General features: G+C 44.3%; 88 protein-coding genes and 6 tRNA genes (1 of these 94 running past the window's edge). 43 read left to right on the top strand and 51 right to left on the bottom strand.

The genetic code is table 11. From position 1 onward, the window contains the following. Positions 1–703: 703 nt before the first annotated feature. From APB76_RS18190 to APB76_RS18200, 3 genes are all read right to left on the bottom strand, one after another. Positions 704–1,159: a hypothetical protein gene (locus APB76_RS18190; RefSeq protein ID WP_054963658.1), complete on the bottom strand. Its 456-nt coding sequence runs from the start codon at positions 1,157–1,159 to the stop codon at positions 704–706. Between the two features lie 144 nt (positions 1,160–1,303). Then, the gene (locus tag APB76_RS18195) at positions 1,304–2,077 is read right to left on the bottom strand and encodes an NERD domain-containing protein (protein WP_054963659.1); all 774 of its coding nucleotides are present in this window, start codon (positions 2,075–2,077) and stop codon (positions 1,304–1,306) included. Between the two features lie 134 nt (positions 2,078–2,211). After that, entirely contained in the window at positions 2,212–2,667 is a 456-nt protein-coding gene (locus APB76_RS18200) for a GNAT family N-acetyltransferase (protein ID WP_054962229.1), read from the bottom strand. 723 nt (positions 2,668–3,390) lie between these two features. On the opposite strand from APB76_RS18200, the gene APB76_RS18205 reads away from it, so the two are divergent. Further along, a complete protein-coding gene (locus APB76_RS18205; protein ID WP_049843034.1) occupies positions 3,391–4,362 on the top strand; it encodes an integron integrase in 972 nt (323 codons plus the stop codon). 76 nt (positions 4,363–4,438) lie between these two features. On the opposite strand, the gene APB76_RS18210 is transcribed toward APB76_RS18205, so the two are convergent. After that, on the bottom strand, positions 4,439–5,632 hold the full coding sequence (locus APB76_RS18210; RefSeq protein WP_054962230.1) for an acetate/propionate family kinase: 1,194 nt from the start codon (positions 5,630–5,632) through the stop codon (positions 4,439–4,441). 286 nt (positions 5,633–5,918) lie between these two features. Between APB76_RS18210 and APB76_RS18215 the strand changes: the two genes are divergently transcribed. From APB76_RS18215 to cueR, 3 genes are all read left to right on the top strand, one after another. Beyond that, positions 5,919–7,526 (top strand): putative bifunctional diguanylate cyclase/phosphodiesterase, encoded by a 1,608-nt coding sequence (locus APB76_RS18215; RefSeq protein WP_054962231.1) that lies wholly within the window; start codon positions 5,919–5,921, stop codon positions 7,524–7,526. Between the two features lie 301 nt (positions 7,527–7,827). Continuing rightward, a complete protein-coding gene (locus tag APB76_RS18220) occupies positions 7,828–8,880 on the top strand; it encodes a porin (protein WP_049843434.1) in 1,053 nt (350 codons plus the stop codon). 162 nt (positions 8,881–9,042) lie between these two features. Further along, positions 9,043–9,438 carry a Cu(I)-responsive transcriptional regulator gene (gene cueR / locus APB76_RS18225; RefSeq protein WP_049843037.1) on the top strand — a complete coding sequence of 132 codons (396 nt, stop codon included), beginning with the start codon at positions 9,043–9,045 and terminating at the stop codon, positions 9,436–9,438. Positions 9,439–9,490: 52 nt separating this feature from the next. On the opposite strand, the gene vctC is transcribed toward cueR, so the two are convergent. The 5 genes from vctC to APB76_RS18250 all read right to left on the bottom strand — a co-directional run bounded on the left by vctC (position 9,491) and on the right by APB76_RS18250 (position 13,707). Beyond that, positions 9,491–10,246: an iron chelate ABC transporter ATP-binding protein VctC gene (gene vctC / locus APB76_RS18230; RefSeq protein ID WP_054962232.1), complete on the bottom strand. Its 756-nt coding sequence runs from the start codon at positions 10,244–10,246 to the stop codon at positions 9,491–9,493. A 7-nt stretch (positions 10,247–10,253) separates the two neighbouring features. Next, positions 10,254–11,204, bottom strand: coding sequence for an iron chelate uptake ABC transporter permease subunit VctG (gene vctG, locus APB76_RS18235; protein ID WP_049843039.1), 951 nt, complete (start codon positions 11,202–11,204; stop codon positions 10,254–10,256). Continuing rightward, complete coding sequence (gene vctD, locus APB76_RS18240) at positions 11,197–12,132, bottom strand: iron chelate uptake ABC transporter permease subunit VctD (protein WP_054962233.1); 936 nt, start codon at positions 12,130–12,132, stop codon at positions 11,197–11,199. The genes vctG and vctD overlap by 8 nt, the downstream gene beginning before the upstream one ends. A gap of 72 nt (positions 12,133–12,204) precedes the next feature. Next, positions 12,205–13,116, bottom strand: a complete 912-nt coding sequence (locus APB76_RS18245; protein WP_054962234.1) for a siderophore ABC transporter substrate-binding protein — start codon at positions 13,114–13,116, stop codon at positions 12,205–12,207. A 168-nt stretch (positions 13,117–13,284) separates the two neighbouring features. Further along, positions 13,285–13,707, bottom strand: a complete 423-nt coding sequence (locus APB76_RS18250; protein ID WP_054962235.1) for an RNA-binding S4 domain-containing protein — start codon at positions 13,705–13,707, stop codon at positions 13,285–13,287. 110 nt (positions 13,708–13,817) lie between these two features. On the opposite strand from APB76_RS18250, the gene APB76_RS18255 reads away from it, so the two are divergent. From APB76_RS18255 to APB76_RS18265, 3 genes are all read left to right on the top strand, one after another. Next, positions 13,818–14,615, top strand: coding sequence for a substrate-binding periplasmic protein (locus APB76_RS18255; RefSeq protein ID WP_074181732.1), 798 nt, complete (start codon positions 13,818–13,820; stop codon positions 14,613–14,615). A gap of 318 nt (positions 14,616–14,933) precedes the next feature. Next, positions 14,934–16,709, top strand: coding sequence for an EAL domain-containing protein (locus APB76_RS18260; RefSeq protein ID WP_054962237.1), 1,776 nt, complete (start codon positions 14,934–14,936; stop codon positions 16,707–16,709). Positions 16,710–16,961: 252 nt separating this feature from the next. Then, positions 16,962–18,116: an insulinase family protein gene (locus APB76_RS18265; protein WP_054962238.1), complete on the top strand. Its 1,155-nt coding sequence runs from the start codon at positions 16,962–16,964 to the stop codon at positions 18,114–18,116. 63 nt (positions 18,117–18,179) lie between these two features. On the opposite strand, the gene yejF is transcribed toward APB76_RS18265, so the two are convergent. The 5 genes from yejF to APB76_RS18290 all read right to left on the bottom strand — a co-directional run bounded on the left by yejF (position 18,180) and on the right by APB76_RS18290 (position 25,457). Beyond that, complete coding sequence (yejF, locus tag APB76_RS18270; protein WP_054962239.1) at positions 18,180–19,772, bottom strand: microcin C ABC transporter ATP-binding protein YejF; 1,593 nt, start codon at positions 19,770–19,772, stop codon at positions 18,180–18,182. Positions 19,773–19,774: 2 nt separating this feature from the next. Then, complete coding sequence (locus APB76_RS18275) at positions 19,775–20,815, bottom strand: ABC transporter permease (RefSeq protein ID WP_049843047.1); 1,041 nt, start codon at positions 20,813–20,815, stop codon at positions 19,775–19,777. Continuing rightward, a complete protein-coding gene (locus APB76_RS18280) occupies positions 20,815–21,903 on the bottom strand; it encodes a microcin C ABC transporter permease YejB (protein ID WP_054962240.1) in 1,089 nt (362 codons plus the stop codon). Before APB76_RS18280 ends, APB76_RS18275 begins: the two co-directional genes overlap by 1 nt. A gap of 11 nt (positions 21,904–21,914) precedes the next feature. Beyond that, positions 21,915–23,735, bottom strand: a complete 1,821-nt coding sequence (locus APB76_RS18285; RefSeq protein WP_054962241.1) for an extracellular solute-binding protein — start codon at positions 23,733–23,735, stop codon at positions 21,915–21,917. 162 nt (positions 23,736–23,897) lie between these two features. After that, positions 23,898–25,457 carry a methyl-accepting chemotaxis protein gene (locus APB76_RS18290; RefSeq protein WP_054962242.1) on the bottom strand — a complete coding sequence of 520 codons (1,560 nt, stop codon included), beginning with the start codon at positions 25,455–25,457 and terminating at the stop codon, positions 23,898–23,900. Positions 25,458–25,944: 487 nt separating this feature from the next. On the opposite strand from APB76_RS18290, the gene APB76_RS18295 reads away from it, so the two are divergent. The 7 genes from APB76_RS18295 (at position 25,945) to cqsA (ending at position 34,028) form a co-directional block, all read left to right on the top strand. Then, positions 25,945–27,465 carry a sensor domain-containing diguanylate cyclase gene (locus APB76_RS18295; RefSeq protein WP_054962243.1) on the top strand — a complete coding sequence of 507 codons (1,521 nt, stop codon included), beginning with the start codon at positions 25,945–25,947 and terminating at the stop codon, positions 27,463–27,465. Next, the gene (locus APB76_RS23020) at positions 27,434–27,592 is read left to right on the top strand and encodes a hypothetical protein (RefSeq protein WP_157633223.1); all 159 of its coding nucleotides are present in this window, start codon (positions 27,434–27,436) and stop codon (positions 27,590–27,592) included. The genes APB76_RS18295 and APB76_RS23020 overlap by 32 nt, the downstream gene beginning before the upstream one ends. A gap of 135 nt (positions 27,593–27,727) precedes the next feature. Then, positions 27,728–28,663 (top strand): ribosome biogenesis GTPase YlqF, encoded by a 936-nt coding sequence (gene ylqF, locus APB76_RS18300; protein ID WP_054962327.1) that lies wholly within the window; start codon positions 27,728–27,730, stop codon positions 28,661–28,663. Between the two features lie 80 nt (positions 28,664–28,743). Beyond that, positions 28,744–29,724 (top strand): CobW family GTP-binding protein, encoded by a 981-nt coding sequence (locus APB76_RS18305; protein ID WP_054962244.1) that lies wholly within the window; start codon positions 28,744–28,746, stop codon positions 29,722–29,724. A 419-nt stretch (positions 29,725–30,143) separates the two neighbouring features. Further along, positions 30,144–31,544 (top strand): H(+)/Cl(-) exchange transporter ClcA, encoded by a 1,401-nt coding sequence (gene clcA / locus APB76_RS18310; RefSeq protein ID WP_054962245.1) that lies wholly within the window; start codon positions 30,144–30,146, stop codon positions 31,542–31,544. 118 nt (positions 31,545–31,662) lie between these two features. After that, a complete protein-coding gene (locus APB76_RS18315; RefSeq protein ID WP_054962246.1) occupies positions 31,663–32,634 on the top strand; it encodes a TDT family transporter in 972 nt (323 codons plus the stop codon). A 212-nt stretch (positions 32,635–32,846) separates the two neighbouring features. Continuing rightward, positions 32,847–34,028 carry an alpha-hydroxyketone-type quorum-sensing autoinducer synthase gene (cqsA, locus tag APB76_RS18320; protein WP_054962247.1) on the top strand — a complete coding sequence of 394 codons (1,182 nt, stop codon included), beginning with the start codon at positions 32,847–32,849 and terminating at the stop codon, positions 34,026–34,028. Between the two features lie 78 nt (positions 34,029–34,106). On the opposite strand, the gene APB76_RS18325 is transcribed toward cqsA, so the two are convergent. From APB76_RS18325 to APB76_RS18340, 4 genes are all read right to left on the bottom strand, one after another. Next, positions 34,107–36,161: a hybrid sensor histidine kinase/response regulator gene (locus APB76_RS18325; RefSeq protein WP_054962248.1), complete on the bottom strand. Its 2,055-nt coding sequence runs from the start codon at positions 36,159–36,161 to the stop codon at positions 34,107–34,109. A gap of 184 nt (positions 36,162–36,345) precedes the next feature. Next, positions 36,346–39,393, bottom strand: coding sequence for an AAA family ATPase (locus tag APB76_RS18330; protein ID WP_054962249.1), 3,048 nt, complete (start codon positions 39,391–39,393; stop codon positions 36,346–36,348). 8 nt (positions 39,394–39,401) lie between these two features. After that, a complete protein-coding gene (locus tag APB76_RS18335) occupies positions 39,402–40,532 on the bottom strand; it encodes an exonuclease SbcCD subunit D (RefSeq protein WP_054962250.1) in 1,131 nt (376 codons plus the stop codon). 377 nt (positions 40,533–40,909) lie between these two features. Then, positions 40,910–41,992, bottom strand: coding sequence for a ketoacyl-ACP synthase III (locus APB76_RS18340; RefSeq protein ID WP_054962251.1), 1,083 nt, complete (start codon positions 41,990–41,992; stop codon positions 40,910–40,912). Positions 41,993–42,139: 147 nt separating this feature from the next. Here APB76_RS18340 and trxC point away from each other — a divergent pair, with 147 nt between their 5' ends. Continuing rightward, positions 42,140–42,574: a thioredoxin TrxC gene (gene trxC, locus APB76_RS18345; protein ID WP_054962252.1), complete on the top strand. Its 435-nt coding sequence runs from the start codon at positions 42,140–42,142 to the stop codon at positions 42,572–42,574. A gap of 197 nt (positions 42,575–42,771) precedes the next feature. Next, positions 42,772–43,932 carry an MFS transporter gene (locus APB76_RS18350; RefSeq protein ID WP_054962253.1) on the top strand — a complete coding sequence of 387 codons (1,161 nt, stop codon included), beginning with the start codon at positions 42,772–42,774 and terminating at the stop codon, positions 43,930–43,932. 20 nt (positions 43,933–43,952) lie between these two features. Here APB76_RS18350 and APB76_RS18355 read toward each other — a convergent pair whose 3' ends face one another. Both APB76_RS18355 and APB76_RS18360 read right to left on the bottom strand, forming a co-directional pair. Next, entirely contained in the window at positions 43,953–44,348 is a 396-nt protein-coding gene (locus tag APB76_RS18355; RefSeq protein WP_054962254.1) for a nitrous oxide-stimulated promoter family protein, read from the bottom strand. Between the two features lie 2 nt (positions 44,349–44,350). Next, entirely contained in the window at positions 44,351–44,869 is a 519-nt protein-coding gene (locus tag APB76_RS18360; protein ID WP_054962255.1) for a GNAT family N-acetyltransferase, read from the bottom strand. Between the two features lie 110 nt (positions 44,870–44,979). On the opposite strand from APB76_RS18360, the gene APB76_RS18365 reads away from it, so the two are divergent. Together APB76_RS18365 and APB76_RS18370 are read left to right on the top strand one after the other, a co-directional pair. After that, positions 44,980–45,417, top strand: coding sequence for a DUF4174 domain-containing protein (locus tag APB76_RS18365; protein WP_054962256.1), 438 nt, complete (start codon positions 44,980–44,982; stop codon positions 45,415–45,417). A gap of 176 nt (positions 45,418–45,593) precedes the next feature. After that, a complete protein-coding gene (locus APB76_RS18370) occupies positions 45,594–46,256 on the top strand; it encodes an outer membrane beta-barrel protein (protein WP_054962257.1) in 663 nt (220 codons plus the stop codon). A 116-nt stretch (positions 46,257–46,372) separates the two neighbouring features. Here APB76_RS18370 and APB76_RS18375 read toward each other — a convergent pair. From APB76_RS18375 to APB76_RS18425, 11 genes are all read right to left on the bottom strand, one after another. Beyond that, positions 46,373–46,446, bottom strand: a tRNA-Cys gene (locus APB76_RS18375). Between the two features lie 46 nt (positions 46,447–46,492). Beyond that, positions 46,493–46,579, bottom strand: a tRNA-Leu gene (locus tag APB76_RS18380). A gap of 182 nt (positions 46,580–46,761) precedes the next feature. After that, on the bottom strand, positions 46,762–47,091 hold the full coding sequence (gene nirD, locus APB76_RS18385) for a nitrite reductase small subunit NirD (protein WP_054962258.1): 330 nt from the start codon (positions 47,089–47,091) through the stop codon (positions 46,762–46,764). Further along, positions 47,091–49,574 (bottom strand): nitrite reductase large subunit NirB, encoded by a 2,484-nt coding sequence (nirB, locus tag APB76_RS18390; RefSeq protein WP_049843066.1) that lies wholly within the window; start codon positions 49,572–49,574, stop codon positions 47,091–47,093. The genes nirD and nirB overlap by 1 nt, the downstream gene beginning before the upstream one ends. A 12-nt stretch (positions 49,575–49,586) precedes the next feature. Continuing rightward, the gene (locus APB76_RS18395) at positions 49,587–50,459 is read right to left on the bottom strand and encodes an ABC transporter ATP-binding protein (RefSeq protein WP_049843067.1); all 873 of its coding nucleotides are present in this window, start codon (positions 50,457–50,459) and stop codon (positions 49,587–49,589) included. A 12-nt stretch (positions 50,460–50,471) separates the two neighbouring features. Then, entirely contained in the window at positions 50,472–51,440 is a 969-nt protein-coding gene (locus APB76_RS18400; protein ID WP_049843068.1) for an ABC transporter permease, read from the bottom strand. A gap of 63 nt (positions 51,441–51,503) precedes the next feature. After that, complete coding sequence (locus tag APB76_RS18405; protein ID WP_049843069.1) at positions 51,504–52,877, bottom strand: CmpA/NrtA family ABC transporter substrate-binding protein; 1,374 nt, start codon at positions 52,875–52,877, stop codon at positions 51,504–51,506. Between the two features lie 267 nt (positions 52,878–53,144). Continuing rightward, positions 53,145–53,726 carry an ANTAR domain-containing response regulator gene (locus tag APB76_RS18410; RefSeq protein ID WP_049843070.1) on the bottom strand — a complete coding sequence of 194 codons (582 nt, stop codon included), beginning with the start codon at positions 53,724–53,726 and terminating at the stop codon, positions 53,145–53,147. Between the two features lie 67 nt (positions 53,727–53,793). Then, complete coding sequence (locus APB76_RS18415; RefSeq protein ID WP_049843071.1) at positions 53,794–54,744, bottom strand: glycosyl transferase family protein; 951 nt, start codon at positions 54,742–54,744, stop codon at positions 53,794–53,796. Continuing rightward, entirely contained in the window at positions 54,741–55,625 is an 885-nt protein-coding gene (gene cobA / locus APB76_RS18420) for a uroporphyrinogen-III C-methyltransferase (protein ID WP_049843072.1), read from the bottom strand. Before cobA ends, APB76_RS18415 begins: the two co-directional genes overlap by 4 nt. Positions 55,626–55,634: 9 nt before the next feature. After that, positions 55,635–58,250, bottom strand: a complete 2,616-nt coding sequence (locus APB76_RS18425; RefSeq protein WP_054962259.1) for a nitrate reductase — start codon at positions 58,248–58,250, stop codon at positions 55,635–55,637. Positions 58,251–59,008: 758 nt separating this feature from the next. Here APB76_RS18425 and APB76_RS18430 point away from each other — a divergent pair. Continuing rightward, the gene (locus tag APB76_RS18430; RefSeq protein WP_054962260.1) at positions 59,009–60,244 is read left to right on the top strand and encodes an alpha-xenorhabdolysin family binary toxin subunit A; all 1,236 of its coding nucleotides are present in this window, start codon (positions 59,009–59,011) and stop codon (positions 60,242–60,244) included. Between the two features lie 119 nt (positions 60,245–60,363). Continuing rightward, a complete protein-coding gene (locus APB76_RS18435) occupies positions 60,364–62,763 on the top strand; it encodes a hypothetical protein (RefSeq protein WP_054962261.1) in 2,400 nt (799 codons plus the stop codon). Positions 62,764–62,835: 72 nt separating this feature from the next. On the opposite strand, the gene APB76_RS18440 is transcribed toward APB76_RS18435, so the two are convergent. The 12 genes from APB76_RS18440 to APB76_RS18495 all read right to left on the bottom strand — a co-directional run bounded on the left by APB76_RS18440 (position 62,836) and on the right by APB76_RS18495 (position 73,946). Then, positions 62,836–62,909 (bottom strand) — tRNA-Cys (locus APB76_RS18440). 42 nt (positions 62,910–62,951) lie between these two features. After that, positions 62,952–63,038, bottom strand: a tRNA-Leu gene (locus APB76_RS18445). 62 nt (positions 63,039–63,100) lie between these two features. Continuing rightward, positions 63,101–63,174, bottom strand: a tRNA-Cys gene (locus APB76_RS18450). Positions 63,175–63,340: 166 nt separating this feature from the next. Then, a complete protein-coding gene (locus APB76_RS18455; RefSeq protein WP_054962262.1) occupies positions 63,341–63,724 on the bottom strand; it encodes a HopJ type III effector protein in 384 nt (127 codons plus the stop codon). Positions 63,725–63,821: 97 nt separating this feature from the next. Next, positions 63,822–66,134, bottom strand: a complete 2,313-nt coding sequence (locus APB76_RS18460; RefSeq protein ID WP_054962263.1) for a methyl-accepting chemotaxis protein — start codon at positions 66,132–66,134, stop codon at positions 63,822–63,824. 245 nt (positions 66,135–66,379) lie between these two features. Then, on the bottom strand, positions 66,380–67,138 hold the full coding sequence (locus tag APB76_RS18465; protein ID WP_054962264.1) for an SDR family oxidoreductase: 759 nt from the start codon (positions 67,136–67,138) through the stop codon (positions 66,380–66,382). A gap of 11 nt (positions 67,139–67,149) precedes the next feature. Next, positions 67,150–68,055 carry a 3-hydroxyisobutyrate dehydrogenase gene (mmsB, locus tag APB76_RS18470; RefSeq protein WP_054962265.1) on the bottom strand — a complete coding sequence of 302 codons (906 nt, stop codon included), beginning with the start codon at positions 68,053–68,055 and terminating at the stop codon, positions 67,150–67,152. Positions 68,056–68,099: 44 nt separating this feature from the next. Next, positions 68,100–69,230: an enoyl-CoA hydratase/isomerase family protein gene (locus APB76_RS18475; protein WP_054962266.1), complete on the bottom strand. Its 1,131-nt coding sequence runs from the start codon at positions 69,228–69,230 to the stop codon at positions 68,100–68,102. Positions 69,231–69,247: 17 nt separating this feature from the next. Continuing rightward, a complete protein-coding gene (locus APB76_RS18480; protein ID WP_054962267.1) occupies positions 69,248–70,036 on the bottom strand; it encodes an enoyl-CoA hydratase in 789 nt (262 codons plus the stop codon). 11 nt (positions 70,037–70,047) lie between these two features. After that, the gene (locus APB76_RS18485; protein WP_054962268.1) at positions 70,048–71,202 is read right to left on the bottom strand and encodes an acyl-CoA dehydrogenase family protein; all 1,155 of its coding nucleotides are present in this window, start codon (positions 71,200–71,202) and stop codon (positions 70,048–70,050) included. Between the two features lie 9 nt (positions 71,203–71,211). Then, entirely contained in the window at positions 71,212–72,705 is a 1,494-nt protein-coding gene (locus APB76_RS18490; protein WP_054962269.1) for a CoA-acylating methylmalonate-semialdehyde dehydrogenase, read from the bottom strand. A 29-nt stretch (positions 72,706–72,734) separates the two neighbouring features. After that, positions 72,735–73,946 carry an acetyl-CoA C-acyltransferase gene (locus APB76_RS18495; protein WP_054962270.1) on the bottom strand — a complete coding sequence of 404 codons (1,212 nt, stop codon included), beginning with the start codon at positions 73,944–73,946 and terminating at the stop codon, positions 72,735–72,737. A 245-nt stretch (positions 73,947–74,191) separates the two neighbouring features. On the opposite strand from APB76_RS18495, the gene APB76_RS18500 reads away from it, so the two are divergent. The 8 genes from APB76_RS18500 to APB76_RS18535 all read left to right on the top strand — a co-directional run bounded on the left by APB76_RS18500 (position 74,192) and on the right by APB76_RS18535 (position 82,259). Then, entirely contained in the window at positions 74,192–74,569 is a 378-nt protein-coding gene (locus tag APB76_RS18500) for a MerR family transcriptional regulator (RefSeq protein WP_049843085.1), read from the top strand. Between the two features lie 66 nt (positions 74,570–74,635). Beyond that, positions 74,636–75,805, top strand: coding sequence for an isovaleryl-CoA dehydrogenase (locus APB76_RS18505; protein WP_054962271.1), 1,170 nt, complete (start codon positions 74,636–74,638; stop codon positions 75,803–75,805). 10 nt (positions 75,806–75,815) lie between these two features. Continuing rightward, a complete protein-coding gene (locus APB76_RS18510; protein WP_049843087.1) occupies positions 75,816–77,423 on the top strand; it encodes a carboxyl transferase domain-containing protein in 1,608 nt (535 codons plus the stop codon). A gap of 4 nt (positions 77,424–77,427) precedes the next feature. After that, positions 77,428–78,258, top strand: a complete 831-nt coding sequence (locus APB76_RS18515) for an enoyl-CoA hydratase-related protein (protein ID WP_054962272.1) — start codon at positions 77,428–77,430, stop codon at positions 78,256–78,258. Next, positions 78,258–79,175 carry a hydroxymethylglutaryl-CoA lyase gene (locus tag APB76_RS18520; protein WP_054962273.1) on the top strand — a complete coding sequence of 306 codons (918 nt, stop codon included), beginning with the start codon at positions 78,258–78,260 and terminating at the stop codon, positions 79,173–79,175. The genes APB76_RS18515 and APB76_RS18520 overlap by 1 nt, the downstream gene beginning before the upstream one ends. A 160-nt stretch (positions 79,176–79,335) precedes the next feature. After that, the gene (locus APB76_RS18525) at positions 79,336–80,061 is read left to right on the top strand and encodes a substrate-binding periplasmic protein (protein ID WP_054962274.1); all 726 of its coding nucleotides are present in this window, start codon (positions 79,336–79,338) and stop codon (positions 80,059–80,061) included. Positions 80,062–80,313: 252 nt separating this feature from the next. After that, a complete protein-coding gene (locus APB76_RS18530) occupies positions 80,314–81,297 on the top strand; it encodes a response regulator (protein WP_054962275.1) in 984 nt (327 codons plus the stop codon). Beyond that, positions 81,294–82,259, top strand: a complete 966-nt coding sequence (locus APB76_RS18535) for a sensor domain-containing diguanylate cyclase (RefSeq protein WP_054962276.1) — start codon at positions 81,294–81,296, stop codon at positions 82,257–82,259. Before APB76_RS18530 ends, APB76_RS18535 begins: the two co-directional genes overlap by 4 nt. A gap of 14 nt (positions 82,260–82,273) precedes the next feature. Here APB76_RS18535 and APB76_RS18540 read toward each other — a convergent pair. The 4 genes from APB76_RS18540 to APB76_RS18555 form a co-directional block, all read right to left on the bottom strand. Then, a tRNA-Gly gene (locus APB76_RS18540) sits at positions 82,274–82,348 on the bottom strand. A gap of 130 nt (positions 82,349–82,478) precedes the next feature. Next, complete coding sequence (locus APB76_RS18545) at positions 82,479–83,834, bottom strand: transporter substrate-binding domain-containing diguanylate cyclase (RefSeq protein WP_054962277.1); 1,356 nt, start codon at positions 83,832–83,834, stop codon at positions 82,479–82,481. A 134-nt stretch (positions 83,835–83,968) separates the two neighbouring features. Beyond that, on the bottom strand, positions 83,969–85,969 hold the full coding sequence (locus APB76_RS18550) for a HAMP domain-containing methyl-accepting chemotaxis protein (protein WP_054962278.1): 2,001 nt from the start codon (positions 85,967–85,969) through the stop codon (positions 83,969–83,971). 197 nt (positions 85,970–86,166) lie between these two features. Continuing rightward, entirely contained in the window at positions 86,167–88,407 is a 2,241-nt protein-coding gene (locus tag APB76_RS18555) for a cytochrome c peroxidase (protein ID WP_054962279.1), read from the bottom strand. A 739-nt stretch (positions 88,408–89,146) separates the two neighbouring features. Between APB76_RS18555 and APB76_RS18560 the strand changes: the two genes are divergently transcribed. The 5 genes from APB76_RS18560 to APB76_RS18580 all read left to right on the top strand — a co-directional run bounded on the left by APB76_RS18560 (position 89,147) and on the right by APB76_RS18580 (position 95,353). Next, positions 89,147–90,694: an alanine/glycine:cation symporter family protein gene (locus APB76_RS18560; RefSeq protein ID WP_049843096.1), complete on the top strand. Its 1,548-nt coding sequence runs from the start codon at positions 89,147–89,149 to the stop codon at positions 90,692–90,694. A gap of 484 nt (positions 90,695–91,178) precedes the next feature. After that, positions 91,179–92,285 (top strand): pyruvate dehydrogenase (acetyl-transferring) E1 component subunit alpha, encoded by a 1,107-nt coding sequence (gene pdhA / locus APB76_RS18565; protein WP_049843097.1) that lies wholly within the window; start codon positions 91,179–91,181, stop codon positions 92,283–92,285. Continuing rightward, complete coding sequence (locus APB76_RS18570) at positions 92,278–93,261, top strand: alpha-ketoacid dehydrogenase subunit beta (protein WP_049843098.1); 984 nt, start codon at positions 92,278–92,280, stop codon at positions 93,259–93,261. The genes pdhA and APB76_RS18570 overlap by 8 nt, the downstream gene beginning before the upstream one ends. Then, positions 93,258–94,403, top strand: coding sequence for a dihydrolipoamide acetyltransferase family protein (locus tag APB76_RS18575; protein ID WP_049843099.1), 1,146 nt, complete (start codon positions 93,258–93,260; stop codon positions 94,401–94,403). The genes APB76_RS18570 and APB76_RS18575 overlap by 4 nt, the downstream gene beginning before the upstream one ends. Before the next feature lie 167 nt (positions 94,404–94,570). Continuing rightward, positions 94,571–95,353 carry a substrate-binding periplasmic protein gene (locus tag APB76_RS18580; protein WP_054962280.1) on the top strand — a complete coding sequence of 261 codons (783 nt, stop codon included), beginning with the start codon at positions 94,571–94,573 and terminating at the stop codon, positions 95,351–95,353. Positions 95,354–95,383: 30 nt separating this feature from the next. Here APB76_RS18580 and APB76_RS18585 read toward each other — a convergent pair whose 3' ends face one another. Beyond that, positions 95,384–96,340, bottom strand: a complete 957-nt coding sequence (locus APB76_RS18585; protein ID WP_054962281.1) for an electron transfer flavoprotein subunit alpha/FixB family protein — start codon at positions 96,338–96,340, stop codon at positions 95,384–95,386. Between the two features lie 9 nt (positions 96,341–96,349). Beyond that, on the bottom strand, positions 96,350–97,102 hold the full coding sequence (locus APB76_RS18590; protein ID WP_049843102.1) for an electron transfer flavoprotein subunit beta/FixA family protein: 753 nt from the start codon (positions 97,100–97,102) through the stop codon (positions 96,350–96,352). Positions 97,103–97,213: 111 nt separating this feature from the next. Between APB76_RS18590 and APB76_RS18595 the strand changes: the two genes are divergently transcribed. Continuing rightward, positions 97,214–98,872 (top strand): electron transfer flavoprotein-ubiquinone oxidoreductase, encoded by a 1,659-nt coding sequence (locus tag APB76_RS18595; protein ID WP_049843103.1) that lies wholly within the window; start codon positions 97,214–97,216, stop codon positions 98,870–98,872. Between the two features lie 5 nt (positions 98,873–98,877). Here the strand turns inward: APB76_RS18595 and APB76_RS18600 are convergent, their stop codons facing one another. After that, a complete protein-coding gene (locus APB76_RS18600) occupies positions 98,878–101,439 on the bottom strand; it encodes a DUF294 nucleotidyltransferase-like domain-containing protein (RefSeq protein WP_054962282.1) in 2,562 nt (853 codons plus the stop codon). A 364-nt stretch (positions 101,440–101,803) separates the two neighbouring features. Here APB76_RS18600 and APB76_RS18605 point away from each other — a divergent pair, with 364 nt between their 5' ends. From APB76_RS18605 to APB76_RS18650, 9 genes are all read left to right on the top strand, one after another. Continuing rightward, a complete protein-coding gene (locus APB76_RS18605; protein WP_054962283.1) occupies positions 101,804–103,264 on the top strand; it encodes a DUF3360 family protein in 1,461 nt (486 codons plus the stop codon). A 317-nt stretch (positions 103,265–103,581) separates the two neighbouring features. Further along, positions 103,582–104,814 carry an L-lactate MFS transporter gene (locus tag APB76_RS18610; RefSeq protein ID WP_054962284.1) on the top strand — a complete coding sequence of 411 codons (1,233 nt, stop codon included), beginning with the start codon at positions 103,582–103,584 and terminating at the stop codon, positions 104,812–104,814. A gap of 227 nt (positions 104,815–105,041) precedes the next feature. Next, positions 105,042–106,661 carry a VRR-NUC domain-containing protein gene (locus APB76_RS18620; RefSeq protein WP_049843108.1) on the top strand — a complete coding sequence of 540 codons (1,620 nt, stop codon included), beginning with the start codon at positions 105,042–105,044 and terminating at the stop codon, positions 106,659–106,661. Between the two features lie 141 nt (positions 106,662–106,802). After that, positions 106,803–107,330 carry a putative adhesin gene (locus APB76_RS18625; protein WP_049843109.1) on the top strand — a complete coding sequence of 176 codons (528 nt, stop codon included), beginning with the start codon at positions 106,803–106,805 and terminating at the stop codon, positions 107,328–107,330. A gap of 254 nt (positions 107,331–107,584) precedes the next feature. Continuing rightward, positions 107,585–109,942, top strand: a complete 2,358-nt coding sequence (locus APB76_RS18630) for a fatty acid cis/trans isomerase (protein ID WP_049843110.1) — start codon at positions 107,585–107,587, stop codon at positions 109,940–109,942. Between the two features lie 39 nt (positions 109,943–109,981). After that, the gene (locus tag APB76_RS18635; RefSeq protein ID WP_004745669.1) at positions 109,982–110,170 is read left to right on the top strand and encodes a hypothetical protein; all 189 of its coding nucleotides are present in this window, start codon (positions 109,982–109,984) and stop codon (positions 110,168–110,170) included. Positions 110,171–110,335: 165 nt separating this feature from the next. After that, a complete protein-coding gene (locus tag APB76_RS18640) occupies positions 110,336–112,084 on the top strand; it encodes a formate--tetrahydrofolate ligase (protein ID WP_049843111.1) in 1,749 nt (582 codons plus the stop codon). A 141-nt stretch (positions 112,085–112,225) separates the two neighbouring features. Beyond that, complete coding sequence (locus tag APB76_RS18645) at positions 112,226–114,115, top strand: DUF294 nucleotidyltransferase-like domain-containing protein (RefSeq protein WP_054962285.1); 1,890 nt, start codon at positions 112,226–112,228, stop codon at positions 114,113–114,115. A gap of 7 nt (positions 114,116–114,122) precedes the next feature. Continuing rightward, complete coding sequence (locus APB76_RS18650; protein ID WP_049843113.1) at positions 114,123–114,842, top strand: 3'-5' exonuclease; 720 nt, start codon at positions 114,123–114,125, stop codon at positions 114,840–114,842. A 63-nt stretch (positions 114,843–114,905) separates the two neighbouring features. On the opposite strand, the gene APB76_RS18655 is transcribed toward APB76_RS18650, so the two are convergent. Next, positions 114,906–115,343, bottom strand: the 3' portion of a protein-coding gene (locus APB76_RS18655; protein ID WP_049843114.1) for a BCCT family transporter. The gene runs 1,134 nt beyond the window's last position; the window shows 438 of its 1,572 coding nt (coding positions 1,135–1,572); its start codon lies off the right edge, out of view; it ends in the stop codon at positions 114,906–114,908.

Raw genomic sequence — 115,343 nt, forward strand, 5'->3', positions numbered from 1 at the left:
ACAGCCAATGAAGGACTACATACCCTAAAAACTATTCGTTAACAGTAGCTTATTAACGCCCAATTAACGTGTGAGCAGCGCAAGCACTGAACCCAAACACTGCGCCATAAACACTAAATCCACCCCGAAGTGAGAGCGCCAAGCGTTGCGAATCACTGTTGAATTGTTTGTTATAACTCAGTTTCATCGATGTACTCGATTTGCTTAGTCACAGAAGCTGCTACAACTATTGAAAAAACAACGGCGATTGAAATTCTAATAAACGTAGATGGAATGATAGATTGTGTAGAAATGATAAATGGACCAGCGAAACCACCACATATTGCCCCTACATAAGCTCGCCTTCCACTCCATTTCATCAGCGAACCACATTCAACACAGCGATACTTCGTCCAATGAGCACTGAAAAAAAACCAGCTACATGCAACATTTTTCTGGCACTTGGGACATTGTCTAGATTTCATAATAGCCTCGTAATATTAACCTAAGCTGATATGAGACTACCCAACTCAAGAAACATCAAACCTTCTGGTTCAGATTTCGAGTGAGTTCATGAGTTATAACGCCAAATTAAGGTGTGAACAACGCTAACACCTCACCTAAAGCATTGTGCCATAAACACTAAACTAGCTTGAAGTGAAAGCGCCGAGCGTTGTGAATCACTCTTAAATTTCTTGTTATGCTTCTGGATTCAAGTTCCAAGCTAACAGTTTTCGGCGTACTCACCGATTTGAACGATAACTTTTTCTAAAATGGATAAATACTCATAGTTAGCTGTGTACTTGGTCTGAAAACCATAGTCAGCTTGAAGCGCTTTCACATACTTTCTTTGTTCCTGACATCGTTCAGACATCAGTTTGTATAGTGTGTTTCGGTTTTCAACTACTTTTGCATACTGAGTTTTCAATTCAGACAACTCATTTTGTGCTTCTTTCAACTCCCTAGTAAGATGTTTGTTATCATTTTCAAATTGAATTTTATACATCTCTAAGTTTTTAGTTGCTAACTCTAGGTTTTTCTTATCCAACTCAGTCTGAACATTGTAATAAGCAAGACCGAGCCCAAAGACAAGCGCTCCGATAACAAAGCCACCAATCCAAAATTCTTTAGTCCCGATTCCTTTCAAAACATCCTGAATACTAGGAGCACTTACTGCCATAGTTATTCCTTACTTGTTGAGAAGCATAACGCCGCATTAAGTGGTGAACAACGCGACCACCCAAGCCTAAACCTTGCCACTTTTAGCACTAAAGCTGACCTAAGCTGAAATTGCCAAGCGTTGAGAATCCGTCTTAAATGCTTGTTAGTTGAATTGTTTCACCGCTCTACACTTGGGAAAAGTTGAACAACCCCAAAACTGTTTACCTATATTTTCACCACGCTTGGTTTCACGCAACACCATTTCAGAGCCGCAACGGGGACACTGATTTGAGCTAGCTTTGGATGTGACAACTTCTTTAACATGTTTACGATGCTTTAAATCCGTAATAACTCCGCGCTTTAACTTTATCTGGTTTATAGACTCAGTTAACCGAGCATAATCCTTGTCAGAGAACACTACCTCGTTAAATTGCTGAATGTATCGAATACTTCCTCGAGCATAGGTAACGTTTGGAGGCATTTCGGTTTTAAAGGTACTTTCGCCGATGAAAACAATAACTGAATGCAAGTGCTCTTCACTGCAACCTAGCAAGGTTTCTAGAGCTTTTATGTGCTTGTAATTCTGATGCAGTGGATTTTGAAATTTAGAGGAATGACGGTAAATCTTTTGTGTCCACTGTTTCTGGCGAGCCGAGCCAAATATCCAACCTTTCATATTCTTAGTTTCAACGACAAAGATGCCATATTTAGAAACCACAATATGGTCGACTTGAGTTGTACCATCGCTAGTCGGCAACGTTACGTCTTTTATTAGCGTGTAGTCAGACTCTGGTAATTTGGACAAAAGACGGTTCACGAGAAACTCACCGAATACACCTTTTAGCCACCTACTTTTGAAAACGCTAACAATGAGCAATAAAGGCACTAGATACCAGACTTGCGCAAGCACATTAAGAAATGCTTCAAAAATATTCACGGATTTTCCCTATTCAACTAACGCCCTGCTAAGTGGCTGACAACATAACACAAAACGTAAACAAGCCGCCGTAAACGCAGAACAAACTTTGAAGTAAATTCGCCGAGCGTTGGCAGTCCGTCTTAAGCAGTTTGTTAGCAGTATTTTTCTAAATGACTCCATCTTTTTCGCACGCTATCTGTCAACATAAGCTTAAATTCATACCCAAGGTCATTTTCACGAGTTACCTCAAAGCCTAAGCGCTGGTGAAAATTTATTGAAAGCCTGTTATTTCGAAGGACATTACTAACAAGAATTTCCACATTGTTTGAATTTAGAAAACGCGCCAATTGAGCAAACAAGGACATAAATACAGCTCTATTTCGATGTTCGGGATGTACTACGAACATCGGCACAAACCATCTAGTGGGTGATAGCTCTCTTAAAGTGAAATAGCCCCGAAGCATGTGCTTATTTCTGCATTCGAACAATAAACCATCAGATACAGCATTTTCTAGTGAACTCAGGTAGGCAAGCTCATCTATAGGTCTTCCGGCATCCTCCGAAATAGATTTCAGAGTAAGAAGATCTAGCTCAAGATATTCGTTCATATAACTCCATACTGCTAACGCCCTGCTAAGTGGCTAGCAACGCATAACACGATACTTAAACTAGCCGCCGTAAACACTATACCTGACTAGAACTAAAATTGCCGAGCGTTGATAGTCCGTCTTGAGCAGTTTGTTAGCTGCTACGCAGAAGGCTGCGTTTTTCACCCAAGTGCCTAATTTGAAGTACATTATTGGTTTTGAATGACAATGCTCATTGGACAGCTCGCAAACCAAAACACAATTGATGAAGCATGCTTGGCAGAGAATGCTTTCGAAGAAGCCTACTACCAAGTGCGCTAAGCAAATTTAGCTGAGGCAACATTTCAACACCCAAGAAACCACGCCAAAGAATTAGACAAACACACCACTCCAGTAAGCTGACTTTGGTTAATTCAAGCACTTTTCGAACAGTGCCACTGGCGAGATAGTTTGCGGCCTGGGACTATCAAGTGTGAAGTTAGAGCCCCACATTCATGAGCACTTAAGCCCCTAGTTTCTTTAAATACTAGCTAACAGCTATTAGCCAGAAAAAGTCTGTAAACTGTTACAGATTCTATCTATATAGCCTTTGTTTAAGTGTAACCATATCTCATTTATTTGAAAACTAACAGTAACTTAGCTTGGTATTCCTTTCGCCTGATGCGCAAAATATAGAACATATCTATATAGTAGAAAGCTCTATGGCAAACTAAGGGGTATGTATATTTAAACAGGTAACAAGGGATGTCCAATTCACCTTTTTTAACCTACGTTCGTGAGTATATGCTGGGTAGAAACTATGCGCTTCGAACCGTAGATGCATATGTCTACTGGATTCATCAATACGTACTGTTTCACGACAAACAACACCCCAAAGAGCTGAACACCAAACATGTAGAAGACTTCTTAAGCCACTTAGTTGCACAGAAAAGTATCGCGAAAAAAACACAGAGCCTAGCACTAAATTCATTGGTTTTCCTATACAAGGAAATCATCCAGCAACCTGTTGATCTCGATATGCAATTTAGGCGGTCAGACAAATCTCGCAAGCTCCCTACAGTCTTAACTCCATCAGAAATAAGAAAACTGCTCTCACACTGTGCACCCAAGTATAAACTCCCCTACCAGTTAATGTATGGCTCTGGGTTACGATTAATGGAGTGCGTTCGCCTAAGGATACATGATATAGATTTCGAGTATAAATCGCTGCGAGTTTGGCAAGGTAAAGGAGGTAAAAACCGAATTGTTACTTTAGCGCCTGAGCTATTTTCAGCGATAAAACTACAGCAGCGAATTTCCTCTGAATTTTATCAGCAAGATATGTGTAACCATGCTTTCTCGGGCTGTTACCTGCCTGAATCTCTGGCAAGGAAATACCCAAATGCAGAAATGAGCTTGAATTGGCAGTACCTGTTTCCTTCTGAAAGATTATCTTCAGACCCACGTAAAGAAAGCGTACGCCGACACCATATCCACCATACTTCCCTACAAAAACACATTAAGTTAGCCGCAAAACAAGCTGGGATCGAAAAAGACATATCTTGCCATACGCTACGACACTCTTTTGCAACCCACCTTCTCGAAAGCGGGGCAGACATAAGAACCGTCCAAGAACAATTAGGGCACTCAGATGTTAAAACCACTCAGATCTATACCCACATTATTGATAGAGGAGCAAATGGTGTTAAGAGTCCGCTTTCAAATCTTCTCAGCTAAATAGCTAGTATTAAAGTTGATTTGATCGAAAAAGCGAGCACTTAGGCTCGCTTTTTTTATCTGATTTCGATTTTGATTACAGCAGTTCTACCGACTGTTGAGCGATTACGAATTCTTCGTTGGTTGGGACAACCATAGCGACCGCTCCTAGCAATTCAGACTTAGCAATAATACCGGCGTTACCAAAGCGCGCATCTTCGTTGCCTTTTTCATCTTCAACAAAACCTAATAGTTTAAGGTTGCTTAAGATTTCACGGCGGATATCTAACGAATTCTCACCAATACCACCAGTAAAGATAACGGCATCTAGACTACTTAGTGGAATCATGTAAGAGCCAATGTATTTTGCTACGCGGTAGGTGAAAACGTCGAATGCTAGCTTAGCACCTTCATGGCCTTCAGCCATCGCTTCAAGAATACCACGAGCATCTGAAGTTAAGCCTGAAACACCTAAGAAACCAGATTTCTTATTAAGCGTTTCGAATACTTTCTCTTGGCTCCAGCCTTTCTTCATTAAGAACTCGATAATGCCTGGATCTAGGTCACCAGAGCGCGTACCCATCATTAGGCCTGCGAGTGGGGTAAAGCCCATTGACGTATCAACCGATTGACCATTCGCAATCGCACATACAGAAGCGCCATTCCCTAAATGCACAGAGATAAAGCTTGAATCTTCCACTCGCTTACCAAGCATTTTTGCCGCTTCACGGCTTACAAAATAGTGGCTAGTGCCGTGGAAACCGTATCGACGGATACCATATTCTTTGTACAGTTCGTTTGAAATAGCACCAGTGAATGCTTTTTGTGGCATTGTTTGGTGAAATGCAGTGTCAAAAACAGCGAACTGAGGAAGGCTTGGGAAAGCTTGCATAGAAGCTTCAATGCCTTTGGCGCCTGCAGGGTTGTGGAGCGGTGCCAGATCAGACAGATTTTCAATTTCAGCTAACACTTCATCATTGATACGAACAGTAGAAGTAAACTTCTCCCCGCCATGTACGATACGGTGACCCACGGCAACTAAATCTTTGGTGAAACCAAGAGCATCCATCAATGCAACAATGCGGTTGATCGCGTGCTGATGATGGTTATCTGGAGCATCAATTAACTCTTCGGATTTTTCACCGTTGTATTTCCAGCTAATGACTGCTTCAGGCAAACCAAAGCATTCACCTAAGCCACTGACGATTGCATCACCAGACTTAGAGTCAATTACAGCAAATTTTAATGAAGAGCTACCAGAGTTAATGACCAACACAAACGAGTTCGACATGGATTTGTTCCTGTTTCAGACTGTGAGTTTTAAGCGCTACGCTTCTATATTGTTGTTGCACTCATTATTCAATATTTTTTGAATCTTTCAACTTTTATTAGTCTTTTTCAACAAATCAAACAAACTTTTGTTGATCTATCGCAATAGTGGATTTATTTCACCCTGAAAAATTAATGTTATTTTTATTACTAAGCAGAACGCACTACACTTTAGTTACGTCTAGTCGTCGTTGGCATAATCAAACTGGGCGAATAAAAGGTTCAAAAATACTCATTGAGAGGTAGATTTGTTTACGCTAGCAATCAGTTTTGTACTCATTGGCCTTTGTTTGCTTGTTGCAGGCTTAAAAACAGCGACAAAGATCTGTAAACAAACCAAACATGCTGGTTGGCGCTGGTTGTATGGCCTAATTCTTAGTTTTGTCGTTGGTTATTCAATCGTACTGCTCTCGTTACTCACAGAGCAAACCATCAGCCCAATCTTGCTCGGCTTGAGTTTGATACTTTTCTGCGGCAGCATCTTTGTTTACACTGTAGTCTCTTACAGTCTCACCACTATTGTTCAACTAAAAACCATTGTCAGAAAAGAAAAGTATAATGCTCTACATGATCCTTTAACCAACTTGCCCAACCGTAAACATTGCATTGAGACACTAGACTTGCTCATTGAGCACAACAAACCTTTTGATCTAATGCTGCTCGATATAGTGAACTTCAAGCAAGTCAATGATGGAATGGGGCATTTCTGTGGTGACCAGCTTTTGGTACAAATTGGTCAACGAATTAGGTCTCTTCTTGAAAAAGGAGATTTTATCGCTCGTATAGGAGGAGATGAATTTATTGTCATAGTACCTCACAGGGAAGAGTTAGACATAAAATATGCGGCCAAAAGAATCAACCAAGAACTACATCCTCCCTTTTCAGTCGATGGCTTTGAGTTAACCACCAGTGCCAGTATCGGTATTAGCCAGTTTCCTTCGCACGGCTTAGATGCTGAGCAAATGATTAACGCTGCTGATATTGCCATGTACTGGGCAAAAAAATCTGGGCGACAATTCGCAATCTATAACGATAAAATGAGCCAAGGTGCTAGGCGCAAATTGGAGATTTCGAGAAATATCGACAAAGCGTTAAGTGACCATGAGTTTCAGCTCTACTACCAACCCATCCTCTCCGCTACGCATGGTGTCGTATGTGGCTATGAAGCGTTAATTCGTTGGATCACAAAAGATGGGGCCACTGTCAGTCCGATAGATTTTATTCCTGTCGCCGAACACAGCAATAAAATAACCTCAATCACTTCTTGGGTTTTAGAACAAGTAACGAAAGATATACAAATATTTAAAGCCCAAGGACTCCAATATCCGGTTCACGTTAATCTATCAGCAAAAGACTTAATGGGCTCCAAGCTTCAAGAAAAGCTCTTAAAATTGATTGAATCCAACAAAAGCATCACGCAACACATCGTGCTTGAGATCACAGAAAGCACCGCGATAAACCGTTTGAGAAGCCCTGAAGCGCTATTAGAGAGTATTCGTAAGCTTGGATTTAAGATTAGTTTAGACGACTTCGGTACAGGTTATTCTTCTCTGTCACTACTTCGTGATCTTCCTGTAGACCAGATTAAAATCGATCGTTCGTTTTTGTACAAGTTAGCAATGAACGAACGGAACATATCGATAGTATCTAACGCTATTTCCCTTGCTCATGGACTAGGTTATACCGTCGTTGCAGAGGGTGTAGAAGATCAGCAAGTACTTGATATCTTAAAAGGCCACGATTGTGACTTTGTTCAAGGCTTCTACTTTAGCCCTCCTCTAGCTCTTCACAGCGTGATTAACTGGACTTTACAGCATAATCCCCCCGTTATTTCTGAGCTAGCCAAAGTCAACTAACACACTAGATAGCAACAGCCCGCGTCGCGCTTCTTTCATGGTCTGAGCACAGAGTAATATATAAAATCAATTACTTAGCGCGGTCATATAAACTCTTCCAATTCATGGCAAGACACACAAATAAAAAAAGCTAATGTAACAAGCCATTACACCAATATCTTATTGATATTATTGAGCATATCTCAGTTTTAACATTTTAGTTTCTTTTTCAAACACATTTTGAACTTTCAATTTAAAGTCTTCTTATCGTACAAACACGAGTAAAAAAGCCGATTTAAGGCTTAATGATATGGACTTTATTATGAAAAAAACGATTTTAGCGGTTGTTATCGCATCAGTTTCTGCTTCTTCTTTTGCGGTTGAGCTTTACAACAACGACGGCACAACTTTCTCTATCGGTGGTCACGTTTCGGTAAACGTAAACGATTCTGAAAAAGGTGATGCGGATGTTGGTACTAACTCTCCACGTATCAACTTCAATGCAACCCAAGCTCTAGGTAACGGTTTTACTGCTGACGCTAAAGGTGAATGGGCACTAAACTACCTTAACGGTGGTGAAAATGCATTCACGACTCGACTAGGTTACGTTGGCCTGACTCATGACTCTTACGGCCGCGCGGTGGTCGGTACTCAGTGGGCACCATACTACGACGTAGCAGGCGTGGCAGATATGCCAATTGCGTTCGCAAACGACTTTATCTACGACAACCACGGTGCACTAGGTACAGGTCGTGCTGACAAAATGGTCAGCTACCGCAACGGATTCGACTTTGACCAAGCGGGTGAACTGTCTTTCGGCCTTGGTTGGCAAGGTACTAACGACGAACAAGTTGAAATTAACGGCGCTAAGTCTGGTATCAAATACGATGACCGTGTACAAGCTGCTTTAACCTATGCAATTGCCGGCGCTCAACTTGGTTACACCTATAACACAGGTGACTTTGTTCAAGACAACTCAACCAAGAAAGAGCAGGCTAAATCTCACCTAGTTTCTGCCAAATACGGTACTTACGGTAAAGGCATCTATGTAGCGGGTGTATATGCATCTAACGAGTACATGAACAATGATGGAAGTACGACAGCTAAACTTCTAGAAGAGAGCACAGCATACGAAGGTCTAGTCTCTTACGCGTTCGAAAACAGCCTAAACCTGATTGTGAACTACGAGAAGGTAGAAGGTAAAGAAACTAAAACATCTGATAAAGGTATTGCACGTGAAGAGGCGGCTCTACAAGCAGAGTACAACTTCTCTCCTAAGTTTATCGGCTACACAGCTTATCAGTTTGACTTAAACGATAAAAATAACCGCGATACAGATAACAAGTGGCTGATTGGTGCTCGTTACTACCTATAAGCTTTAAAAGCTGTCCAAACTGCTGACTTCATTTCAGCGCTGCCCACCTTTTTTAATGGTGGGCTTTTTTTGTTGCGAGTGCTTTAAATTAAGGGGCAAAAGTAGTAAAAAGATCCTACGCATCTCCGTACTAGCGTAACGACTCTGTTTTAAGGAATAGCTATGAATATTGGCGCGGTCTCTAAACTTACCGGATTATCGAGTAAATCAATCCGCCTCTATGAAGATAAGGGCTTGATTACTGCTCCACTACGCAGTGAGTCAGGGTACCGTGAATACTCACAACAGCACGTGCAACAGCTGAATCTTATCTCTCGCGCAAAAAATGCCGGATTTTCATTACTAGAGTGTAAAGAATTCGTCCATTTGGCTTCTAATCCAAACCGTAAGAGCAGCGAAGTCAAAGCTAAAGCCAAAGAAAAGCTCCAAGAAGTAAAAGTTAAAATCCGTGAGTTGAAAGAGATCGAAAAACAGCTCAAAAGCTGGGTAACTGCCTGCCCGGGTGATGCAGGAAGTGATTGTCCGATTATTGAAGACCTGATCAAAAAAGAATCATGAACTTAATCGTGAAAAAACCTTAGCATTAGAGCTCTTATTGTTCGAACTAAGATTAATGGTAGGTACACATTCGCTTACCACCCACCTCAATAACATTAAATGGTGTTTCGTAGATACTCTCAAGAATGTCGGATTGAATCACCTCATCAACACGCCCCTGAGCAACCACCTTCCCCTTTTTAAGGGCGATAATTTTGTCTGAATAGCACGCGGCAAAGTTAATGTCATGAATGACCACCACAACCGCTTTATTCATCTCATGGGCCAACCGCCCAACATTGCGCATAATTTGCAAAGAGTGCTTAATATCGAGGTTATTTAATGGCTCATCCAAAAAGACATAATCAGTGTCTTGCGCCATTACCATTGCGATGAAAGATAACTGTCTTTGACCACCACTCAGCTCATCTAAAAATTTGTGCTGAATCTCTACCAAATCTAGGTACTCAATCGCCTTATTGATAACCAGGTGATCTTGCTCGTTTAGCTTACCTTGTGAATAAGGAAAACGGCCAAAGGCAATCAACTCTCTAACCGTAAAACGCATAGTGATGTTGTTTGCTTGACGAAGAACAGCCAACCTTTTCGCTAGCGCTTTGGTATCCCACTGACTAAGTGCTTTACAATCAATCAGAACCTCTCCTGCATCTTTACTGACCAAACGGCTCGCCATAGAAAGTAAGGTACTCTTGCCCGCTCCATTGGGGCCAATGATTGATGTAACTATGCCTTTTTCGAACTCTGCACTGGCTCCATCAACCACCTTGGTTTGACCGAATACTTTGGTCAGGTTTTTCATTGAAATCATAATAGACCTACACGATTTTGTTGCGCAGCAGCATGGTTAAAAAGTAAATACCGCCAACGAAGTTGATCACCACGCTAATGGTGGTTGAGAAGCCAAATACGTTCTCGACTATCCATTGACTACTGAGCAAAGACGCCACCGAAATCAGTGAAACACCAATAAGTAGCACTTGATGCTGATACGATTTGAACAGTTCGCGCGTGAGATTAGTGACAAGCAGGCCAAAAAACATTATCGGCCCGATCAATGCTGTCGAAATAGCAATTAACGCCGCGCTAAGCACTAACACTTGTAGGGTAATTTTTTGGACGTCGATACCCAGGCTTGTTGCGTTGTCTTTATCAAGCCAGAAAACATCCAGAACGCGATGTAAACGATACAAGACAATGCTTATTACGATTAATATGGGGGCGCAGTAGTACACTAACTCTACCTTGACATTGTTAAAACTGGCAAACATGTTGGCCTGAACAGACGCAAAGTCATTTGGATCCATCAACATAACAAAAAAAGAAGAAATACTGCCAAATAACTGCCCAAGTATGACCCCAAGCAGCAGCAAAACCATAAGGTTCTGATGCTCACTTCTAAAGTAGAAGCCAAACAAAAGTATTGAGAAAGCCAACATCACGACAATAGAAACACTGAAGTTAAAATAAGCGTTCAGAGCAAGACTACTCATTCCGCCAAATATTACCACCACCAGCACTTGGGTAAACATGTACAGAGAATCAAACCCCATGATGCTTGGCGTTAGTATACGATTATGAGTAATGGTTTGAAAAACAAGTGAAGACTGTCCAATGGCTATACCCGCAATCACCATAGCAAGTACTTTGGGCACCCGACGGGATAAAAAGTACTGGTAGTTATCAGCGTTGAGGCCAATACCAATGAATAGAAAGCAAAACGCAATTGCGATAACGGCAAGCCCAATAAGTTTGGTCCTATCAAGCATGCTTTTGTCCCTTAAGAATAAAGAAGATAAACACCGTACCACCTAAGATACTGATGATGGTAGAGATAGGGATTTCGTATGGGTATATAATTAGGCGCCCGACTAAATCGCAGCACAGCACAATTAACGCCCCTAGAATGGCTGTCAAGGGTATGTTTTTACGCAGGTTGTCGCCAAAGAAGCGGCTAACAAGATTGGGAACAATCAAGCCTAAGAAAGGTAACATGCCAACAATCATTACCACCGTTGCCGACATTACCGAAACCAGTAAAACACCAATAACTAACACTTGTTGGTAGTTCAATCCAAGGTTCGTGGCAAAGTCTTTACCTAAACCTACTGCCGATATCCTTGCCGCATACAGGTAGCTGAAAATTGCCACTGGGATGGCAATATAGAGTAACTCATAGTCACCCTGTAATAAGTTGGCAAAGTTAGCCACTGTCCAGCTAGACAGGTTTTGCAAAGCATCGTATTTGTAAGCGATAAAGGTAGCTAGAGAGTCAACAACATTACCAAAAATAATGCCGATCAAGGGGACGAAAATGGCGTTCTTAAACTGAATCCGATTAATAAACTGAACAAACAACAGCGTGCCTGCCATTGACACGCCAAAGATCAGCCATAGTTGCTGGCCATTACCAAACACGACAAGGCTCAACACATATCCCAGCATCGCACATTCAATCGTGCCGGAAGTCGAAGGAGAAGCAAATCGGTTCTGGCTGATTTGCTGCATAATCAAACCTGCAATGCTCAAACCAGCCCCCGCAAGTAGCACAGCAACAAGTCGAGGAATTCGACTGGCCCAAAACAAATGCCAACTATCAGGTTCACCTGCCAATAAAGACGCAAGGTTTAGCTGCCCTACTCCAACAAACAGTGACGCAATACTCAGTACAATTAGCGCCAGCAATAATTTCTTCACTTACTTTTCTCTTCAGCGCAAAAGCCTCAAGCAACATGTGCTTGAGGCCTATGTTTATAATTCTTATCTTGTTCAGTTAGACGTTGTGGCTAAGTTCACATCATCTATCATTTGCTCTGTAGCACGCATACCTGCAATGGAAAGGTACCAAGCGTTAATATCTAAGTAAGCCAATTTTTTTTCCTGATAAGCGTTGGTTGCTTTAACGAGGTCATTTTCAAAGTCTCGTTTAACCGTACTCCCCTTACCTTTGTTAATCAGAACGTCTTTGTCGATAACAAGTAAGGTTGACGGATTCTTTTCTCGGATAAACTCGTAAGATACGAGATCGCCGTGACGACTTTCTTTAATCCCTTTTACCGTCTCTTTGAAGCCGAAATCTTTGTATATTGCAGAAAAACGCGATTGCGCACCAAAAGTCGTGATGTTACCTCCAGCACTCATTACAGTAAGCGCATCAACTTTATTCGCTTGGTTGAATGCACGAATTGCCGTGAACTCTTTATCTAACTGTTCGATCTTCGATTCAACAAACTCTTGCTTATCAAATACTTCACCAAGATTACGCCATTGTTCTTGAGTACTTTCCCAGTAGCCTTTATTGGAATCAGCGGCGAATACGATGGTTGGAGCGATTTCAGACAGCTCTATGTACTTTGGTGCTGCTCGAGAACCCACAATGATCAAGTCTGGCTTTTGAGTATAGATGGTTTCAAAGTCTGGTTCATGCAGGCTACCTGCAGAAACGAACTTGTAATCACGGTATTGGGCAAGGTAGTCTGGGAACATGCTCACTGTTGATAGCGCGACTGGCTCAATACCAAACGCCTTTACAGTATCTAACGCGCCCAACCCAATCACGACCACTCGCTCAGGGCTTGATTCTAACTTGGTTGTACCTTGGGCGTGTTCAATTTCGACCATTTTCGCATTAGCGCCTAATGCTAATAATCCTGTGGCTAATGCCAGTGCAGACAACTTCATCGTGTCACTCCATAATCACTAATGAAATCCATTATCATTTAGATTTATGGTTGTGTCATCGCTAATTTACGTTATTTACACAGTTAGAATTGATGTGAAGAAGAATTCAAGTAGCTACAAACACAAAAGGAGCGAACATCGCTCCTTTGGTATTAAATATCTTGTGCCCTAGAAGAAGTCTATCGATGAGCGGCCATTACCTGCTTTTGGGGTTGCCTTTTCTTCGTTGCTCTTGTTCTGTTTCGCTTTACCTGCTGACGGTTTGCGACTTTTAGCTGGAGCCTGCTTAGCCGCATTGTCAGCTTTTTTGAGCTTATCTTCTGGTTCAGTTACAGGCGCATCACATACAACCACGTAATACTCTTGGTTAAACTCAAAAAAATCGCCATCGTATAGCTTACGACGTTTACGAGTCTCCAACTCTCCGTTTACTGCGACGTAGCCCTCAGCAATAAGGTGCTTTGCCTCACCACCCCCACCGACTAGATTGGCTATTTTAAATACTTTATATAATTCAATTGGTTGCGAAGACACCTCAATACCAATCGCTTCAATTTCAATCTCTTCGCCATGTTCGTAGTCTTGATCCATTACGATGCCTTATGGTCATTTTTTAACAAAACAGAGAGTCTAATCTCAATATCTCGATAAATAAACTAAAGTTAACAATAAGTATAAGATACAGGTAAGGTTTGAACGTGGTGAGATGGCCGTTTCTTCTTTTGGTTTTTCTGAACAGTGCCGTAGGGGCTTATCATCCGCCCACCAGTGTCGTTGTGTATGGAGATGACGCCTACCCACCTTATAGCTATATAGAAAACGGAGAGGCAAAAGGTATTTATACCGACATCCTTAATGCAGTATTTAAAGAAATGCCAAGCTATCGAGTCAAGATAACCCTTGTCCCTTGGAAACGCGGACTTAAACTCCTAGAAGTGGGGGAAGGGTTTGCGCTTTATCCCCCTTATTACTACACCGACAAACGCCCGTACATTTTTCCCTACTCAAGTCCAATTTTAAATGAAGAGGTGGTTGTATATTGTCAGCCAGATAGCGTAATGAATCGCTCATTAGAGCATTGGCCTTCAGACTACTTAGGATTAACGATCGGCATCAATGAAGCGTTTGCTCTTGGAGGCACAGAGTTCTGGGACGCGGTTAAGCAGGGAAAAATCTTCTTAAAAGAAGCAAAAGGCAATCGTGCTAACATCCTCAACTTATATAAAAATCGCACTGATTGTTATATCAATGATAGGCTGTCTATTCTGTGGGAGATCAAGCTCCTCACGGAAGAGGGAATGGTCAGACCAAACTGGACGCTCACCTTGGGTACATCAGTCGGTGGCGAACAAGGTTATTTAGGGTTTACCAACATCACAACAAATCGTTACCCCTACAAAGATGATTTTATCAAGCAATTCAATCAGACTTTAGAAGAACTTAAGAACGATGGCACGGTCGAGCAAATTATGTCTAACTATCTTCAAAATCAAGAATAAAAGCTTACCTCTCCTTGGCCGAAAGTAATCCGTTAAGTTCATTTCATCGATAGAATTGAATAGGCATCTTCTGTTCGCCATTAAATCAGAGGCTTCTTAGCTCAAGTATGTATTGCAAGATTTTCAAGTAAATCGACAAAAGTTTGTGCACTCTGTGAGCAATCGTTAAAAATTTTCATACGACGCGTTAAAAACGCGATTTAGCGGCTAGAGATCAAAACTCAATTGCTGTATTACTAGCATGATAAGTGATTATAAGAACATTAAAGATCACGCAATAAAAATAAATCAACGGCTAATCAGGTATGTACATCTTCAATGGCTCATTCGATTGACAGCGTTGCCTTAAATCCAAATCTGTCCTTAGTTTCCGAGATTGAGGAAGAAATTGTAGATAAGATAGAGTCCTCGGCTCTCGGCCTAACTGGTGCTGAGCTAGATGATCTTATGAATAACCATTTTCGTCATATGATTGATGTCCTCAATGATGGCATCTTCTACATGACGGACAGCGACAACGTCTGCTTTTATAACCCTTCATTCTACTCTCGTTTTGGCATTGAGTCCGGACAGACTAACTTACAAACATGGTTAGACCTTGTGCACCCTCAAGATCAGTTATCGTTGGGAACACGAGTCGGCGAGCATATTCAAGAAGATGAGTCACGCGTTACAGTCCAATATCGTATTCGTTGTACCAATGGTCAATATATATGGTTAGAAGGCACTGCTGTCACTAAAACCGTCAATGGACAACGCTTCATGATCGGCTGTCATAGAGATATTTCTGATAGAAAATTGATGGAGTCTTACGTACAGCAGTCCTCTTTTCGCGATGGCTCATCTGGGTTGTCAAACGAACAAAAGCTTGCAATGGATCTCGATAATCTCAAGTTGATCACCGATGAAGCTCATCATTTGATGTATATCCAACCTGGGGTAACACGATCTTACCAAACACTTTACGGTTCGCAAATAATGCGCAACCTTCTCTCTCATTTAACGAAGATTCTCGGCGAGTTTCCTGAGCAGTTTGTCGACATGTACCGTATTCAATCGCATGATTTTGCAATCATTGTTCGTGGTGAATACGACGAAGCGTCGCTAGTCAAATTAGCAAAACGTATTAGTCAAGCCTATGCGGACGCCGTAAAAAGCATAGAGTTTCTGTACGCAGATGAAATTAGTATTGGGATCTACCCGAATATTCCATCTGAAACAGCTACCGATGAAATTGTTAAAGTCGCCGCGCAAACATGCCAGTTCGCCACCACACAACCAGAACCGCACATTCGCGTTTATACTACGACCACTAAAACTCAAGTAGACCGACACTTTTATATTGAACAAGAACTGGGCAATGCTATCCGTAATCGTAAGTTGTCTGTCAAGTTTCAACCCATCGTTTGCTGCAGATCTGAAAAAGTGGCCAGTTTTGAAAGCTTAGTTCGTTGGCGCAGTGAAACAATCGGAGAGATCTACCCCGACGAATTTATCACCGTTGCAGAAAAAAAAGGCCTCATTAGTGAACTGGGTTATTTTGTTTTTGAGCGAGCCTGCCGTTTTATCAACAAATACCAGCAAACCCACAGTGACTCTATCAAAGTCAACGTCAACGTCTCTGTGCTCCAACTTCTCAGTCAACAATTCCCAGATAATGTGAAGAAAATGACCCAAGAGTATGGTGTTGACGCCAATGCGATTGTACTTGAACTGACTGAAACCATTATCCTTGATGATAATAAAGACGCAATAGCACAACTTAATAGACTTAAACAGCTAGGGTTTCAATTATCGTTAGATGATTTTGGTGCAGGTTATAGTTCGCTCAATAGCTTTTTTGACCTGCCACTTTCGCAGATTAAAATCGACAAATCGATCGCGTGGCGTTCACTTGAAAACCCGGTAACCTTTGAATACCTCTCTTTTATTACTAAACTTTGCAACTCTTACAATATCGATATTGTCATTGAAGGGATTGAAGACGCAGCGATGCAACGCGTATTCACAGACATGGGAGCCGCTTACCTTCAAGGCTATTGGTTCGCAAAACCTCTTTCAGTGGCCAGCGCTAGCCACTATACAAAAATCTAATTCCACGCCATCTTATTTCTGAGACTCATTCACCCAATTCATAATTCTATTTGACTAATTAACTCTAGTTGTAGAGAATTCATACAAATTTATAAACCAGTTCATAGGCCTCGCAAGGTTCGCGAAACAAGGCTTTGGTGTACTAAGAAGCCATTCTTCTTATTCAAGGAAAGATAACACACTGATAACGTTATAGATTATCGTTATTATTGAACACGGAAATATTTGTTTTTCTTGTTTCTGGAGTACAAAGTGTCTTATTCATTACGTAGTTTGATCGGTGCAGCACTCTCTGCTAGTCTGATTTTTTCACCCGTTGTTAACGCTTCTAGTAATTCTGCGTTGTGGTTTGAGCATACTGATATTCAGATGCCGACCAGCACCAAAGTTGCTCAGCTAAATAACGGTCTGCGATTTGTTGTATTGCCGACCACCCGCAACTCAGATGAAGTGTCTCTACGCGTCCGTATTGGTTCGGGCTCAGCGCAACAGTCACTTGAACACGACGCTTCGGCTCGCCTCGCGGCGCAGTCTTGTGTTGAAAGTAGCGACTGGAAAGCTTCAACCGAACTAGAACAGACTGTATTTAGCTTAGATCTAGCGCATGCTGATGAAACATCTATTGAAACTAATCTTGCTGCAATTCGACAAGGCTTAGTTCGCCAGTCAAGCAGTAATGGGTTCAAGAGCAAATTTTATGTCCCTCAGAATACGACAGTCATTATTACTGGTGGTGTAAACACTAGGCAAACAATCAAATTGATCCAACGCCAGTTCTCCGATTGGGTGAAAACTCCAGTTTCACTCAAAGCTCAAGGACACGGTGTTGACTTAGATTCTTATCTTCAGTCAGAGTCAGCCAATGACACTAGCTTCGCCGTGAGAACGTTGAAAACGCTGGCAGACGAGCAAGACAGTAAACTTCACCGCAAAGAGATACTACTCACTACTGTCGCAAACAAATTACTAGAGCAACGTATCCAGAAGGCGCTTGAGCAACAGCAGTCCCAAGCAAAAGTGACAGTCGACAATGAAGTGCTTTTCGATCACCGTGTGCTGTCTCAAGTCCGTGTGACCGAAATGTCTGCCGATGAGAAATCAGATGCCGAGAAGCTGGTCGAGACAGAAATCAAACGCGCTATTGCGACCGGATTCACTCAAGTTGAATATGAAATGGTGGTTAGCCAACTGCGCGAACAACTCCAGCGTCAAACTCGTCAAGGTAGTGAGCATTACGCAGCTGAGCAGGCAGACCGCCTAGTAGCAGCGATCAGTTTAGGCACAGTTTATACAGAGCCATCTTATGATCTCGATTTGCTTAACTTCCACGTTGCTCACCTAAACGAGTACGATGTGAGTAAAGAGTTCGAGAAAACTTGGTCTGCGGAAAAGAGCGTATTTTTGTAATTTTCGCTCATCCTAAAGTAAAAAAACCAGTCGATTAGTGACTGGTTTTTTGTTTTGTATAAGCTAAAAGGTAGAAAGACTCACTAAGTGTTGGGTATAACTCTGTTGCGGATCAGCAAACATTTGTTGAGTTTCACCCTGTTCCACGATCTCACCTTGTTTCATCACAATTGTGTAGTGACACAAAGAGCGCACTACATTCAAATCGTGGCTGATAAACAGGTAAGTGAGCTGATATTTTGCTTGCAAGGACTTTAGCAAATCCAATACTTGAGCTTGGACTGTTCTGTCTAACGACGAGGTCGGTTCATCAAGTAGTATAAATTCGGGTTTTAGAATAAGGGCACGTGCTATGGCAATTCGCTGCCTTTGTCCTCCTGAAAACTCGTTCGGATATCTGTGTCTTGTTTCTGGGTCGAGGTCAACTTCCACCATCACTTCGCAGATGCGTTGATCAACTTCTTGTTCACTTAAAGTTTGGTGTACCCTAAGTCCTTCACCAATCACCTGAGCAACAGACATACGAGGATTGAGCGCTGAAAATGGGTCTTGAAACACCACTTGCATCTTACTCCGGTAGGGCAACATAGCTTTTCTGTCTAAACCTTGTAGTTCATTGTTTTGATAAGCAATAGAGCCCTCGGATTTGACCAGTCGCAAAATAGCCATACCTGTAGTAGATTTACCCGACCCACTTTCACCAACCAAGCCGATGGAATGCCCTTTCTTCAACTCAAAGTTCATGTTGGTAACGGCTTTGATATGGGACACAACACGTTTGAAGATACCGCCAGTAATGGGAAACCAAACACGTAGGTTACTCACATCAAGTAAAGGCGACGTTTGCTCACTGACCTTGACAGGTAATCCTCTAGGGTCAGAGTTAATCAGCTTGTGTGTATAGTCGTGGACCGGAGAGTTAAATATCTGCTGACAACTTCCCGTTTCAACCAAACTGCCATTCTGCATTACTGCAACACGGTCAGCGATACGTTTCACTATGCTCAAATCATGGGTAATGAACAGCATCGCCATACCCATTTCTTGTTGCAGGTCTTTCAACAAATCGAGTATTTGGGCTTGAACAGACACATCTAGCGCAGTTGTTGGTTCGTCAGCAATCAGCAGTTCCGGTTCGTTAATTAACGCCATAGCGATCATGACTCTCTGCCTTTCACCGCCCGACAATTCATGTGGGTAAGCGACAACTTTATGCTCCGGGTTGCGAATGCCAACTTTAGCTAGCCATTCAATCGCAAGTTGTTCGGCGGCTCGTTGTCGCAGCCCGCGGTGAATTGCCAACGTTTCAACCAACTGTTTACCAATCTTGTGCAGCGGATTGAGCGATACCATCGGCTCTTGGAAAATCATACCAATACGCCTACCACGAATCCCTCTCAGCTGCCTTTCAGAGCATTGAAGAATATCAACGCCATCAAAATCGATGCTACCAGACAAATAATGGGATGCACCTTTAGGCAGTAATTTTAGAATTGAGTTTGCGGTTACCGATTTGCCAGAGCCGCTCTCTCCGACTAGAGCGAGCGTCTCGCCTTTTTTTATCGACAGCGACACATCATTGGTTACTTGCTCGACTTGTGTTTGACGGCCAAAGCCCACTGATAAGCCGTTAATGGTAAGTACAGTTTCTGACATGGCTATCTTCCTTGATGGTGAGGGTCAAATGCATCGCGCACGGCTTCACCGATAAACACCAGTAAAGTAAGCATCACAGAGAGAACGAAAAATGCCGAGAAACCAAGCCAAGGGGCCTGTAGATTAGCTTTGCCTTGCGCAAGTAATTCACCCAAAGATGGTGATCCTGCAGGTAAGCCAAAACCCAAGAAATCAAGCGAGGTTAAAGTGGTAACCGAACCTGATAAGATAAACGGCATCATAGTCAACGAAGCAACCATAGCATTTGGTAACATATGACGGAGCATAATACGTTTATCAGCCACACCCATCGCTTGTGCTGCGCGGACATAATCAAAATTGCGACAACGTAAGAATTCCGCTCGGACGATGCCCACTAAGCTCATCCAGCTAAACGCCACCATAATACCCAGCAGCCACCAAAAGTTGGGCTCAACAAAACTCGACAAAATGATGAGCAAAAACAGTGTTGGCATCCCTGACCAGACCTCTATAAATCGCTGACCAAATAAGTCTAACCAACCTCCATAGTAACCTTGCGTGGCACCGACCGCTACACCAATCACACTTGAGACAATGGTTAACACGAACCCAAATAGCACTGAAATACGAAAGCCGTAAATAACACGCGCAAGGACATCTCGGCCTTTATCATCAGTTCCAAGCCAGTTAACGTCATCGGGTGGAGAAGGCACTGCGCCACCGATGTTGTAATTAATAGTATCGTAGCTAAATCGAATCAACGGCCAAACGATATAACCTTTCTCCTCGATAAGCTCAATAACATAAGGGTCCGTATAATCGGCTTCCGTTTCAAATTCGCCACCAAACTCAGTTTCAGCATATTGCGTGACTACCGGGAAATACCATTGGTTGTCAAATTCCACTAACATTGGTTTGTCATTCGCAATCAGTTCGGCGAACAAGCTCATTATAAACAGCAAACCAAATAGCCACATGGACCAATATCCACGTTTGTTGGCTTTAAATCTTAGCCAGCGAGCTTCGTTAAGAGGGTTGGCTCTTTTTTTCTTGAACAACATTAACGCGCCTCAAAGTCGATTCGCGGATCCACCCAAGTGTAGGTAAGATCAGAAATAATACTCAGGATCAGGCCAAGTAACGTCATGATATAGAGCGAGCTAAACACAACGGGGTAGTCTCGTTGTATCGTCGATTCAAAACCCAGTAACCCAATACCTTCAAGAGAAAACATCACTTCGATTAGCATTGAGCCAGTAAAGAAAATACTGATGAATGCCGCCGGAAAGCCAGCAATAATAATCAACATAGCGTTACGAAAAACGTGCTTATAGAGAATGTCTCGCTCGTCTAACCCTTTTGCTCGTGCCGTTACAACATACTGCTTGTTCACTTCATCAAGGAAGGAGTTTTTAGTCAGCATGCTTAGAGTGGCAAAACCACCAATAACCATTGCTAGTATTGGCAATGTTAAATGCCAAAAATAGTCAACGACCTGCTGATACCATGTCAGTTGCTCAAAGTTACTAGAGACTAAGCCACGCAACGGGAACCAACTAAAATAGTTCCCGCTTGCAAATAGTATGATCAAAATGATGGCAAACAAAAAACCTGGAATCGCATAACCGACAATAATGACAGCGCTCGACCAAATATCAAATCGACTACCGTGATGAATCGCTTTTAAAATTCCCAAAGGAATTGAAATCAAGTAGATGATCAATGTGCTCCACAGCCCGAGAGAAATAGAGACCGGCAATCGCTCTACAATCAGGTCGATCACACTGCCCCCCTTAAAAAGGCTATCGCCAAAATTAAAGGTGACATAGTTCTTCAACATGTCAAAATATCGCTCATGCAACGGTTTATCGAAACCAAACTGCTTTTTTATCTCTTCAACGACTTCTGGATCTAAGCCTCGTGAGCCTTTGTAGCCTGTTGCCGATGCTTCCTCTACGGCAGCGGTATCTGCTGAGTTGCCGCCCCCTGTAATTCGGCTCATCAAGCCCGACTCTAGCCCTTCCATTTGAGCAATAGCTTGTTCAACTGGACCACCCGGTGCGACCTGGATAATAAAAAAGTTAATAGTGATGATCGCCCACAAGGTGGGAATAACCAGCAGTAGTCGTCTAAAAATATATGCAGCCATCAGAGCCTCTGTTAACGTCGTTTCTCAGGTAGCATGGCAGCTTTCTCTTTTGACACCCACCACGTATCAACGCCCAAGTCATATTCGGGGCGAATCTCTGGTCGTTCAAACTTATCCCATGTCGCGACTCGATATTTGCTATAATGCCACTGTGGAACCATATAGAAGCTCCATTGCAAAACTCGATCGAATGCGCGGCCAAGGGCTAACAACTTGTCTGGGTTTTGCTGATTATCCGCAATCGCCTGCGTTAAATAGTCCACAGCGGGGTCGATAACGCCTGCGGTATTGTAGGTTGAATCGATAAATTGAGAGTTCCAAACTATCATCAGACTCGAACTTGGGTATGGGTTGGCAAAATATCTCGATGAGACCATGTCAAAATCACGATCGCGCAACCTTTTTATGTATTGAGTACGGTCAACCGTGCGGATTTTCATATCAATCCCCATCGACCTAAGGTTCTTCTGAAATGGAATCGCATAGGTCTCGACATTAGGGTTGAATATCAACAGCTCAAAGCTCATTGCTTCACCCGTTTTAATGTTCGTCATAACCTTGTTTTTCAATTCCCAACCTGCTTGCTTAAAAAGTTTGAACGCCGTGCGCATCTGGCTACGAATCCGACCAGAGCCATCTGTTACAGGGGGTTGATACTCTTCGGTAAATACGCGAGGTGGAATTTTATCTTTAATCGGCTCCAGCACTGTAAGTTCAGCTTCTGACGGTAAGCCTACTGACTCATATGTGGTATTTTGGAAATAGCTACGCGTCCGACTATTCTCGCTATAAAACAGGTTCTTATTCATCCATTCAAAATCGAGGGCATAATTAATGGCTTCGCGAACTTTCGGGTCTTTGAAAACTTCAGTTTGAATGTTAAAGACAAAACCATTGGCCTGCTGCGGTTGTTGATGTGAAATCTCTTCTTTCTTGATGTAACCCTTATCGAAGTTCACTCCAGTGTAGGAGTTCTCCCAAAACTTTGGCTCGCTCTCAATACGAAGGTCAAACTCGCCCGCCTTGAATGCCTCTAGCATCACGGTATCATCACGATAATAGTCGTATTGAACCTGTTCAAAGTTGTTACGACCAATATTGACAGGAAGATCTTTTGCCCAGTAATTCTTGTCAAGGGTATAAGTGACACTCTGGCCCGGCTTATAATCGGTGATTTTATACGCACTGCTTCCTACCGGAGGCTTATTCAGTGGCTCAGAAAACTTCTTATCTTGCCAAAAGTGCTTAGGTAACACACGAGTAGACTGGGCGAAACTAAATAGCTTTTCTCTGTCAGGTTCAGACATCTCAATCCGAACCACATAATCCGACTTCGCCGTCACCGATTTAATTGCTTTGTAATAAGAACGATACTGAGGGACACCTTCCGTCATAAATTTTTCGAAGGTAAATGCCACATCATGAGCGGTGATGGGCACCCCATCTTGAAAGCGCGCTTTGGGGTTAATATCCAGTTCAAGCCACATGAAATCGTCGGAATAGCGTACATTACTCGCGATTAATGGGTAGTACGCATCAATCTCGTCACTCGGGGAGTACATCAGCGTATCGTAAAGCTGGCCACTTCCTGCGGCAGGCACACCACGTGATGCATAACGGTTAAAGTTGTCGTAAGTTCCCATCTGACCATAAGTCACTTTGCCATACTTGGGCGCATTAGGATTGACATAATCGAAGTGAGCAAAATTTTCTGGGTACTTAGCTTCGCCAAACCCTACCAATGTCTTCGTTTCGATAGTTTTGGCGTAAGCTGCAAAGCTCGCACTCGCGGCAATCAATCCGCTCAGCGCAAGACGAGTCAGCATCTTCATATGCTCTTCCTTCCTTGGTCATCCAATCGTTCTAATAACTATAGTATTAATTATTATTAATAATTCAACTACTTGGATCAGTATAGATTCCCAAACTCTTTTCTGTGAAGCAAAAAAATAGCCCTCGAGAAGATCGAGGGCTATTAGCATCAACCAAATTGATTACTTATCTTCAAACCGTTTAGCAAGCTGATAGAACTCGTTAACCTGCCCTTTGAGATCATTGGCGTTCTCTTTAACCGTGTGTGTTGCCGCTAGGTTTTGCTCTGCCGTTGAGGCAATGGAATGGATATGCAGATTGACTTCACTCGACAATTCTCGCTGCTTAATGGCTGAACTGTCGACCGATTGCATTAAGTCGCTCATTGAATACATTAAGGTTTCTACTTCAGACAATCTTTCTGCACTGACGCTAGCGACTTCGCCACAAGTATTGGTCTGTTTCTGGTTGGCAATAATATCCTGTTGCCAACTTTCAATAGTACTAAGCATGGTTTCAATACTGTCTTTGATCTGAACAGTCGCATTCGACGTTCGTCCAGAAAGTGCGCGAACCTCATCGGCTACAACAGCAAAGCCACGCCCCTGCTCTCCTGCTCGGGCTGCCTCTATCGCCGCATTTAATGCCAATAGATTTGTCTGCTCTGCGATACCTCCAATCTCTTCCATCATTTTGCTCACATTTTGCGCCTGTTCACTTAATTGATAAGTCGTTTGCGTCGCTTTTTCTGCTTGTGCACTTAAGCGAGTGAGATTCTGGTGGGTTTGTGTAATGCTCTGTTTTGCATCAGCACAAGTTTTCATCGTCACTTCAACAATTTTGTGTGCGTCTTGGGTGCTAGCTGAAACCTCATTGGCTGTTACTTCCACCTCTTCTGTCGCTTCACGCACCTGAAGGATATCTTTTGTTTGTTGATCTAACGCTTCGGTCACTTGGTATGACGTAGCGCTTAAGTTGTCTGCTAGGTCTTGCAATGGTTTAGCCGAATCCGTCATTCGGCCAAGCACAGTACGGATTCGAGCTGAAAGCAATTTTAGATGGAAATCAGCGATTGAAAACTTCTTACCGCCAGAGAATATCAACCGGCTGACACTGTCATACTCAGATTGCAGCTTACTCAGGTGTTTCGGCGTATCAATCAGTTCTTGTCTGAACAATGTAAATAGCACCGCAACTGGCGCTACACTCAATAAGAAGCTTGGCAACCCTTGTATATGACTCAAACTTGAAATCAAAGGGGCACCCAATGCTCCAAGTAGAATGGCATAGCGAAGGCTATCACTTATCTTTAATGACCATACCCGGCCCGACTTTTCTGCTCTAAGTAAGCCTTTATAAGCTTTGTCCGCAATTTCAACCCATTCACGCTTTGGCTTTACCCGTACCGACTGATAGCCCACCATTTCATTATCCTGGTAGATTGGCGTCACATAGGCATCCACCCAGTAATAACCATCTGACTTAGTACGATTTTTTACGATACCGCGCCATGCTTTACCTTGCTTTAGATTACGCCACATATCAGAAAAAGCCGCTTTGGGCATATCACTATGGCGAACAATATTGTGATGCTGTCCGATTAGCTCTTGCTGGCTAAACTCCGCGATTCGAGCGAAAGCGTCGTTACTGTAAGTAATAACCCCCCTTAAATCGGTGGTAGAGACAAGTTGTTCTTTGCTTTCCAAAAACGTTTCGCGTGATGATGAAGACTGGGCTGACATGATCTAGTACTTTTGTAGTAATTATGTTGCCGCGAATATAAACAATTAATCAAAATGTGACAAAATATTAATCCTACCCAGTTGTAAAACTTTGAAGTATTTCACTAGACAGTTAGGACATTTTAGCGCCCCGACAAATACGGAACTCTTACTTAAAGCCTTGGTTCCACATAATAGTCCTTTCTGGTGAATAGAGACCCATTAAGTTAGGTAGAGTTGGAACTCAAGATACTCTGTCTCGCGCTCGCTTAACACACGCGGTTACTATTGATAAGTGCCTCACTTTCAAAGAGAATACACCCAACTTGTAGAATTAATCACCAACAAAGTCGACTTGCACTTGATGCTAGCGCTATTTTCAGCCCCAGCACCGATAACTACGCCTTTCTAAGCGATTAGTTCACTACTTTTCTACAATCACTCTACACTTATACTTACGTACAAATACAAATTGCAAAATATCGACAGCGCTACAGGTGACTCATCATTGTTGTATAACTTCAAACACTTAAGTATTCGCCAGATCACTATCTTTGTCTCTATGATAGCGGCGGTGTTATTTCTGTTTTTCTACCTTTCCTTCAAGTTGCTTTGGAGTCACGACCAAGCACTCGATCAGTCTAAAAATCGACAACAGTTCGAACTAGAGCGCGTAGAAACGGTGCTAAGTATGGAGGAATTAGAACTTCGCGCATCAATTGAAGATTATGCTGCATGGACAACAATGGCTCGGTATGTTGACCAGCCAAATGACTTGTTCATCAATGAAAGCATTGGCCCACATGCATTTTCCTCAAAGCATATTGATGCCATTGTCATATTTGATCCGGACGTCAATACCGTTTGGAGTGGCGTTTACAATGGTGAGGCCATTGTAAATATGTCTTTTCTAGCTTTGGAAAAGCGCGCTGTCATTGATAAGGTTTTGTCTAATGCCGTCAACGCTCAGCAAGATACCGTCCAGTCTTTCGTTGATTACGCTGTCTATAATGATTCGGTATTTATGGTTGCCTCTTCAAGAATTTGCCTTAGCGACGGCAAAGAGTGTGAGCATGGTTACTTGCTGTTTATTAGAAAAATCAGAGAAGAATTCATCAAGCAGATTGAGGCTTCAACAGGAGTAGGAATTTATATACTTCCTTCTTATGGAGAAGTGAAAAATATCGAATCAAATAGCACTATCCTTTATCGAGATGACGTGATTGACGATGCGCTTAAAATTGCAATTAACGTCTCGCACAATGAAATCCTGCCCGAGTTCCTACCTAAAGCTGAGATTGCTGCGTTGTCTTTGTTTGCTCTGATTACCTTTGCAGTGAATCTTTACGTAGTGACAAACTTAGTCAAGCCCTTAAAAGCCGCTCAGCAATATCTAAAACAGTTTCAAAAGTCCGGTGACCGACTCCCGAGTGAAGATACATTCATTTCGAAAGAGATGCGCAGCTTCGCAAGACAAATCAATGATTTAATCAATGAGCTTGAAGATAAACGGGCAATCTTACGAAAGCAGTCGACGATAGATAGCCTGACCCAAATTGCCAATAGAAGATTACTGTATGAAACCGCTCATGACTTAATAGAAACGCTAGAATACAAGTACATTGCCGTTATCCTAATAGATGTCGACCATTTCAAGCTTTTCAATGACAACTATGGGCACCTAGAGGGGGATGAAGCGTTACGTAGAGTTGCTAAAGCACTTCAATCTGTTGACACCCGATATGAAAAGCTCGTGTCAAGGTATGGCGGAGAGGAATTTTGTATCCTTCTGGCTGGAGATCATCCACTTGTATTAGATGGCTACCTGAAAATACTGGTCAATTGCGTCGATGAACTGGGTATAAAGCATGAACACTCTCCAACAAGCGACACGCTAACCATTAGTGTAGGAGCGACATCAGGTGAGTTAGATTCTTACAGTCAACTATCCCACTGGTTCCAAAAAGCGGATCAAGCACTATACGAAGCAAAAAATAATGGCCGAAATGGCTTTCATATTCTCTGGTAGTACCTTGTTTTCGTTATACGTGCAGTTAGCGGAATATACCAAAGAGCCATTGCCACCTGTAGTTGAAGCCGTGTCAGGGTTAGCGACCCTGTTGCTACAACCAAGCGATGCTTTGGCGAAAGCGTAGTTAGCCGCGAACAAATACATGCAAAGTGAACTGAACACAGTTCGTTTTGCCGTAAGCTTCAATATTGACTTTGCCCTTTACTCTCCCTCATTTACCCTTACAATTGTGCCAAGTTTGAATTTCAAGGTTAGTTCTATGTCTATCCAATGGTTCCCGGGCCATATGCACAAGGCTCAAAAAGAGATTGCTGAAGCGATCCCTCAGATCGATGTGATTATTGAGGTGCTTGACGCACGTATCCCTTTTAGTAGCGAAAACCCTATGATTGCAGAGTTAAAGGAAGATAAGCCAGTTGTAAAAGTGCTCAATAAACGTGATCTCGCTGATCCAGAACTGACTCAACTGTGGATTGACCATTTTGAGAAAGAGCACAACGTAAAAGCGATTGCGATTACCACATCACAGCCACACGAAGTGCAGAAGATCATGGAGTTGGTCCGTAAGCTTGCGCCACACCGTGAAGAGATCGGTAAAAACATTCGCACCATGATTATGGGCATCCCGAATGTAGGTAAGTCGACCATCATCAATTCACTGGCCGGTCGTACCATCGCTGTAACAGGCAACCAACCTGCGGTAACTCGCCGTCAGCAACGCATTAACTTGCAAAATGGTATCGTGCTTTCCGACACTCCGGGAATTCTGTGGCCGAAAGTTGAAAACCCGCACAGTGGCTTCCGCCTTGCTGCGACTGGCGCGGTAAAAGATACTGCAATGGAATACGATGAAGTCGCGTTTTATACAGTTGAATACCTTGCCAAAGCGTACCCTCAGCGCTTACAAGCGCGTTATGAGATTGAAGAGCTTCCTGAAAGCGATATCGAGCTAATGGAAGAGATTGGTCGTCGACGCGGAGCATTGCGTTCAGGCGGTCGAGTAGACTTGCATAAATGTTCGGAGATTCTACTCCACGAGTTACGTAACGGTACGCTTGGGCAAATCACATTAGAGCTGCCTGAAATGATTACCCAAGAGCTTATCGAAGTTGAACTTGAAGCAACTCGAAAAGCAGAAGAGAAAGCGAAGAAGAAAGAAGAACGTCGCAAGCGTTATCTTAAAAACAAACGCTAATTTGACTAAGGGCAGTGATTACACTGCCCTTTTTTGTGACCTATTGTTATAGTGTAACAAAAAGAACATGAGATATATTGATGAGCATACCTACTAACATCATCACAGGATTCTTAGGAACAGGTAAAACTACCGCAATCCTTAATCTGCTACAAGAAAAGCCCGTAGGCGAACGCTGGGCAGTATTGGTCAATGAGTTTGGCGAAATCGGTATTGATGGCGCCATACTGACCGTTCAAGGAGCCCTTATTAAAGAAGTTCCTGGCGGCTGTATGTGCTGCGCAGCAGGCGTGCCTATGTCTGTGGCAATTACCGCACTACTTAGAACCAACCCTGACCGACTTATTGTTGAACCAACAGGGCTTGGACACGCACACAAAGTACTGGCAACACTCACCTCTAGCCAGTTCTCTGACTATATCGACCTAAGAGCGACTATTGGTCTGGTTGATCCAAGAAATCTGCTTAAAGACAAGTATCTGCAAAACCAAAACTTTACTGATCAATTGGCTATCTCTGACATTATCATTGGTAACAAAGTCGATCAGTGCCACGTCAGCGATGTTGACGCTTTCAATGACTGGGTCACAGACCAAACACCTCCTAAGATATTCAGCCAGTTGGTCAAACATGGTAATTTTCCGATCGAACTGCTTGATTCACCTCGCCGCGACAGCTCACCATCCTCAGACGTAGCTGAATATCACCACGAACATACCGAGCTAGAACCACAGTTTGACCTAGCTCCGAATCAGTCCTATGCTCGCAAAGAGAATAAAGGCCAAGGTTATTATAGCTGCGGATGGATCTTTGGTGCAGAAATCATATTTGGTTTCGATGACCTTTTTTCAGTGCTGTCAGACATAACAGCGGAAAGGGTTAAAGGTGTTTTAAATACGTCAAATGGCTGCTTTGCATTTAACGTAAGTAACGGCGTTGTCTCAGTAAATGAGATGTCATTAGAAGGGTTTGAAAGTCGCTTAGAGGTAATAGATAACCAATTGCTTCCTTGGGACCAACTTGAGAATGTCTTAAAACAAATCTCCAATTTAGAGAAATAACTCTTCCTCTAAACGACAAGAGGCGCACCAATCAGTGCGCCCTATCCCTCGTTACTCAATCGTGAGTTTGCGAATCAGGAAGTCATTATGTTGCGACCTGATAAAAAACGAGGCTTTCAATTTTACTGTTGAATCCATCCAAATTGTAGGTAAGGCGAGATTTCCTCCATGCGGGTCGGTTCAAATAGCCTTACCCTTTAACTATGGTTCAAAACAACGATTATGCAAGCTCTAATCCACTATGCTTGTGACGATATTGTGATTTCCCTCCAGTAATTTCCATACTTTTCTTCCACCATTGCCGTTATATCAATTTTGAAAATCAATATTCCATTCTTATTGCTATAGTTAGTGGCGCTCACGAGTATAATTCTTATGATAAACATCACAATTTCCTATCATACCGGAGCCTCATCTTCATGACCAAGAGAGAAAAATTTAAGCTATCCTTACTCGCCAAAGTACCCAAGGATGCGGTAAATCAATTTCTCTCAAGGGACAAAACACCATTATCGGTGCTCGCTCTGTCATTAATTGTTGGCGTTCTTGCTGGTTTAGTGGGAACTTACTTTGAAATTGCTGTCCATTTCGTTTCTGAAACTCGTACCGATTGGCTAATAAGTAAAATCGGTAGTGTGCTCCCCTTGTGGCTCGCCGCTTTTCTTATCAGTGCTACTCTTGCCTTTATCGGTTACTTCCTTGTTCATCGATTCGCTCCTGAAGCGGCAGGTTCAGGTATACCTGAAATAGAAGGGGCAATGGATGGTATTCGTCCTGTACGCTGGTGGAGAGTGATTCCAGTGAAATTCTTTGGCGGAATGGGCGCTCTTGGTTCAGGAATGGTGCTTGGTCGTGAAGGGCCTACTGTTCAAATGGGCGGGGCGATCGGGCGCATGGTGACCGATATTTTTAAAGTCAAAGATGACGATACACGCCATTCATTACTCGCCTCGGGGACGGCTGGTGGTCTTGCGGCTGCATTTAATGCACCATTGGCCGGCATCATGTTTGTGGTCGAGGAAATGCGCCCGCAATTTCGCTACTCTTTGATTTCGATTCGAGCGGTGATCATTTCAGCCATATCAGCCAATATTGTCTTTCGATACATTAATGGCCAGCATGCCGTGATTACCATGCCACAATATGAGGCACCAGAGCTTCCAGTTCTGTGGTTGTTCTTACTTCTTGGTGCTTTGTTTGGTATTTTCGGTGTCATTTTCAACCAACTAGTCACGCTGTCTCAAGACCTGTTTGTCAAACTCCATCGCAATGATAGAAAACGCTATTTGATTACGGGTTCACTGATCGGCGGCTGTTTCGGCATTATGTTGCTCTACTTCCCTTCAGTCACGGGTGGTGGTATAGGCTTAATACCTACCATTACTAATGGTGGTTATAGCGCGCAAATTCTACTTCTGCTGTTTGCAGCACGTATCGCGACAACGCTGATTTGTTTTGGCTCTGGCGCTCCTGGAGGAATTTTCGCCCCCATGCTTGCTCTGGGAACCTTATTTGGTTACGCATTCGGTTTAATCGCCCAAGGCCTTCTGCCTGACTTAAACATCACCCCTGGAATGTTCGCTATTGCAGGGATGGGAGCGCTGTTTGCTGCCACCGTGCGCGCTCCAATTACGGGGATTTTGCTCGTGATCGAAATGACCAATAACTACTATTTAATCCTTCCACTTATCATCACCAGTTTAGGCGCGGTTATTTTTGCTCAACTACTTGGTGGTCAGCCTATCTATAGCCAATTGCTCCACCGAACTCTGAAAAATGAGAAGTTGAGGCAGAAAGATCTTCCGACCAATGAACAATGAGGTTTGCGTCGCAACCGTTTGGCTTGTTATGATCGCGGCAATTAACCCCACATCATCGGAAGTTAACGGCAAATCCCCATCGACAGGAGTAGCGTTAACCAAATAAGGATAGCAGCAGTTGAACTGGAGACGCTTTACTCAATTCCAGAGTGTCCCGCCTTCTCAGGCTTCGCTGGCATTAGGAGTCATTGGGCTTGGTCATGCTTGGGCATTGTACATTCCTGAAGTTGGGGAGGTCATTAGGCCTTATTTTGCTGGCTTAGGTGCAATCTTGTTGTTTCCTGTGCTTGTGAAGTATCTATCAAGCTACAGCGCCTTCATGAATGATATTCGCCACCCCCTCAGCGGAAGCCTGATGGCACCGATGAGTATGGCTTTGTTGATATTATGTGATTACCTCGCCGTGATATCACCGATTATCGCTTACCCATTGTGGTTTGCCGCGCTGCTTTTACACCTAACTATGATGACATTGTTCTTCTCGTTTCAACTATTGAATTTCAAAATGTCCAATATAGTTCCAAGTTGGTTTCTTTATCCCGTTGGGGTCATTAGTAGCTCTTTGGCGGGTACACAATTTGGGCACACTGTTTTTTCAGAAACCTTAGTCACTATTTGTATTACCATCTATTTCTTCATGTTGCCCTTGGTACTTTATCGCCTTGTTTTTGAAGGGATGCTACCTAAAAGAGCAAAGCCTACGCTAGCAATAATGGCTGCACCAATTAACCTCACGCTTGCAACCTATTTAGTGAATTTCCCACAGCCAGATCCAATACTGACTGGAGCCCTAGCGGGAATAGCCATCACGATGACCTTATTGATCTACTTGTGCTACATCAGGTTAATGAGACTAAAATTTCAACCATCGATTGCGGCGGTGACCTTTCCCTCGGTTATCAGTACCATTGCAATGCACAGATTGACGTCATTTTTTTCCGAAAGCCACCCTCATTGGTATTGGTTACACAACTTTGGGCTGTTTGAGTTGTCAGTGGCGACTGGGTTGGTCGCATGGGTGGCGGCTGGTTATTTAAAGATGTACTGGCCAGAATTCTTCCGAACGAATATTAAAGTCAATTCACAATAATTAAAAATGACATGTAATAAATTAACCATTAAATATTAATTAAGGTAGACTCCCTATAGGGTAATTATTTTCATTCAATATAACATTGATTATAATTTTATCTGTTAGTATACGCAAGAAAATCACATTTCCTATTAGATTTCTTATTCAACTGTATTTATACATAGCTATGTCAGCTGGCGCATAAAACCATTTAATTAAGGCTATGTATTATGAATATGTTAACGACTCGCTCTCGTCTACCTGAGTTTATCGACAGACGAATCAACTACTATGTTTCCGACCTAATAAATACAAAAGATAACGGCAGAAACTTAGTATTAGGTAAGAAGCCACACACCGGTGATATCATTTTGCAAAGTAACGACTACCTTGCGCTGACACATCACCCTAAAATCATAGACGCTCAAGTTAGTTCACTGCTCTCCCATAAGGACACGGCGTTTATGTCGAATGTGTTTTTGCACAGTGATGGATTAGACAAGTCGGTTGAGCACCGCCTTGCAGACTATACTGGCTTTCAAACTTGTACCATTGCTCCTTCAGGTTGGATTGCGAACATAGGTTTACTGCAGACTATCTGTGACTCAGACACCAATGTCTATATTGATTTCTTTGCTCATATGTCGCTGTGGGAAGGCGCGAGAATTGCGGGAGCGAATATCCACCCCTTCATGCATAACAATGCCCGTCACCTTAAGCGTACCATCAAACGAAACGGCCCAGGCGTTGTCTTAGTTGACTCTATTTACAGCACCATAGGGACAATTGCACCATTACAAGAGATCGTTGACATCGCCAAAGAACTTGGCTGTGCAGTCGTCGTTGACGAGTCTCATTCGTTGGGAACACACGGTAGTCGTGGGGCGGGCTTACTTGAGGCGCTCGATTTAACTAACCAAGTCGACTTCATGACTGCAAGTCTTGCCAAAACCTTTGCCTACCGAGCGGGGGCAGTGTGGTGCAACAATCTAGCAGGCCAGGTGGTTCCCTATGTGTCGTTCCCGTCTATTTTTAGCTCAGCAATGATGGCGTTCGAGTTAGATAGAATTGCCGCTACATTAAGCGTGATTAAAGACAGTGAACAAGCACGAACACAACTGACATACTGCGCAGAACAAGTTGTCTCTGGCCTAAAAGATATTGGGTTTGATATACGGAGTGAGTCTCAGATCATAGGCTTAGAAACCGGAGAAAAAACCAATACGCGCAAAGTGCGTGATTTCTTTGAAGATAATGGCGTATTCGGATCAGTATTCTGTACACCTGCCACCCCAGATAATAAAAACATCTTGCGACTTTCATTAAATAGCTCCTTAACTAACAATGATATAGATAAGGTTCTATCTGTCGCACGCAAAGCCTACTACAATAAGGATTTATATTTCGTTTAAATAATAAAGCGCCTCAAAAAAGAGGCGCTTGATAAATTAATTTTCATACCGGAGTGATGACTGCACATTTATAGCCCGCTATATATAGTCAGATACCTTATCAAGCAATCTCACCTTATCCACTGGCTTGATTAAATAACCATTCATTCCCACTTGTTCGATTTTGGTTAAAGTCTCTTTTCGGTTGTCCCCGGTATGACCTAAGATAGGTACGTTTGCATAGCCCTCTTCCGATTCACGAATTACGATCGTTGTCTCCAACCCATCAAGCATCGGCATCTCAAGGTCCATCAAAATCAAATCAACAGACTCACTATTTAAGACATTGAGTACTTCATTACCGTCACCAGCCTGAGAAACTTGATAGCCCTGTTTGTTAAGCAGAATACTCGTAAGTTTTCTCATTGATTCGTTGTCATCCGCAATCAAGATACGTTTGCCTGAAACACTTGACTCCTGTTTAGGGATAAGATTTCGATTCGGCTCGATACTGCCGAACATAAGTGCATCCACAGACTTAGTAACATCGGCAAAAAATAGCGCTTTTTCTTTGGGATAGAAAGTAAGGAAACGGCTGAATCGATTATGGTATTTCCCATCTTGAGCATAAAGCATTACGATTTTGGCTTCAGTAAAATGCAGCTTTGGCTCCAACATCAAGTACTCTTGTTCACTGCATGTTTCCAGGTCCAGCAATATCAAATCGTATTCAAACTCGAACTCTTCTTTACCACGAGCTTGGTCAAAATCGACAACGTCACATAACGCCCCAGTATAAAAGGTAAACTCATTCAGTTTGCGTTGCACTGTAGCGTCGTTTCCGATGTAAAGTATCGTTTTAGTTCTTAATATTTCTTGCTTAATTGTAGACACCTGTTGAGACTCATATTGTGGAAATTTAAGAGTAAATCGTGTCCATTGGCCGAGTTCTGACTCACACTTAATTTTGCCGCCGAACGCCTGCATTACGCGTTTACAAAACGGAAGACCAAGACCATAACTCGATGACTTTCCAGACGTATAGAAATCTTTGAACACATACCCAAGCTTATCTTTGTCTATACCAATGCCATTGTCTTCGAAGTACAAATAGTTGTACTCGCCCTGTTTGTTTATCGATATTGCTATTTTGAACTCTTCACCATTTTGATAGTAAAGAGAGTTCTTCAGCAGATTATAGAGCGCATATTTTAATAATGTATCACTACCAAAATAGTCATAATCTTCTTCTACTTGCAAACTGACGACTTGTTTCGCATGTTCACTTGGATAAGAGAAACTAGAGAGAGATTCTCGAACAATCTGCTCGACAGAATAAGATCTGAAGGTTGAATGCGATACTCGACTCTGGTCAATCGATGTCAGCAATAGATCGATTGCTTCATTACCATTGCGAATCACTTCATCTGCACCGACAAGTACCTCCTTCATCCGCTCAACATCCACTTTGTCAATCTCAGCTTTATCACCTTGTATCGTCTTAATCGAAGGTAAAGAAGAATCAAGAACGTCTATCGAAGCCTTGAGTGCACTAAGCGGATTCCTCATTTCATGAGCGATCCCTGCCCCAAATGATTTTGCGATCGAGACTTTCGATTCATGTTCGACTTGGTTACGAAAATAAAACAGATTGCCGAATACATAGGTGAACAGAAATATTGGGATATATGGCCATATGACAATGACTTCCGTTTCCACCTTACTCGGCGCATGGCCTAACCCATAGCTCAGTAAATAGGCAACAATGATAGAACCGATTGCTTGCAACAGCATCACACGAGTTTCATGAACCAAAAGAATATGGAGAAAGATCGAAGACATGAAAGACATCGCCCATACCGTGGACCATTCATTCATAAACATCATAAACGAGAAGAAGAAGGGTAAGCAGATCGTTATGGTTGCTAAGTAGTAATACGGTAAGTAACGTTTAAGTGATGCAGGCACATGCTTTCTAAGTGCAAGACCTAGCAGAATCAACGCGCAGAAAAACCTTAGCGGGCCATTCTCATAAGGTTGAGGGTAAACATAAGACCAAATGTAGAAGTACGCAGGAAAACCAAAGAACCCCATCCATCCGACGAGTTCTAGGTTTGGGTCTGCGTATTGATATATTTTTTTTACTACATTCATGCATTAAACCACTGAGCATAAGCTCCATCTTACCTCGCAAACTCAATGCATCTAGTGCACTCAGTCAGTTAACATGCTCGGTATAAATACTTGCCAGCTTCCTTTGTTTAGATGCTCTTCACATAATTAACATGTATAAAGTGAGCATACGCAACATAGTGAACTATGTAAATTCTAGCTCGCTCTAAACTTGTGTACCAATCAAATGTACTCGACTGCCCACTCGCGATGCCTTGACATCAACCCTAAGTTGCATTTGTTCTTTGAGTTCCGTCACATGAGAGATTAAACCAATCATACGACCTGATTGTTGCAAATCGATCAAGGTCTGAATGGCTAAGTCGAGTGATTCAGGATCAAGGCTGCCAAATCCTTCGTCGATAAACAGTGTATCGAGCTTAATACCACCACTGTATGACTGGACAACATCAGACAAGCCAAGAGCCAGTGCCAATGCCGCCATAAATGACTCACCACCCGATAAGGTCGCAACATCACGGGTTTTTCCGGTATAGCCATCTTCGACACTCAGATCGAGCCCGCGTCCCGCTGCACCTTTGAAGCCTTCCGTCTTACGTACTAGTTGATAACGCCCTTTGCTCATCATGCTTAAGCGCTGCGAGGCTTGGATAAGAACGTCATCAAGTAACACACCAAGAACAAATCGATGGAGACTAATTCTACTCCCTGTCTTACCGCTCGCAACGTCATAAAGCGTTCCGTAGACCTTATATTCGGCTTCTAATTGCTGATTTTTCTCATGCAGTGTATTGATATCATTCTGTACTTTTTCAAGGCGCTCAGTCACGGAGAGTACTGTGTCTAACAAACTTCGACGTTCGCGGTATTTTATCTCTGCGGCATCCAATTCAGTTTGTTTTTTATCAAGATCTGGCTTTTCAATGTCATTTAACTGCTCATTAAGGTCTTTAACAGACTGTTCTAACTGAGTAGCAGTCTGAACATACTCATTAATTTGCGCTTGCCATTGATCATATAGTTGCGGCTCTATGCGAGCTTGAAGAAACTGCTGTTGCGAATCTAATGCAGAAAGTTCTAGCTGAGACTGCCACTCTTTGCTCGCTTGCTGACTTTTTACTTTTCCATCTTCGAGTAACTGAGTCGTTGAGCTTCTTTCCGTTTCAATAGCAACAAGCGCTAATTTCGCCTGTTTCGCAGATTGTTGAGCCTTTTCTAACGTCTGATTAAGCTGTGTAATGTTAGCTTTTTGAACAAGGTATTGGCGCTCGACAATGTCAGCTGATGAGTACTGTGGATCAATGCCAGAGGATACTTTCTCAAATTGCTGGCTTTGGACGTTTATCGCTGAGTCATTTGCAGAAACTAGTGACTTTAGCTCATTGATTTTCGCTTCACCATTAACGCAGCGCTGAGTCAAATCTTGAACGGCCTTTTCCATCTTATCGAGATCAATTGCCGCCAACACGTCTAACCTAGCCTTCTGTTGGACTATCTCTTGCTGTAGCTGCTGAGCACTCACGGCTGCGCCTTCACCTAACTCGCGGCGTAACTCTTCAATGTGCTTCTCTTGGGCCACTATTGTCGCTTGCTGTTGTTCCAGTACATTAGTTTGTCGGTTTAACTCTTCAATCGCACTGCGCTCTTGCTGCCGAGCGGCTTGAACCGACTCTTTAGAGATTGGATCACCTTGAAACATGGCAGGTGTTGGATGTTCTTGGCTACCACACACAGGACACGGCGAACCTTTTTCCAACTTTTGCGCCAGAAACGCAGCTTGAGAATTGTGCCAACTCAATTCTTGTTCATCGGCGTATTTTTGCTTCTCTGCAACACCGTTTTTCGCTTTCTCGACTTGTTCTGCTATCGGGACAAGCTTCTGCTGCAGGCGAGCAAGCTCGGCGGTTTGGGCTGCAAGCTTGTTGAGATCGTCAAGCAGACGCTGATTATTTATTAAACCGGTTTCTAAGTTTGATTTCTCGGTCAGATCTCTGCGCGCTTGTTCGAGAGATTTGGCACCTAAGTCAGCCTCTTGTTGCAGTTGCTGTTTGAGCTCGTTGTATTGAATGAGCTTTTTATCGTAATCAACTCGAGTGACATTTAGCGCGCTAATGCTTTTCTCTAGTTCCGATTTCTCAACAAGTTTTACTTTGACTTGCTCTAATTTGAACAACTCTTCAGTCAGCATTGGGATTTGTTTAGCATTCTCCTCAGCCGTCTTAACTCGTTGTTCTTCTTGATGGGATGTCTTTTCTGCCACTATATGTTGAGCCGTTAGTGCGTCTAGTTTGCTTTCTAGACCAACCACCTGTTTCGCACTTGACTGCATGCTAGCGTACGCCACTTCTAGATGGCTCGCACTCTTAGCCAGCTTTAACTTTGACTCCAGCTCGGTAATCTGCGCTTTGTTCTCCAGATGTGATTGCTGAGCCGCAACTGTCGAAGCACGCTTAGTAAACAACTCATTGAGCGATTTTGCTTTGTTTAGCTCACTCTTTAAGCAATTGAGAGTCTCTAACTCCTTCGCCTCAACGCTTCTCGCTTGCTCGAGTTCGTTACGAGAATGAATCAGTCGTTCTTGCAACTCCTGCTCGGTAGAAACTTCTGCCACTTGCAGAGCGCCGCGAATTTGATTGTCGAATTCATCTTTTGCCTTGCTAATCGCACTGGCTTTGTCTTTCAACGCAAATTCGATTTTCTTGTACACATCTGTTTGGAATAGCTGGCCGAATATTGCTTCTCTTTCTTTCGATGAAGCGAGCAACAGCTCTCGAAACTTGCCCTGAGGTAACACCATAACCTGTCGGAACTGGGTTTCATTTAATCCGAGTAGAAGAGCAACTTCATTTTTCACTTGTGCCGTTTTACTGGTGATCAATACTTCATCATCAGTAATTTCATACAAAGAAGCGGTGTGTTTACGCGTTGTCATGCCTTCGCCACGTGCTTTCGGTGCTTCTTGCTCAGGCGCGCGGGTAACTCGATACTGTTTGCCGTTTAATGAGAATTCCAGAGTCACTTCTGTCAGTAAATTGGTTGCAGCTTGATCGCAGCGCATTTGAATGCCCTGACGCTCATTGCCCGTTGTTTCGCCATACAAGGCAAAGCAAATCGCATCGAGTATTGACGTTTTTCCGGAGCCCGTTGGACCATTGATAAGAAAAAGTGGATTAGAGCCTAACTGAGTGAAATCGATTTGCTCTGTTTTAGCAAAAGGGCCGAAAGCCTGCATTGTTAATTTAATTGGTTTCATGATATGGCCTATTGCTCACTGAGTTGCTTGATGATGTCTGTGATGGCTTTGTCTTGCTCTTCACTGAGCTGGCTATCCTGTGCTTCAACAAAGAAATCGCGAAACATATCGACTTCACTGCGCGCTAATTTGGCCGCTGCCATCTGCTGTTCAACGCCCACCAGCATGCCTGGTTTTTCTAGGTGCAATACGTTGGGGTAGACAGCTCTAAGCTTCTCCATAGGGTTTAAGATTGCGTGCCTGTCCATTAACCGAACCAGTAAGTAGTCATGACTGTTAGGATCGGTTTTACCTTGGGCAATGATTTCATCCAACTCCCCTTCGATTATGCGCATTTCGTGGGGGGCACTGAGGTCAATATGGGTTGCTGACTTAAAACCCGATTCATCAAGCTCAACTAACGTCATGCCTTTCTTTTGGTGCTGCTCTGAAAAGCTGTATTTCATTAACGAGCCTGAGTAGCGGATGTACTCTTCACCCTTCTTTTGCGGCTGATGAAGATGCCCAAGGGCAACATAATCAAACGGAGTAAAGTGCTCGTGGCTCACACGATCCGAGCCGCCAATAGACAGCGGTCTTTCTGACTCTGACTCAATCGCGCCATCAACAAAGCAGTGAGAAATCAGCACATTGGTTGCATTCGGGTCAAAAGTGGCAGTGATCTCTTCACACAACAGCTTATGCGCATCATCGTGGGTAGAGACTGGCTGCTTAAAGTGGTGACGCACAAGCTCCGGGTCATTGTAAGGCATGCCATAAAAACGCACTGTACCCTTGTCTGTTTTCAGCTCAACCGGCGTCAGCATATCTTCAAAGTTGGCAATGATATGAAGCCCAGACTCTGCCATTTGCTGGGAGCCAAAACCTAAGCGCTCTGCTCCGTCATGATTGCCTGGGATTAGAATAATCGGCAGCTTTAATTCGCCGCACACTCGACTTACAAACTGATTCATCAATTCAATGGCTGCGGTGGGAGGAACCGAGCGATCGTAGACATCTCCCGCAATAACCAGTGCATCAACCTTGTTGGATTGAATGTACTCAATAATCTGTTCGAGAACGATTTTTTGATCATCTAAAAGAGAAACATTGTGAAATTGACGGCCGAGGTGCCAGTCAGAAGTGTGGAGGAATTTCATGTAAGCCCAGCGTATTCCTAGGGTCTGTTGACCTTTTGCGGTTAAATTTCGTTCGAGATAAAAGCGTTTTAATCGCGGCGAGAGGTTTGTCGCCTAGTCATTCTAAGCAAAACACCTCTCAACAAAGAGTAAAACGCTTTTAGCCGAACCCTTCGGGCAGTGTTTGTGGCTCCTTTCTGCTGCGTTATCGGCTTATCAGGTAGAGTAACTACAGTTCAAAGCCTCTGCCTTGCATAAAGAACCCACAAACTGCTGCAAAAATCAGCTCAAAAGGTCAACAGACCCTATTACTTAGGCCAATATAATAATATCAATGCGAGGCTCATTGATATAAAAAGTCGCACCGAGTGTGCGACTTTTGTACTTAAATTATCAAGTTATGGACGATTCTTACAGTGTTCAACTGCATCTTTTACAAGTTCCAACGCCGATTGTCCACATTCTGGTAGACATGCATCGCTCTCACCAAGTGGTGTGACTCGCTCACCCCATTTTAAGTGGCTTGCTCCCCACGTTAATCCCGCACCGAATGCGGCAAGAAGCAAATTATCCCCCGGTTTAACGACGCCCTGCTCTAACGATTCACATAAGGCGATAGGCACAGTAGCAGCCGAGGTGTTGCCGTATTTTTGAATGTTTACAAACGCCTTATTTTGGCTGATGCCTGACAAGTCACACAAGGTTTGAATAATACGGATGTTCGCTTGGTGTGGAATCACAACATCAACATCATCAGTAGACAGCTCACTACGCGCTAACACGCTCTGAGCAGCAGCGCCCATACCTTTTACTGCACGCTTGAAGATCTCTTTACCAACAAAGTTGAAATCCCAATGGCCATTATCTGCAGCAAATCTATCCATGCAGGTACCAAACTTAGGCACCGACAAAATATCACGCCCTGCTGAATCACAGCCAAGTTGCGCGTTTTGTAGGCCAACCTGCTCTTCTGTTCTAGTTAAGACAACCGCACCAGCGCCGTCACCAAACAAGACTGCGGTATCACGCATCGTCCAATCGATAAAGAAAGACAGGCGTTCAGCACCAATCACAATTGCGTTTCTGTAGTTGCCAGCTTGTATTAACCGAGTCGCGGTTTCTAAACCATAAACAAAACCTGTACAGGCTGCATTTAAATCAAACGCAGCCGCCGCTGCAATCCCTAGGTTTTGCGCGACTTTTGAAGCGGCATTTGGAATCAGCGAGTCAGGTGAACAGGTGGCAAGAATAATTAAGTCAATCTCATCTGCACTTTTACCAGCACAAGCGAGTGCATGTTGCGCTGCAACCGTCGCCATATCAGACATATTGACATGACTAATACGTCGATTTTCAATTCCGGTACGAGTGCGGATCCACTCATCAGAAGTATCTAGAAAAGTACTTAGGTCTTCATTGGAAAGCGTTGCGGGAGGTAGGCATTTCCCCCAACCAGTAATTTCTGCATAGAAATTTTTCATTTAGAGCCTTTAATTTAGTTATTTGCATCTCTTGGTATAAACAGAGTATAACTAGCAGCGACAGTCACTGTCATCTCCAACTACCCAAATGACTTCAAGATAGAGGTTATTGGCAAATATAAAACAATAGAAAATGAGAGAGATATCATGTCTACCTTCAACACGCGTTGCCCATCTTGCTCAGGCGTTAACCGTGTGCCATCGGAACGCATTTCAGAAGCGCCAACTTGTGGAAAATGCAAAAACCTGCTTTTAGATGGAGCGCCCGTTGAGGGCACTGAAAGTAATTTCGAGGCAATCCTAAATAGCGATACACCAGTTGTGGTCGATTTCTGGGCTCCTTGGTGTAATCCTTGTGTGGGGTTTGCCCCCGTATTTTCCGATGTTGCTGCGGAACGAACAAAAGATGTTCGATTTGTAAAAATTGATACCGAAAGCCAGCAAAACCTTGCGGCCAAATATCAAATTAGAAGCATTCCTACCGTTATGGTGTTCAAAAACGGCAAAAGAGTCGATGTCATCAACGGTGCACTTCCTAAAGGTCAGTTTGATCAATGGCTTAATCAAGCTCTAGCCAAATAACAGCTTTCATACTTATCTAGTTTAAAGCGGGGAGATGTGTACATTTACTCGCTTTTTTGTTTGATTTATTCATCAAATATGACGATAAATATTCTTTATCGTCATGAGCAAAAGTTTTCGTTTTACCTTTCACCTGTTTCACCCCATAGTCGCGCCGAAATTTGTTCAGTTTTACGACAACTAAAGAGGCCACGACATTGGAAAATACCCTTCAACCTGCTCCAAAAGCTCGCATTTCTGTACCGGTTATTGCGCTTGCTCTTTATGCGGTCGCGTCGGGATATTTGATGAGCTTAATTCCTTTGATGCTTTCTGAGTATAACTTGGATTCATCGTTGGCTAGTTGGCTCGCCAGTGTTTTCTACGCGGGGCTATTGATTGGCGCGGCTGGCATCGAACCTTTGGTTAAAAAAGTGGGCCACCGTAACGCCTTTGTATGGTGTTTAGTGACGTTTATTACCACCATTATGGTTTTACCAATGGTCGCTCATGCCACAGTTTGGCTTGTCGCTCGTTTTATCGCGGGTGTTGCTGTCGCAGGCGTGTTTGTCATTGTTGAATCTTGGTTACTACACGGTGACGAAAGCGCACGCGCGAAAAGACTGGGCCTGTATATGGGCTCTCTTTACGGTGGTAGCGCAGTTGGTCAGCTAGGTATTGGCACTATCGGCGTCTCTGGTGGTGTACCATTTATCGCTATCGTTACCTTATTGCTACTCGCGGTTGTGGTACTTGTATTTGGTGACAGCGACCAACCGGAAAGTGAGCATAGCACTCCACTGTCACTAAAGCAGATTAGCAATTTGAATCATGCCGCGATCATTGGTTGTGTGGTTTCTGGCCTCACTCTCGGTGCGATTTACGGGTTGATGCCAGTTGAGCTGCAAAATCGTGGCATTGAACATAGCGATATTGGTGGCCTAATGGCGGTCGTCATTCTAGGTGGTATGGCCGTTCAACCAATTGTACCTTGGCTGTCTAAATTCCTAGGACGCACATTGCTTATGGCTCTGTTCTGTCTACTAGGAGTAGCAGCAATTACATTCACCTCAATGGTCACTGGGCTACAAGCTTTGGGTATGGGGCTATTTCTATTAGGTATGGCGACTTTCGCTCTATATCCAGTAGCGATCAACCTTGGTTGCGACAAGCTTGATGCTAACTACATCGTGTCAGCCACTCAGGTAATGCTGTTTAGCTACAGTATTGGCTCTGTCGCTGGCCCTATGGCAGCGGACTGGTTTATGGCTGGCTCTCAAGGTTTGATGGGCTACCTATTCGCGGCACTTCTTGCGACTTGCATCTACATGCTAATCGCGAGTATTAAGACCAAGCATCAAGCGGTCGCAGGGGAATAGCCAAATCGTTTAAGGGACGCTTATTGCGTCCCTTTCTCTTCAAGCTTTCTCTGGTGTCTGTTTGACGCTCCAGCTTCTGGCTTTTCGGGAACAGGTTTGCGTTCATGCAGTAAATGGCGAATGGCTAAAATCGGATGCGGCAGTAACATTCTTGGTCCGGAATATCTCATGACCTGGCGCATCTGCTCTTTCTGCTCTGCTTTATAACAATGAATCGGGCATTGATTGCAGGTTGGTTTACTCTGCCCATAGGGACAACGATCTAACTTAGTTTCAGCGTATTCAAGCAAGCTTTGGCACTCAGCGCACAACCCATTCTTGCTGCCATGGTGCGCACAGCAATAAATTAACATCATTGCGCGAACCGTTTTGAACTCGGTCAGCAGTTCGCCACGAAGAATATTTGAAACAGCCATAGTTACTCTCGGCAAAGACTCAGTTGGTATAACAGTAAGTCTACTTTATCACTCAACGTATCTTGAACTTTGACATAGGTAAAACCAAGTTTAGATAGAAGAGCTCGACTTCTCTGATTATCTGAAGTGGTAATCGCAACCAAGTCTTCAATTTTATTGGTTTCACGTGCGTAATCTATAACGGCTTTTCCAGCTTCATATCCGTAGCCTTTGCCGTATGAGCTTGGCATAAACCCATAACCGATGTCGTAAGCTTCAAGCTCGGGTCTTTTAATTAAACCGCATACCCCGACCTTTTCCCTACTCTCTGTCACTTCCACCAGTAAGAGACAAACGCCAAACTCTGTGTGCATGCCTAGTATTTTTTCATCAACATACGCCCTGGCATCACTTTCGCTGCGGATGTTCTTGTCGCCCACAAACCGCAGGAAATCTTCGCTGTTGTAGAGCTCATGAATAAATAGGGCATCTGTAAGCTCCGCCATCCTTAATGTTAAACGATCCGATGTGAGTCTACGCATGGCAAAATTTCCGTCTATTTTTGGTCGAGGCTTGAGCTTACCACCTACAATTAACGTAGAACATGTGTAACAAACACATTTTTACAGGCCATCACTGGAGGATTGTCGTTATGCGTGCTGCACTTGTACTCACCATTGCGCTACTCAACTCAACCATGAGCTGGGCCTACCCTTCTTATTCCGCTGAATGGTCGCACCGCAGCGTGATCTACTTTGCGCCAACCAATGACGAGCACGTAAAGCAGTTTTTGTTAGAAACACTGATCAACGAGTGTGAACTGCAAGACAGAGACTTAATCACTTTAGTCGTCACAGAAGACGGCTTTAGTATGCCCAAATGGGTTAAGCATGAGTTCAACCTCAAGGCACTGTTTAACATGTATGATGTTAAGCCCGGCGCTCACACCGCTGTGTTAATTGGTAAAGATGGAGGAGAGAAGCTTCGTTGGGGAAAACATACTGACTGGGAGCATGTGAAACAGACCATCGACGTGATGCCGATGCGACGCTATGAAATGGCGAAGAAAGTTAGCCCTTGTTCTGCATAAAAAAGACTCTCTCCACAACCTCTTATTTTAGAACCTTACTGTTTAATTATGAAAATTAATTAACAGAATATAAAATTTACACAATCTGTTACACAGCATAAGATTCACGCCATCAATAGGTGCTTTTATTAAATTACAACCGCACCGATCACACATTCATAACTAAAATGTAAATAATGAATTTTAAACTCTCTATTGCTGCTCTTGCACTTCTAAGCGGCTCTTTCGCCGTGTCTGCACAAAACAACTGGTATGTTGGTCTTGATGCTCATTCAAGTAAACTAGACCTAGACTCTGAAGTTTCATCATTTCCAACAAGAAGCTCAGGCACGAAGAACGCTGATGATAGCGGCGCAGGTCTTTCAATCATGCTTGGGCGCAAGGTGAACGAATGGCTGGCGATCGAAGCTAACTTAAGCCACGATTACATCGATCTTCTAGACTATTCAAATTACTACGATATTGGGTTGGGTGCTCAAGGTTATGAATACCAGCTCCACGACGCTAGAATCTATTCATTCGATCTAGGAGCTAAAATGAGCTATGCCACAGGCTTCGATCTGAATTTATACGCGAAACCTGGGATTGGATACACGCGTACGGAACTGGAGCTGAATGGTGGCTCATCACATCCAGACATCAAAGTCGACAAAGATGTGACCAACAATAAAGTTCATTTCAACCTAGAACTCGGTGCTGAATACTTTTTCACAGACTCTTTTTCAGCCAACCTTGCTTACGAGCGTAAGTTCAATGCCGTGGATTTTTCAATCGAGGGATCCAAATTGGGAGATATGGACCAAGACCGTATCAAAGGTGGCGTTCGCTACTACTTCTAACGCTTCAAATATCTGATTGCAAAGATAGACCTCGAAAGTATTGAGGTCTATCTAGACGAGCTCAAATTTCAGATACAAAAAAACCAGCCTAAGCTGGTTACTTTCTCTTAAGAGAATGGAGGCGCGTCCCGGAGTCGAACCGAGGTCCACGGATTTGCAATCCGCTGCATAGCCACTCTGCCAATGCGCCTCAAATTGTGCTTGTTTACCTAACTAGCTTTAGCCAGAAAAGTAGATGGTGCCCCGGGCCGGACTTGAACCGGCACAGCGCGAACGCCGAGGGATTTTAAATCCCTTGTGTCTACCAATTCCACCACCAGGGCAACGCTAAAAGCGATGGTACACCACCATTCCCACAAGCAATGTCGTGAGAACGAGGTGTACTTTAACGGAATAAATTTTCCGGTCAATCAATTAATTTCTATTTTTGTTCAAATGGTTAAAAAGAACACCGCATCGACCAACATACCGTCAATACGGTGGTTTTATCGGCGCGATGGTTTTATTAAAGTGATAATGTTACAACGCCCTGCTCTACTTCTACCGGGTAAACCGTTAACTTTATTGTTGGCTCTTCCACACACACGCCACTACTGAGATTGAAGTGCTGCTTGTAAAGTGGAGAAGCAACACATAACTCGCCATCAATATCCCCGACTATCCCTCGACAAAGCACAAAGGCTTTACCAATTGGGTCCCAATTCTGGATAGCGAAAACGCCTTGGTTCGGAATATGGAACAGTGCGACCTGCTCACCGTCTATCAGAGCGCCTCTACCTTGGTAGGGTGAAAGATCCGATAGTCTGCATATTTTTAGTTTCTCAGCGATTTCCATTAGACTTCCTCCTTCACTGGAATGCGTTGCCCGCGTACTCTCTGATATGGAAGTACTTGACTGGCTTCTTCTGCATTAATAAACGGTTTGAACTTAGCCAGTTTGTCACTGTTTTCTAGTGTGCTCTTCCATTCACATTGATAGGTATCAACGACATGTTGCATCTGCGTTTCAAGCGAATCAGCAATACTCAATGAGTCTTCAATCACCACTTGTTTTAAGTAGTCTAAACCACCTTCTAGATTTTCCATCCATACCGAGGTTCTTTGTAAACGATCCGCCGTTCGAACGTAGAACATCAATACACGGTCGATTAACGCGACCAGTTCTGCTCTAGACAGGTCAGAGGCAATTAAGTCAGCATGTCTTGGCCTCATCCCTCCGTTACCACACACATACAGATTCCAGCCGTTCTCAGTGGCAATGACGCCAATATCTTTACTTTGTGCTTCAGCACATTCACGGGTACACCCAGATACTGCGAACTTGATTTTGTGCGGTGCGCGCAGCCCTTTGTAACGGTTTTCCAATTCGATTGCTAAGCCAACCGAGTCATCGACGCCATAGCGACACCAAGTCGAACCAACGCAGGATTTAACCGTTCTCAGTGACTTACCATAGGCGTGGCCCGTTTCAAATCCAGCATCAATTAGCGCTTGCCAGATATCCGGTAACTGTTCGACTTGCGCACCAAACAAATCAACACGCTGACCACCCGTTATCTTGGTGTATAGGTCATACTTCTTCGCCACTTCACCTAATGCGATCAACTTGTCAGGCGTAATTTCTCCCCCTGCCACTCTAGGAACAACCGAGTAAGAGCCATCTTTTTGCAGGTTCGCCATAAAGGCGTCGTTAGAATCTTGTAGCGAGCTGTGCTGTGGCTCCATGATGTGCTCATTCCATAACGAGGCAAACACTGATGCAGCGGTGGGTTTACAAAGATCACAGCCGTGACCTTTACCGTGCTTCTCTATCAATGTATCAAAGTCTTTAATCTCTTCGACTTGGCAAATATGGAATAGCTCTTGGCGCGACAACTCAAAATGCTCACAGATATGATTGTTCACCTCGACGCCCATCGCAGTCAGCTGAGCATCTAAGACACTTTTCACCATGTTGCTACAGCCGCCACAACCTGTGCCTGCCTTGGTTTCGGCCTTGAGGGTGTCAAGATCATGAGCGCCAGCTTGTATTGCATTAACTAGATCACCTTTACTCACGTTGTGACACGAACAAATAATAGCGGTATCTGCCATTTCGCCATTAAGCATTCCCGTATCAAAAAGTAGGTTTGCCGCATGGTCAGGAAGGGTCGTTTCATTTAAATAGCATTGCAGTAAAGCGTCATAGTCTGAGTTATCCCCAACAAGAATGGCGCCTAGCAGCTTGGTTCCGCTCTGATCAACCACGAGTTTTTTGTAGACGCCAGCAACCGCATCTTGCAATACCATCTCCTGCGCGCCATCCGTCGCTTTATGCGCATCACCAATCGAAGCGACATCGACACCGAGTAGCTTCAACTTGGTGCTCATATCTGCACCGGTAAAGCCTGCGTTTTCACGACCAACAAGCTTATCTGCAACAACACGAGCCATGGTATAACCGGGGGCCACCAAGCCAAATATCTTCTCTTGCCAAAGAGCACACTCTCCAATAGCAAAAATGCTCTCATCACTGGTTCGGCATTGATCATCAATGACAATACCGCCGCGCTCGCCAATATCTATGCCCGCCTGCCTAGCCAGTGCGTCTTGCGGCCTAATACCTGCAGAGAAGACAATGACGTCTACTTCAAGAGGGTCAGCGTCTTTAAACACCATCCGATGTGTAGCACCTTCGCCATCACAGATTTTTTCGGTAGCCGTTGAGGTATGAACCGTTAGACCTAGCTCTTGTATCTTCTCTTTCAGAACTAAGCCCGCACCATCATCAAGTTGAACAGGCATCAAGCGCGGCGCGAATTCGACAACATGGGTTTGCACTCCTAGCAGCTTCAAGGCGTTCGCGGCTTCCAAACCTAATAATCCACCACCAATTACAGCACCAGTCTTCGCGCCCTGACACGCTGTTTTTATTTCAGAAAGATCATCTAATGTTCGATAAACAAAAATGTTGTCTCTATCGTGACCTTCAATAGGCGGTACGAATGGATAAGATCCGGTTGCGAGCACGAGCTGATCGTATCCTATGACACTGTCCTCATCTAAAACCAAGCGTTTGTTGTCCCGTTCAATTTTGGTTACTTGGCTACCTAGCATCAGTTCAATGCCATGTTTGCTGTACCACTCTTCACTGCTTAACATCAGATCTTGATGGCTGTTACCAGAGAATAGCGATGAGAGTTGAACTCGATCATAGGCGATGAAACGCTCTTCACCAATCACCGTAATGCGCTTCTCAAGGTGGGCACCTCGTTCAACAAGCTGAGCAACAAGGTGATGCCCAACCATACCGTTACCGACGATTACTACATGTTCCATTGTCTGACTCCTTTATGCCGTCTTAGCGGGTACTTCGAGCTCTTTCTGCTCGGTACTTTTAGGTTGAGTACTTGGTTTAGACTGCTTTTCATACAAGAAGCGCAGCACTGACTGGCGGTATTTCTGATACTGCGGGTCATCGGCAAGCGCAACACGGTTACGTGGGCGGGGCAATTCAATATTCAACACCTCACCAATAGTTGCCGCTGGGCCATTAGTCATCATCACGATCTTGTCTGAAAGCAGTACCGCTTCATCCACATCATGGGTAATCATAATGACAGTATTGTTCAACTCGGCTTGGATTTTCATCAGTGAGTCTTGCAGATGAGCGCGAGTCAGTGCATCAAGCGCGCCAAAGGGTTCGTCCATCAAAAGGACTTTGGGCTGAAGGGCAAGCGCGCGGGCAATGCCGACTCGCTGCTTCATACCGCCAGAGATTTCATCAGGCTTTTTATCCGCAGCGTGAGACATTTGAATCAAGTCGAGATAATGTTCGACCTGCTCTTTGATCCACTGTTTAGAGCTTTGTTCAGAAGTGGTGTTTTGAGTTAGCTGGCTTTGTGCAATCTGCTTTACTGCCAGCTCTACATTTTGATAAACCGTTAACCAAGGCAATAACGAATGATTTTGAAACACGACTGCACGCTCTGGCCCTGGTCCACTTACCTCACGACCATCAACAATCACCCCACCATCCGTAGGTAGGTGAAGACCCGCCACTAGATTAAGTACTGTCGATTTACCGCAACCTGAGTGTCCAATCAGCGAAACAAATTCGCCTTTATTAATCTGAAGATTGACGTTTTTTAAGGCGATAAATTCGCCATTCGGGGTTGGGAATCTCATCCCCAACTGAGTTAAATCGAGTAGTGCTTTAGACATAGGAAACTCCTTTTATCGCAATGCCTGTTGCTTATTCCAAGACAACCACTTCTGTAGTTGCAACATGCCTCGGTCTAGCAGTAAACCAATGAAACCAATCGTGATGACCGCGACCATAATGCGCCCCAGTGAAGCCGAGCTGCCATTCTGGAATTCGTCCCAAACAAACTTTCCTAGTCCCGGGTTTTGTGCCAGCATCTCTGCGGCGATGAGTACCATCCATGCGATACCGAGCGATAAACGCAACCCGGTAAAGATCATCGGAATTGCAGACGGAAGCACAATGACTCTGATATGTTGCCACCAAGATAACTGCAGCACTTTGCTGACGTTGATGAGGTCTTTATCCACGCTAGTGACGCCGACTGCCGTGTTAATCAGCGTTGGCCACAAACTACACAGGGCAACTGTCAGCAACGAGTTAACAAAAGATTTAGCGAACATTGGGTCATCACTGACGTAAGTTGCGCTCACCACCATGGTGACTATCGGTAGCCACGCCAGAGGAGAGACAGGTTTAAGCAACTGAATAATGGGGTTAAATGCCTGATACGCACCTTGGTTTAAGCCAAGGACAATACCTAGCGGTATAGCAATCAAAGTGGCCAATAAAAATCCACTGGCGACCGTTATCAGGCTAGTCACGATTTGATCAAAGAATGTGGGCTTCCCCGTGTAAGGTCTAATCTTGACCTTAGCATCAGGATTTTTTGCTAGCTTTGCAGCATTACGTTTTTCTTGTCGCTCGATAAAGGCGACTTCTTTTTTTCTTTCATTCCAATGCTCTACCACTAAGTTACTGAATTGCTGGTAGGTTTGAGCCGGGCCAGGAAGTGTTCCTAGTGAAGTTTCTACCTGACGTGCACTGAAATGCCACATCATCAAGAACATCAAGATTCCAATCACAGGTAACAAAAAAGCTTTGCTCTTGTTCGCCACCAACTGCTTACTCGGAATAAGTGAGATTACATTGCTCGACATAACAACTCCTATACATCCTTGTTATTGTTTTGTTTGAGGGGACTCGCCCCTCCTCCATTTGTTTTAAACTTTGTCTTTGCCTTTAAGACCGATTGAGAACTTCTCTAGATACGCGTTAGGTGAACGGCCGTCATAGACGATGTTGTCGATAAAATGTGTTTGTGGAGTGCGGAAACCATCTTCAGTGGCAAAATCTGGGAAGTCTTTGCTGGTGAGTACCCCATCTTCAATCAGCGCTTGTGCAGCTTGTTGGTAGATATCTGGGCGATAAACCTCTTTCGCGACATCCATATACCAATCATCAGATTTTTCTTCAGGAATTTGTCCCCAACGGCGCATTTGGGTCAGATACCAAATCGCATCGCTGTAATAAGGGTAAGTGGCGTTGTGACGGAAGAATACGTTGAAATCTGGCACCTCACGGACATTGCCTTTTTCGTACTCAAAAGTCCCTGTCATGGAGTTCGCTATCACTTCGAAATCTGCGCCAACATATTCGCTTTTTGCCAACAATTTGACCGCTTCAACACGGTTGGCGTTGTTGTTTTCATCCAACCAATGCGCTGCTCGGATCAGCGCTTTCACGACACGAATGTGGGTATTGGGGTATTTTTCTGCCCACGACTTGGAGACACCAAACACTTTTTCAGGGTTGTTTTTCCAGATCTCATAGTCGGTTACAACTGGAGCGCCAATACCTTTAAATACTGCCTGCTGATTCCAAGGTTCACCAACGCAGTAACCTTCGATCGTTCCTGCTTCCATCGTCGCAGGCATTTGTGGTGGAGGAGTCACACTAAGCAGTACGTCTGCGTTGAGTTGTCCACTGTTATCACCTGACTTGGGCGCGTAGTAACCAGGATGTATGCCGCCCGCAGCAAGCCAATAACGCAGTTCATAGTTGTGAGTAGAGACAGGAAATACCATTCCCATATTGAACGGCTTACCTTCATCAAGATAACTCTCGACAACAGGCTTAAGTGCGTCAGCCTTAATTGGGTGAACTAACTTTCCATCTGCCTCGGTCGGAATATTGGGTTTCATCTGCTGCCATGTTTTGTTTGAAACCGTAATCGCATTACCGTTGAGATCCATACTGAATGCGGTAATCACTTCCGCTTGGGTGCCAATGCCAATTGTCGCGCCTAACGGTTGACCTGACAGCATGTGGGCCCCATCAAGCTCACCGTCAATCACTCTATCGAGCAAGACTTTCCAGTTCGCTTGCGCTTCTAACGTGACGTACAAGCCTTCATCTTCAAAATAGCCTTTCTCATAGGCAACAGCGAGTGGCGCCATATCGGTAAGTTTGATAAAGCCAAATTTAAGGTCTTCGAGTTCCGGCTCACCCAACTCGGCTAAGGTGCTAGGTACATAAAAGGTGGTGGTTAGCGCTGCACCCACCAGAGTACGCTTGATTGCTGACTTCCATTTCATAACTTTTCTCCAATAAAAAAGGCGCTACGCCTCCGAGGAGTCGTAGCGCCATTGCATCCTTGTCGATTACCGCCGTTGATAATGTAAGGTTACGATTGAACAGATTGTTTCTAACCTAAGTATTCCAAGTTGCGTGCCAACTTATTTAACACTTTATATTCAATAACTTACCACCAGCCCCTTTCAATCTTACCTTATGCTTGCTTAGTATTAGTGCACTTCGCACCAATGCGGAATTTTTCCTATAACCCCAAAGTGGTAGTTAAACTACTTAAGCGCCTCTAAAGTTTGCAGTAGATTTTTCGCCACTTGCGCCAAGGTTTGACTCGATTGCATCGCTGATTTTCTCATCGCTTTGTAAGCCGCATCTTCATCGACTTGGTGCATTTTCATCAATAGCCCTTTTGCTCGCTCGATGATCTTTCTTTCTTCTAATCGCAGCTCAAGCTGTTCGATTTCATCTTCAAGAGCAACCACTGAACGGCGAATCTGGCACGCATTGGCTATCCAAGGAGTCAAACAAAATTCGGTATCTGCCGGAACGAGGACATAATCCATTCTTTCCGGTAAACGACTGATATCATTAGCATCTAGTTGCTTCAACACAACCAAGAGTGGGTGCCTTCTAACGCGGCATTCTTCAATAACTACGCGTAGTTCAGCACTCGGTTGCAACCAGCCCACAACAACATAAGCGTTGGGTTCCCGGTCTAACATTTGTTCAAACTGATTAAGTTGGCAACTGATGATGTTGTCAAATTCTTGAGCGAGCAGCGTCGATAATCGTGCTAATTCTTCAACACGATCACTGCAAATGATGAGCGGATTTTTGGAGAGATTTTTGTGCATGAACATTCCTTGTTTTGCTCTCTATCTAAAACAGACATAACAAGGAATGTGCCAATTGTTCTATTTACTAACTATCACAGTAACCAGACCAGAGTAAATAGGCCTTTTCAAATGACTTTTCTAGATCGTTTGACTCAGCAAACAGTGTCGCCGCCATTGTCGAAACCACTGTATTGGCCATCATATTAAGATCACTATCTGTCGTACCAAACAGGCACTTCTTAGGTAAAGGAATGTCAGTCAGCATACGTTCGGTCCAATAATGCGATTCAACGCCTGTCGGTGTGCTCACCCAAACGGTTTGGCTGACTTTAGGGTTGTATTCTGATTCGCCAGATTGTCCTTTAAAAGAGACCACGGCGTGCCGGGTTAATCCTATCTCGCTTTCGACTTCAGCATGCAGTTGTTGGAAGCCTGGATGGAAACTACCGCGCAACCCCAGTTTTGCGCCTCCCGGGTTTAAAGCTCTGACGACCGTGTTGATCGGTGTACGCAATCCATAGCGATTCTTCCAGCCAATCATGGTTTCAGCTTGTGGAGCAAAATGCTTAAGAGGTAAATAAGCAATGCGCTTGGTCTCTAGTAGCTGTTTCGCCTGTTGCGGTGACTGGGCAACCTCAATACCAAAGGCATCGAGATAATCTTCAGCATGTAATCGTCCGGCGGGCCTATCATGATAACCATGTAACAGTACTTTGTAGCCACTGTCTGCAAGGATCTTAGCTGCTAACAGATGCCAAGGTTGCCCTGCACTTTTGCGTTTACCCGCATAGCACGGCCAGTCAATATCAGCGCCTAAGCTAGGGGCACGAGACTGAAACGCTTTTACGAAGCCTGCAATTTCCTGTTTGGTTTCGTTTTGTACTCGAATCAACATCAGTAGCATCGCCATCTGGTCGTCACCGCACTGACCATCAAGATACTCGTCCATGATTTGGTAAGCCTGATCGAAAGTAAGCGGCTTGCGTCCTCGCTCTCCTCGTCCAACCGTTCGGATACATTCTAAAATTGAGCTCATACTTCCTCTTGTGAGATCACTGACTCTATGGTCATGTTTAGTTCTTCTCGCAGTTTGACGACTTCGCCTAAGATAATCAATGCTGGACTAACCCCTTTTAACTCTCTCGCTTTAGAAGCTAATGAGTCTAAACATGACACATGCACCTTTTGCTGGCGGCTACAGCCATGAGTAATGATGGCAAGCGGAAAGTCTGCATTTAGACCTTGCTCGACCAGTCCTTGCTGAATCTCTTGCGCTTTCTCCAGCCCCATATAAAAAACCAGAGTCTGTCCTGCCCTAACAAGCTCAGACCAAGCAGGCAACGCTCCCGTCACCACCTGCCCTGTCACAAAGGTAACACTTCTAGCGATTTTTCTATGAGTTAAAGGGATATAGGAAGACGCCGCGCAACCTATAGCAGCAGTGATACCAGGAATAACCTCAAACTCAATGTTGTGCTTTGCGAGTAGTAATCCTTCTTCACCACCGCGACCAAATATGAAGGGGTCACCGCCTTTTAGCCTAACGACACGTTTACCTAATTTCGCCAGCTCGACCAGTATTTGACTAATCGCTTCTTGCTTTAAGCTCGGCTGACCGCAGCGCTTGCCCACATAAATTTGTTGGCATTTATCTGCAGCAAAATCCAAAATTTCCCTGTTTACCAGACGATCAAATACAATCACATCAGCCTGTTGAATCGCTTTCAGCGCTTTTATTGTCAACAGCTCTGGGTCATTGGGGCCTGCGCCAACCAATTGCACCTTTCCGCGTTTGATGCCTTCTGAATCACCATCACTACCTGTAAGAATCGGCTGTTTTACATATTGATGAGCAATGAAACCTGCGCCGCGTAGCCCTAATTGCGAACCCTCTTTAACCCTCTTGTCTAATTTCATAGCACGCTCCTATTTCGCAATCAGTATGGTTTGTTCGTGGCTTGTGACAAGACGCTCAACTTGGGGCAAGCATGAGCCACAGTTAGTGCCGCACTTGAGTTTAGTTTTTAGTTGATTGACGCTTGTGCAATCTCCACTCTCCAATTCACGGAGAATCTGCTTGTCGCTCACTCTAAAACAACTACAGATCAGCTCACTGGCTTCTTGCTGACTAGAGAAAGACAGCAAAGCTGAAAAAGTTAGAGGTTTACCGATTAAACTGGCAAGATTTGCCACATCGACCTCAATAGGGAGCTGAGAGATCATGAGTAAAGAACGAATGATTTTGTCTTCTCCCACTTCGTCATAACAAACTGTTAGCCAGCCACCAGCAAGCTCTAAAACGACTTTGCGTTTGTGCGGAGTTTCACCAAGCTCTGTCGCAAATGACTTGTCATAACGTTGCCTATCTGCAAAACGCCAGACGCCAATTCGCTCTTCAGATTGAAATGATTGGTAAATAAAATCGTGCTCAACAAATCGCTCACCGAGGTAAAGGCCATAGGTTTGTGCTTTTACCGGGAACAACTCTACTGGTTGAGATTTAAATGCTGGTTGTCCAGAAGAAGGGTCAGCAATGCGGCTTACTACAGCATTAACCTGACTTTCGCCTCCATACTCTCCTGCCCAGTGCATCGACATAAACAGTTGCCTTTTGCCTAACCCATCATCAATTGCCACTCTCGCAATAATCTTTCGCTCTGTCTCTGAGCTAGCTAAGGCGACCAACTGGCCTGACTTAACATCCATATAAGCTGCGGAACGACTGCTCATATACACGGTTGGTTCTGGTTCGGTGGCCGCAAGATGGGAAATGTAACCAGTACGAGTCATGGTATGCCACTGATCTCTTTGTCTGCCAGTATTTAACCACCATGATTGGTCCTGCTGTTTTGGTGGCAGTGCAGGGATGACGAACCTCGCTTTACGATCGGCAAAGCTAAATTGGCCGTTGTGTAAAGGTCGTTCTCCTCCCCACTGAATAGGTTGCCAGTTTAGGTACTCTTCATCGGTGATATTCGCGAACTCGGACAGATCAAGTAACAGTGAGCTCCCCGTATTCAGTCCTGTCATAGCCGCATATTCTCTAAACACGTCGGCCTCACGATCAAAATCAAAGGCATTTTCTCGGCCTTGTAACTCACACAGCCTTGCGCCCACATCACTGATCGCTTGCCAATCTGGCTTAGCTGCACCTTTCGCGAGCATAAACTGCCTTTGGCGAGTGAGCATACGCTCGGAGTTGGTCACCATACCTTGCTTCTCCCCCCAACCTGAGGCTGGGAGCAACAAATCCGCATACTTGGCTATATCCGAATCAGCGGTCACATCCGATACGATAACGAGTGGACATTTTTCGAGTGCACGTTTTACAAATGCATTGTCAGGCATTGAAACTACTGGGTTAGTCGCCATGATCCAAATCACCTGAATATCGCCACGTTCAACGGCTTCAAACATCTCAATCGCTTTTAGACCCGGTTGCAAAGCAAGGGTATCTGTGTTCCAAAACTCACTGACAAGCTTTATTGACTCAGAGTCAAACCCTCTATGGATTGCTAGCTGATTCGCTAGCCCACCGACTTCTCTCCCTCCCATAGCGTTCGGCTGACCAGTAATAGAAAACGGCCCCGCGCCCTGAATGCCAATCTTACCCGTCGCAAGGTGAGCATTAATAATAGTGTTGGCCTTGTCCGCACCGTATTGGGATTGATTTACCCCTTGGCAGAACAGAGTGATGGTTTTTCTGGTCGTGGCAAACCAGCGATAAAAGGTTTTCAGTTGCTCTTGGCTCAGTTCTAGTTGCTCACACAGCGCTTCTATGCCGAACTCTTTGCTCATGACGAGATCAACTAACGCACCGAACCCAGATGTATGAGACTCAATATAGGACTCGTCTAGAGAACCACTTTCAACACAGTAACGCAGCAGCCCATTAAACAGCGCAATATCACCGTCATTAGGGATAGATAGATGTAAGTCGGATTGCTCGGCCGTCACCGTTTCGCGCGGATCAATCACCACTAGCCTCAATTCAGGGTTACGTTCTCGAGCCTGCTGAATTCGCCTGAATAAAACAGGATGAGTCCACGCTGTGTTAGCACCGCAAATAACAATCAACTCTGCTTCATCAATATCGTCATAGTTAACTGGGACGACATCTTCCCCAAACGCACGATTGTGAGCGACGACTGCTGAAGACATACATAATCTTGAATTGGTGTCGATATTAGCGCTACCAACGACACCCTTCATAAACTTGTTGGCAACGTAATAATCTTCAGTAAGCAGTTGACCAGACACATACATAGCTGTCGAGTTAGGGCCGCGCTGTCTAATTGCTCTGTTGTAAGCATTCGCAATTACGTCGGTCGCATGCTCCCAGCTGACCTCTTTTCCAGCAAGTTTCGGGTAAAGCAGTCTCGATGGCATGTCTAAACTCTGGGCTAATGCGGAACCTTTTACACACAGAGCACCTTGATTAGCAGGGTGTTGCTTGTCTCCTTTAATGCCCAGTTGATTAACTTCAACACCACAACCTACTCCACAATACGGACAGGCTGTTTTTGTACATTCCTTTATCATCACTTACTCCTTGAAATAAAAAGCCTCCTCCACTGGATAAGTGAAGGAGGCTTCATCGCCTGTGACGTTGTTATGTATTTTGTAGTCTAGTTAAACCAGACTTAATGATGTCAGCAATTAAGATGCCAGTTATATTCATCCTTAGATTCAATAGGTTATAACTTTACAAACCCTAGCAATGCACCATATTTGTGCAAACAAAGATCAATATGGTTCGCAACGACCTAAACAATCACACTGCTCTTGTCCTGTATATCTATAACTCAAAGCGCTATTTATAGTTATATATATTACATGGAGCAGTTTTGAGTCATTCCCTCCATGTAAGTCTAAAGTCGATTTAATTCCATTCGAGTTTATCTTTATTCATACAGCCATTTAAAACGTGCGTTTTCCAAAAAAACATCATTAATTTAAAAATAACAAATCTATCAAATAAAATAATATTTTTATTATAAAGATCACTCAAAAGCTTTTAGTCACGCCCCTTGCGACTTATTTAACTTTTACTAATTTAAATATTACTAAATATCAGCAGCTTAAATATTGATCAACAAATTATCCCTTATGTGACGAACAGCTCATTTAGTTCGGTTTTATTGCTATAAATTTAGCCAAAACATTGATTGGGAGAATTTATAAAAACCACAAATAATATATAACTATTAAACCATACAGCTTGCTATAAATATAAGCCTCACCATTACCAAACAATATAAACTGGTAGGCGCGAGCGCGAATAAATATAAGGTATTAGAATGAAGTACATAAAAAAGCCACTCCTTTTATCCACAATTTGTTTAAGTTTAATCGCTGCTGGAGTACAGGCTTCAACGTCTAGTCAATCGCTAGTAACAAATTCGGCTGAACAACAAATCGGACAAATCAGTTACTCCACTATTATTGGGGACAACGGTGCATTTATTGACCTAGAGACAGACGAATTTGTATTGAATCAGAAAGAGTGGTTCCAAATTCAAACTTACGTCGAGGGGGCGCTATCACTCCCCATTACGGAAGCAAGTATGAAGTCTGCTTTCGACATTTCTGATGATATACCGTTTTCAAATTTTAAAGCACTTGTTGAACAATATGGCAAAGTACATTCTGAAGCGTTTTACTGGAAAAAAGATCTCTACCCAAGCATTGTAGGTTTGGCGCTGTCACTGTCTAACTACAACGATATTCAGAAATATATGATTCAGCCACTAAGCAATCAGTTAACGATAATCTTGTCAAAATCCTTTTCGCCACTGCCTGCTGATGTGCAAGCTGTCGATCAAGCTCGTCAACTCTCCATTGCTTACCTAAGTGCTCTCAAGAACTTCTCGGTAGAAAACCACAAGAAGGTAGAAAAAGCCAGCGAGGATCTACTTGCATTCGCCGCGAAAATGGAAGAACAGAAGCTCCAGTTAGAAGTACTTAAGAGCACACATAGTGGTTACTTAGATGACGATGGCAGCGAACTTCAACAGCGCGTGAATGACTTGAACAACCGTATTAATCAGCTAAACAAAGATTATAACCATTACGTCACAGTCGCATCTACTGCTGTTACTTACGCTTGGTTCCCGTTGGTCGCGGTTCCTATAATGGGTGTTTATGGTGACAAAGCGGAAAAGGCAAGAAAGCTGCGCAATCAACTTCAAGACGAAGCTAAGGTATTGGAAGCACAGCTCTCTACCACTCAGAAAGTATACAACTCTTACAAGCGTTCTACTGACAGTATTAACTATATCTCAAGCAAGATCGAGAACGCGATACCTTACGTCAACAAACTGAAACTACACTGGCAAAAGATGAACACGGACTTTGATTCTCTCATAGTTGCACTTGAAGCAGCCGAATCAAGCACTGAAATATTGCAATCCAATGCTCTGCGCGCAGCTGCAGAAGCGATGGCGAATACCGCTGTAGCGGAGCAAAACTGGAGTAGTATCAGTGATAAGGCCAAAACTTTTGCCAACAACGCATACATAGCAAAAGCCGAATAATCCCTCCAATAGACCAATAACGGGACTCTGTCCTTCACTTCCCCACCCGCGCAAATGTGTCGGGTGTGGGAAAGGCTACCCAAAGTAAAACAAAGGTAGCTCTAAATAAGGAAATAAAAATGAAAAAGATCCTTGTACTTGCAGTAACTGCCGCACTCTCAAACGGCGTCATCGCCTCAGACTGGCTTAGCATTAATGACCTGCCTGCAAACACTGAATACCCAGAGTGGCTCAACACTCCCTATTCACAAAACAACGCCTTAACACGCTCTACTTCAGATTTGTATGTAAACCTTAAAGATTGGATCAGCCAGCAGAATCTATACAAAATAAAACCGACCAAAATATATATCTTCGCCGACACTTTAGAAGTAAATGAAAACTTTAATTTGGTTATGAATAACCAAAACATCGTGATCTTTGCTCGCCGAATTATTGGAAGCGGTGTTCCAACATTTGTGCTGGGTCAACAAGGGGCTGCGGCCTCCGTTACTGTCATTGCCCAAGAAATGGAAACACCATTTAATGTATTGGCTTTCACACCTGAAGGCACTGTCACGGCAGATATGATTGATACCAATAACGTACACGGTACATCGATTATTTTATCGGGAGAACATTACATTAAACAGCAATTAGCTGAAGATCTAACGGCAAACATTCAGCTCGCGAAAACGCAATTCTCCGATATTGCCAATCGCTCTTTCGATATGGCGATTAGCCTGTATGACACGCAACCCAAAACGAGCATTGCGCTACTGGATTGGCTAGAACATAGTATGCGAAAAGCGGGAAACACGGTTACAGAAGATCCATTATTAACTGACCTTTATCTACAAGCTATCGCGTTTAAACAATTCACTGATTTAAGTAGTCGATCTGACAACTTTATTCCCTACCTAGACCGCTCGTTATACCAAGATAAATACAAAGCTTACCTCGAAGCAATGGTTGCTTTTGAGCAAAAAAGGGATTTGGTTGTCGACAGGAATAGCCGTGTAGAAGACAAAATTGAAAGTGCACGCCTTGCATTACAAAATGTCGATGACGTCCTAGAGTCTCAAGATGCAATCGTAAAGCAATCTGAACAAAACATCGCAAAATTACTAGACAGTGTTACCGAGGTTGAAGCTCAATATAAGACTCAAGAGCTAACAGCATTAAGCGCACGCAGCAACTATCTTTATGGTGTCGAGGTTTGGAAAACCCAGCAGCAGCTCAATGCAGCTTTAGCTATATTCAAGGCTATTGCCGAGATTGGTAGCGCAGTCAGTGGCGTATTTACAGGTAACCTTTCAGGGATCAATGACGTCACCGAGCAACTTGCAAAAACACCTGAAGCACTCGATAAAGCAAAGAATCTAGTCACTAATATTAAAAGCGTTACTGGTATCATTGATAGTATTACGAAAACGGTTGCGGGTATTGCCTCTTTAACCAATGAAGTGAAATCCACTATCAAGCAGCAACGCATTTCTGAAACTATGGACTCATTCGATTTTGCCGTCCCTTCTCTAAATGAAAGCAACCTTGCATGGGATCTGATGCTTACTGAGGTAAGAAGCAACCTTCGCTACGCAGATTCGCTTGGGATCAAAGGTGCACGCGTTTATCTCCTTGAGCTCGAAAAGCAAGTTCTGTTGGGTAAAGCCATCAACGCATCGCAACTTAATCTTGTCCAAGAGCAAGCTAAGCTTGTCGATCTTCTTCTTACTCGTAAGGTCACCATTAACCAGAAAGATCGACTCGCCAAACTGATCTCTGAAGCCGCAACAGACGGTGAAGCCCTTAAGAGCATTGAGCAAGAATTAGCGCGGGTATCGTTGCACTTTAAACGCCCAATGTTCGTTGCACTATCGAACTATGTTGCAGCTTACGAGTACTGGGCGCTTAAGGATAGCGATATTAAGCCGAGTCTGAACAAATCCTACCTAGATTACCAGTTTGACCTAGCTGCAATTGAAAACGAGTATGTCAACGCACTTAACCGTTTCCAACCAGCACCACAGGACTTCAACATCGACAATTTCGTTATTGATGATCCTAAGCAAATTGAAGCTTTGGCAAAAACAGGCGAATTCAATTTCAATGTTCCTTTGTCACAATCTCAATTCTGCGCTTTTGATCGCGTAAGACTTGATAAGATTCGAGTCTTTATCGAAGGTGAGAACCTACCCTATGGTCAACAATTTAATTTAAGTATTTCAAACGGGGGCAATTATTATGATCGCTTTAAGCAAGAAGAATTCAAGTTTAGCGCAAACCCTTTAACTAGAGCCTTCTATTATCGTCTTGATGATGCAGCAAATAACCAAGTCAGTATCATTAGCGACGGAGCTCTCTCAGACAAATTTGCTTATGCTTACTTTGAACCAACCCCCTTCACAAACTGGAACGTAACTCTCAATAACTTTGACGCAAGTAACACTCAAAGCAATCAGTACTTAAACTCAATCGAACGTTTACGGGTCGAGTTCTCTGGTAATGGGATACCTAACGGGAGAAGTTGTTCGAATTGATGTAGGAATAGAAACGAATCATATGGATACAAAAAAACCAGCATACGCTGGCTAATGTATTCTATAAAAGAATGGAGGCGCGTCCCGGAGTCGAACCGAGGTCCACGGATTTGCAATCCGCTGCATAGCCACTCTGCCAACGCGCCTCAAATTTTGTTTTTACCTGATAGAACCAGTAAAGGTAAAGATGGTGCCCCGGGCCGGACTTGAACCGGCACAACGCGAACGTCGAGGGATTTTAAATCCCTTGTGTCTACCAATTCCACCACCAGGGCACACAAATTTCTTTGTGATGCCGTTTAGAACAATAAACACCATCTTAAATTTTTAAAAAGAATGGAGGCGCGTCCCGGAGTCGAACCGAGGTCCACGGATTTGCAATCCGCTGCATAGCCACTCTGCCAACGCGCCTTTTCTTTCAACGCTTTAGGTTACCCACCGCTGCGTTCGCTGCATACTTTACGGATTGGGCGATAAGAGTCAAATAAAAATCTCACTTTTTAATTTGTTTGCTGAGTTTTAAAGCAAATTGGCGCGAGTTTGATCTGGCTTGGCTATTTTTCCATCTGGTTAACCTTTATAGCCCCTCCAGTTCGACCCTATCTGCTTTGGGTAGCTTTTTGGCAACAAGCGCATTACCTTCAAATTTGATACCTTGCCAACCAAAGTGGATAAAGTTACGAATATTGGTGTGATCTTGGCCGTCAGGATTACCTAACACATCTTCACGGTAGAACTTCCCAAAACAGGCGAGCGTTGATGCTGGGTCTAGTTGATTAAGAAGGCCAAAGGAAAAAATTTTGCACGAGCCATTGTTTTGGTTTGCATCGTTTAAGATCTCGCCATTCACAAATGCCGTCGGTGTGAATATGTAGTTTGCTTCAATGATCGCCATCGTATCTTCGAACTGAACAGAGTCTGGTGACTGTGCAAGGGTGTCTAGAAATAGCTTCAGATCCATATGTTATCTACTCCAATTGTGTTGATTCGAGTCTATGCCATCGATCCAAAGAAAAAAAGCCCTTTCGAATCGAAAGAGCTTTTGTTGCTAGAAGTCTTTAGTACTTAAATTGCGAAACCTCGACATTCAAGCGATCTGCTTCACTCGACAAGCCTTGCAATACGTCATCTACATCTTGTACCTGTATAGATACGGCTGAAGACGCATCTGCGATAGAGGTGATACTACCACTTATTTCCTCTGTCACAGCTTTCTGCTCTTCAGTGGCTGCAGCAATTTGAATGTTCATTTCGTTGAGGTCATTGAGCATGCTGACAATTTGTTCCAACATTTGAGTATTCTTATCACAAGTTGTAACTCCCTCCGAGACCGTGTTGTTGGCACTTTCAATGCTTTGAGACACGCTCTGAGTTTCACGCTGCAACGATTCAATTTTTCCGCGGATCTCTTCTGTCGACGATTGGGTTCTTCCCGCCAAAGATCGTACCTCGTCAGCTACCACCGCAAATCCTCGACCTTGTTCTCCGGCCCTTGCGGCCTCGATGGCAGCGTTCAGAGCAAGAAGGTTGGTCTGTTCAGCAATGCCTTGAATTACGTCTAATACTTCAGCGATGGAATTTGTCTCGGTATGTAGCCTTTGAATTGCTTCAACAGCGGTTGTCATCTCAGTATCTAACCGTGAAATCTCGGAACCTAGATTTTGACCAACTTGCACACCTTCACTTCCGGTGTCATTGGCATTTCTTACAAACTCAGCGGCTCGAGTTGCGAATTGAGCCACTTCAGCAATAGATGCACTCATTTCATTCACTGCCGTCGCAACTGACTCTGCTCTGTGGTTCTGATCAGCCACCGAGTCGCGGGTAGTGTTCATATTCACCGCCATACTCTGTGTGTTGCTATTAAGGTTATTCGTCGTTTGGGCAAACTGGCCAATGATATCTTGCAGATGGGCAAATAAGGTATTGAGAGAGATAGCCAAATCCGTCATTTCATCTTTGCCTGATTCTTCTAAACGCTGGGTAAGATCGTTGTTTTTGCCTATCCACTGTACCTTTTCACTCGCCAGTATAATTGGCTTCGCGATACTCGTCCCCAGAACATAAGAGATAAACACCGCAACCAGTACAACGATAATGATACTGGTGATCACAGTCATAATAAGAGAGCTAACTAAGGTTTCTACGTCTGCTAACGCTTCCTCTTTATCAATTTCGGTGAGGATACCCCATGTAAGCCCTGCAGCATTGACTGGTGAATAGACTGAAAGTACCTCACTCCCCCGATAGTCTTTCACTATGTCCGAACCACTTTGGCCTTTAAGTGACGAGCGAGATGTAGCTGTAGAAACAGGTTGACGGCCAATTGCTGAAGACTTACCTTCAATTTGATCAAGTATAGACTTGGAAACACCAGATGATTTTAATGCCGCAAGATACTTATTAATATCTTCTATCAAGAACCTTGACTCACTACGAAGTAACCCATCTTGACCGACTAAGTAGGTCTCACCACTATCCCCCAAACCAGCAAAGCTCCAGTTGCCGTTAAAGGTCATAATACGGTTGATTTCATCGACTGGCATTTGGAAGATTAACACGCCAATTGTTTTGTTTGATTGTTTTACAGGCGTAGCTATAAATGAAGCTGCCGCTTCATAAGAAGGATAATAAGGATAGAAGTCTTCCAAGTGATATTGGCTAGCTGACAAGTTTAAGGCATTTTTAAACGCCTTTGCTATGCCGCTATTCGCATAAGGCCCAGTATTTAGGTTCGTTGCATAATCAAGTTCTTTAAATACCGAGTAAACAATATTCCCTTCCATATCCACTAGGAAAATATCGTAATAGCCAAACTCTTCGAGGAAACCTTTAACGCTTGGGTGATAAGTAGCGTGTACAGAATCATATTCGGTTCCCAAGGAGTCACTCATTAAGTTGTGCTTTTCCCCCAGAGGATTGGGGTTAGTACCAATATAACGGGCTTGGAGTGCTTTGCTACGTGCAGATAGTGCGTTAAGTTTTTGCATTTCGTTCGCAGAGGCACCACCATTCGCCCCTTTATACGTCGCACCAAAATTGGCCTGATAGTATGACCGGAGTTTATTAATATCACTGTCTGAGACTTGTTCTACAGGGTAAGATTGAAACGCTTCGCTAAATGCCACCATTGCGTCTTTAACACCAATGGAGTTAGCGGTTGTCACGACTTGACCACTAATGTGTTTGAAATAGCTCTCTATTTCGTTTTTCTTGATTTCACGAACTGAAATCAGCTGACTGGTTGCCCGTTCAAATAGAGCTTGCTCAGAGAGTCCGGACGATCGCCACCCTACAATGACCCCCGTGGCGACAACTGCCAAAGTACATAATAGTGTTGAAGCTAACACTATTTTCGTTGCAATCTTCATAACGATACCCCCTCACAGATAGTCCCTATCCGCTCGTTTATATTAGAGGAAACTCGCCAAACAACGTTGTAGTAATACTTTTCTTCCGATGAAGTATCTCTAGCAAGCCGAGTTATTATTTGTATATGCATGCTGTGCTATAAGTGTAAGCACAAATAATAAACTTTTCGATTAGTTGTTAAAAAATATTCTCAAACTAACTACTTAAAGGAAGGGCTAAACCTAGCTGAACGGGGTCTTTATCGCTACATTCTGATACCTCCATCGACTTCAATGATTCGCCCATTGATATAATCATTGTCGAAAATAAATTTAACCGTATTGGCAATTTCAGCCGTTTCACCCATTCTACCAACAGGAATCATTGATTCTAACCTTGCAATCGCTTCGGGTTTCATCTGAGCTGCCATCGGGGTTTCAATCACACCAGGCGCAATGGCCGCCGCCCTAATACCAAATCTCGCAAGCTCTTTTGCCCATGTAGTCGCCAAAGTCGCAACTGCCGCTTTTGAGGCCGCATAATTGGATTGACCTATGTTTCCCGCACGAGCAACACTTGAGATGTTAATGATCACCCCCTTACTTTGAGTGTTAATCATATGCAGAGCTGCTTCTCGCCCACACAGAAAGGTTCCGATAAGGTTGACGTTGACCACTGAATTAAACTGCTCTAGTGACATTTTAGAAATTTGACCATCTTTGACTTTTACTAGTAGACCGTCCCGGAGAATACCCGCATTGTTAACTAATCCATCGAGACGGCCAAAGTCTGTGACAATGTCACTAAACACCTGTTCAACTTGTGACTCACTGGTAACATCCGCGCGGTATGTTAACGCTTTAACACCGAGCATATGACACTGCTCTTGAGTCTGTCTGAGTGATTCTTCATTGACATCAATCAACGCCATTTCCGCACCAGCATGGGCTAACGTTACCGCCATCATTTGCCCTAGACCCTGCCCTGCTCCTGTAATCGCAATCACACTTTCTTTCAAGTCCATAGCTTTCCCCCTTAGCGCTGGCTTTTGATCTGATAGAACTCAAATAAACTAGAGAAATCGAGTTCTTGATTACCATTCATATTGTGAAAGGCGTATAGATTGCGTGCCAATGACCCCATAGGTACTGAGGATTGGCTCTTGGTTGCCGCTTCCAAACCAAGACCAAGATCCTTAAGCATTAGTTTACTCATAAATCCAGGCTGGTACTGATTAGAGGCTGGCGCATTTTCCATTACACCTGGGCATGGATTATAAAGTTCCAATGCCCAGTTCCGACCTGAGCTTTGCAGCATAATGTTGGAGAGCACTTTAGGGTCTAGGCCATTGTCTATTCCTAAGTTAAGCGCTTCACAGGTGCCAGACATTAAGATACCGAGCATTAAGTTATTGCAGATTTTACCCATTTGCCCGCAGCCCGTTTCACCTGCATGAAATATATTTTTGCCCATATGCTGCAGTATTTTCTCTGCTTTATAGAATGCTTCGCCACTACCACCGACGATAAAAGTGAGAGTGCCTGCTTTTGCGCCAGCAACACCACCAGAAACAGGGGCATCGGTAAAGAAAATGCCTTTACTCTTTGCGGCTTGCCCAACACAGCGAGCCGATTCAGGATCAATGGTCGATGAATCAATGACTAGGGCACCTGTTTGAATGTCGTTAAGAAGTCCTTCGTTACCATCACTTCCCAAATAGACTGATCTCACATGCTCACCAGTAGGTAACATAGTGATCACCACGTCGGCGCCTTCTACAACACTCTCTAATGAGTCACACACTTTTGCCCCTGCTTCAGCAAGGGTTTGGGTTAGGCTCTCCACTAAATCATACACTTGCACATTTTGGCCCGCAGAGACCAAGTTTATTGCCATTGGCGCACCCATGTTACCCAGTCCAATAAAAGCAATTGTTTCCATGACGTTTCTCCAAATATTAGATTTACCTAGCTAGAAGTTGCGAGCTAGTAATGACCTAACTGCGACAGTGGGTGTGTGTCATCCGACCAAAGAGACGTGAATAGGCCATCAATCACCTTTTCTTCTACTTCAGCAACACTCTTATAGCGCCAATTAGGTGTCCCATCCTTATCAATCAATCGTGCGCGTACCCCTTCGCGAAATTCTCCTAACAGGGCGCTACGCACCGAAAGGTTCAGCTCTAAGCGAAAACACTCCGCAAGGGATTTGTGTCGGTACTGCGTCATCTGGCGATAACAGATATGGGCGGTTATCGCACTGCCTGATACAAGGTTGTTTTTGGCAACGTCTAACCATTTTTCTCCAAAGGCTAGTGCCTTAATATTATCGACAACTTGAATAACGCTATCAGCATGGCAAGCTGATTGAACGTGATTGAGGTAAGGCACAATTTGCTCATTGGGTTTATGCCCATCAACATCCGATTCGAATGATTCGAGCATCTCGGTCACCACTTCATAAGCATCATCAACACAATCCCAATCGGCAACTTGGAGTTGCTGCAGTAAAGTAGATTTGTGCTCAGGTAGAGCCATATGATCAGCCAAGTGAAGCGCGACCGCATCTGCTGCGTTGACCATCATTCCCGTCAAGCCTAAAAAAAGCCCGACCCCGTTGTCGAGACGGTTTAAAAACCAAGTGGCACCGACATCTGGATAGAGGCCAATACTGATTTCTGGCATAGAAAGGCGAGAGTTAGGAGTCACTACCTTATGACTTGACCCCATGTAAAGTCCCATTCCTCCACCCATTACTATTCCGTGCCCCCAAGCAATAATGGGCTTACAGTAGGTATGGATAAGATAGTCGCATTGATACTCGACAGCGAAAAAATGTGAACAAAAATCTTGAATCTGCTCTTCAGTCGATCCACTCATCACGCTGTACATGGTACGAACGTCCCCGCCGGCACAAAACGCTTTTTCCCCCTCTCCCTCTAACAATACACATACAATGGCTTCATCTTCATGCCATTTATCCAGTTGATGTTTCAAGCTCGCTAGCATATCCACTGACAACGCATTTAACGATGGTGCATTGTCTAGTGTGACAACCGCTATTTTATGCGCACTGTCACTACAGGGCAGCTCCGCAAAATGGACTGAATCACTCATATAGCTTCCTCCTGAACCTATTTGTTTTTCCATTCTGGGCGACGTTTTTCTAAAAAGGCGTTAACGCCCTCAGTCTGATCTTGTGTATCAAATAGGTGAATAAATAGCTCGCGCTCTTTCACAAGCCCGTCTGTTATGGGGTTTGCGCGAGCATTCTGAATCAGAGCTTTGCACGCTGAAACGGAAGGTGGCGATTGATTGGCAACCATTTCTGCCAATTTAATCGCGACGGATAGTGCCTCTCCTTGTTCAACAACCTCTTCAACTAAACGGATAGTAAATGCCTTGTCCGCACTAACTTGCTCACCACACAAAATCATTCGCTTCGCCCACCCTTCGCCAACCAAAGCTGTAAGATTTTGTGTACCACCAGCACACGGCAGCAAACCTACTTTAGCCTCTGGTAGTGCCAGTTTGGCTTGCTTTTCGGCAATTCGAATATCACAAGCGAGCGCGACTTCTAAGCCGCCTCCCATCGCATAGCCATTAATCGCAGCAATTGACACACCGCGAAACGCGCTGAGTGTTTCAAACGCTTCACCAAACGCACCGGCCATACCTTCCGCAACCTCCTTATCTCCCGAAGAAAATAAGTTAAGATCAGCGCCTGCAGAGAAAAATTTTTTCCCTTGCCCGGTCAGCACTAACGCATAAACATCCAAATTACGATTGAGTGCGATAACCAATTCTTTGAGTTGCTGTAAACTCTGCTTCGTCCATGTATTTGCAGGCGGGTTATTCATTGTCAGTACAGCGACGTGGTTATGTATCTTGTATTCGATAGGGTTAGTTGCTTGCTGTGACATAAGCTCTTTCCTTAGAGAATTTCGGAACCTTCACTTAAAAGATGTCTAGCGACAATGACTCGCATGATCTCGTTAGTCCCTTCCAAAATCTGATGCACCCTTACGTCTCTAAAGTGACGTTCCATTGGGTACTCTTTGATATAACCATAGCCCCCATAGACTTGGAGTGCCTGATCGCAAACCATAAAACCCACATCGGTAGCAAAGCGTTTTGCCATTGCGCAGTACGCAGTTGCATCAGAGTCACCGTTATCAAGTTTACTGGCTGCCAGTCTCACCATTTGCCTAGCAGCGACCAGCTCTGTCACCATATCGGCTAGCTTAAATTGAAGCGCTTGAAAGTGCGCAATAGGTTTACCAAACTGCTGGCGTTCATTGGCATATTGAATCGCGTGATTTAATGCTTGCTGAGCAGTCCCGACCGAACAAGTCGCGATATTTATTCGACCACCGTCTAGCCCTTTCATTGCAAGTACAAAACCTTGCCCTTCTTCACCCAGCAAGTATTCTTTGGGAACGACCACATTTTCGAAAGTAATACTGCGTGTTGGCTGTGAGTTCCAACCCATTTTGGGTTCTTTGCGTCCATAGCTGACTCCTTCACTATTTGCTGGAACAACAAACGCTGAAACTCCTTTGGCGCCTTCACAACCTGTTCTCGCCATAACAACCAGCATATCGGTCTCTCCGGCACCAGAGATAAACACCTTAGATCCATTTATAACGTAACCTTGCTCAGTCAGTTTAGCGCTGGTAGTAAGAGAGGCAGCGTCAGACCCAGCATTAGGTTCAGTTAAACAGTACGAACCAAGCCACTCACCGCTTATCAGCTTTGGGCACATCTGTTCTTTGACACTATCGCTTGCGAAACTGCCTACCATCCAAGTCACCATGTTATGAATAGTCATGAAGGCTGTGGTCGAAGTACATCCCATCGCAAGTTGTTCAAATATAATTGAGGAATCTAGGCGACTTAAGCCCAGCCCCCCTTGATCCGCAGGAGTATAAAGGCTGAGAAAACCTAACTCGCCCGCCTGACCCAGAACCTCTTTGGGGAAGATTTGTTGCTCGTCCCACTCTGAAGCATTTGGTGCCAGCTTTTCTCTTGCAAACTGCGCGGCGGTATCCGCGAAGGCTCTTTGATCTTCATTGAGTTCGAAGTTCATATCCCCTCCTTATCGAAGTTGTATCGTCATGTTTGGCCCAGTTGGAATGTCGTCATCAAACCAACGTGCAGTAACGGTCTTGGTTTCGGTGTAAAAACGCACCGCTTGCTTGCCATAAGCGTGTAAATCACCATAAAAACTGCCACGCCAACCGGTAAATGAGAAAAACGGAAGCGGAACTGGGATTGGGACGTTAATCCCAACTTGCCCGACTAATATTTCATGCTGGTATTTTCTCGCCGCAGCACCATTGGCAGTAAAAATAGACGTGCCATTCCCATATGGGTTATTGTTGATTAGCTCGATAGCATCTTCAAGGGTTTCAACCTCTAAGCACACCAGCACTGGGCCAAAAATCTCTTGTTGATAGATAGACATATCAGTCGTCACACCGCTAAATAACGTTGGCGCTAGCCAGTTACCATCAGGATAGCCGTCAACAGTACACTGGCTTCCGTCAAGTTCGCATTTTGCTCCTTGTGTTTTGCCTTCTTCTATCAAACCTAACACACGCTGTTTGGCCTGTTTGCTAATTAGAGGCCCGTAGCCTGCATGCTCATCGTTCCACGCTCCTGGTTTTACTTTTGACATTTCTGCAGCTAAATCGCCAATCCACTCTTTTGAATTACCAACGAACACCGCGACTGAAATCGCCATGCAGCGCTGCCCCGCCGCCCCCACTGAAGATCCCACAAGGTTATTGATTACCTGAGATTTATTGGCATCTGGCATGACAACCATATGATTTTTGGCCCCTGCAAAGGCTTGAATGCGCTTATTGTTCGCGGTACCTGTATGGTAGATATATTGAGCAACGGCAACTGAACCAACAAATGAGACAGCTTTAATGACTGGGTGCTCAAGTATGTAATCCACCTGTTCTTTGCCGCCATGCACAACTTGCAGCACACCTTTGGGCGCACCGGCTTGCTCAAACAATTCAGCGAGACGCATTGCGGTTAAAGGGACTTGCTCTGAAGGCTTAAGAACAAAGGTATTACCAGCCGCAATCGCAAGTGGGAACATCCACAAAGGAATCATCGCAGGGAAGTTAAACGGGGTAATCCCACAGCACACACCCAAAGGTTGAATCAGTGAGTAGGAATCAATATCTGTAGCGACGTTCTCAACCGTTTCTCCCATCATGTTACTGGCAATATTCCCCGCTTGCTCGACCACCTCAATACCACGCCAAACATCGCCTTTAGCATCAACAGTCGTTTTGCCTGTCTCTTTAGACAAAATCATCGCGAGCTCATCATGGTGCTCTTTTAACAAATGCTGATACCTAAGCATGACGCGGGCGCGCTCAGAGACAGCGACATTTTTCCATTGATGAAAAACGCTCTCTGCACTACGAATTGCTCGCTCCAGTTCACCGTCTGTTGCACAGGGAAGCTCGGCAATGATCTGATTGGTAGCAGGATTAGTAACATCGATCCATTCGCTGGTTTCAGACTGGCAAAATTCGCCGCCGATAAATAAAGAGACTAACTGTGTCATTGTGTTTTCCTTTGCTTTTGCGTTGGCTCTTAGACTGGGATCTCGATAGCTATCGCGGTGGCTTCACCACCACCGATACAAATTGCAGCCACGCCTTTCATTGATTTACGATTTGTAGCATCACCATCAATACCATAGGCCTGTAACTGTCTGAGGCTATAAATTAGAGTGGTTAAGATTCGTGCCCCACTTGCACCAATTGGATGCCCTAAAGCACAAGCGCCTCCTTTGATATTGACTTTACTGCTATCAAGATGAAGCTCTTTGACAGCTATCTGAGTGACGACAGCAAAGGCTTCGTTGATTTCCCAAAGATCGACATCTTCAACTTCCCAATCTAGGGAAGAGAGCAGTTGCTCAATGGCATACACAGGGGCAATCGTAAACTCTGCAGGTATTCGAGCATGACTAGCGTGCGCTTTTATGATGGCGAGGGGTTTGACTGCTTGCTGTTTGGCATAATCGGCTTCCATCAATATCAGAGCCGCAGCACCGTCAGAAATTGCGCTAGAGTTAGCTGCCGTGATAGAGCCCTCTTTGGCAAAAGCAGGTTTAAGATTTGGGATTTTATTTACGTCGATAGAGCGTGGCTGCTCGTCATAAGCAAGCAAATCACCATTCTTACGCTCTATTTCAACCAGTTCATCACGAAACATTTTCTGGTTGTCTGCAGCGACAGCACGCTGAACAGATTGCGTCGCCCATTCATCCATTTGCTCGCGGGTAAATTGCAATTTATCGGCGATTTGCTGGCCGTAAACGCCCATAAGCTCACCCTCGTAGGCATCTTGCAGTCCATCTAAGAACATGTGGTCATAAGTATTTTTATGACCCATTCGCATCCCACTGCGTGAGTCTTTCAGCAGATAAGGGGCGTTGGTCATGCTCTCCATTCCCCCTGCTAATGCGCATTGGATGGAGCCCAGTTTGATCAAATCGTATGCGAGCATGACCGACTTCATTCCTGAGCCACAGACTTTGTTCACCGTGGTACAAGGTGTCTCGGCTATTAATCCACCATTAAGTGCAGCTTGCCTTGCTGGGGCCTGACCGCACCCTGCTGGTAATACACACCCCATATACACTTCTTCAACAATACTTGGTGATAAGCCCGCCTGCTCAAGCGCCCCCCGAATCGCCAATGCACCCAGTTGGGGTGACGAGTATTCCGCCAACAAACCTTGAAACTTCCCCATCGGAGTGCGTTTCGCTGACACTATCCAAATCTCTTTTTGTTCCATGCGCCACCCTCTTTGACGTAGCTCTGTAACCAAACGGTGAGTATTCTCATCCAAGAGCTTTTTAATGGCTGCTGTGTCATCCCATTAAATCGGCTCAACTTAATTTCTTGACGTTTACGTAAGCATAGCACTAACATTTACGTAAACGTAAAGAAACAAAATAAACTTATTAGCAATTGATTTGATCCAGCCAATTCTGAATCAACCAACGACCCAAGAATGAATTAACTAGGAATAGAGTCTCAGTGGAAAAATATAAAATCAGCGATCTGGCAAGAGAATTCGACATCACTACGCGAAGCATACGTTTTTACGAAGATGAGGGGCTAATTCAACCAGAGCGTAAAGGCAGTATGCGTATCTATAACCGGCGCGATAGAACCCGCCTCAAGTTAATTCTACGAGGAAAAAGACTAGGGTTCTCTTTGGCGGAGATTCGCGAACTGTTTGAACTCTACGATACTCATCAAGGAAATACTCAGCTAACTGAAATGCTGAAGATCATTGATGAAAAAGAAGCGGTGCTTATGCGCCAGCTCGATGACATTAAGAATATGCTTGATGATTTAAACATTGCACGTGAGCGTTGTGAGCAAGCATTAGTAACAAGCCAAGTAAGCTAACCTTTCTTAAACGTCTTCGAGTCACTTTTAGTAAAGACTGGTTTAAACCATTCGCTCGGAGGCGTTATGTTATCTCAGTATACCCCGCTAAATTTTGGCCTAGGTGAGTCCATCAATCTACTACGTGAACATGTGTGTGGATTTGCCCAACAATATATTGCCCCTCTCGCGGCTGAAATTGACCAAACCAATAGCTTTCCCAATCATTTATGGCCGAAATTCGGTGAAATGGGTTTATTGGGTGTCACAGTCAGCGAGCAATACGATGGCGCTCAAATGGGCTACCTTGCTCACGTAGTTGCAATGGAAGAAATCAGCCGTGCTTCAGCATCTATTGCGCTCAGCTACGGCGCTCACTCAAACTTGTGTGTTAACCAAATCTTTCGCAATGGTAATGACACTCAGCGTGCTCAGTATCTACCAAAACTGATCGAAGGTGCACACATTGGTGCACTGGCAATGAGCGAGCCCAATGCGGGTTCGGATGTCGTTGGTATGCAGCTTAAGGCGGAGTTAAGTGGTGATCGCTACCTGCTTAACGGCTCCAAAATGTGGATCACTAATGGCCCAGATGCAGACGTGATTGTCGTTTATGCGAAAACGGAACCAGATAAAGGATCAAAAGGTATTACTGCCTTCATTGTTGAGAAGCATTTCAAAGGCTTTAGCCACGCACAAAAACTCGACAAACTGGGTATGCGCGGTTCAAACACTTGTGAGCTAGTATTTGAAAATTGCGAGGTACCAGTAGAGAACGTTTTAGGCCAAGTGAATAAGGGCGTAAAAGTATTGATGAGTGGGTTAGATTACGAGCGAGTTGTGCTCGCCGCTGGCCCACTTGGCATTATGCAAGCTTGCCTCGACTTGGTTATTCCTTACATCCATGACAGAAAGCAGTTCGGTCAATCGATTGGCGAATTCCAATTGGTCCAGGCCAAAGTCGCCGATATGTACACCCGAACCAATGCCGCTCGTGCCTACCTCTATACTGTTGCAAGTGCGTGTGATCGAGGGCATGCAAGTCGTAAAGATGCGGCCGGAGTTATCCTCTATTGTGCTGAACTCGCTACTCAGATTGCACTAGATGCAATCCAACTTCTTGGTGGCAATGGCTATATCAACGAGTTCCCTGCGGGACGACTGCTTCGAGACGCAAAACTGTATGAAATTGGTGCCGGTACGTCGGAGATCCGTCGCATGCTCATAGGTCGCGAGCTATTTGAAGAAACCCGTTAATGAGGTCACGATGCCAGCAATAAGGTCAAAAATTAAAAAAGACGCACCACTGTATAGCGACAACTTCTCTGCAATGGAGATCTTGGTCGAGAAGTTGCGTTCGGATATTGCCACTATTAAACAAGGAGGCGGTGAGAAAGCACTAGAGCATCAACTCCGAAAGGGAAAACTACCTGTTCGTGAACGCATTACGCTGCTACTCGATAACGACAGCCCCTTCCTTGAAATCGCTCAATTCGCAGCGTGGCAAGTCTATGAAGAAAATGTTCCATGCGCAGGTGTCGTCGCGGGTATTGGGCAAATTAACGGTCAACAGTGCATGGTGATCGCGAATGATTCCTCAGTCAAAGGTGGCACCTACTATCCGCTCACAGTGAAGAAGCACCTAAGGGCACAGGAGATCGCTAAACGCTGCCAATTGCCCTGTATCTATCTGGTCGATTCGGGTGGTGCCAACCTACCGCATCAAGCTGAGGTGTTTGCAGATAAAGAGCACTTTGGGCGGATTTTCTTCAATCAAGCGCGCATGTCAGCCGAAGGAATACCTCAGATTGCTGTTGTACTGGGCCTTTGTACCGCTGGAGGCGCCTACATTCCTGCAATGTCCGATGTTGCAATCATGGTGAAACAACAAGGAACTATCTTTTTAGCAGGTCCACCACTTGTGAAAGCCGCGACAGGTGAAATAGTGACAGATGAAGAGCTTGGAGGCGCTGATGTCCATTGCAGGAAATCTGGTGTTGCTGATTACTATGCAGAAAATGAACACCATGCCATGCTATTAGCGAGAGAAGCCGTTGCTAACACCAACCTACTATCAGTTCACAAGCATGCATTGGGAGACATAATCCCTCCCAAATATGCGCCGGAAGAAATTTATGGTGTGGTGAGTGCTAATTTGCGTTTGTCGTTTGATGTCAGAGAAGTTATCGCGCGCATTGTCGATGGTTCAGAGTTCGATGAGTTCAAGTCGCTGTTTGGCACCACACTAGTATGTGGCTTTGCCCGCATTGAAGGCCACCTGATTGGGATTGTGGCAAACAATGGCATTCTATTTTCTGAATCGGCTCAGAAAGGGGCGCATTTTATTGAACTGTGCGCCAAACGGAAAGTCCCACTACTCTTTTTGCAGAACATCACTGGATTTATGGTTGGCAAAAAAGTCGAGGAAGGGGGCATTGCAAAAAACGGCGCTAAGCTAGTCATGGCTGTGGCATGCGCTGACGTGCCTAAGTTTACCATCATTATCGGTGGTTCTTATGGCGCTGGAAACTATGGCATGTGTGGCCGCGCTTATGAGCCGACTATGATGTGGATGTGGCCTAATGCACGGATCTCTGTCATGGGTGGCGAACAGGCTGCTGGAGTCTTAACTCAGGTAAAACAACACGTTATGCAAAGACAGGGGAAAGAGTGGCATCCTGAGCAAGAACAGCAGTTTCGCGATGAGATTCTTGACCAATATGAGGCTCAAGGGCACCCCTACTACGCCAGTGCCAGACTATGGGATGATGGCATCATCGATCCGAAAGACACCCGTGGCGTGTTAGCTCATGCGCTTAAAATCGCTCAAAACGCACCTATTGAAGAGAGCCACTTCGGAATATTCAGGATGTGATGAAATGAGGCAAAATCGCAACAAAGCAAAACCTAACTATGTCTTAGTGCAATTAAATGAAAATGGCATTGCAAGCTTAGTGTTGAACCGTCCAGACTGCGCCAACGCGTTCAATGCCGAGGTAATTGCTCAGTTGATCACTCACCTAGATACCCTTTCTTCTGATCCGCGGGTACGGGGGCTGATACTTGCAGGCCAAGGAAAACACTTTTCGGCAGGCGCAGACATTGACTGGATGCGCTCTATGGCAACGAAGGGCCAACAAAAAAACCAGCTCGATGCCTATCAGCTTGCGACTTTGCTTGAAAAACTAGATCGTTTCCCACATCCGACTGTCGCTGTCGTACAGGGCAGCGCATTTGGTGGTGCTCTCGGGCTTATCTGCTGCTGTGACATGGTCATTGCCAGTGACAATGCCGCATTTTGTTTAAGTGAAGTGAGGCTAGGACTTGTGCCTGCAACCATTGCCCCCTACGTGATACGTGCAATGGGGGTAAGAAATGCTCGCCGTTACATGCTCTCTGCAGAAAGAATTAATGCCGAGACCGCTTGCAGGCTCAATATCGTTCATCAAATTTCACACTCTGACAATCTTCAAAATCAGGCGCTAACTTGGCTAACACCACTGCTGGCACATAGCCCCCACGCTTTGGTTGAAGCAAAAAAACTTTGTCATCATTGCCATCACAGCCCCATTGATGAGTCGATGAAAAGCTATACCAGTGAGCTGATCGCAGATATTCGTGTCTCACCTCAAGGTCAAGAAGGTTTGTCGGCGTTCCTACAAAAACGTGCACCCAATTGGAATAACCTTAGTAGTGGTGAAAAGAAATGATGGCAACAAGCATTAAGCTACCACCAAGGGTGAAAATAGTCGAAGTTGGCCCTCGCGATGGACTTCAAAATGAATCCACTCTACCACTTGCCACTAAGGTTGAGCTGATAGATAGACTCTCTCAGACCGGAGTCTCACAGATCGAATCAGGTGCTTTTGTTTCTGAGTCAAAAATACCACAAATGGCGAACTCCAATGAGGTGTTTAAAAGAATATCACGCCAACAAGGTCTCACCTATTCCGCCCTAACTCCTAATATTCGTGGTTTAGAGTCCGCCATCGACAGTGGAGTTGACCAAGTTGCCGTCTTCACCGCTGCATCGGAAGGTTTTTGTCAGCGCAATATCAACTGTTCTATCTCGCAGAGCTTAGAGCGCTTTAAAGACGTGATAGAGTTGGCATCCAAATGCAAGTTGCCTGTGCGGGGCTATCTGTCATGCATTGTCGATTGTCCCTATGACGGCGCTACTGCCCCTCAGCACGTCGCCGACATTACGCAAACTATGTTGGATATGGGTTGCTATGAAGTCTCTTTGGGCGACACGTTGGGTACAGGAACGCCGCTTAGCATAGCAAGAGTGCTCGAAGCAATTTTGGCGGACGTCAGCCCCTGGCAGATCGCTGCACATTTTCATGATACTTATGGTCAAGCGCTCGCTAATTTGTACCAGGCGTTACTAATGGGAGTCTCAACGATCGATTCAAGTGTCGCTGGTTTAGGTGGCTGCCCCTATGCCACAGGGGCAGCAGGCAATGTCGCCACTGAAGATGTACTTTACCTTTGCCAAGGCTTAGGGATCGAAACAGGCATCGACTTAAACAAGATGACAATCATCGCTTGGTATATCTGCCAACAACTCAATAAGGCCCCCACGTCAAAGGTATCGCTTGCGAGCCCACCCTCCCCACTACCGTAAGCCACTGCTTTATATGGACTTTCATGGTGACTAGAGTTCATTCTGAAGCTCGAGCCATATCCTGAACACGTGGTAGGTCATTGTGTGACCCGCATTGTAGAGCACAAACCGACCGCTTATTGGCTACACTTATCAAAAGTTGATTGAAAGAGATAGAACCATGAAGGTCAAAGTCATCATTGCAATCATATTGTCGATGCTGTCAGTGCAGGTACAAGCTAATGTCGTCTGGGCAATACAAGATGAATGGCCTCCCTACGTGATTGACTCTCATGAAGTTAGAGGGCTTGCTCACGACATCATATTAGAAGCTTTTGCGGCTCAGGGTTATAAGCTTAAACACACGATCAAACCATGGAGCCGAGCTTTAAGAGAAGTGGCGACCCAACGCTATGATATTGCGCTCACCGTATGGAAGAGCAGTGAAAGGCTTGAATACCTGTACTTTAGTGATGCGTACCTAACCAATTCATTAGTTTTTATCTCACTCAAAGGGAATACCTTTGAATACACAGGATTAACAAGCCTAAAAGGAAAAAGGATTGGGGTGCTTCGTGGGTACGCCTACGACGACGACTTTATGCAGTCGAATCATTTTGATCGCTTGGATGCAGAGAATCTATTAACCAATATAAGGAAGCTAAAAGCAGAACGAATTGATGCTTTGGTTGCTGACAAGATCTTTTTCCGCTGGTTTGTAAAACACAACAATTTAGATATCAATGACTTTTCATTGATTGATAATCCTCTAGCTGAAAACCCTTTGTATATCGCGATAAGCCATGATCATCCAAACAAAGAACGCATCATTTCTGCGTTCAATATAGGACTTCGGAAGCTACAACAATCTGGCCGAATTACTACAATTCTCAAAAAATACGAGTAACCAAAGTGGAGATCGCATCGCACTAATTATTGATCAACATATTCGTTGCATTAACTCGACATAAGGATCTCTTGATTCAAGAATCTGTGTCTAACCTCCAACTTTTCGGTCTGCTTTCTAAAAACCACGTGAAATCATCAAGATAAATATGTTAACTATCATCAACAATATTTGAACTAACGTCACAATATCGATGTGATTTTTCTTTCGCAATCCAAGTGGCACTCTGTAACAGGTTATCGAATTACAACAATGAAGATCTTAGTGTGTGACGACTCGGTTATTGCTCGCAAATCGATTATCGGCAGAATTGCTCCTTCGACCAATCTCACCATTCATCAAGCAGAACACGGAAAAGAAGCGCTTGAAATCATGTTGGCGCATGATATTGATCTGCTTTTCTTAGATCTTACCATGCCCGTTATGGATGGCTTTGAAGTATTGGCATCAGTGCCTGTGAACCATTACCCAACACAAGTGGTTGTTGTGTCGGGTGACATCCAACTGGAAGCAAAGTCCCGCTGCAAAGATTTGGGGGCCAAACATTTTATCGAAAAGCCTTTTGTGACGTCTGATTTGGTTTCGTTATTTGAATACTACCAACTACCTCTACGCAACACGGATATCAGACCCAATAAACACAGCCACAAACCGATTGATTTAATGGCTGCAATCCGCGAAATGAGCAACGTAGCGCTTGGGGCAAGTGCCTCTCTTATTTCACAACAGATGGGCCGATTTATTGAAATGCCCTTACCAAATGTCGCCTCTTTACATCAGTCAGAATTGACCATGACAGTGCAAGATATCGTCAACAATTCAGAATCTCGTGCCGTCTCTCAACGCTTTGTTGGCAATGGCATCAATGGAGAAGCCTTGGTATGTTTGCATGGCTCTGGTTTTGAGTTGCTGGTAAGTACGGAAGAGGATGCCGTTGGCAGCTCAGTCAACGAAGTGATTTTAGATCTGTCAAACTTACTGGTGTCTTCATTTCTTAACTCCTTTAGTAAGCAGTTAGACATTGCGATTTCTTTGCGCCAACCCATCGTTCTGGAAAAAGAACTACTGCAAGTCTCTTTAGCTTGCGACCAGTTTCTAGAAGACTATGAGCAAGATATTTTTACTATCGAGTTTGTTTATAAAGCAGAGAACTTAGATATTGCCTGTGACATTATCTTTTTGATGGATTACGAGTCTTTAAACGCGATAGAAGATATTTTAGAGAGTGTGTTATGAAGTCCACAAATATAGAAGATTTACACTGGATAATGCAAATCCTTGGTGATTTAGACGCAGGGCTGATCGTCATTGATAAAGAGTACAAAGTCTGTGTCTGGAATACGTTTATGCAATCTTATAGTGGTATCGGTGCAGAAGAAATTCTCGGCAAAACACTTTTTGACACCATCGATGGACTCCCAGAACTATGGCTTCGCGGCAAAGTCAGTGCCGCATTTACCCTAAACAGCAGAGGATTTTCTTGCTGGGAAGATCGCCCGTTTCTTTTTAAGTTTAAAAACTTTAGTCCTATTTCAAACGGACTAAAGGAAATGCATCAAAATATCACTTTTTCTCCGTTAACTTCTGTTAACGGAGAGGTGTCTCACGTCAGTATCATCATTAGTGACGTCAGCGATATCGCGAAAAATAAAATTCACCTGACAGACTCCAATCAAAAGCTGTCTGACCTTAGTAAAACAGATGGCCTAACCAAGCTATATAACCGAGCCTATTGGGAAAGCTGTTTGCAGAGCGAGTTCGAACATTGCCAAATAACGGGATCAACGTCGTCTCTTGTTATCTTTGATATCGACCACTTTAAACGAGTCAATGATACCTTTGGTCATACTGTAGGAGACGCAGTCATTCGTCATACTGCAAATGAGCTAAAGAAAGCTTCTCGCGAGTCAGATATTTGCGGTAGATACGGCGGTGAAGAGTTTACTGTTCTTCTGCCGGGCACCTGTGCGACTCAGGCACTCTACTTTACTGAGAGACTACGTAAGCGAATAGAACAAGCGAACGTCGACTACGAACAGCACTCGGTGAAATATACGGTGAGCCTTGGCGTATGTGAACTTTCGCCCTATCAAACCAGTCATTTAACTTGGTTGGAACATGCAGACAAATCACTCTATTTCTCTAAACAAACCGGAAGAAATCGTTCGACGATCTTTGACCCAGCTTTGATTAGGTAAATGTGTGAAAAATTTGGAGCGTACTGCGGGAATCGAACCCGCATCATCAGCTTGGAAGGCTGAGGTAATAGCCATTATACGATGCACGCATTATCGTGAAGACAGATTCAATATGCCACAGATAACTGAAAAGAAAAGCGTTTTCTTTCTATATTATGGTTAAGTGGTGAAGTTCGCACCACTTTGGCCTTGGTTTGTTGTTTTTACGTTCAATTAAGCCTAACTAAAGGCTTCTGCTGTGACTCTGTCTTTACCATTTGTCTTTGACTGATACATCAAATGATCAGCATCAGATAGGGATTGATTCAGGTCTGTATTTGGGTAGTAGGCACAGCCCAAACTCACGGTCACGCTTCGCTCTTCATCTTCACGTAGTTTAACCTTACGAATTTCGTTGCATACTTTTTGAGCAGCGACTACGGATTGCTCATAACTTGTACCACTTAGTACAACAGCAAACTCTTCCCCACCAATCCTACCGATCAAGTGATCATCTGAAAGGGCACGTCTCGCGGCATGGGCAACGCTCTTGATCACAAGGTCTCCGGCTTGATGGCCATAGTTATCATTGATGCGTTTGAAATCATCGATATCAAAAATCATCACCGCAATCTCACCACCACCCTTAAGCCTTTTTTGAAATTCGATAACAAAGTGGCGTCGATTACTCAACTCGGTGAGCTGATCAGTTTCAGAGAGCTTTTTCAGTTCTGCATTGGCTTGTTCAAGCGCTTTTGTTCTCACCTTGACCGTTAAATTTAGTGCCACTATGTAGCAAAATGTCGCGCCCCCAATAATCAACGCCGCAACTGGGAGTAAATAATCCGGATAAACCGTATTGACATACATCCAACGATTGAAGATTTGCTGTTTATTGCTATTGCCAAAATCATTGATTCCACGGGTTATTTGTTGTTGCAGTGCTGTATTACCTTCTCGAACAGCGGCTCTTAGATCGCCCGAGTAAAAATGCCTAACGCCGACAAACCGTTGCGGTTCGTCACTACTAAATAGATAAAAGTTCGCAACTTGTAGATCCGCGACAAACGCCTCTAGTTCGCCATTAAATGCCGCCTGTATCATCAGTTGGTTGTTTGAGTAACTGATTAAATTTAGATTAGGGAAATGCCGTCGAGTAAATTCTTCTTCATAGCCACCAGCAACCACACCAACTTTATGTTGGTGGTCACCTAGCATAAATTCATCAAGGTTGGTGCCAATTAATACCTGGCTGATATACAGCTGAGTATCAATGGAGAGTATTTCTGGAGCATAATCCAAGTAGCTATCACGTTGTTCAGACCAGAGTAGGCCGGCATGAATGTCAGCTTGTCCATCTCTGACAGCATCAAGAGAAGCCTGCCAGTCAACGAGCAAAAACTCAATTTCGACATTGTTCTTACGACCATATTCAAGCCAATAGTCGATTAAAATACCTTCGGGCTCACCCTTCTGATTAAGAAATGAAAAGGGTTTCCAAGCCTTTGAGTTGGCAATAATAAGCTTGTCCGTCTGCTCGGCTTTCACCCAACAAGAAGCCAGCAAAACCAATAGGCTTACTAAGATTCGAAACACGTTTATCCCTAAAAAAATAAGCTCAACAAAACCATTATTGAGCTATATGATACTAATATATTAGGTGTAGATGATACTTCGATCAAATGATGTTGCTAAGGCTTAAGAGTGAGACATCACTCAATAAGTAATCGCTACGCGATCTGAAAACGACTCATCTCCCCATTGAGTTCGTCAACCTGTCCTCGAACTTGATTTGAAACCTCAGACGAAGACTGCGATATCTCTGCGACACCTTCCACTGACTGAATGACTTTATTCATTAATGATTGAATTTCATCAGTCGCCTGAGACTGCTGTTGTGCAGAGCTTAGCAATTCTTGCATCTGTCGATTAAGCTCGTCGATTTGATGCGTTGTCGAACTTAACTTTCCATAGGCTTGTTCAGTGTGCTTAGCCCCTTCTTCGGCTAAAGACTTACTTTTATCGATCTCCCCCACTACGGCTGCTGTTGACGATTGAATCGCATTCACTATGTTGTTGATTTCAGTAGTCGACTCTGTGGTTCTTGTCGCAAGCAAGCGAACTTCGTCTGCGACAACTGCAAAACCTCGCCCATACTCACCGGCTCGCGCGGCTTCAATAGCAGCATTTAGAGCAAGTAAATTGGTCTGTTCGGCTAAGCCTTCTATAACCTCTGTTACCCGACCGATCGCTTCACTCTCTTTACTTAGCGCATCGACCTGTTCACTGGCTTTTTCAATCGTAGCGTGGAGTAAACCGACGGTATTTTTGTTGAGGTCTAGCGCTTGAGAACCCAATTCAATTTGCGCTTGAGATTCTAATAGCTTACTCGCCGATTGTTCCGCTTGCGTTGCGGTATCGGTCGCGGAATGGCTCACATCCGTTACTTGATGCCCTACAAGTTCCATCGTGGACTTCTGACTTTCAACCTGCTGCACTGTTTTGGCATTCGCATCAAGCAGAGCATTCATACTGTCACTGACGGTTGAAGCCTTATTGCTGACACCTTTAACGATGGCTGCTAGCTCATCATTCATCTTATTGATTGAGTCGGTCAAACTTGCCAACTCATCGCTCCCTTCGATTGATAGCGCAACCTGTGATACATCACCATTGGCGATAGATTCAGCACGTTGAGAAATCGTTTTAACTCGGCGACCAATACTCTTACCCATAAAGTGTGCAGTTGTCGCAGCAACTATCAAAACAATGGCAATAGACGCAACCAACAACGAAATAACATTGGTCACGGAGCTGAAAATCCCCTGACCACTTTGGTCGGCAATCGCCTGCTGTTGGTTAATGAGTGAGTCTAAATTCGAATTAAGCGCCGTCACTGCTGGGACCAGTTCATCAGCCATCTTTTGGTTGGCGATATTCCAGTCGCTCGAGCGTCGTAGCTCAACCACTTGATCCGCCAACGGAAAATAGAGCTGTTGCATCTCTTTGAATAGATCCCATAAACCTTGATCGCTACTTGATAGTAAGGAAACCTTAGATTCGATCTCTTGAACAGATTTAGCGTGAGACTTTAAAAAGTCCTGATACTTGTCCAGGTGTTCCTGTTTGCCATATAGAAGAAAGTCACGCATAGACGAAAGCGCGTTGGCAAGAGAGGTATAACTGTCTGCATAGAGCCTGAACAAGCGTTTTCGCTCACCTCCCTCTTTGTTGCCCGCTTCATCATTAATTAGGCCTTGAAGCTGATCAAGCGCCACTTCAGCGATAGGAGCCGCTTCATTAATAAACAAAGAGTGGGCAGGAAGGTTGTCATCACTATGGCTAAGTTCAGCGATTTCATTTAATGATTGTGTCACTAACATCCACTGAGAGAGGATCTGTTGATAGCTTTCTTGCGCCAATAATGGCTCTAGAGTAGGTAAAGACTCATCAACTTTTAGAATTGATTGGTCCAGCTTCGCTTTTTCGCTTTCACCTGTCACTTCATTTCCTCCAAGTAGCATGTAAGCTCTAAGCGAGGAAACAGTAGCGTGAATTGATTGTTGAATAGAACGCCCTGCATCAACAGTGGGGAGATCCCGATTTAATAGCGACGCGGTATGTGTTTCAACGGTAATTAAGCTGCGATATATAAACAACGCAGAAACGATAAAAAGTACTGCAAGCGACAGAAAACTCAGCTGTAACTTCCCTGATATCGTGAGTTTCATCCTTTAACTCCTATAATTTATCAACCCTTACTATAGCGTTTTGGACATTATTGTTAAATATATGTGTTGGGTTATTTAAAACTTTTGTATTAGAAGGCTAGTCGGCAATCAAGTAATACCTTCATTCAATATCCCTTTGCAGCCCTTAAGTTAACAACAAGTAGAGCGCCGGATGACACTCTACCTGGCAATTGGGGTTAGTTAATAGTCGATATATCGGCTTGTATCGTCACACCTCGAGTATTGCCATGCCCTTTCGCGAGAATGAAATACCAGCCGACCGGTGGTGAGTCGATCCTCAAGTATTTTTGGTTGCCTTCATTGCTTGAGGAGAATGCAAACTGGTTTGGGGTTGGCCAATAAGGAGCGACGAACAAGTCTGTATTACCCTCTCCATGCTGAGTACGCAGTTCCAATTTGGAGTTAGCCTTTGGAATCTGCACCCAAAAGTACGCATAGTCCCCCCCAATACAGACAGGGCTTGCACTTTTTAGTTCCTGCACGCTACTCTCTGGTTGAGATAGGCATTGATCCACAATTGGTGTGGGTTCCTCTGTATACTCTTTTTGCGCGCTGTGTGACCCCATTGCGATAGAGACTCCCTGATAGGCTTGCTGTGCAATGACGCTGACATAGTGACGGCCTTTGTTCGCCGTGATAACCAAAACTTGCTCGGTTCCCTTCCCTGTTGATTGAGCGAAAGCGTTCGCTGGCGACGCCCAATCTTGTGAGTGATAGTAAAGCTTAATTTCGCCCTGCCCATCACGAGTGCTGACGTAAACCGTCGTGCTATCTTTTTCTACATCAAAATAAAAGTGTTGGCTAATACCAGAGATGCACTCTCCTTGATCCTGTTTAAGCTCTCCTCCCGATTGAATTGTGTCCCCTTCACGACACTTTTTCGGCAGATAAAGTGGTACCCCCTGGTAATTGACCGCGCGTAACTGCAGACCATCAGGGTCAAGCTCTTCAGGTTGAGGTATCCATTGTTTTAGGCAATCGGCCTGTTTGACACAAGGGTCCGTCAGAGCCTTAAGAAAGTTGACTAAGTCATCTTTAGACTGCTGGGTAAGGTTAAGCTTTTGTAAAACTGGCGCTCCATCTGAGATTTCATCATCGATGATCTTAGCCGCCTCATCGGTATGATGACGAGTATCAGGAAATAGAGACTGACAGTTTTCTAAGTCTTTGAACTGCGGTTGTAAACACCATCCTTGATTGTCAATATATTGGTCGAGAATACTGTGATAATCATCATAGTGTTCTATAACTTCCTCTAACGTATCGTAATTTCCAGCATGACCAAAAGGTCCTGTTACCTCTATATTGAGCAAAGTGCCAGACCTAAAGCTGTAAATATCACTTTCACTATCATTACGATGCATACGACCAAGATCACTGGTTTCAGTTCCACTTTGTCCAGTACCCGGACCTATCTGTGGAAAGGCCAAGCGATGATAGTTTGAGTCTTTGGTTTGGGCAAAGTTGTCGGTATTGTGACAACCAATACATTGGGTGGGAAGAAATTCTGGTTCGTTACCCCCATCAGAAGGAGGTGGTGGCATAAACAGATAGAGGTAAGCGCCACGTTTTTGCGATGTCGTCAGCGCCGACTTATCTCCTTTTACATAGCGTTTCCAAGGATTTTCAGTAAAGTTCATCGATTGCTGATATGACGAAAGTGCTTTGGAAATATTTGCAAAAGTGACCAGTTCTCGTGGATCTCCAGTTTGACCATAAGCTGCTGTAAACAGCTCGAGCCACTGATTATTGAACAACTCTCCTTGACCGTTATCATAATCACCAATCCTTGCAGCCAAATGGGTGCGCACTGCTTGATTAGATTCACCGACCATAAAGTCAAAGCCTCGCATCTCACTTTCGGTAATAGAAGGAAACCTTGCTTGCGCCGAAAGTAGCGTGTCCCCTGCATTGGGATCAGCTTCTCCATACGCGACATCAGGTGTGCTGATACCAAGACTAGGGTTTAGCCAATCAACAAATTCAACTCTAGCATCACGAAATAAGCTTCTCTTATATAGCCCGGCATTGAACACTGTTGGCGCATTTCGAGGCACGTAAAACTGACCAGTGCTTGTTCGTCGCCCTGGGCCTAGCAAATCTGGTTGTTCTGCTAAGGTCCCAACGGGAAGCGATAGGCCATCCCCCCCTCCTAGATAGGGGTGGTGGCAACTGGCACAGGCAACGTCCTTGTTGCCGCTCAATGCCTTGCTAAAAAAGAGCAATTTACCAAGCTTAACTTCATCTGACTTTATGTCGGGAATGTCCAACCCCGTGTTTGGATCACCGGTAAGCTTATGCTGGGAAATCAGTTTACTAAGTTCGCTATCCAGATCATCTGGTATGGGTATGGCCAACGCCTGTGTTGAAATAGATAAAACAAATGTCAGTATCGAAAAATAATAGGTGGCTTTCATCATCCAATTCCTTTGCACACCAGCAAGGTGTCATGTGTGTGAGTTACATCTATCCCGATAAAACTCATGGAGCACTCCACATTATGTGGGAGCCGAAAGTTAGGCACCTGATGCCCAACTGAGATCGATAGAAGCCAAGTTTAAAGTAGCGACGGTTAACGCAGGGTTAACACCTTTTTAACAAACCACACCTACAACCTTACAGAATCACTGATAGACACCTAGAACCAAAGCAGTACTTAAGAACAATGAATATTATTTGAAACAAAGTGATCACAAATTTTTCGTGCAACATTAGTGAATACTAAACTTTTGACAAAGTTAGCCTCCCAGCGCGTTTTGGTTCTCAGTCAGAAAAACATTCACTTCTTGAATAGTGATTCACTATTTAAGAATAACCACCATTTAGTCTAAAAATGTTGCATTATGCGTCATGTTTTACTGGTCATTTAGTAATCACACAGTTTTATATATTTGCCAACACGGCCAAATATCCGACTAATTTACTAAGATACTAGCGATCATTTACTTCAACTATAATCAGTAACCTAGTGAATAAGTTCAAAATGACTGCATAAAGTTAGTAAAAATCAGAATTGTTTGCTGGATCATATTTTCCGCCAAAGATGTTGCTTACGTATTTATAAAATGAATAATAGCAATCGTTACATAAATGTAACAAAACACAGCATCATATAAATATTATTCATATAAACACCTATTAACAGGCAGGAAAAGCATGACAAAGCGTATTTCGCTAGCCATTTTGGCGAGTCTATTTGCAGGTAGCGCTGCAGCATCCAATTTGGATGACAAAATCAACGAAGTCGTTGCACCTATCGTCAACCCTTTTGTAGGAATGATCTTTTCGACTATTCCGTTCCCTTTTACTGACGTACAGGTACCATGGATTGTTCTTTGGTTAGTTGTTGCAGCTAGCTTTTTTACTTTCTATTTAGGCTTCATTAACGTGCGTGGTTTCAAGCATGCAGTTCAACTGGTATCGGGGAAATTCTCTGATCCAAAAGCAAAAGCAGACGGTGAGGTTTCTCACTTCCAAGCTCTTACCACTGCCCTTTCAGGCACAGTGGGTTTGGGTAACATCGCTGGTGTGGCAGTCGCTGTGTCTATCGGTGGTGCCGGTGCGACATTCTGGATGATTCTTGCGGGCTTGCTTGGTATGTCGAGCAAATTTGTAGAATGTGCACTCGGTGTAAAATACCGCAATACCAACCCAGATGGCTCAGTATCCGGTGGCCCAATGTACTACCTGAGCAAAGGTCTGGCCCAGCGTGGTAATGCTGCATTTGGTCGTACACTAGCTGTTCTATTCTCTGTATTCGCCATTGGTGGCTCTCTTGGTGGCGGTAACATGTTCCAGGCGAACCAAGCGTTCAAACAAGTTGTTGGCGTAACAGGCGGTGATGCGTCATTCTTCGCTGACAAGGGTTGGTTATTTGGTTTAATCCTAGCGGTTATTGTAGGTATCGTTATTATCGGTGGTATCAAGTCTATTGCGAAGGTAACCGAGAAAGTGGTTCCTTTCATGGCAACGATCTACGTTGGTGCCGCTCTTATTATCATCCTAATGAACTTTGACCGTATTGATGATGCTTTCAGCGCCATCTTTAACGGTGCGTTCACAGGTGAAGGTATTGCGGGTGGTGTCATCGGTGTGCTTATCCAAGGTTTCAAGCGTGCTGCGTTTTCGAACGAGGCGGGTGTTGGTTCAGCGGCAATTGCTCACGCAGCAGTTAAAACTAAAGAACCGATGTCTGAAGGCTTTGTATCTCTTCTAGAACCGTTCATCGATACTGTAGTTATTTGTACCATGACAGCACTGGTTATCATCATTACAGGTTACCTAGATACAGACACTGGCCTGGCAGGTGTTGAACTAACCTCAGCGGCATTTGGTAGTGCAATTAGCTGGTTCCCTTACATTCTGGCGATTGCCGTTGTTCTGTTCGCTTTCTCGACCATGATCTCTTGGTCATACTACGGTCTGAAAGCATGGACTTACCTATTCGGTGAAAGCAAAACCGCTGAACTTATCTTTAAGGTGAAATTCTGTATCTTCGTTGTGATTGGTGCAGCCATGAACCTAGGCCCAGTTATCGACTTCTCTGACGCAATGATCTTCGCTATGGCGCTTGTGAATATCGTCGGTCTATACATCCTAGTACCAGAAGTTAAGCGTGACTTAGCAGATTACCTAGAGCGCTTTAACGCTGGCAAGGTGTACAAAGTACAACAAGAAACTAAACTTACTGAACAACCCGAGTAAACCACTCGTTGGAGTCAGTCATAAACAGCAGGCTTAGGTCTGCTGTTTTATTATCTGATAGCCGCTTATTTAAACATTTTTCCGCTCTAAACTAGCAAACCAATATTCCACTAAGCCTTCATTCAAAAGTATAAATCTCTAGTTTTTAACAAACGCTTTGAACATATCTGACATTTTTCTCCTCTTGTTTGCCGACTGTAAGCTCAGCTTTACTCATACATCCCGCTCCAAACAGGCGAAATTTAACATTTTGGTTACACTTATCTTTAAGCGTAATAACTGAAATTGATCTCTGGTTTATCTTGAGTTCGCAGCTTAAAAGAGCGTAACGGCTCCAAACCTCAGCAGGTTGTTTTAGTTTACGAAAATAAGTTGTATGAAATTTAGGTATCTATCTTGGCTCTAAGTACCGAAACATGGTTGCAGAGTCAAAACACGTTTCTCTTAGGTGCGATCCACTTATGGGAACATAGAGGAGATAGTAATGAATGTTCAGACACTACCCATGTTGCGCTTTATTGACCACCAAGGTGTGTCGCTAAATCAATTGCCAGCATGGGCAGACTTAACAACCTTGACCGCCTTTTATAAGGATATGGTTCTCACCCGTACGTATGACAACAAAGCGGTTGCCTTGCAACGAACAGGGAAACTGGGCACCTACCCCTCTCACTTGGGATCTGAAGCTTACGGCGTCGCTATTGGCCACGCCATGCATCCACGTGATGTGTTTATTCCCTATTACCGCGATATGCCCGCCATGTGGGTTCGTGGCATCCCTATGGAAAAAAATCTCCAATACTGGGGCGGTGACGAACGAGGCAGTGACTTTCATGTCACACCGACCAACGGTGAACCACCTGAGCATTGTCGAGACTTACCTTTCTGCGTGCCTATCGCGACCCAATGTACTCATGCGGTTGGCGTGGCATCAGCGCTCAAAATTGAAAACCAACATCATGCCGCTTTAGTCACTTGTGGGGATGGTGCGACATCGAAAGGGGATTTCCTAGAGAGCATTAACTGCGCAGGGACCTGGAACTTGCCATTAGTGTTTGTGGTGAATAACAATCAATGGGCAATCTCTGTGCCAAGAACACTTCAATCCGCCGCTGAGTTTTTATCTGACAAAGCGAAAGGCGCTGGCATTCATGGCGTGACCGTCGATGGCAACGATGTGGTCGCTGTCTATGACACCGTACTTGCTGCTTTGGATAGAGCAAGAAAAGGCAAAGGGCCAACCCTAATTGAAGCTGTCAGCTATAGGCTCAGTGACCATACAACCGCTGATGATGCAAGCCGCTATCGTAGTGACGATGAGCTCAACCAAGCGTGGCAGTTCGAACCTATCAAACGGTTAAAAACCTTCTTAATCAATCAAGGCGCTTGGAGCGACGCTCAAGAAGAAACTTGGCTGTTAGCGTGTAAAGAGCAAGTCGAGATTGCCGTTGACCACTACATGAACCTTCCACCACAGGCGCCGGAAAGTGCATTTGATTATCTTTATGAACACGCTCCTGCTGAGTTAAACCAGCAGCGAGACATACTGATCAACAAAGCAATGCGAATGCAAGGAGGCAAACATGGCTGAGTTGACGTTAGTAGAAGCAGTCAACCTTGCACTGCATCATGAAATGAACAAGGACCAAAGCGTGATTGTTCTTGGTGAAGATGTTGGCGATAACGGTGGTGTATTCCGAGCTACCGTAGGGCTAAAAGAGAAGTTTGGCTTAAGAAGAGTGATCGACTCTCCTCTCGCAGAAGCGCTGATTGGCGGGGTTGCTGTCGGGATGGCAAGCCAAGGTTTACGTCCCGTAGCTGAGTTTCAATTTCAAGGCTTTGTATTTCCTGCAATGGAACATTTAATGTGCCACGCTGCAAGAATGCGCAACCGAACTCGTGGACGATTAACCTGCCCTGCAGTGTTTAGAGCGCCTTTTGGTGGCGGCATTCACGCACCAGAGCATCACTCTGAAAGTGTTGAAGCTCTATTTGCACATACTGCTGGCTTTAAGGTCGTAATTCCCTCTTCCCCTCAAAGAGCTTATGGACTGCTTCTCGCTTCGATTCGTAGCAATGACCCTGTCATGTTCTTTGAGCCTAAACGTATTTACCGCACCGTTAAATCTGAAGTTGTGGATAGCGGAGAAGCCCTTCCACTCGATACCTGCTTTACCTTACGAAAAGGGCGAGACATTACTTTGGTGACATGGGGGGCCTGCGTTGTTGAGTCATTGCAAGCCGCTCAAACACTCTCCACTCAAGGAATTGAAGCTGAAGTCATTGATTTGGCCTCGATCAAACCAATAGATATGGACACGATACTTAAATCATTGGAAAAAACCGGTCGATTGCTGGTCGTTCATGAAGCAAGTCGTACTTGTGGCGTAGGCGCTGAAATTCTCGCCCGAACTGCCGAACACGCCATGTGTCTACTGAAAGCTCCGCCACGGAGAATCACTGGAATGGATACCATAATGCCTTATTACCGCAATGAAGATTACTTCATGATTCAAGAGCAAGATATCGTGCTAGCTGCGCGAGAATTGGTGGAGGGTTGGAAATGAAAAGCTTCTTATTACCTGACCTAGGCGAAGGATTAGCCGAGTCTGAAATCGTTGAATGGCACATTAGCGTCGGCGACTCTGTCGAGCTCGATCAAGTTGTCTTAACCGTAGAAACCGCCAAAGCTGTGGTTGAAGTCCCTGCTCCCTACTCTGGTGTCGTCGTCAGTCGGCATGGCGAGGCAGGCGATGTAATCAATATTGGTGCTCTACTACTAGAAATAGAAGAGCAACCTGAGCTGGTCGGCTCGACGGTGAGTCAAGCAAAACAACAAGATGCCGCAACTGTCGTGGGTAACGTTTCGCAAGCGGCTCATCATGTCGATGTCGATGATTTTTGGATTGGGAGCACACATAACCCTTCCGCTGATGAACTCATTACAGCACTTCCCTCAGCTCGACTCCTAGCCAAAAAACTCGGTGTAGAACTCAAGACTGTCAAAGGAACGGGCCCTAACGGCATGATCAACGATAGTGATATTTACAACGAGGCTCGCAAACAAAGCCCGGGGACTGAAGTGCTCAAAGGTGCGCGCAGAACCATGGTGTCAACCATGTCGGAGTCTCATCATCATGTTGCTGCTGTCACCATAACTGAGGAAGCAAACTTAGGCGACTGGCTAGCGAACGAAGATATCTCTGGTCGACTGATTAAAGCGGTCGTTTACGCCTGTCAGGAAGAACCCGCGCTCAATGCTTGGTTTGATGCCGAAACGATGACCCGCTGCGTACATAGTAGGGTCAATATCGGCATTGCCGTTGACAGTAGCCACGGACTCTATGTTCCAGTACTTAAACACGCAGATGAATTTGAAGGCAATCAAGTTCGTCAATGGCTTGATGACACCGTCAAAGGCATTAGAGAACGTAAAATCGGTCGAGAAAGCCTACAAAATGCAACTATTACACTCTCTAATTTTGGTGCAATAGCAGGTATCTTCGCCACTCCGGTTGTTTCTCCACCGCAAGTTGCCATCGTGGGAGCAGGCCGCATTATTGAACGTGTAGTGATGAAAGGTGACAAACCAATATCGGTCAAAGTCATGCCACTATCTATCACGTTCGACCACCGAGCTTGTACTGGCGGTGAGGCTGCAAGGTTTACTAAGAAGCTTGTCGAACACTTGCAGAAACCCAAAGGTTAGTTTGGCCTACACTTCTGAGCGCGACTTTCATCGTCGTGCTCTCTACTCACTATAAACCAAATCACACCACCATCGACTTGTCCCGCCCCCTAGGGACATCTAAACTTTTGTTAGTTGAAAAACAACAGCTATGATTATGGATATCGACCTCTGGGAGTGTTAGGTAGATGGGCTTGATAAAAAGTGTCTACAATCCAATTAACCCGTTTCTTTTAGTTGCACTAGCGCTGCTTCCTTTTTCCTCGTTTTCGAATCAAGTTCTTACCATTTCAGTTGGTAGTGATTATCCCCCCTATCATTCCAAAGAGCTGCCTGGATACGGAATCAACGCCCAAATTGTCACCGCAGCATTTGCTGAGGTTGATATCGACGTCGAGTACGAGCATTTATCCACCTGGGAAGAAGCTTTAGATTCTGCCGCTCAAGGTCAGTTCGATGCAACAGCGTTGTGGGAGTACAATCCTCAGCATGAGAGCAGTTTTCTGATCAGTGATTCTGTTTATGAAATAAACGCCCATCTCTTTCATAGCAAAGAGTTAAACTTCAGCTGGGACACGGTCAAAGATCTGCAAGGATACAAGATCAGTGCGCTGATTGGTGGGTACTATGGGCAGGACTTTGAAAATGCCGAGAAAACGAAATTGATTAACGTTGAGCGCGTCCATGATGAAACTGATAATGTGATAAAACTTGTTTCCGGAGCCATCGATCTCGCTCCACTCTATACAACACATTTTAACCTGATTATTAAGCAAGAAGGGCTAGGGTCGGAAAAGGCAAACATCACCTATCACCCACAGCCCCTATTTGTTAATTCACTCCACTTGCTACTGCCGATTAACAACCCAAATAGCCCGTCTTTGATCGAAAAATTCAATCAAGGATTAAAGATAATTAGAAAAAACGGCACTCTGCAGTCTTTACTCAATGAGCATCTCAAGTATTTGTAGTCATTACGGGAAAGGGAAAGAGAAAGAGCCCTAAACGGACTCGATCAATTCGGGCAAAATCTCAAATAGATCCCCGACTAAACCATAATCTGCAACTTCAAAAATAGCGGCATCAGGGTCACTATTAATCGCGACGATGACTTTTGAATCCTTCATACCTGCGAGGTGTTGAATTGCCCCTGATATTCCTACCGCGATATACAAGTTAGGCGCAACAATCTTACCCGTTTGCCCTACCTGTAAATCGTTAGTAACAAAACCTGCATCAACCGCCGCCCGAGACGCACCAATTGCACCACCTAACTTATCGGCTAATTTTTCGACTAAAGCGAAGTTTTCTTTACTGCCTAACCCTCGGCCTCCAGAAATGACTACATTTGCGCTGGACAATTCAGGTCGGTCACACTGCGCGCTTTCTCGGCTTACTAATTGAGTACCTTGGCTGGCGACAATGGTCTCAAGAGTCACCAGTTGGGCTGCTCCACCATCATCCAATGGCATTTTATCAAATGCCGTCGAACGTACCGTCATCACTTTTATCGAGTCTTCCGAGCGAACTCTGGCTAATGCGTTACCTGCATAGATAGGTCGTACTACTGTATCAGTACTTTCCATAGCCATCACATCTGACAGCATTTCAACATCAAGCAGTGCAGCAACCCTAGGCAGTAGATCTTTACCGAACGTATTGGCAGGCGCTAACACGTGGCTGTATTCGACACCAATTTGCTTTACGACTTCAGAAAAGTTCTCTGCAAGCATATCTTGATAGCATACGTTATCAGCGACAAGAACGCGCTCTAGCAAGGACGACTGCTTAATCAACTGTGCAACATTGTTACAGTTGCAGCCCACAACCAGAGCATCGACCGAACCGCTCCCTGCTAACTCAATGATCGATTTTGCCGCCGACAACGTGGCTAAAAAATCTGCGCTCGGGGTCTGGTTATCATGCTGTGCTAACACTAATACTTTGATATCACTCATTGCTATCCCCTATTCAATGACTTTCGCTTCATTTTTAAGTTTGTCGACAAGCTCAGTAACACTAGCCACCATAACGCCTGCTTCTCGCTTCGGCGGTGCAAAGACTTGTAGCGTCTGCTGCGAAGATTTTATCTCGACTCCAAGAAACTCCGCATCGACGACATCTAATGGTTTTTTCTTCGCCTTCATGATGTTAGGTAGCGACGCATATCTCGGCTCATTTAATCTCAGGTCAGTACTCACCACAGCAGGTAGCGATACTTGTAGCGTCTCTAAGCCACCATCAATCTCACGCGTCACAATCGCCTTATCATTTTCAATCTGTATGTTTGATGCGAATGTCGCCTGGGGGCATGCCATAAGAGCGGCCAACATTTGCGCGACCTGATTGTTGTCATTGTCGATGGATTGCTTACCCAGTAGAACCAGTTGCGCCTCCTCTTGCGCCGCAACAGCTTTGAGTAGTTTGGCAACAACAAGAGGCTGACACGTTTTCTCTGTATCAAGGTGAATCGCTCTATCTGCCCCAAGAGCTAACGCGCTTCTAAGCTGCTCCTGACACTGCGCTTGACCAATTGAAACAACAACAACTTCACTCGCGACGCCACCTTCTTTTAACCGAATCGCCTCTTCAACCGCGATTTCACAAAACGGATTAATGGTCATTTTAACGCTGTTAGTTTCAACGCCAGATTCATCCGATTTAATTCTGACTTTTGTATAAGGATCAATTACACGCTTAATCGCTACCAAAACTTTCATTACTCGCTCCGAGAACAATGTATGTAGTTTCAGCTTAGTAAAGTTTACGTTTACGTCAACTGCAACTATATTTACTGCAGACAACTAAATTGAAACTGAAGGTCAAAAAAGATGGAAAGAGAATGCATGGACTTTGACGTAGTGATCGTCGGCGCGGGCCCTGCGGGACTTTCGGCTGCCTGTCGACTTGCTCAACTATCCCAACAACAAGATGCAGCACTTTCTATCTGTGTGGTCGAGAAAGGACCAGAAGTCGGTGCACACATACTCTCAGGTGCCGTTTTTGAAACCACTGCGCTCAATGAGCTATTTCCAAATTGGCAAGGGCTCGATGCACCAGTCTTAACACCTGTTTCGTGCGACGATTTCCTTTACCTCACCGCCAAGGAAAACTACATTCAAATTCCTGAGTTTTTGACACCGCTTGCCATGAGAAATGGCCACCAAAACTACGTGATCAGTTTGAGTAAATTATGTCGTTGGCTTGCGCAGCAAGCAGAAAGCCTAGGCGTAGAGATTTTCCCAGGTTTCCCAGCCAAAGACATATGCTTTGACGAAAGTGGAGCCGTGACCGGAATCGTAACCGTTGATATGGGACTCGACAAAAACGGCAAGCCGAAAAACACCTTCCAAGCAGGCATTCAGCTTAATGCAAAACAGACTATTTTTGCAGAGGGGGCACGCGGCAATCTTGGCAAACGCCTAATTAACCACTTTAAACTGGCCCAATATAGTCAGCCTCAGCATTATGCACTAGGAATCAAAGAGGTTTGGAAATTGCCAGACAACGACGATCGCTATCGTCCTGGTTTAGTTATGCACTCAGCAGGGTGGCCACTTAGTGAGTCTGATAGCACAGGGGGCGGGTTTCTTTACCACCTTGAAGACCATTTAGTTTCTGTTGGGTTAATCACTGATCTTAACTACAGCAACCCTTACCTCAGCCCGTTTGATGAATTCCAACGGCTTAAACATCACCCTCGTTACTCTCACTTCCTACAAGGGGCTGAGCGTATCGCCTATGGTGCACGCGCCATCGCCAAAGGAGGTTTGCTCTCACTGCCAAAACAGCAGTTTCCTGGCGGGTTATTAATTGGTTGTGACGCTGGCACACTCAACTCGGCCAAAATCAAAGGTTGCCACACAGCAATGAAATCTGGAATGCTCGCCGCTCAAGCCTCATTCAACGCAATAAACGATAGAAATACAGAAGCAGACTACCACTCGCTGTTTATTGACTCTTGGCTATACGACGAGCTTAACCAACACCGAAACTTTCCAGGAGCGGTACATAAATATGGCTCACTTGTGGGCGGTGCACTCTCTTTGCTTGAGCAAAATATCTGGCACAGACTTACGGGAAACAAGTCGGCGTGGAATATTGAAGACCATCAGGCTGATTATGTCACGTTACATGAGTTATCCCGTTGCAAACCCATTGCCTACCCTAAACCAGACGGCGTGCTCAGTTTTGATAAACCTTCTTCGGTTTACCTATCCTCAACGTTTCATGAAGAGAACCAACCTTGCCACCTATTACTGTCTAATCAACAAATCCCTGTTACTCACCATATGACCTTATTCGACGAACCAAGCCAGCGCTACTGTCCCGCAGGTGTCTATGAAGTGGTCGAAGTAGGAGGGCAACGCAGGCTTCAGATCAACGCCGCAAACTGCTTACATTGCAAAACCTGCGATATCAAGGATCCATCGCAAAACATAACTTGGGTGCCCCCAGAAGGCGGTGGACCTAACTATACAACTATGTAAGCATTCTAGTGTGCAAATTCCTGCTGTACCTTATGATGGAACATCGAGATACGCTTGAGTACATTAATCAGGTTTTGCTGCTCTAAAAGAGTCAGATCATCTACGGTTAGCATATCGTTAATTTGTCTAAGGTCACTGTATTCAATGATCTGATTCATAAAGCGCAGATGCCAAATATGATCGAAAATATACACCATTTCTCGGTAGGTTTTGGCGTCAATCTCTTGGGCGGTATGCAACCCTTTTAGCCTTTCAATCGTGTTGCTTTCACGTATGTCATGCTTGAGTGCATAAAGACGACAGAAGATCTCCATCGGTCTTAAACAGTCTTTAAGGTTAATGGCGTCGCGGCCCTCATACTTTTCCGTTGCCAACTCACCTTCTTGAGTTACAGGAATAGAGTGGGCCAAACAGTTTTGCGCATAAGTACGAAGAAATTCAGGATCTTTGGTTAATCGTTTTTGAATATGAGCCTGGATTCCATCTGCTAACCTTGCCTCACCAAAGGTTGAGCGAATATCAAAGAACACGTTAAGCTCTAAGATGGTTTCTGGCGTAGCTTGTTCGAACCATTGGGTAAAGTTGTTTTGCCACTCTTTCTCGCTCAAACACCATTGGTGATTTGAAGCCATAATCAGGCCGTCACAGTAGCTGTAGCCGGCCTGATTCAACATCGCGCATACCTTCTCCGCCAAGTGTAAAAAGTAACGTCGAGTCGCCTTTAGATCCTGGTCATCAGGTGTCTCAAAAACAATCGCGTTGTCTTGGTCTGAGAATAAGGTCATATCATGACGAGCATTGCTGCCAAAAGATAAGAAGGAGAATGGCACAGGAGGTTCCCCAATCTCCTCAATCGTCAATTCGACAAAGCGACAAATAGCCGCATCATAAGTGTTTCCAATAAGCCCTCTTAAATGGTTCGGGCGCGCACCTGTGGCAATCATTTCACGTATTAAATCTGTCAATCGATTAAGTGATTCAATCACATGGCTATGACTTTCTCCTTGCTCAATGTCGGCAACGATGCTCGCACTGGTGTTTTGGTAATCCGAACTAGAAGTCGCTGAATTGAAACTCGCACCGTAAACCTTACGTACTATAGGACGGAATGAAATAACATGACCGAGTTTTTCAGAAAGAAAGATACGAGAGGTACTTAGGATGATGTCTATCTTTCGCCCACTTTTTGTCATAATCTGCGCTTCAAATTCAGCGGGTTCTGTTTCATGACAAAATAGCCGCATCAAATGCTCAAGCACTCGCTCATTTTGGTCAGCATTGGAGAATAGATCTTGCCAAATCGACTGGGATTTCAGTTCCGTATCGGTATAGCCAAGCAATTGATGAAGTCGAGTATTAGAAAATACAATCTTACCATCCGCTTCCAAGATGTAGCCCTCATTCGATGACTCCACCAAAGCTTTGTAACGGTTTTTCGCTTCATGCAGAGCAAGTTCAGCACGCATTTTTCTTTTTTCTATCATCTTAGATTGTGCGATGACATAGAGCATGATGAACGTTAATCCCAATGTGATTACGACAAATACCCGATAGAGAGTACTCTCTAGCTTATCGATCTCTTGCTGCACGTCCTGTAGGTACACTCCGGTTGCAACTATCCACTGCCACTCTTCTACACCTTCAGCATAAGTCATTTTAGGCGCGGTAATGGTGGCGTCATCTTTCCATTGCCAAAGATACTCCAAGTACCCCTCATGAGAGGCTGTCACTAGCTTAGCTAATTCAACAAAGATAGGGAAATCTGAGCTTTCCTCTCTTTCGTAATAATGCGTTAAATCCTGATTGGTCAGATCACTACGATAAGGGTGCATGATCATCCGAGGATGCATATCAGTGATGAAAAAATAATCTTTGTTCTCTGGGCCGTACCTCATTGACTTGATATCCATCACCGCTTTGGATTGAGCTTCTTCTCGACTTAAAACACCACTTTGTTCCAAGATCACATACCTGTCGACCACACTCACCGCCGTAGAGGTTAACTCCTTGAGCATCTGCTGCTTTTGCCCCACCATAGACGCTTCAACTAATGGCAGGATTACGTAGATGATGGCGGTCACAAACAAGATAATCGCGCTGATGGTCGGCAGTACAATGCGTAAGCCAAATCGACTTAGCGGCGAGTCCTGCTCACCTTGCTGGGTAGTCAGGCCATTGAAATAGTCAGCCAGTTCAGTCTCATCAAGAACATCGCCAAGCTGCGTTTGATGGCTTGTATCATGGTATTTTGCGGTAAAAGAACCGTTCTCAAAATCAGCCCGCGTAGGTAAGTAGCCGTGGTAGTCGTCTCGCACATGTGTTTCAAACACCTCTTTGATCTGCTGACTGGTGTACTTGCCTCCAAACTCCTGAATGGCTTCCGAGAGTGCTTCTTTACAGTGACGAAATCGGCGATGGGAATAGGGATCAAATTCCACCTCTTTCGCCATAGTTTCGCTATGTTCTTGCCCGTTGTAGTCAAAGAACCCGTCGATCCAGCGGTGAATTTCTTCTGCTCGAATCCCATATAGATGCTCTGTTCGATCTGCGTGTTCAGAAATTTTCATAAAACTTTGGTCATTTCCTTGCATATTAACAGTTAAGTCAAAAGTGTGCGGTGCGTAGCATTTTTATTACAAGCCAATCAACGCATCTATCACATCGAGGCGTTACTTAATCGAAATCAATAATTGGCTATAGGCCGTTTTCTAATATGTAGCCCATGTTTTGCTGCAGTTTTTGACAAGATGCCCAAGAGTTGTCTTGTCGTAATATACGAAGTGACTTAATGTTTTCCCGCCTTTTCAACAAGATAAGGCTCTTGGTAGCGTCTGGGATGTCGTCTCGTACTGATCGAAGGTCAGTATACCAAGTGTAAGCGGAGTGCTAATTGACATGGTTCAACTTCGTCTCATAACAAAGGAAGACGAAATGTCTAACAAAAGTAAAACCTTTTATAGGGATATGCGTAAAAAAGCGCATGAATTTGAGAATCGAGAAGAGTTTCTCAACCATGATCTAAAGATCATGAGTTTTCGCCGCTGGGGTATTCACTTACCATCACGCGACTACAGTGTCGAACTTGAGGACTTAGTGCCAGCATTGGCGGCCACTATCGGTAAAGTGGTCATGGTAACCGCAATGGTGGCAGTATTTGCTGCACAATTTGGCTTATCTCCAGAGTTTGTCGCAGAAAACGTGCGTTATGAACTACTGATAGCCGGTGCTCTGTTTGTCATTCTTTTCTCTGCCATTTTGAACCCAAACTCTAACCTAGCAGGTACTCATGGCCCAATGATCCCATTGATTCCCTTGATTGCAGCTGCAGGTGGACACCCTCTCGCTCTAGGTATCATGGTATGCATGTTCGGCTTTATCCTAGCTTATACCAAGGGCGGTTCAAAACTAATGACGCTAACTGGAGTTGGCGTTCGGGGTGGGCTACTGATCTATTTAGGTGCGGTTGGTTTGATTAGTCAGATCAACAAAACCGAGGCTTGGGCTGCTAGCAGCGATCAAGGCTATATTTCGTTTGCGGTCATTGGTGTGACCTTAGCCGTATATGCCTACCTCGCAAAAATCAACAAGCGTTGGCTGGCTATCCCGTTATGTTCTCTTATTGCTGGTATCGTTGCTTATGGACTGGGAGCCGACTTCGCCTTTACTACCGAACCAGGACTACCACACTTTAGCCCATTCTATTGGTGGGGTGAAGACACAGGTTGGCAACTAGGCTGGCCAAACCTTGAACACTTTATTGCAGTTACGCCATTTGCTTTACTGGCTGTTGCAATGTGGTCTCCTGATTACCTAGGCCACCGTGTGTTCCAAGAGCTAAACTACCCGAAAGAAGCCAAAGGCGTATTGATGGATGTTGATGACACAATGATGGTTGCGTCAATTCGTCAAGGTATTGGTTCCTTCCTTGGTGGTGGTAACCTAGCATCCTCTTGGGGTACGTATATGATCCCTGCAGCCATCGCGAAGCGCCCGATCCCGGGTGGTGCACTATTAACCGGTGTGATGTGTATTGCTGCCGCTATTATTGGCTACCCTATGGATCTTGCTATGTGGGAGCCAGTACTGCGTGTTGCTCTCATAGTGGGTGTTTTCCTACCGCTACTCGAAGCTGGTATGCAGATGATCCACAAGCACAAAGATTCTCTCAGCGCTGGCATCTGTATTTTTGCCTGCGCTTTTGTTAATCCCGTGTTTGGTTGGGCGACCACTATGTTGCTTGATAACATGGGGCTAATTGGTGACCATGAACGCGCGAAGTCTTTGTCAGCAAAAGATAAATACCTAATTCCAGGTCTGGCGTTCATTATTTGTGTCGGCTCACTGGCGTTTGTAGGTCAGCTTCCGGGTATCCCTGCACTAATTGGTAACTAATCCAATCTCAACAAGGCGCAGAGACTTTTATCTGCGCCTTCTTCTCTATACATCTCCGTTCGAAGCCATTCACCCAGTCAATACATACAGTCTTATACTTACGCCTCTTCACTTAATCATCATTGTCTAAATATTTCTTTGAATACAAAAACTCAACAATTTTAGAAAAACACAAGAATTAGTTGAAAAAGAGATTCCAATCACATTTTATTCAGTTATAATCCGCGCCCATTGCGCTTTGTATTGATAAACGCAAACTTAATTTGAGCAAATGACCTGTTAACCGATCCTCTTTTTGAGGACAAACGAGAAGAAAAATGAGCAAGATTGATAAAGCTATGCGCATCCTCCTAGCGGGATTCTGTATCAACCTTTGTCTTGGCATCCTGTATGCTTGGAGTGTATTTAACAAAGCACTAGTGACTGAGTCAGGTTGGAGCGCGGCTGAAGCATCAGCGCCTTACGCCACTGCAACGATCACTTTCTCTATATGTCTTCTGGTTGCAGGTATCCTACAAGACCGTATGGGTCCTCGTCTGATCCTTATCCTAGGTACTGTGCTTACAGGCCTAGGCATGATCGCTTCTGGTTTTGTTGACTCTCCACTTATGCTGAACATAACTTTCGGTGTACTTACTGGTGCAGGTATCGGTTTTGGTTACGCATGTTTGTCTCCATCAGCGATGAAGTGGTTCCACGCAACGAAGAAAGGTATGGTTAATGGCATTATCGCAGCAGGCTTTGGTCTGGCGGCTATTTACCTAGCCCCTGTCACTTCTGCGCTTATCGACAGCATGGGCATCCAAACCAGCTTCCTAGTTCTTGGCGTTGGTATCCTTGCTATCGCTGTTCCTCTAGCAGCAACAATCAACAACCCACCAACGGATTACACGCCAGCTGAACCTAAAGTAAAACAAGGTCAAGCGCCTAAGGCTGTGAAGAAGTCTGACGACCTAACGTGGAAAGCAATGCTTAGAACGCCTCAGTTCTACTCACTTTGGATCATGTACGCGTTCGCTGCGTCTGTTGGTCTTATGATCATCGGTAACATTACGACTATCGCAAGCGTTCAAGCGAACCTACCAAACGCGGTTTATCTAGCGTCAATTCTTGCAGTGTTTAACTCAGGTGGCCGTGTTGCAGCTGGTATGCTTGCAGACAAAATCGGTGGCGTACGCACTTTGCTTTTAGCGTTCGTTCTCCAGGGCATCAACATGGTTCTGTTCGCAACGTTCAAGACTGAGTTCACGCTTATCATCGGTACAGCAATTGCAGCAGTAGGTTACGGAACACTTCTAGCAGTTTTCCCAACTCTAACCGCAGAGTTCTACGGTCTGAAAAACTACGGCACTAACTACGGTGTGCTATACACAGCATGGGGTATCGGTGGTGCAATCGGTGCTGCTGTGGTTGGATTCTCCATGACCCAGGGTGAAGGTTACAGTCTTGCATACACTATTTCTGCCGTAATGATGGCGGTTTGTATCGTGCTCGCTTTCATTACACGCCCTCTATCTGAAGCAAAAGTAGCTGAATTAAAGCGCGCTTAATACTAATCAGGATAAATTAGATGTTCAGATAATTGCGCAGGAAAAATTGCTTAGAGCAAGGCATAGATTGCAGCCAGTTAGTCGACCTACCTACAAAATCTATAACGACGCTATCAGCGATTTTAACCAGCAAGAATGAACAGATATTTGTTCTGGTTAGTATCAGAATTGAATTGCGGGTAAAAAGGCTTAATCTTAGGGTTAAGCCTTTTTTGTATTTAGCCATCATGCCTGATCCTATCGAACTTGCTCCCGACTATTACCTAAGCAATTTTATTAAGCTTATTGATCATGCGCGTGAGTGGTATCCAGATCTCCTGACAACAGAAGAGCATAAGTGGTTATATGACTTTGAGCAACTAGACAGGAAAGCGCAGTGCTTATTGGTACGCTTATTATCACGTAAAGGTGATTGGTTCCGCTCTGACAAGCTAAATTACACTGAGATAGGTGATACCACCCCTTGCCTTGAGACATTAGATCATAATGGCTTTGTCACCGTAAACAGTGACATCTGTGCTAATACCCTCGCCCGTGAATTACTGACCAAACCGGAAATTTGCACACTGTTTGCAATTCCGCATAGGTCCACACGCAAAGAGCAACTTTTAGACCAAGTCCCTGTCACACTCTTTACTCGTTTTGATCAAATCAGTTTTTTGGTCATCCATCTGCAACAGGCAAGGGTAATTGATGTATTACTGGCGCTGTTTTTTGCCAATACTCACCAAGATCTCAGTCAGTTTGTGCTTGATGATCTTGGCCTGCATCAGTTTGAACGCTATCAACTAAGCAAAGTTAGACGATTCTTTTCCACGCGCTGTGAGCTAAACCAGTTGTTACACCTTTCTGAACTGCACTCAAGATATTCAGAATCAGATAGAAAAAATCCGCACTGCCTAGTGACTCTACTCAACGAGATTGACATACCTATCACCCACTCTTACATAGAGCGAAAACGCCAACAGTTAGTCAATGATATCGCAAGAGACTTGGAGCGAGTCGGTGATTTCGAGCAGAGCCTAAAATGGTATAACACTACAACGCTTCCCCCCTCTCGCGAGCGACAAGCAAGGTTATATGACAAGCTCGACAATATCACCGCAATGAGTGACGTTGTCGCGAGCGTCATTTCACGCCCCTACAATATCTCAGAACTAGAAGTCGCCAATAAACTCGCTCAAAGAGTGAAACGAAAGCAAGGGCAACGCATTCCAAGAAAGGCTAAATTCAAGGTTTCTGAACACAGGTTAGAGTTAGATCTATCGCAACAAAGAGTCGAACTCGCGGCCAAATCGCATTATGAACAGCAGGGCTATCAGGTATTCTATAGCGAGAATGTATTGCTCAATGGGTTGTTTGGCTTAGCCTTTTGGAAAGTGATATTTGCGCCCATTGAGGGGGCATTTGTAAACCGCTATCAACACCGTCCGCTCGACTTATATCATCAAGATTTCTTCGCGAAGCGCCAGCTATTATTCGCTGAAACCTTCCAATCAATAGAACAATCTGGGTTAAGTGTCCTTCATTCGACCTATAAGGAAAAGTACGGCTTAGCCAATCCATTCGTTCACTGGACCGAATTCAGTTCAGATTTGCTTGAAGCCTGCATAAAACACATTCCAACCCAAGTGGCCCTCGCACTGTTTAAGGTCATGCTACAAGATCTCAAACTCTATCGAAGTGGTATGCCCGACCTCATTCTGTTTAAAAAAGGTCAGTTTGAGTGGGTAGAAGTCAAAGGGCCGGGAGACAAACTTCAAGACAACCAACGGCGATGGATTAAAGAGTTTCTTCGGCTAGACATTTTAGTCTCTGTTGCTTTCGTCAATCACTGTAAAGATTAATAAGCACTTATTTCTTCAGCATTTTCTACAAAACATGCAGAAATATGAAATCTGTTTTATATTTGCTACATTAATAGCTCATTCTCACTATCAGAATGACAATTCAAGTTGTTTGAAATTTAATCTAAGGAGAAGTTCCATATGCAAGACGTCTATTTGATTGGTCATGGATTCATGGATGCAAACGACACCATCAAGTTGTCTGTCCCCCTGCAAACATACGTAAAGGATGGTCGTATGCTGGATGGTCGAAAAACAGCAGCAGTTGTTGATGGTGGCCCCAGCGCTTATCGCATTACAACAGATGATGAAGAATGGAAAGTAACACCTCCTGGCGTTGATGCAAAAGAACACTACCTATGTGGTGATATGGCATCGTACGCAGATGTAAACAGAACACAAAAATGGTTGAATAAAGGCATGGGAGCACGTAAGGAAATCAACGATGGCATTTTGTTTACCCTGTCTGGGGGGGACTACTTGTTTTTTACAAAAAACAACCAAGCCGTCAGGTTATCAAATATCATCAATAACTTAAGAGCTGAACTTGGCAACAAGTTTCAAATTCATTGGACAGCATGTCGCTCAGTGATTGAAGGGAATAGTAATGCAGCCAAACTCCAAGCTATCAATGGTGGAGACTTGGTACAGGCGCAAAGTCTAAGGTAAGCGTCAACACCTGCCAGCAAGAACATTAGCACCCGATCGCTAGAAAGCCACCTGTCGTGGCTTTCACTTTCCCCTCGACAAGCTATTCCCCCTAACACCATTAATGCCAATAACGGATTATGGTTATATCTGGTAAAAAACGCGACAACGGACATTTTTCTTAACGTTTTTATCGTTTAAGCCCAACTATTGTTTGCCATTATCTATGCCTTCTGCTGCAATTAGTCCATTGAATAGTCAGTACAAGTATCCAGATGAATTTACGTACATTTTTGATGATGGCCGTGGTGTTAACGTTCGCAGGCTGTGCAACCTATGCAGGGCTAAATTACGACCAGTTATTTGGGGAACCACATGTACAAGAACGCCGCAGTGACCTCGGCAGTGTAGAAAGTGACTTTTTTCTTAGTGAAGTAAAACCCATTATTGATAGCCGCTGCGTGGTTTGCCACGCCTGCTATGACGCTCCATGCCAATTAAAAATGTCTTCTGTAGAAGGTATTGATCGAGGCTCTAGCAAAGAGCTGATTTATCAAGGTACTCGTCTGACTGCTTCTACACCTCATCGCTTGTTTGAAGACGCTCAAACAACGGCTCAGTGGCGAGAATTTGGGTTTAACCCAGTATTGAATGAGCGCGTGCAAAACCCAACAGCCAATCTTGAAGCAGGTCTGATTGCAAGAATGCTGACACAGAAGGAAGCACACCCATTGCCAGACCAGCAGCAGTTAGAAGGTTTTGATTTTTCGATTGATCGCTCTCAGGTTTGTCCGTCTATTGAGGAGTATGATCAGTACCTTCAAGATTACCCTACATGGGGCATGCCCTACGGAATGCCAAACCTCAGCTCGAACGAATACTCAACTCTTGTCAGTTGGCTGCAAGACGGGGCCAAGATGAGTCAACCACTGCCCTTAACCATTGCTGAACAGCAGCTCATCGCCGAAGTCGAAGTTCTGCTCAACAAAAGTCCGCGCAAAGTGCAACTTACTGCGCGCTACATTTATGAGCACCTGTTCCTATCTCATCTCTATTTTTCTGATTTAAACCAACAGAATCCACGCTTTTTTACTTTAGTCAGATCAAGCACTCCACCGGGGCAGCCTCTCAATCGAATAGCCACACGTAGACCTTATGACGATCCTGGCGTGTCCCGGGTTTATTATCGATTGGTACCAGAGCAAGGTACGATTGTTGATAAAACCCATATGCCATTTGCGCTAAATAGAGAAAGAATGAATCGCTGGAAAGAGTGGTTTATAGACTCTGATTACAGCGTTGCTACGTTACCAGATTACACTCCAGAGATCGCGGCTAACCCCATGACTGCCTTTATCGATCTTCCGGTTAAATCACGATTTAAGTTTATGCTCGACAATGCGCAAAACACCATTAACGCCTTTATAAAAGGACCTGTTTGCCGTGGTCAGTTAGCTCTTAATGTTATCAATGACCGCTTCTGGGTATTCTTTTTAGATCCAGACAAAGCCGACTTCCCAGAAGTGAACGAATTTTACCGCTCTCAAGCAGAAAACCTTAAATTGCCAGCAGAGCTGGAAAGTAATACCTTGCCAGTGACAAGTTGGGTTGCATACTCAAGGCAACAAGCGCAATACCTAGAGGCAAAATCTAAGTTCACTAATCAATGGTTTGAAGGGGGAAAGTACCTAACAACCGATGTGATCTGGACAGGTGAAGGAACTAACCCGAACGCAGCGCTTACCGTATTTAGGCACTTTGATAGTGCGTCAGTAGTGCGTGGCTTAGTCGGAACACCACCCAAAACAGCTTGGGTCTTAGACTATGCCTTAATAGAGCGTATCCATTATTTGCTCGTGGCTGGGTTTGACGTGTATGGAAACTTTGGCCATCAACTGATGACCCGTATGTTTATGGACTTCTTACGCCTTGAAGGAGAGAGCAATTTTGTTGCCCTCTTGCCGAGAGAAATACGTCATAAAGAGCATTCTAGCTGGTATGAGGACCAAAGCAGCCAGCTCAGTGATTTTTTACAACGTAATGTTAAGCCGTTTGACCAACCAACTCAGGTGCCGTATCAAACCGACGACCCAAAAGCGGAACTTTACGATATTTTGCAAACGCAACTCGCACCAATATTGACCAACCGATTCAGGATCGAGCAAACGGGCATGAAGCCTGAAAGTGAAGAGTTGCTGCGAAGCATTGATAGAATTAAAGGCCAAGGTCTTGCTTATCTACCGCAGATTATGATGCTTATGATTACGTCTGAAACGGGCGAAGATCAGCTTTACACTTTACTGCAAAACAGTGCACATACCAATATCTCAAGCTTGTTTGACGAAGCGAGTAATCGTGATCCTGCTAATGATGATCTCACCTTGGTACGCGGCGTGATCGGCAGCTATCCTGCCGCGTATCTAAATCTGCAAGAGCATCAAGTACCAAAACTGGTAGAAATGTTGAAAAATATTTCCAGTGAAGAGGATTACGTTAAATTATTGGATACCTTCGCAATTCGTCGTAGCTCTGACAAATTCTGGCCTTTTAGCGACCGAGTACATACTTGGTATAAAGCAGATCAACCTATCGAATTTGGCCTGCTTGACTACAATAGATTTGAGAATAGGTAGAACTGTTCAACTGCGCATAACACGCTCAGGGAGGTGATTATGGGTATCAATGACAGCATTAGAGCTCTAGAGCAGCAAATTTATGTCGCCTGCTCTGAAGGTGATTACGACACCGTTCAAATGCTCGAACATCAATTGGATAGTCTTAGAAATAAGGCAGAACATCCTTTTGATGACGATCCATATGCTCCTGAAGGGAAAATAATCCCTGAAGATGACTGGTACTAACGAAAACGCCCCATGGTAATATACATGGGGCTTTCTTTTGCTCCTGCCCCATGACACAGCTATAATCCACTCTCCTGCAACCAGCGCTTTACAAAGCAAATTTAATCGTTATTATCTGAACGCAAACGATTGCCTTGCTTTTTATATGTAAATTAAAAGGGTTTTATGCTGTCTGATATTGAGATCTGTCGCGAGACAAAACTACTGCCAATTGCTCAAATTGCCGAGCATGCTGGGCTGCATGCGAATGAATTCCATAGTCAAGGAAAATACAAAGCTAAAGTAAGCTTGCAAAGCTTAGAGCGATTGCATGGCAACACCACAGGAAAGCTCGTGCTGGTAACTGCCATCACTCCGACCCCACTCGGTGAGGGTAAAACAGTCACAACTATTGGCGTGTCTCAGGGTTTAGCTAAACTCAAATGCTCAGTCATGGCCTGTATCCGACAGCCGTCTATGGGCCCCGTTTTCGGCGTAAAAGGTGGTGCTGCAGGTGGCGGCTACTCTCAAGTCGCGCCGATGGAAGAGCTTAATCTGCATCTAACTGGTGATATTCACGCGGTGACTGCCGCGCACAACCTTGCAGCGGCAGCTATTGATGCTCGTATCTACCATGAACAACGCCAAGGTTACAAAGATTTTGAGCAACGTAGCGGTTTAACAGCACTCAAAATTGACCCGCAACGTGTTGTCTGGAAGCGCGTGATGGATCACAATGACCGTGCGCTGCGTATGGTCACAGTGGGGAAAAACGAAGCCAATAAAACCATCAATGGCTTTGAGCGACATGATGGCTTTGATATTTCAGCCGCGTCAGAGCTCATGGCTATTCTTGCCCTAGCGTCAGGCCTAAAAGACTTGCGCGTTCGAATCGGTCGTATTGTGGTCGCTTACGATATAAATGGTGAACCCGTGACCACTGAAGACCTTAAGGTTGCAGGCGCAATGGCAGTCAGCATGAAAGAAGCCATTGAACCAACATTGATGCAGACTCTTGAAGGTGTACCGACCCTTATTCATGCTGGCCCATTTGCCAACATTGCTCATGGCAACTCTTCAATTATCGCTGATAACATTGCGACCAAACTGTGTGACTTCACGGTCACTGAAGGTGGATTTGGCTCTGATATGGGGTTTGAAAAAGCCTGTAATATCAAGGCACAGATGTCTGGGAAATCGCCCGATTGTGCCGTAATTGTCGCAACGCTACGTGGATTAAAAGCCAACTCTGGTCTCTATGATTTAAAGCCGGGTCAAGCCATTCCAGACACTTTGTTCGAAGACGACCAAGACGCACTCGTTGCTGGTTTTGATAACCTAAAATGGCACATTAACAACGTCAACAAATATGGCGTGCCTGCCATTGTCGCAATTAACCGTTTTCCTCAAGACAGCGACCAAGAGCTGAACACACTTAAGACCATGATTGAAGCCTTACCCAACGATGTCGAAGTCGCCATTAGCGAAGGCTTTGCAAAAGGTGGTGAAGGCACACTTGAGTTAGCCCAAAAAGTCATCGTTCAATGTGAAAAAGCCGCTGAACTTAAGCCACTCTATCAATTTAGCCAAACCACAGAAGAAAAACTAATGTCTGTTGCCGAAGTAGGCTATGGTGCATCAGGCGTGACACTTAGCTACCAAGCCAGAAGACAGCTTGATGAACTTAAACAACATGGCTTTGACAACCTAGCTGTGTGTCTGGCGAAAACACCCTTGTCTATTTCGACCGATGGCAGTATTAAAGGTGCGCCCACAGCCTTTAACGTCCCTATTCGCGAACTCCGCCTTTGCGCAGGTGCGGGCTTTGTTTACGCTTTGTGTGGCAACGTAATGACAATGCCAGGTTTGCCGGAAAAGCCTGCTTTTATGAATCTCGATCTAGATGATCAGGGCAACATCATTGGCTTAAGCTAGTCTTTCCCTCAAACTGCAAGCTACCAAGGGGCTAAGTGATTAAAACTTAGCCCTTTTCTTTGCGCACATCACAGCAACCCATGAAGTTAATAGCAAGATCATGTAACATTGAAATATGACTCGCAAAGACTGGATGCTTTCATGGAAGCAGAGCTACTGGAAATTAAGAACTTCCTATCCCAACACCCACCTTTTGATGAACTCGAAGATGATGTTCTTAACTGCATCACCAAGCACGTAGAGATTTCTTATTATCGTGAAGACACACCTGTTATCCATTTTGGCGATGAAATTCACGACTTATATATGGTCCGAAGTGGTGTTATTGAAGTTTATCGACGCAAAGGTGAGCTATACAACCGATTAGATGAAGGCTCGCTGTTTGGGCAAATGGGGCTACTGACCAACAATAAGGTTCGCTTTCCGGCTAAGGCGATTAAAGATAGCCTACTGTATTGTATTCCAGAGGCCGTTTTCCAAGAACTTTATGACAAGCACGAAACCTTCGCAGATTTTGTTGAAGTTGAGGATACCGCTCGACTGCGTCAAACCGTGTCTAACAGCAACGAGCAAAATGACTTAACGACCTCTAAGGTGCGTACCCTACTGACGAGTGAAGCACCAACCATCCCTAAATCGGAGTCTATTCAAAATGCGGCAATTAAAATGGCCGAAGAGAATGTCTCATCTTTACTGATTATTGATCCAGATATAGCGCAAGATGATGAAGATGATAACAACCCACTGGTCGGTATTATTACTGACCGTGATTTGTGTACTCGCGTTCTTGCTCAAGGGTTAGACCCAAGCGATGATGTTTCAACGGTTATGACAACAGAGTTGATTTCACTCGACCATAACGCCTATGTTTACGAAGCCATGCTCACCATGCTGCGCTACAACGTTCATCATTTACCGGTTTTAAAAGACAAACAGCCGATCGGTATTATAGAAGCGACAGACATTGTACGTTATGAGTCGCAAAACTCACTGCTGCTAGTCAGTACCATCTTCCAGCAACAGTCGATAGAAGAGCTTTCCGCACTATCTGAGCAAGTAAAAGACAGCTTTGTTCGCCTAGTAAACGAAGACGCCAACTCTCACATGGTCGGCAGCGCAATGTCTGTGATTGGTCGAAGCTTTAAACAACGCATCATCGAACTAGCTGAGGAAGAACTTGGAGAGCCTCCGGTGCCTTACTGTTTTGTCGCTCTTGGTTCAATGGGACGTGACGAACAACTGCTTGTGACCGATCAGGATAATGCGATAATTCTTGATAACACCTTTGTTAAAGAGCAGCACGATACCTATTTTGCCGAGTTATCCAAACGAGTCTGTGATGGGTTAGATAAATGCGGCTACACCTATTGCACCGGCGACATTATGGCAACCAATCCTGATTGGCGTATGACACGTACCGAATGGGAAGATTGCTTTGCTGATTGGATTGACGACCCAAACCCGAAAGCTTTGCTAAACGCATCAATATTTTTCGACCTTGAAGGCGTTTATGGCCGACTAAAATGGGCGGAGCATTTAAACGGCTTTATTATTCGCCGCGCGCGTAAAAACAATCGCTTCCTAGCGTGTTTAGCGCGTAATGCCATGAACCGCACTCCACCTCTGGGTTTCTTCAAAGACTTTGTTATGGAGAAAGATGGTCAACATAAGAACTCTATCAACCTTAAACGTCGCGGTACTGCCCCTCTAGCTGACTTGATCCGTGTTCACGCTCTTGCGGTTGGCTCTCGCTCCAAAAACTCGTTTGAACGATTAGATGATATCCACGAAGCCGGTATACTGCCAAAAGGCAAAGCACGCGACTTAAGTGATGCCCTCGAATTCATCTCTATGGTACGCATTCGCCATCAAGCTCTCGATGTTGAAAATAAGATCGCTCCAGACAACAACATTGAGCCAGAAAATCTGTCGGACTTTGAACGTCGAAATTTAAAAGACGCTTTCCAGATCCTAAGTAATGCGCAAAACTTTTTGAAGTTCCGCTATCAAGCTAGCAATAACTTTAAGTGAGGCAATAATGTTTAATAAAATCATGTCGCCTCCGTCTATCGACTGGAAAAATAAGTTTAGCCGCAAGCTAGAGGTAGTCCAGAACGAGGCATTAAAAACCTATTATGATGCTGGAGTTCCAGATCCTTCAACACCTATAGATGAGGTGATGTTTCTCGCGATGGATTTTGAAACGACGGGGTTAGATTCTGACGAAGATGACATCATCACCATAGGTACGGTTCCGTTTAACCTTAACCGCATCTTTATCAATCAGGCACAGCACTGGACTGTGAAACCGAGTAAGCAGTTGCCGGAAGAGTCTGTTGTCATTCACGGTATAACCCACTCAGATGTTTTAGACGCGCCTGATTTAATTGGTGTTTATGAAGATATTCTTTCCCAAATGGCTGGTAAGATAATGGTTGTTCACTACCAAAGAATTGAGCGAGAGTTCTTCGACAAGGCCCTGAATGCAAGAATCAAAGAAGGTATCGAGTTCCCGGTTGTCGATACAATGCACATCGAAACTCAACTTCAGCAAAAAATCAGCGGTGGAATACTAAATAAAATTCGTGGCCGCAAGCCAGAATCCGTTCGCCTTGGAGCCAGCCGTTCTCGCTATGGGCTCCCTCTTTACACACCACATCACGCTTTAACCGATGCGGTTGCTACTGCAGAACTTCTTCAGGCGCAAATTGCCCACCACTATGAAAAAAATATTCCTATCAGCCAATTATGGATTTAGGACGGTACAACAAGCACAAAAAAGGGACGATAACCGTCCCTTTTTAAATCTTAGCTGAAATCGTTATCGCTTCTCGGTACGCATACCCATTAGCAAACTGACACACATCAGCAGCAATACAAAGGTAAATGGCAGTGCAGTTGATATCGCACCCGCTTGAAGCGCCTGAACCGCCTCTGAGCCACCAATCCAAAGAAGAGCAACAGCTATTGCACCTTCCATAAATGCCCAGAATACACGTTGAACTACGGGTGCATCCACTTTACCACCAGCAGTAATGCTGTCGATTACAAGAGAGCCCGAATCCGAAGACGTAATAAAGAAAACAAGTACTAGAATGACTGCAATGATTGACAGAATTGAGCCAAATGGCAACACATCAAACATTTGGAACATCGCCAGTGACACGTCTGTCAGTCCTTCAGAACCAAGTTCGCCTACACCATTGATCACTTGCTCTATCGCCATACCACCGAACGTCGACATCCATAGTAGTGTTAC

Origin of the sequence: Vibrio bivalvicida, from assembly GCF_001399455.2 — a bacterium.
GTDB lineage: Bacteria > Pseudomonadota > Gammaproteobacteria > Enterobacterales > Vibrionaceae > Vibrio > Vibrio bivalvicida.

Bases quoted from the DNA above. Each gene is read 5' to 3' on its own strand.
- APB76_RS18190 (WP_054963658.1), bottom strand. From the start codon at position 1,159: ATGGCAGTAAGTGCTCCTAGTATTCAGGATGTTTTGAAAGGAATCGGG.
- APB76_RS18200 (WP_054962229.1), bottom strand. From the start codon at position 2,667: ATGAACGAATATCTTGAGCTAGATCTTCTTACTCTGAAATCTATTTCG.
- APB76_RS18205 (WP_049843034.1), top strand. From the start codon at position 3,391: ATGTCCAATTCACCTTTTTTAACCTACGTTCGTGAGTATATGCTGGGT.
- APB76_RS18210 (WP_054962230.1), bottom strand. From the start codon at position 5,632: ATGTCGAACTCGTTTGTGTTGGTCATTAACTCTGGTAGCTCTTCATTA.
- APB76_RS18220 (WP_049843434.1), top strand. From the start codon at position 7,828: ATGAAAAAAACGATTTTAGCGGTTGTTATCGCATCAGTTTCTGCTTCT.
- cueR (WP_049843037.1), top strand. From the start codon at position 9,043: ATGAATATTGGCGCGGTCTCTAAACTTACCGGATTATCGAGTAAATCA.
- vctC (WP_054962232.1), bottom strand. From the start codon at position 10,246: ATGATTTCAATGAAAAACCTGACCAAAGTATTCGGTCAAACCAAGGTG.
- vctG (WP_049843039.1), bottom strand. From the start codon at position 11,204: ATGCTTGATAGGACCAAACTTATTGGGCTTGCCGTTATCGCAATTGCG.
- APB76_RS18245 (WP_054962234.1), bottom strand. From the start codon at position 13,116: ATGAAGTTGTCTGCACTGGCATTAGCCACAGGATTATTAGCATTAGGC.
- APB76_RS18250 (WP_054962235.1), bottom strand. From the start codon at position 13,707: ATGGATCAAGACTACGAACATGGCGAAGAGATTGAAATTGAAGCGATT.
- APB76_RS18260 (WP_054962237.1), top strand. From the start codon at position 14,934: ATGGCTCATTCGATTGACAGCGTTGCCTTAAATCCAAATCTGTCCTTA.
- yejF (WP_054962239.1), bottom strand. From the start codon at position 19,772: ATGTCAGAAACTGTACTTACCATTAACGGCTTATCAGTGGGCTTTGGC.
- APB76_RS18275 (WP_049843047.1), bottom strand. From the start codon at position 20,815: ATGTTGTTCAAGAAAAAAAGAGCCAACCCTCTTAACGAAGCTCGCTGG.
- APB76_RS18280 (WP_054962240.1), bottom strand. From the start codon at position 21,903: ATGGCTGCATATATTTTTAGACGACTACTGCTGGTTATTCCCACCTTG.
- APB76_RS18285 (WP_054962241.1), bottom strand. From the start codon at position 23,735: ATGAAGATGCTGACTCGTCTTGCGCTGAGCGGATTGATTGCCGCGAGT.
- APB76_RS18290 (WP_054962242.1), bottom strand. From the start codon at position 25,457: ATGTCAGCCCAGTCTTCATCATCACGCGAAACGTTTTTGGAAAGCAAA.
- APB76_RS23020 (WP_157633223.1), top strand. From the start codon at position 27,434: ATGGCCGAAATGGCTTTCATATTCTCTGGTAGTACCTTGTTTTCGTTA.
- ylqF (WP_054962327.1), top strand. From the start codon at position 27,728: ATGTCTATCCAATGGTTCCCGGGCCATATGCACAAGGCTCAAAAAGAG.
- APB76_RS18305 (WP_054962244.1), top strand. From the start codon at position 28,744: ATGAGCATACCTACTAACATCATCACAGGATTCTTAGGAACAGGTAAA.
- clcA (WP_054962245.1), top strand. From the start codon at position 30,144: ATGACCAAGAGAGAAAAATTTAAGCTATCCTTACTCGCCAAAGTACCC.
- cqsA (WP_054962247.1), top strand. From the start codon at position 32,847: ATGAATATGTTAACGACTCGCTCTCGTCTACCTGAGTTTATCGACAGA.
- APB76_RS18325 (WP_054962248.1), bottom strand. From the start codon at position 36,161: ATGAATGTAGTAAAAAAAATATATCAATACGCAGACCCAAACCTAGAA.
- APB76_RS18330 (WP_054962249.1), bottom strand. From the start codon at position 39,393: ATGAAACCAATTAAATTAACAATGCAGGCTTTCGGCCCTTTTGCTAAA.
- APB76_RS18335 (WP_054962250.1), bottom strand. From the start codon at position 40,532: ATGAAATTCCTCCACACTTCTGACTGGCACCTCGGCCGTCAATTTCAC.
- APB76_RS18340 (WP_054962251.1), bottom strand. From the start codon at position 41,992: ATGAAAAATTTCTATGCAGAAATTACTGGTTGGGGGAAATGCCTACCT.
- trxC (WP_054962252.1), top strand. From the start codon at position 42,140: ATGTCTACCTTCAACACGCGTTGCCCATCTTGCTCAGGCGTTAACCGT.
- APB76_RS18355 (WP_054962254.1), bottom strand. From the start codon at position 44,348: ATGGCTGTTTCAAATATTCTTCGTGGCGAACTGCTGACCGAGTTCAAA.
- APB76_RS18360 (WP_054962255.1), bottom strand. From the start codon at position 44,869: ATGCGTAGACTCACATCGGATCGTTTAACATTAAGGATGGCGGAGCTT.
- APB76_RS18365 (WP_054962256.1), top strand. From the start codon at position 44,980: ATGCGTGCTGCACTTGTACTCACCATTGCGCTACTCAACTCAACCATG.
- APB76_RS18370 (WP_054962257.1), top strand. From the start codon at position 45,594: ATGAATTTTAAACTCTCTATTGCTGCTCTTGCACTTCTAAGCGGCTCT.
- nirD (WP_054962258.1), bottom strand. From the start codon at position 47,091: ATGGAAATCGCTGAGAAACTAAAAATATGCAGACTATCGGATCTTTCA.
- nirB (WP_049843066.1), bottom strand. From the start codon at position 49,574: ATGGAACATGTAGTAATCGTCGGTAACGGTATGGTTGGGCATCACCTT.
- APB76_RS18395 (WP_049843067.1), bottom strand. From the start codon at position 50,459: ATGTCTAAAGCACTACTCGATTTAACTCAGTTGGGGATGAGATTCCCA.
- APB76_RS18400 (WP_049843068.1), bottom strand. From the start codon at position 51,440: ATGTCGAGCAATGTAATCTCACTTATTCCGAGTAAGCAGTTGGTGGCG.
- APB76_RS18405 (WP_049843069.1), bottom strand. From the start codon at position 52,877: ATGAAATGGAAGTCAGCAATCAAGCGTACTCTGGTGGGTGCAGCGCTA.
- APB76_RS18410 (WP_049843070.1), bottom strand. From the start codon at position 53,726: ATGCACAAAAATCTCTCCAAAAATCCGCTCATCATTTGCAGTGATCGT.
- APB76_RS18415 (WP_049843071.1), bottom strand. From the start codon at position 54,744: ATGAGCTCAATTTTAGAATGTATCCGAACGGTTGGACGAGGAGAGCGA.
- cobA (WP_049843072.1), bottom strand. From the start codon at position 55,625: ATGAAATTAGACAAGAGGGTTAAAGAGGGTTCGCAATTAGGGCTACGC.
- APB76_RS18425 (WP_054962259.1), bottom strand. From the start codon at position 58,250: ATGATAAAGGAATGTACAAAAACAGCCTGTCCGTATTGTGGAGTAGGT.
- APB76_RS18430 (WP_054962260.1), top strand. From the start codon at position 59,009: ATGAAGTACATAAAAAAGCCACTCCTTTTATCCACAATTTGTTTAAGT.
- APB76_RS18435 (WP_054962261.1), top strand. From the start codon at position 60,364: ATGAAAAAGATCCTTGTACTTGCAGTAACTGCCGCACTCTCAAACGGC.
- APB76_RS18455 (WP_054962262.1), bottom strand. From the start codon at position 63,724: ATGGATCTGAAGCTATTTCTAGACACCCTTGCACAGTCACCAGACTCT.
- APB76_RS18460 (WP_054962263.1), bottom strand. From the start codon at position 66,134: ATGAAGATTGCAACGAAAATAGTGTTAGCTTCAACACTATTATGTACT.
- APB76_RS18465 (WP_054962264.1), bottom strand. From the start codon at position 67,138: ATGGACTTGAAAGAAAGTGTGATTGCGATTACAGGAGCAGGGCAGGGT.
- mmsB (WP_054962265.1), bottom strand. From the start codon at position 68,055: ATGGAAACAATTGCTTTTATTGGACTGGGTAACATGGGTGCGCCAATG.
- APB76_RS18475 (WP_054962266.1), bottom strand. From the start codon at position 69,230: ATGAGTGATTCAGTCCATTTTGCGGAGCTGCCCTGTAGTGACAGTGCG.
- APB76_RS18480 (WP_054962267.1), bottom strand. From the start codon at position 70,036: ATGTCACAGCAAGCAACTAACCCTATCGAATACAAGATACATAACCAC.
- APB76_RS18485 (WP_054962268.1), bottom strand. From the start codon at position 71,202: ATGAACTTCGAACTCAATGAAGATCAAAGAGCCTTCGCGGATACCGCC.
- APB76_RS18490 (WP_054962269.1), bottom strand. From the start codon at position 72,705: ATGACACAGTTAGTCTCTTTATTTATCGGCGGCGAATTTTGCCAGTCT.
- APB76_RS18495 (WP_054962270.1), bottom strand. From the start codon at position 73,946: ATGGAACAAAAAGAGATTTGGATAGTGTCAGCGAAACGCACTCCGATG.
- APB76_RS18505 (WP_054962271.1), top strand. From the start codon at position 74,636: ATGTTATCTCAGTATACCCCGCTAAATTTTGGCCTAGGTGAGTCCATC.
- APB76_RS18510 (WP_049843087.1), top strand. From the start codon at position 75,816: ATGCCAGCAATAAGGTCAAAAATTAAAAAAGACGCACCACTGTATAGC.
- APB76_RS18515 (WP_054962272.1), top strand. From the start codon at position 77,428: ATGAGGCAAAATCGCAACAAAGCAAAACCTAACTATGTCTTAGTGCAA.
- APB76_RS18520 (WP_054962273.1), top strand. From the start codon at position 78,258: ATGGCAACAAGCATTAAGCTACCACCAAGGGTGAAAATAGTCGAAGTT.
- APB76_RS18525 (WP_054962274.1), top strand. From the start codon at position 79,336: ATGAAGGTCAAAGTCATCATTGCAATCATATTGTCGATGCTGTCAGTG.
- APB76_RS18530 (WP_054962275.1), top strand. From the start codon at position 80,314: ATGAAGATCTTAGTGTGTGACGACTCGGTTATTGCTCGCAAATCGATT.
- APB76_RS18535 (WP_054962276.1), top strand. From the start codon at position 81,294: ATGAAGTCCACAAATATAGAAGATTTACACTGGATAATGCAAATCCTT.
- APB76_RS18550 (WP_054962278.1), bottom strand. From the start codon at position 85,969: ATGAAACTCACGATATCAGGGAAGTTACAGCTGAGTTTTCTGTCGCTT.
- APB76_RS18555 (WP_054962279.1), bottom strand. From the start codon at position 88,407: ATGAAAGCCACCTATTATTTTTCGATACTGACATTTGTTTTATCTATT.
- APB76_RS18560 (WP_049843096.1), top strand. From the start codon at position 89,147: ATGACAAAGCGTATTTCGCTAGCCATTTTGGCGAGTCTATTTGCAGGT.
- pdhA (WP_049843097.1), top strand. From the start codon at position 91,179: ATGAATGTTCAGACACTACCCATGTTGCGCTTTATTGACCACCAAGGT.
- APB76_RS18570 (WP_049843098.1), top strand. From the start codon at position 92,278: ATGGCTGAGTTGACGTTAGTAGAAGCAGTCAACCTTGCACTGCATCAT.
- APB76_RS18575 (WP_049843099.1), top strand. From the start codon at position 93,258: ATGAAAAGCTTCTTATTACCTGACCTAGGCGAAGGATTAGCCGAGTCT.
- APB76_RS18580 (WP_054962280.1), top strand. From the start codon at position 94,571: ATGGGCTTGATAAAAAGTGTCTACAATCCAATTAACCCGTTTCTTTTA.
- APB76_RS18585 (WP_054962281.1), bottom strand. From the start codon at position 96,340: ATGAGTGATATCAAAGTATTAGTGTTAGCACAGCATGATAACCAGACC.
- APB76_RS18590 (WP_049843102.1), bottom strand. From the start codon at position 97,102: ATGAAAGTTTTGGTAGCGATTAAGCGTGTAATTGATCCTTATACAAAA.
- APB76_RS18595 (WP_049843103.1), top strand. From the start codon at position 97,214: ATGGAAAGAGAATGCATGGACTTTGACGTAGTGATCGTCGGCGCGGGC.
- APB76_RS18600 (WP_054962282.1), bottom strand. From the start codon at position 101,439: ATGAAAATTTCTGAACACGCAGATCGAACAGAGCATCTATATGGGATT.
- APB76_RS18605 (WP_054962283.1), top strand. From the start codon at position 101,804: ATGTCTAACAAAAGTAAAACCTTTTATAGGGATATGCGTAAAAAAGCG.
- APB76_RS18610 (WP_054962284.1), top strand. From the start codon at position 103,582: ATGAGCAAGATTGATAAAGCTATGCGCATCCTCCTAGCGGGATTCTGT.
- APB76_RS18620 (WP_049843108.1), top strand. From the start codon at position 105,042: ATGCCTGATCCTATCGAACTTGCTCCCGACTATTACCTAAGCAATTTT.
- APB76_RS18625 (WP_049843109.1), top strand. From the start codon at position 106,803: ATGCAAGACGTCTATTTGATTGGTCATGGATTCATGGATGCAAACGAC.
- APB76_RS18630 (WP_049843110.1), top strand. From the start codon at position 107,585: ATGAATTTACGTACATTTTTGATGATGGCCGTGGTGTTAACGTTCGCA.
- APB76_RS18635 (WP_004745669.1), top strand. From the start codon at position 109,982: ATGGGTATCAATGACAGCATTAGAGCTCTAGAGCAGCAAATTTATGTC.
- APB76_RS18640 (WP_049843111.1), top strand. From the start codon at position 110,336: ATGCTGTCTGATATTGAGATCTGTCGCGAGACAAAACTACTGCCAATT.
- APB76_RS18645 (WP_054962285.1), top strand. From the start codon at position 112,226: ATGGAAGCAGAGCTACTGGAAATTAAGAACTTCCTATCCCAACACCCA.
- APB76_RS18650 (WP_049843113.1), top strand. From the start codon at position 114,123: ATGTTTAATAAAATCATGTCGCCTCCGTCTATCGACTGGAAAAATAAG.